Source organism: Desertivirga arenae (genome assembly GCF_017355785.1).
GTDB classification, from domain to species: Bacteria; Bacteroidota; Bacteroidia; order Sphingobacteriales; family Sphingobacteriaceae; genus Desertivirga; species Desertivirga arenae.
This window is the reverse complement of record NZ_JAFEWE010000017.1, coordinates 1-115,343: the sequence shown is the minus strand read 5'-3', so window position 1 is coordinate 115,343 and position 115,343 is coordinate 1. Positions and strand designations below refer to the sequence as shown.

The following is a 115,343-nucleotide window of genomic DNA, read 5'->3' as shown; positions in this document are numbered from 1 at the left end:
TTTCAGTAGATAGAGTAGCCTTGGAAGCAGCTCGTGATGCTAACGACGTTGTTAGTACTCAGGAAATTATTCAAAATGCATTCCGTACCGACGTTCGTGCATTAGTAGCTGAAGCAAGACGTCGTTCTGGTGCTGCTATCGCTCCTGTTCAGTTATTCCGCGATTTGAAAATACGCGAGCAGTTAATTGGAGAAAGAGGTCTTAAAACAGTAGCAACTGGTTTATAACAATTCAAGTTTGAGACCCTAGGGATTACCTAAGGTCTCAAATCTTTTTTATTTATAAAATTACTTGCGGGATGAATTGAGCAGCATGCAAATTCAAATCTCGCATTTCATATCTTAAAATATGGGGAAGATACCTGTAATTGCAGTATTTGATATTGGAAAGACTAATAAAAAGCTTTTCTTCTTCGATGAAACGTACAAGATCGTACTTGAGAGAACAGCCAAGTTCGACGAAACGACAGATGAGGATGGAGATCCCTGTGAGAATCTTGATTTCTTAACGTCATGGGTAAAGGAAGTGCTAGGAGAGGTAATTAAGCTTGAAAAGTTTGATATAAAAGGAATAAATTTTTCGGCATATGGTGCAAGTTTCGTGCATATAGATGATGAAGGGAAACCACTAACTCCTCTTTATAATTATCTCAAGCCTTTTCCAGACAATTTGAAAGAGAATTTCTACAAAGAATATGGGGGCGAGCTTCAGGTATCTACAGAAACAGCATCACCTGTTTTAGGTAATCTAAACTCAGGAATGCAGTTATACAGACTGAAGCATCAAAAACCAGGGCTTTTTTCCAAAATCAAATATTCATTACACCTTCCACAGTATTTAAGTTTCCTGATTACAGGAAAAGCGTATTCTGATATTACAAGTATAGGTTGCCATACTAACTTGTGGAACTTTACAAGTAACAATTATCACGAATGGGTTGAAAAGGAGGAAATAGCCAGCAAATTAGCTCCTCTTTATCCTTCTGATTCTGCTGTAGAAGTTGATGTCGAAAATATTAAACGATTCGTCGGTATTGGTCTACATGATAGTTCTGCAGCTTTAATTCCGTTTTTTACAAGCTTCCAGGAACCGTTCATATTATTGTCTACAGGAACCTGGTGTGTAACTTTAAATCCATTTAATTCTTCTCCTTTAACTCAGGAGGAGTTGAAATCTGATTGTCTTTGCTACATTAGTTACAAAGGTAAGCCGGTAAAAGCTTCCAGAGTTTTTGCAGGAAATGAGCATGAACAGCAGTCAAAGCGAATTGCTGAGTACTTCAATAAGCCAGAAGACTTCTACAAAAAGGTTAAATACAACTCCTCTACAATTACGAAGCTTCAGGAGAAAAATGATTCAGCCAAATTAGTATTAGATTCAGCGGAATTGGCTACCTCGGCCTTTGCTAATCGTGATATGAGCTCTTTTTCAACTATTGAAGAGGCTTACCATCAATTAGTTACTGATCTGGTTGCCCTTCAAACCGAGTCGACTCAAATGGTTTTGAACGATGAGGTAAAACGTATCTTTGTTGATGGAGGATTTAGTAAGAATGAAATTTTTATGCAGTTGTTAGCTGCAGCGTTTCCAGGTAAAGAAGTTTTTGCGGCGTCTGTTGCACAAGCTACCTCTCTTGGTGCAGCCTTGTCAATTCATAAACATTGGAACTCGAGAACACTTCCTTCTAACATTATTGAATTAAAGTTTTTTTCAGCTTCACAGGAGTTAATTTTATGATAGTTGGGTTATTTGTGCCCTGTTATGTTGATCAATTTTATCCAAATGCAGGAATAGCAACATTACAGCTACTTGAGAAATTTGGAGTAAAGGTTGAGTATCCCTCAAAACAAACTTGCTGCGGTCAGCCTATGGCCAACTCGGGGTTTGAGCATCTGACAGGCGAATGTGACGAGCTTTTCACTGAAAGCTTTGCGAAGTACGATTATGTGGTGGCGCCCTCAGGGAGCTGCGTGCTCCATCTGAAAGAGCACCTTCACTCAAAGAAGAATCCGGAAGCTGCAGAAAGGCTTCGTGGGAGAGTGTATGAACTTGTCGAATTTCTTACCGATATTCTTCAGGTTAAAGAACTGAAAGCTAAATTTCCTCATAAAGTTGGCGTTCACCAGAGTTGTCATGGTTTAAGAGGTCTTAAGCTATCACAAATGTCAGAACTGGTAGAACCGGGCTTCTCAAAGCCAGAGTACCTGCTAAATTTTGTTGAAGGATTGGAGCTTATTAATCTTACACGTAAGGATGAATGCTGCGGTTTCGGTGGAACGTTTTGTGTGGCCGAAGAAGCCGTTTCTTCAAAAATGGGTAAGGATAGAGTAGCAGACCATGTACAAAACGGCGCAGAATACATTACAGGCGCAGATCTGTCTTGCCTGATGCACATGGAAGGCATTTTAAGAAGACAAAAAAGCAAGGTGAAAGTGGTTCATATAGCAGAGATATTAAATGCAGAATAGCTTTATTATCTATCTACCTTAAAATCAGTTTAATAAGAGGGTCAGATTTAGGCGCCCAGTAAATGCCCACCCGAGGATATTTAACTTATGAATGTGGAAACCAAAGACCATTCAGGTCTAGCAGATATATTTAATCAGAATGAATCTCGTGTAGATTGGCACGATGAAACACTTTGGTTTATCAGGTCTAAAAGGGACAAAGCGGCCCAGGGACTACCAGAGTGGGAATTATTGCGTGAGACAGCCTCCCAAATAAAGCATAATGTTCTCTCAAATTTGGATGAATACCTGGAACAATTTGAGTCAAATGCGAAAGCAAATGGAATTACAGTACATTGGGCAGCAAATGCAAAAGAACATAATGAAATAGTTCATTCTATCTTAAAGAAGCACAATATTAACAGGATGATGAAAAGTAAATCCATGTTGACTGAAGAGTGCCATTTGAATGACTATCTAAAGAAAAATGGGGTTGAGGTTATTGATACCGACTTGGGGGAACGCATTGTCCAGTTAGCTGATGAACCACCAAGTCATATTGTTCTTCCGTGTATTCATAAGAAAAAGGAGGAAATAGGAGACTTGTTCCATGTTCATTTAGGAACAGCAGCAGGGGAAGCCGATCCTCAGGTATTAACGGAAGCAGCCCGTCAGCATCTAAGGGAAACTTTTGTTACACGCAAACTTTCTTTAACAGGTGTTAATTTCGCTGTTGCGGAAACAGGGGAGTTTGTTGTGTGCACTAATGAGGGTAATGCCGACATGGCATCGCATCTGGCGGATGTACATATAGCTTGCATGGGCATTGAAAAATTAATTCCCCAGCGGAAGCATTTGAGTGTTTTCCTGCGTTTATTAACACGAAGTGCAACAGGTCAACCCATAACAACCTATTCCAGTCATTTTAAAAAGCCCCGCGCTGGTCAGGAGATGCACATTGTTCTTGTAGATAATGGAAGAACTGTACAGTTGGGAAGAGAGGATTTTAGAAACTCTTTAAAATGTATCCGTTGTGGAGCTTGTATGAATACCTGCCCGGTTTACCGAAGAAGTGGTGGCCATAGTTATCACAACGCTATCGCTGGTCCAATTGGTTCTATCCTCGCGCCTAACCTTGATATGAAGGAATACGCAGACCTACCCTTCGCTTCTACTTTATGTGGTTCGTGCTCAAATGTATGCCCTGTGAAAATTGATATTCACGATCAATTATATAAGTGGAGGCAAGTATTGGTTAAAGAGGGGCACGTTAGTCCTGTGAAAGCGATGGGAATGAGGGCAATGGCGCTTACCTTCTCTATGCCAAAATTTTTCTCTTTTGCGGGAAAAGCAGGAAGGACAGTGATGAAGTATTTTCCTTCGGTAGTGAATAACAAACTTAATCCTTGGTACAAGGAGCGTGAAATGCCCGCCCCTCCAAAGCAATCTTTCAGAGAGTGGTACGCCAAGGAAAGAGCAGGGAAGTAGGTTAAATACATTTGTTAGAAATACGAGTTTCAATTGATTTTCCTGATGGTTAATTAAATCACTGTATCATAATAATCAGCGTTAACCAAATTAATCGGTGTAATCATAATTAATCGGTATAATCAAATAATAATGAGCAGTCGCGACAAAATATTAGCAGCAGTAAGATCCAATAAGCCAGGTCAGCGTGACTTACCTGAGATTAATATTCCAGTTTCTTATGAGGGGCTTACAGAGAAATACACCCAGGTAGCTACGGCCATTGGGGCACGGGTTTATTCGGTAGAAAGCATAGCAGAGATCAAATCTAAATTAAATGAGTTTTTCGATCCGGCTAAAAGATGGGTAGCATCGTTAGCTGAATTCAGTGATGTTGCCGAGACCAATCTAGCCAATGTGGACCCTCATTCATTAGAGGATGTTGAACTTTCCATCATAGAAGCGGTTCTAGCAGTAGCCGAAAATGGAGCATCATGGGTTCCCGAACAAAATGTTCCCCAAAGGATAGTTCCGTTTATTTGCCAGCACCTGGTGATAATCGTTCCAGCTAACAAAATAGTCCCTACTCTTCACCAGGCTTATGAAATTACAGCTGGTGCCGAATACGGATATGGAGCGTTTATTGCCGGACCCTCAAAAACAGCAGATATAGAACAGTCTTTAGTCTTAGGTGCCCACGGTCCCCGTAGTTTAACTATTTTTATTCTTTCTTAAGCAATACATGATAGAACGGGTTGCAGAATTGTAACTTTAATATTATGTTTACTTTATAACCAATTTGTTACGCTAACCAACTGGGAAGAGTTCTTTCTAGTCCTATTGTAACCTTAGTATAAAGTGCTGATGACAAAGATTAAGAACTTATCTGACGAGACTCTTATAGGATTGCTTAAAGATGGAGAAGTAGCTGCTTTTGAAGAAATTTATAACCGCTACTGGGAGAAACTTTATAACGCCGCTGCGAAGCGGCTAAGTGCAACAGAGACTGCCGAAGAAATAGTACAAGACTTTTTCACAAGCCTTTGGGTAAATAGGGCTAGGCTCCAGTTACATAGTTCCTTCAATAATTACGCCTTCAGTTCGATCAGGTACCTGGTCTATAATCAATACCAAAAGGAATCTATCAGAAAGGCATACCAGGAAAATAGACAGCAATTACATGTTGTTGAAGACAACTCCACCGAAGAATTACTGGCATTAAAAGAACTAAGTCTTGTAGTGGAGAAGGGGGTTGAGAAATTACCATCTAAATGCAAAACTGTTTACGAGTTAAGTCGTAAAGAATATAAAAATAATAAGGAGATCGCAACCCTGCTTGGTATCTCTGAAAAGACAGTTGAAAACCATCTAACAAAAGCTTTGAGAAATATCAGGTTGAGCTTAAAAGATGCTTTATCTTTAATTGCCTTGATTGTTCAATTCCTGAATCAAAACTAACTTCTTTCCTGATTAAAATAGTAGGCCTCTTTTAGCCTGATAAAGTATCTATAAAAAAATAGAAATTTATTTTAATGCAAGTAGGGGATATAAAATGATTAACCCACTATATAGTAGCTTGCGACACTAAAGTTTTTGAAATGAAGCCGAAAGCACCATCAGAATTAATTAAAAAGTTCCTAAAGGGAGAAGCTAGTCAGGAGGAGGTAGAGAAATTATACCAGTGGTATGATTCTTTCGAACAGCTGGCTGATCCTACTTCGCAGATCTCGGAAAAGGAAAAGGTGCACCTTAAGAAGAGAATGTTCGAAAACATAGTTGAAAAGTCAGAGCTGTTAAGTGAAGACACCTCTGTGAATAAGTCTAAAGTTGTTCCTTTTTATCTCTTACTGGCTAGTGTGGCAGCCATGTTCTTTTTAGCTTGTTCGATCGTTCTTTATTTTCAGAATTCTTCAGCTCCAGGAAATGACACTGTAATTTCTAGTTATATCTCAGTAAAAAATACCTCAAGTAGTCTGACAAAGCATGTCTTTCCTGATGGTACAATCGCATGGATGCGTCCTTCTGCTCATTTAGAATACAGGAAAGATTTTAACAATGGTCCAACGAGAGATGTAACGATGCAAGGCGAGGCATTTTTTGAGGTTACTAAAAATCCTAAAAGGCCTTTTATAATTAAGACAGGGGAAGTATATACTAAAGTATTAGGTACAAGTTTCAATGTAAAGAGTTACCCGGGGATGAAGCAAACAGAGGTTTCGGTAGTTACAGGTAAGGTAATGGTATATACGCTAAGTTCATCCCCTGGGAAAGTGAAACAGGAAGCCTTTCTGTTACCAAAGGAAAAGATTATAGCCTCGGTGGCTGAAGTTAAATTTGAGAAAAGGGCAGAAACAAGCGTATCAATGAATATATGGCAGAAGGAGAGCTTGTCGTTTAATAACACACCGGTAGGGGAGGTTGTTAAAGCTCTTAATAAGAAGTTTGCTTCGAACATTCAGATTAAAGACCCTATTATAAATCAATACCAGCTAAATGCTGATTTTACTAATGTCAATTTACCATCAGTTCTCGAGCTATTGTCTAAATCATTAGGAATTACCTATGAAATCAACGAAAGCGGCATAACGATGTCGAAACCAAATGAAAACTAACCATTTATGTAATCAAAATTCTCAGATATGATATAAACAAAAGCAGAAGATTTCTTTGATAAAAAGTTAAGAAGTGTGGGGGCACTCCTTAACTCAAAACCTTTAGTTAAACCGCGTTAAAAACGTTGGAAAGGTTTGTTATTGTCTCATTCTTTCTAAAAATAAAACAAACTAATGTATGAAATTTTTTTCAGATCTCTCAAGTGACTTGCGTTATATTATGAGAATAACATTAAGCCAGCTGCTCATTGCTATTATATTAACTGGGGTTTCCTATGCAACAGACAGTAGCGCCCAGGGTATACTAGATAATTCAGTTAAGTTAGAAAAGACATCGTCGACGTTGCTTGATGTGCTTAAAACCATCGAGAAAGTAGCGGCGGTCAAGTTCGTGTATAGTAAAAATCTGGTAGATGTTAATCAGGAGGTTTACCTATCAGCAAATAATGAAAAGCTTTCAGATGTCCTTGATCTAATCCTAAAAACGAGGGGAATAAATTATGAAGCCTATGAGAATCAAATTGTACTAAGCAAGCTTAAAACAGAAAATGCAGTAATTAAAAGCGTTGCTGATATTGTGGTTACAGGAACGGTTACTTCAACAAAGGGAGAAACCCTTCCGGGGGTGAGTGTAAAGATAAAGGGAACAGCAACAGGTACATCAACTAATGTTAGTGGTACTTACTCCATTAAAGTTCCAACAACTCAAACAAACGGTACACTAGTATTCACCTTCGTTGGTTTCAGCACACAGGAAGTTCCTATTAACGGCCGCACAGTTATAAACGTGAAGTTGGAAGAGAACGTAAAGTCACTGAACGAGGTGGTGGTTGTTGGTTATGGAACGCAGAGAAGAGGTAATGTGGCTCAGGCAGTTGCTTCTGTGGATATGAATAAAGTGAAAGAGGTACCTGTTACCAACGTTAGCCAGGCACTTCAGGGCCGGGTAGCTGGTGTGGTGTCTGTACCAAGTTCTTTCAGGCCGGGTAGTGGGTCTACTATCAAGCTAAGAGGTAGTCGTTCATTAAGTGCTACCAACGACCCTTTATACGTAGTAGATGGAGTGCCAATTACTTACAGCATTGATGATATAAACCCATTGGATATCGAGTCCATTGATGTATTGAAGGACGCTTCCGCTACTGCTATTTACGGTTCCAGAGGAGCAAACGGCGTTATCCAGATTACTACGAAGAAAGGTAAGTCTGGAAAGGTATCAGTAGAGTATTCGGGAAATACTTCTGCAGAAAGTATTGTTCGGAAACTGGAAGTATATAACGGATCCGAGTTTGCGCAATTTAGAAGAGATGCCTACATCGGTTCTGGGCAATACAATCCGACAGCGAATGCAAATAATCCAAGTAAGAAATATTTCCCCGATCCTGAATCTGACTATACCATTTTTGGCAGTAATGACAATAGGCTATGGAACAATATTAAAAATGCTTACGAGTTTGTAGAACTTGACGTTACCAGTACCGTTAAGAAATTTGTTGCTAAAACGCGTCCTACTACTGCTGAAGAGAAGGCCCTTTTAGCAAGTCTGGGATATCCGGTATTAAATGAAGTAGCCATTTATGATCCTTCAAAGATTACGACGTTCGACTGGGGTAATGAAGCTTTAAGAACAGGAATAACAAATTCCCATAATTTCAGTGTATCTGGAGGTTCTGAAAAACTTCGTAGTTCCCTTAGCGGAGGATACTTCTCCCAAAATGGTATAATTAAAAGTCAGGATTATACCAGGTATACATTATCAAATAATAATACACTTTACGTTACGCCCTCCGTTCAATTTGGAACAAATATCAATTACACAAACTCTGTACAAAATGTAGGAACTGATCTGTATGGCGCAGCTTTAGGGCAATTTCCTTTGGTTGAACCTTATGACGAAAATGGAAATTTCTTATTGAACCCAGGTGCTGATGATCAGGTTTTTAATCCTTTAAATGATGTCAATACAGTCTTAAGCCGGCTTAAAACGAATAGACTGCTTTCAAATGTTTACGGTCAGATTGGCTTTCTAAAAAGTTTTACTCTGAAATCCACTTTAGGGATTGACTTTTCAGGCCAAAGAGATGGACGGTTCAATGGTTCTCGCTCTTCTGTTCAGCGCCTGGCGGATCCAAATGGTTCTGAGATCTTAAATAATAATTTCACATGGACGGTACAGAATCAGTTGAATTTTAACAGAAGCTTTGGTAAGAAACATGAGTTAGGTGTTACGCTTGTAAATGAGTTATTGCGAGAAAATAAAGAGCAAGTTTCGTTGACATCAAATAGCTTAACATACGAAAGCCAGCTATGGTATGCTCTTCAAAACAATGCTACGGGAACAATTATTAGTAATTCTACTACACCCTACTCTCAGCGTAGCCTGTACTCTTATCTTGGAAGAGTAAATTATATTTTCAACAGTAAATATATTTTGACAGCCGCTCTTCGTCACGATGTTTCATCCGTATTAGCTCCTGGAAATAAGGCTGCATCATTCCCGTCGGTTTCAGTTGCGTGGAAGGTAGATCAGGAGAATTTTATGAAATCTCTGAGCTTCGTAGAGCAGCTAAAATTGAGGATTGGGTACGGGGAAGTAGGTAATGCTGGTATTGATCCTTATAAGACTTCTGGACCTTTAGCCGGACCTACCTATTATAACTTTGGAGACGCCATAGCTATCTCTTATTCTCCAAATCTTTTACCATCTCCGAATCTCACCTGGGAAAGGACAAAGACTAAGAACCTTGGTATAGATTATGGATTCTACAAGGGCCGCCTTTCTGGTTCTATAGATCTATATGAGTCAAATACCAATAATATTCAGAATATTCAGGTTCCTGGGGCATTGGGTTATACAGGAGGGGCTTTTGTTAACCTGGGCAACGTAAGGAATAGAGGTGTAGAGGTTGCAGTTTCAGGAGTAATTATAGATAAGTCGAGAAAGAATGATGGTTTCAAGTGGACAGCGGATATATCGTTTGCACGCAATAAAGAAGAAGTAACTTATTTAAATGAAAGAGGTGAAAATGTAATTGCACAACAGTGGTTTTATGGACAACCTGTAAGGACTTATTGGGACTATAAAAATCAGGGGATTTTCCAATATACAGATACTTTGTCTGGGGGAATCTTAAAGGATTACTGGTGGAAGAAGGGAAATAACCGTAACAGTGATTTATTCAAACCTGGAAGGATCAGAGTTGAGGATATGAACGGCGATACAACAATAACGGAAGCTGATAAGATTTTTATCGGTTCACCTAACCCAAAATGGACTGCTGGTATTAATAATGCAGTTTCGTTCAAACGCTTCAGCCTTAGTACATTTGTTTATATCAGTAAAGGTTCTACTGTCAGAGACTTCAGACCTGGACTCGTTGGTCGTTATCCGGGACCTAAAGTTAATTACTGGACTCCAACTAATCCATCAAACGACTATCAGCAGCCAAACAGAACAAGTGATATTCCGTCTTACTGGCAATCACTCAGTTTCAGAGACGGTTCATTTGTGAGAGTTAGAAATATACAACTAGCATATAATGTTCCTGTAGCAACAGTTAAGCGGCTTGGAATTAATAATCTGGCGGTTTCTGTTAGTGCTGTTAATCCTTTTATATTTAGTAAGTTCAAGCGTTACGATCCAGAAACGGTTCCCTATTCATCCACATATCCATCTTCAAGTACGAACAGTCCTTCTCCAACTTCTTATAGTTATAGAAGCTTTGTGCTTGGAGTAAGATGCGGATTATAAGATTTTACGCTAATCCTGGTTTTTTGAAGTGGTGTCAATTTTAATCTAAATATTAATTGAAATGAAAAGATTTTCAAAGTACGCTTTGGTCTTATTACTAATTCTAAGTACCTTCTCTTGTAAGAAATTTGTAGAAGAGGAGCTGGTAAGTAACCTGACCTTTGACTATTATAAAACAGATAAAGGTATCGAAGACGTGGTAGAGTCGGCTTATGAGAGGCTGCGTTGGAAGTTTAATGGAGAACAGGCTTATGCTATGTTTAATTTCGGGGACGATGAATTTATTCTTGGAGACCAGTTCAACTTCTCTTACTACAATACCTATACGGCATCAGGCTTAAATGCCGATGAGCCTTTAGTGAATTCTATGTGGATTGCAATGTATGAAGGAATTAATCGCTGTAATGTTGGCATTGAATTATTAGGTGAGTTTAATGATCCTAATTCAACGGTGCTAGGTACCGAAGCTAAGAAAAGGGTTCGTCTTGGGGAATTACATTTCCTTAGGGCTTATTATTACTTCACTCTTGTCCAACAATTTGGAGGAGTGCCACTAGTACTGCAATCCAGCCGGGAATTGAGGACTGATTTTCCAAGAGCTTCTGTCGCGGATGTATACAAGTCGATAATTGCTGATTTGATTTATGCTAAGGATAATCTACCTCCTGTATCATCAGCCTTAGGGAGGGCATCCGCCGGGACAGCCCGTCATTTTCTGGCAAAGGTATATTTAACCAGAGCAAGTGCAAAGAGCAATGAGGAGAAAGCAAACAGGGGCATGCAGAGCACTGATCTTGATAGTGTGATCTTTCATGCAAATGGCGTTATTACTGGTCCTTATGGATATGCTTTGGAGGCGGACTATATGAACTTATGGAGTGGGGTATATCCGGCAAACTACCCCAATGTTACTACCCCGGCACTTGGTACGCATGGTACTGCGCCTGCTGGTGACTATGGCAAGATAAAGTTAGCCAATCAAAGCAAAGAAGTAATATTAGCAGCGCAGTTTACTACAAACGTAGCTGCAAATACAACAGCTGGAAACAGGGTACACGAGTACTTTATTATGCAATATGATTCTGGAATCCCAGGCTTGGTAAGAGACCAGTTCAATGGACGTCCTTTCAGAAGAATGGGTCCTTCAGACTATGTGATTGATATTTTTGACCGTAAAAATGATTCCAGGTTCTATAAATCATTTAGAACAGCATATTATTCAAATGCTGACGCAAAAGTAAATTTCACAGCATCAGATGCTCCCACTCCGGCCTTAGTTGGAAAGCCGAAATTTGGTGTAGGGGATACTGCGGCATTTTTCATAGTTAATGATCGGGCGAATGCGATCCCAGAAGCAGATTTAGGAAAGTTTAGATATAGAACTTATGCAAGGTGGATCAAAGCTGCTTCGAATGGAGCAACTGTGAAAGGCTTTAGTAATAACAAATACCTGACACTGGTAAAGCATCTTGATCCTGTTCGTGTTAGTACGATCGTTAATGAGGAGTCTGGCGTGAAGAACGGAATCTTAGCCCGTTTAGGTGAAACCTATCTAATACTTGCAGAAGCTCATGGACGAAAAGCAAATTACGCAACCGCTCTGACATATATTAACAAGATAAGAGAGAGAGCAGCTTATAAAGCCGGGGAGTTTAGAAATCCACAGACTTATAAATACGATGGGGCTACAAAAGGCGACGTTAGTAGTACTTACCCAGCCTTAGAGGCAACAATGACCCTCTTTACAACTAATGCTGCAAGTGAGCTGTATCCAACTACTGTATCTAATACAGAGGATAGGTTCATTCACTTTATATTGAACGAAAGGACCAGAGAGTTATGTGGTGAGTTATATCGTTGGGAAGATTTGGTAAGAACGGAGACTTTGTTTCAGCGTGTTAATCAGGGTACCGGTACCTACGTCTTTCAGGGCACTACATACAAATACAATCCTGAGGCAACCAGTATTCAAGAGCATAATAAACTTCGTCCTATTCCAACCCAACAGATCAATTTAACTACCGTTGAGGGGAGGCCGATGGATCCGGATGCCAAGAAAAAGTATCAAAACCCGGGTTATTAGTAATTATAAAGTTAAAAAAAGGGAGAGTTGCGGTTGAGCGCTCTCCTTTTTTTGTTATATGCCAAGGTTGGTCAGAATGCCTTAAAATTCCATATTGATCCCCTTACAAGTAATAAATCAACTTTGCTGCACTTTTGTTATTTTTTCATGAATTTGAACCTTTTGTCAGTTTTTTTTTAACAGAATTAGCAAATAGTATTTCCCATGAAAAAAAAGTTCACTCCTTTTTGCAATCTAGAATTTCCTTGCCTCTCCGATTTCTGCCTTTAAATTGACAAGGCAGGATGCTACAGGTTGCCGGCCTGCTGCAATCCCCATAATTTAGTTGCAACCAATTGATAGTGTGAACGTACTACGGGATAGTAGCCAATTTACCAATTAAGTAACCGAGGAATTCTATGATAAAAGATTTACTTTCTCCATTTCTTCCATCCGATTTCTTAAAAAGATGTCGATTTGACATTTCTAATGATTTAAGATTCAGGTTCTAACAATACAAAAAAAATACATTTTCATTCAATTAATCATATGATGAGATCGATACAAAGGTTATTGTACTTTTTATCAGCTGTTTTCTTATTTACGAGTTGTAATAAAAAGGAGTGGGATGAATACTATGGTAGGCCCGATGACTTAGCACCTCCTATCTATCAGCAATTGCAGGCTATGGGCAAATTCAATACTCTTCTCGCGGTAATTGATAAGTCTGGATATAAGGATATTTTGGGAAGATCTGGTGCATGGACCTTCTTTGCTCCGACCGACGAAGCCTTTCAGAAATATTTTCAGGAAAATAATATTTCGGGAATAGATCAGATTACTCCAGAGATGGCAAGAAAGATTGCAACCTACGGTTTGGTTTACAACCCTTTCCGGAAAGAGGAACTTACAGCTTATCAGACTGCTGTTGGACGAATTGCCAATGGAGCATTCAGAAGGAGAACAGCTTATTATGATTTCGTATATACTGAAAACAATAAGAAGGTAGTTGATAATAGCCGGAATGGTGCAACTGTTATTCCTAACGAAAATAATAATAAATACATCCCCTACTTCATAAGTAGTTATTTTGACTTTAACCAAATAAATCAAAACTCTACCTATACTTCATTTTATCCCGGACAAACTCCTTCAGATTTTGATGTGGCTGGCGCCAAAGTTATCGAAGCAAATGTGCCTGCAGAGAATGGTATCATACATGTAATTGATAAAGTTATTACGCCTTTACCTAATATTGAACAGTATATTGCTTCTAAGCCAGAATACAGCGATTTTAAAAAGCTACTTGATTCGCTTGTTACTTATATTCCGAATGCTGATTTTACCGATCGCTATCGTATTCTAACCGGTTCTTCCGAGCAGGTTTATATTAAGACGTATAACGCAGGTCTTGCCTTTTCACCTAATAACGAGAGCTATTTGGCAGGTTCTACAGATGGTCAGGCGGCAGCTTGGTCTATCGCAGTTCCAACAAATGCTGCCTTAAAGCCTTTAACCGATGTAGTCTTAGAATATTACAAAACCTTTAGTGCAGCCCCTCAATCCCTGTTATTAAACTTAGTTAACTCTCACATGTGGAAGGTAACTGTGTGGCCAGAGAGAGTAAATAGCGAACTCAATGCACAGTCGGAAGTAGCGACCTTCTCTTCCACAAATGTAGTTGAACGAAAGGTGTTAAGTAATGGCTTTTTTTATGGGGTAAATAAGGCTCAGGAAGGTAATGTCTTTCGTACTATTTATGCTGCTGCTTTTTTAAACCCTTCGTATCTAAACATGACAAGGGCTATTGACGGATCTGATCTAAGGTCTATTACTCAAATACCTTCATTGCACCAGACAATGATCCTTATGAACAATAACGACCTACTTGCAGCGGGCTACCGTTTCCGTGAGGATCTAAATCAGTGGGAATATGTTGCCCCCGGTACAAGTCCTGTATATGGTGCAATACCTTTAGCTAGGATAAACCGGATTGTTCAAAGTGCCGTTTTAACTACACCAAGCGGTGAATTTGACAATCTATCCGGAACTGGAATTGCCGAGGGAAATAACGGTGAATACGTGAAGTTTGAAAACAACAGGTTACAGGCCAGCGGAAATGTGGTTGATAATAGCTTTGTCACTGTAACAGGAAGCCGGGATTATGTGAATGGCAAGGTTTACTATGCAAGTGGGGTTCTTAAGTTTGCTGAAGATGGACCTGTGACAGTGGGTTCAACACTGGAGGGGCTTGCTTCGTCCAAGGCTAGTTCTTTTAGTCATTTCTTTAATTACCTTAAAAATTCTTCTTTATGGAATAATTCGACAAAGGAAATAGCGGGTGTTGATAAAGGAGCATTTTCTACACTATTTGTCCCAACCAATGCTGCAATAGAACAAGCAATTAGGGAAGGGCGTCTGCCTGGAACGATCTCAGGTGCAACAGTTACTCCATCCTTCCTTCTTTCCCAGCAGTCAGGTGCCCAAAAGATAGCAGTAGAGGACTTTATTAAATATTCCTTTATAAACAAAGCAACTGTTGCTATTGATGGGAAGAAAGCTGCTGCATATCAAACCCTATTGAAGACAAGTACTGGAGATACAAGGTTGATCAAAGTGGAATATGATGGTTCTAATGCTGTTGCAAATTTCAGGTTAAAAGACGACAGTGCAACCCCTGTTTCAGCCACTGCAAACTTATCGAACAGCAATAATTTGAGCAACAGGGCTCTAATACATTCTATAAATCAAGTACTGAAATTTTAATGAAGATATTCAAAGGTATGAAAAGCCCATTCTACAAAGTATTAAGTTTCTTAATAATACTAGGTCTTTCTTTAAGTGGCTTGGGTCTGAACGCCCAAACTCAACAAAGGATAACCGTAAAGGGAAAGGTTATTGACTCAAAGGATAAGCTGTCAGTTATAGGAGCTTCAGTTGTTGAGCTTGATAAAGACAAACGTATTGTCAGAGGTGCAACTACCGACATAGACGGTAATTATGCATTACAGATCAGTAATCCCGCCAACTCTATTCAGGTGTCTTATCTGGGTTATAAAACTCAGGTTCAGCCCATCAATGGACGTTCAGTGATTAATATTTCGTTGGTCTCTAACACGAGCGAACTTGCCGATGTTGTAATTACTGGCAAGCGTACTGTAAACAACGGGTCTGGTTTAAATATTGATGAAAGAAGTTCCACTTTTGCAACTACTACGGTTAATGCAAAAGATCTTCAGGAACTATCAGCGGCTTCCATTGATCAGGCTTTACAAGGCCGTATGCCAGGCGTTGATATAGGAACTACTTCTGGAGACCCAGGTGCTGGGATGTCTATTCGTATTCGTGGTACAGCTTCCCTGAACGGATCGGCCGAACCCATGATCGTTGTGGATGGTATGCCTTTTGAAACAAATATTCCCAGCGACTTCAATTTTTCTACTGCCGATGAGCAAGGCTATGCACAGCTTTTGAATATTGCCCCTACTGATATTAATACCATTACCATCCTTAAGGATGCCGCTTCGACCGCGATTTGGGGAGCAAGAGCAGCTAACGGAGTATTATTAATTACAACAAAACGCGGGGTTATTGGCAAGCCAAGTATTGGTTACAATTTCAGAGGTACCTATTCTAAACAACCAGAAAATATTCCGCTACTGTCGGGAGACCAATATTCTACAGTGGTATTGGAAGGGGTAAATAACAGAAATGGGCTACCCCTTAATACCACACAGAACACCGAGTTTTTATATGACCCAATGATGCCTTTTCAGTATTACAACTATAGTCAGAATAGTAACTGGATTGATGCAATTACTCAGATCGGCTATTCTCAAGATCATAATGTTACCATGCAGGGCGGGGGAGAAAAGGCTCGTTATTATGCTTCTGCCGGCTATTTAAATCAGACTGGAACAACAAAGGGTACTGACCTTGATCGGATTACAACGACTATCAACTTAGATTATAACGTATCAAATCGTATTCGTTTTCGTTCTGACTTCAAGTATACACACGTTTTAAATACTTTAAACTATTCAGGCTCGGTACGTAATATCGCTTACACTAAAATGCCAAACATGGGTATTTATCGTTATGACGAATTTGGAAATCAAACACCTAATTATTTTTCTCCTGCTTCTAATGTACAGGGCTTTTATTCAGGTTTGAACAATAGAGGTGAGATCCTTGGAACAGTTAATCCGCTCGCAATGGTTGAGCAGTCCTATGCCAGGGTTTACGGTGAGCGTATTACTCCTAAATTCCAATTAACCTATGATATCTTACCAAATAGCCTTTTAGTTTCAACTTTCGATGTTCAGTTTGATATAAATAATCAAAAAACGAAGTCGTTCCTACCTCAATTAGCCACGGGTAGGCCAGTTACAGAAACAACAGTGAACCGTGCTGCTGATAGCGACAAAGATTTCTTTGGAGTTAGTACTAAATTAAATTTAATTTTTACGCCTCGCCTGGGGGAGAATCACTCTCTCCAATCGTTGTTAACGTTTCAAACGGAAGATCAGACTGTTAATGAACAAAATATCGTTACTTCAAATACTGCCTCCTCTTATCTTCAGGACCCCTCGAACCCTGGCAGAACTCAAAACTCTGATCTTGCCCTAAATGGCGGTATTTCAAAGTATCGGACTTTAGGTATTGCAACAACCCAGCAATACAATTACCTAGATAGATATATTATCAATCTAACTGCAAGGCTCGACGGAAATTCTCGTTTTGGATCGAATTATAAATATGGAGTGTTCCCGGCAATTTCAGCTAGGTATCGCCTTTCAGGTGAGCCTTTTATGAAGCAATTTAAGTTTATTGACGACTTTAGTTTCAGAGCCAGTTATGGCGAATCTGGTGGACAACCTGATAAAAATTATCTTTTCTTCAACACTTATGTACCTACATCTTCTGATTATATAGGTATGTCAGGAGTAATTCCTGGTCGGCTGGGGCTTGACAACTTGAAATGGCAAACTAACGTGGGAAGAAATTTCGGACTTACATTCAATGCCTTGAAAAATGCTATAAAACTTGATATTGACGTATATAGTAACAGAACTAAAGACTTGTTATTTGACAGGCTGCAAGTTCCAAACTATACGGGATACACCCAACTAATGGCAAATGTTGGAAGTATGACAAACAAGGGTTTTGAAATAGGAATAAATACGATTCCTTATCGCTCAAAAAAATGGATCGTAAACTTTGGCTTTAATATCGCCCAAAACACAAACGTGATCACACAAATTTCGGAGTATTATCCTCGTGTTAGCGGAACTAGTATTGATAATGGTGTTTATAGATCTTACCTGGTAGAAGGTAATCCTTTCGGTTCTTTTTATGGATTTAAATTCAAAGGTGTTTATACTGATCAGGAGGCCACTATCGCCCGCGATGCCAATGGCAACCAGATTGTCGGTCCAAATAATCAGGTTGTCTTAATGCGTTACAACTATCCTACCAACAATTACATTTTTCAACCCGGGGATGCTATGTATGAGGACGTCAATCATGATGGTAATATTAATCAGGATGATATCGTGTTTCTTGGAAATAGTATACCAAAAATAACGGGGGGATTTGGTCCTTCAATAACATACAAAGGTAACCTTACCTTTAACGCCTTCTTCAGCTATAAGTTAGGGTACAAGATTGTGAACAATACCTTAATGTATACTACAAACATGTTCAACTATAACAATCAAAGCACTATGGTCCTACAGAGGTGGCGTAATCCTGGCGACGTAACAAATGTTCCAAGAGCCTTGTACCAAAATGGTTATAACTGGCTTGGGTCTGACCGTTATGTTTCAGATGCTTCTTTCCTCAGGTTGAAACAGGTGACAGTTAGGTACAATTTGCCGAAGCAGCAGGTTGCAAAGCTAAGAATGAAAAATGCCAGCGTGTATTTGACTGCTGAGAATCTCGCAACTTTTACAAAGTACAAGGGAGTAGATCCTGATGTTTCATCGCGTACAGGTAATGATCCATTTAAGTATAATGAGGACAAAGCACTAACCCCTCCAACAAGAAATATACTAATGGGTGTAACAGTTGGCTTCTAAAAACAGAACTGCAATGAAAAAAAATATAGCTTATAAAATCTTATTGCTGTTAGTACTGCTAACAGGTACTTCCTGTAATAAATGGCTCGACCTCCAACCTCAGGACGGACTAATCAGGGAAAACTTCTGGAAAACTAAAGAACAGTTGAAGTCGGCCGTTATAGGAATCTACGGAGATATGTTAACGAGTGGTTTAGTGGACAATATGTTGCTTTGGGGTGAGTTGCGAGGTGATATGTTAGCGATCGGAAATGTGGCAGATATCGCAGATTACAATATTATGAACGCGGAAATTCAGCCCACAAATAACCGTGCAAATTGGAGCTCTATCTACAGAACAATTAATTACTGTAACACTGTGATTGAGTTTGGTCCCGGTGTTAAAGCGAATGACCCTACCTTAACTGAAGCCCAGTTAAACTCTTATCTGGCAGAAGCCAGGGCGATAAGGGGTTTGATGTATTTCTACTTGTTAAGAATTTGGGGAGAAGTACCTCTTCAACTACGTGCTACCTCAAGCGATGCGACAATTGAGCAGTTGCCGAAAAGTAGCAAAGAGGAAGTATATAACCAGATTATAGCCGACCTTGATTTTGCAGCTATTAACGCTGTGCCGGTTCATGTGTCAGGAGTTCCTTTGGATCCTCAGAATAAAGGACGTATCACTCAATATGCTGTAAACGCTATTCAGGCGGATGTTTATTTATGGAATGAGAAGTACCCTGAAGCTATTGCTGCTTGTAACAAGATAATTGCTTCAAACCGTTTCGGTTTAATTCAGGGTGCGAATAATCAGGCAGGATGGTTTAGTACTACCTTTATAAGAGGAAACTCAAATGAAAGTATATTTGAGTTGCAATTTAGTAGCCAGACTCCGAACAATTGGTACAACATGTTTGCGAATACTTCAACTCGCAGATTTATCGCCTCTCCCAAATTAGCGACCATTTTCTTTCCGGATGATGCTAATCAACCTGATAAAATAGACATCAGAGGAAACGGCGTTTCTTACCGGGGTTCAGATAATGTGATAATGAAGTATGTTGGAACAGACCTTACAAATATAATTACAACCACTGCAGCGTCAGATAGACATTGGTTTTTCTACCGTTTCTCAGATATTCTGTTGATGAAGGCAGAAGCATTAGCATGGACAGGAAAGGGAGAGGAAGCCATTGCCATAGTGAACGACATTAGAACAAGAGCTAACGCTCCTGATTTAACTAAGGAATCTCCTGATGTTACTTCGCCAACAGCAGTATCAGATTATATAATGAATGAACGTGCACGTGAATTTGCTTTCGAAGGAAAAAGATGGTTCGACATTCTGAGGAATTCGAAACGCAATAATTATGCTAACCTCGACTATATGTTAAAAATTGTTGCCGAATCCGCCTTGCCCGACAGGCAACAGTCAATCATTACCAAATATAGAGATACCAGAAGCCATTACCTGCCAATTCATATTTCTGAGCTTCAGGCTGACAAGCAACTGGTTCAAAACCCTTTTTATTCAAACTAAAAAATAGCGATATGAACAGATTTAACGAGTCCACAACATCGATAAAGACAGGATTGCTGTTCTGTCTGGCTCTTTTATGCTTTATTTCGTGCAAAAAGGAGCCAATAGTCACAATCACTAGTGACCAGGTAAACATCACTACGTTCCTTGATAAGAATTCCGATAAATTCTCAGAGTTTCGCAGAATCCTGGACATTACAGGAACTGCCGGGTATCTTCAAGCATATGGCACCTACACTTTATTCCTGCCAACTAACGATGGAGTAAAGAAGTATCTCCAGGAAAACGGGAAAACTTCAATCGAGCAGGTGAATGTAGATTCGCTTAAAGATTTAGTAAGATTTCACCTGATAGAAGATACAATATCCACTGAAAAGTTCGGTGACGGTAAATTAAATTCATTAACAATGTTAGACCAGTATTTAATTACTGGAGCTACCAATGTGGGAGGGATAACTAAAGTAACTGTAAACAGACAGGCAAATTTAGTTCAACCGAATATCAGACTTGGCAATGGTTATGTACATGTTATTGATAATATGTTGAGACCTTCAACAAAAACCCTCGCAAAAGCCATTGAAGCTAATCCTTCTAATTCAATTTTCGTAGAGGCTTTAAAAGTAACCGGACTTTATGACACTCTGAATGTTCTTCCTGAGAATAATAATATTGATCTGCAGAAGAAGTACATGACCGTGTTTGTGGAGTCTAATCAGGTTTTGGCGAATGCTGGTATCCTCAGCTTGAGGAATCTCACTGATAAATATTCTCCTAATTCCACGAGTTACAAGGACTTAAATAACGGCTTGCACATGTGGGCGGCCTATCATATTTTGTTTTATGCGAAATACCTGGCCGATATTGTTTCATCTCAAGGTCACCCTACTTTAGCTCGTCCTGAAATTATTTCTTCTCAACTAAAGAACGAACAAGTACTAATAAACGATATAATGTTTAACGGGACTTACGAGCCCGGATTCCTACTATCGAGAACGACAAGTGATAATTCAGCAATAAACGGAGTATTTCACTATACAGCACCTTACAGTCCTGCTGGTGCTGCGGCAACCACTGGTCATTTTGCGGTTAAGAAGCGGGATCCTTTCCCAGTCTATTGGGACGTAGCTGATTTCCCTGAAGCACGCAAAAATCCAAGTTTCAGAAAATCAGGTGCGGTTGCGATCACTTATGCAAAATCATCTGCGACCGCCGCTAGTCCCATTAAAGGCTGGTGGTGGCCTAAAACAGGCGACGGTGTATATTATAGAAATGCGGCAGCCGGGGAGCCTTGGGTATTTGCAGATTACCTAAACCTGTTTTTAGGAAATGTTGCAGGAAATGCCCGTCAGGAGTTCATCGAGATGAAAAGCCCTCTAATTGTAAGGGGAAAATATGCGGTTTGGGTTTGTTACCGCAGAAGAAACCAGTCAGGAACTTATCCGACTAATATTGCCACTCAAACACGTGTGGTGGTGGATGGAGATCCTCTGCCGATTACCTTCAATTTCGGAGAGCCTGCTCCTTTGGGATCAACCTCAGAACTTGAGGCCTTAGGATGGAAGTATTACACTTCAACGGGGAATCCTGCAAGTCCGTTTCTGAAACAAACTTATAACGCATCTGGGGTTTACAGTAACAATCCCTGGATATCAAAGAGAGTTGGAACTATAGACATAAAAACTACAGATATCCACACAGTAAGGCTTGAGGCCATCCAAGGCAGCCAGAATGCAAACGATTTGGACATGATCCATTTTATTCCGGTTGACTGGAGTTCTCAGATTTTACCTCGTTTCAAAGTTGATGGAACACCAGATTTTGAACCTTACCCTGGAACCCATTAAGATTTAGCGATTCAATATCCCGGTGAGAGCTTTTTCTCTCCGGGAGTAACAAATAATATTTTTCATAATGAATATATCCTTACGTTTTATTCTTCTTTCGGTACTTGGGATAAGCTTATTTTTTTCATCTTGCGAGAAAAAATGGGATAGTCATACCGAATTAGAAAACCCACTTCTTGATGAGTCTTTGCTTGAACAAATCAAGAACGATCCGGAATTGAGTAAATTCACTGATCTTCTTACGATGACGCGGTATGACTCCGTGCTGGCATCTTCGAATACTTTTACAGTATGGGCTCCTACTAATGCTGCAATTGATGCTGTCGATCCTTCTTATTTAGATACCGAGGCTGAACGAATAGCATTTGTTGGCAATCATATTTCCAGGCAATCTTATCTAACAACGGTAGCAGCTACACCTTTCTCTAAAATTAAGGCTACAAATGGAAAGAATATTCTTTTTACTAAAGCCACTGTTGATGGAATTAGCCTCATAACTAAAGATATTTATGTGAGAAACGGAGTTCTTCATACAATTGGCACTGCAATTCTTCCGAAGCCAAGTGCCTGGGAGTACCTATTATCGACAAGCACATTGCAGAAAACTTTGTTGAACTCGTATAATGAGGAGTATCAGGATACATCAAAAGCAGAGCAAATTGGTGTTGATCCTAAAACGGGCATTCCTATTTTAGATCCGACTACCGGAATTGTTAAGAGGAACAGATTTCTAAACCGCTATAATAGTGCTGCGGATATCAGTAATGAAGATTCCTTATTCACCTATATCGTGTTAACCGATCAGGCTTTCAATAACGAGAAAAATAAATTATCCAAATATTTTCAGTTCGGAACAGATCAGACCAGCCTCGACAGCGCAACAAATCTTACAAATTTTAATATCATAAAAGATTTGGCTTTTAAGGGAATACTTGAATCAGACAACTTTCCGGCCGACGCTTATTCCATAGGAGACAGTGTAAGATTTCATCTGAATAAAGCTCATATTGTTGCCACTAAGCGAGTAAGTAATGGAATTGTTTATATGATGAACAACATTAGCTATGATTTAGGGAATGGACCAAATGACTTTTACACTAAAATTAAACCAGTTGTAATTCAAGGGGAAAGAGGGGCTTTCTTCAGTCCTTCTCGTACCTATAACACAGTTACCAAAAGAAATCCTGACGGAAGTACATACCAACAATTATATTTACCCAATCATGGAGTAAATGCATTGGCAGCTCGCTACAGACCTTCTTTTGTAAATTCTGTTAAATATAAGGTATACTGGCGGGTGGTACGTGATTTCAACCTTTCGGTGACCGGAACAGCTACTGATCTTGTACATTTCCCACAGAGATTAGCTTTTAAAACCACGGCAGTCACTTCTGGCTTCAATTATATTGCCGAACCTGGCGTAGTGAGAAGAATTAGTTCAACTGGTCAGCCTGTATTGGATTCAAATGGTAAGCCCACTTTCGACCCCAATTATAGTGAAATATATCTTGGTGAGTATACCGTTGATAAAGTGTATGGTAATAACCTGAAAAACGGAGAAGCAAGCACATTACCAATTTATCTCGTTGGAAACACAACAACTGGCAATGGTACCAATACCCTATTGCTTGATTATATTAAACTAGTACCTGTATTACCATAAGAATTAAGCGTTAAAAATCCGAATTATGCACATATTTATAAAAGCGGCTAAGTTTCTTGTTCTGCCGTGTTTTGTGGTGTTTTCTTCCCAAACTGTACTGGCACAGTGGGATTCTCTTTCTACAGATTCGGCTACTGTTCGAAAGGTTAATGATAACAGAATCAAGGCTAGTGGAGTAATTACTGATGCCTCAACCGGAAAACCGCTTGATGGAATTAGTATCAGTGTTCCAGGGTATTCAGCATCTATCACAAACGAAAAGGGTGAGTTTACAATATCTGTACCTGATTATAATACCCTTTTACTGGTTAATGCTCAAGGTTTTCAAACCAAAGAAGTTGCTTTAAAGGGTAGAAAGTCAGTAAAAGTAAGTTTATATGAAGATAGATTTAATTCTGTTTACGAAGAAGTTAAGTTTCCTCAAGGTCCTAAGTCCTATAGTCAGCTGTCTGGGGCAGTTAGCTCTGTTTCGGTAAAAGATAGCTGGCAACGGAGTTCGACTGAAACACCAGATACCTATTTACAGGGTAGGATTACCGGGCTAAATGCGATCAGACGTTCTGGTACTCAGGGAATTGGCTCCAGCTTGTTTCTTCGTGGTTATAATTCTCTGAATACCACTAATCAACCCTTGATAATTGTAGACGGTATTCTTTACGATAACACCAACTACGGTCTTTCTTTACTGTCCGGGTATACAGATAATCCACTAGCAAACATTGATCTAAAAGATATAGACAATATCACTGTTGTCAAAGACGCAACTGCTTCTGCTTATGGTAGCAAGTCGGCAAATGGCGTATTATATATCACTACCAATCGTGCACGTCAACAAGCTACACAAATAGATTTTGGTGTTTTTAGTGGGTTTAATGTAAGGCCCTCTTTAATTCCGGTACTTAATGCAAACCAATACCGTTCATACCTTTCGGATTTGTTGAAGAGCAGTGGTGCTACCGATGCTCAAATCGCTGCAACTCCATTTATGAATTCAGACCCGAATAGTATAGATTATAAAAGGTATAATTTCAACACAAATTGGCAGGATCAGGTACTTAATAATTCTTTTAACCAGAATTACTATATGAAGGTAACTGGTGGGGATAATATTGCTACTTATGGACTTTCATTAGGTTTCCTTGATAATAAAGGTGTAACGAAAAATACTAGTTTACAGCGTTACCAGGTTCGATTTAATGCAGATCTGAATCTCACAAAAAAATTCAAAGGGGTTGCTAATTTATCTTATGTAAGGAATAATCAAGACTTAAGAGATCAGGGCTTGTCAATAAAGACGAATCCTATCTATCTGGCTCTAACTAAAGCGCCTTTTCTTTCTACAAATGAGGTAGCTGAAAATGGAGTTCTCTCGCCAAATCTTGCCGGCGTGGACTATTTCAACAGAAGTAATCCAAGTGCCGTTATTCAAAAGATGGCCGGCACTAATAATAATTACCGTTTAATAGGTTCCCTCGGCTTCAATTACGCGTTTAGCAAACAGTTGAATTTAAATATCCTTGCAGGGGTAACCTACGGTAATGTACGGGAAACTTATTCCAAGATAAATACCGGGATAGTTCCGGATACACTGTCTCAGGCTGTTGCTTCAAGGTCTTCTGGTAGTAATGTTGAGAGGCTATATTCATTATTTACTGATGCCCGTCTGTCTTTCAATAAAACAATCAATCATGTTCATAATCTAAGTACTAATGTTGGGGTAAGATTCAATGATAACAAAATGGAAACCGATTATGGTTACGGTTATAATGCGGCCACAGACGATTATGTAACGGTAGGACAGGGACAAGCTGCTTTAAGACGGATAAGTGGAGAGAATGGTAGCTGGAGATGGTTAAATATATATGCTAATGCAGACTATGCCTTCAGAAGTAAGTATATCTTTTCAGCAAATATAGGTATCGATGGTTCATCAAGGTTTGGAGCAGAATCGAATGCTCCTATCAAGTTAGGTGGCGTAGCTTATTCAATAACTCCATCCGTAGCGGGTGCGTGGATTGTTTCTTCAGAACCATTCATGGCAAATAATAAGATTGTCGAGTTTTTGAAGTTAAGGACTAGCTTTGGAATGGTGGCAAATGATGATTTAGGAAATTACACTGCACGCCAATACTATTTAAGTCAGAACTTCCTGGGAGCTCAGGGTTTGGTTCGCGGGAACATCGCTAATACCTCCATTAAGTGGGAAGACATTTGGAAGTATAATGGAGGGCTTGACGCTTCCTTTCTTAATGAACGTCTTAAATTCAGCTTCGACTATTTTTATAATCGAACCTACGATATGTTAACTCAGCAAGCTGTACAGACAGTGACTGGATTTGATTACGCCTTTGCTAATAATGGGGGCATGAAAACGCAAGGATTAGAATTGGGTATAAATGGACGTGTTATAAACAAGAGCGTTAAATGGGATTTAGGTGTGAATATTTCCAAGTATGAAAATGAAATAACCAGGATTCCTAATGATCGTTTGATTACCTCTTTTGCAGGTGCTCAGATTTTAACACAAAAAGGAATGGCTGGAAACCTGTTTTATGGCTTTGAAACAAATGGGGTTTACCAATCCAGTGGAGAGATTTCAAGCAAACTAAAGAATAGGAGAAATGATGGTACTATTACTGACTTTGCTCCAGGTGATATTAAGTTTTTGAATACCTATGTAGACGGTGTAATACAGCCCGACGGTACATTTAAGGCAGATGAAGTACAATATATCGATGATAAAGATCGCATTGTTATAGGTAATCCAAATCCTGATTTCTTTGGGATGATTAGTAATACCATTTCCTGGAAAAAATTCACCTTCGACGCATTGTTTTCATTTTCTGTCGGCAATGATATTTATAACTATCAGCGGCGGAATGTTGAAGCTATGAACGGATTTGAAAATCAGACACCGTACGTTCTTAACAGATGGCGGGCAGAAGGTCAGGTCACAGATGTCCCGAGAGCGATAATAGGAGATCCTTCTGGTAACTCCAGATTCTCAAACAGATGGATCGAGGATGGTTCATATTTTAGGCTTAGAACTCTTTCCGTAGGGTATGACCTGCCAATTAATAAGGGGATCAAATATGCAAAGGTTTATTTAACCGGGAACAATCTATTCACTATCAGTAAATATCTTGGATATGATCCTGAATTTAGTTCTACCGGTTCAATTTTTACTCAGGGAGTTGATACTGGTGCAGAACCTCAATTCAGATCGTTTCAGTTAGGAGTTAGAGTAGGATTATAAGGAAGCTTTTTTTGATAAGTATGAAAAGAAATTTAAAGAGCCTGGTTAAAGGGGTACTGTTTGTGTCTCTTACTTTAAGCACGCTTTCATGTAAAAAGATGTTTGACTTGGAGCCTGAGGATGCCTTACCAGCAGAAATGGCCTACCAAAGCGTCTATGATGCCGACGCTGCAATAATGGGTATTTATGGAAAGTTTACCTCGCTTGCTGACAGGTATGTTGTATTAAACGAACTAAGGGGAGATCTTGAAGACATAACCCTAAATGCGGATAAATATCTTCGTGAAATTAATGAGCATAATGTATCGCAGGATAACCCATGGGCAAACCCTAAGCCGTGGTATGAGGTGATCATAAACTGTAATGACGCCATGCGAAATTTCGATGTTATGCTGAATAATAAGCGATTGACACAGGATGAGTACAAAGTTAGGTATTCAGAAGTGGCTGCACTCAGAACATGGATTTATTTACAGTTAGGTATCCAGTATGGAGAAGTTTATTACGTAACGGATCCGCTTGTTAGCATTTCGGATATAAATGACATTAATAAATTTCCGAAACTTAACTTACCTACATTAATCTCGACGCTTACTGATTTTGCAGAGAAATTACCTTCTAAAGACCCTATCCCTAGTGGTAACTCGCTCCGGATTACTCTGGATTCATACAATACCGAAAAGGTATTCATTAACAAGACGATGCTGCTTGGCGATCTTCATTTATGGAATGGAGAATATGCTCTTGCTGCGAAATATTATAAGATCTTAATGGAGTATGGAAGTGTGCTGGATCCTACTGGTCTACAAAGAGAGTACTATGCTTCTTTTAACGTTGGTGGAAACCCCCATGATCTAGGCGGAAATGATTGGTTTAGAATATTTAATCAGGGTTACAGTGAAAGAGCTCAAAATCATGAAAACTTTTGGATGATTCCTTTAGATATCAAATTCAGTCCAGGTAATCCCTTTGTAAATCTTTTCGCTCCTAGTACAGACAAATACAAGATAAAACCTTCTTTATTAGCTGTTAAAAATTGGAATGATCAGTTAAGAAGCAATAGTGATGCTGCTCTTAACGGCCAACCCGGAGATCTTAACAGAGGCGGCCTGGGAAAAAGTTATGACGTGGCCGCTGGCCTTCCCTATGTTAATAAATTGATCCCTGGATTTAACAGTAGTTCACCTTTTACAACTAGTAACGGTAAGTGGATTTTATACCGAACAGCCTTGTTGCATCTACGGATGGCTGAAACTGCTAATAGGGATGGAATTGATAAATTAGCTTATGCTCTGGTTAACCTCGGAATTCGAGAGGCCTATACGCCTAAACTAAGGCCGCTTCCAACAGATGTTACCAATATCATGATAAGTACTGATGCTGCAAATAAAAACCCTGATTATGTCTTCTACGCCCGTCAAGGAGAGATACCGCGTTACCGCGACAAATACTCGTATAATGTGGGGATTAGAGGACGTGTCGGTCTTGTTCCCGTAACCGTTGACTCCTCGGCATTTTTTGATATGTCAAATAAAGGAAGAGAAAACAAACCGCTCCTACCTGGAACAACACGCGCAGGCCTTACCGTTGCCATGGAGAACATAATTATCAATGAAGCTGCATTAGAACTAGCTTTTGAAGGAAATCGTTGGCAAGATTTAGTTCGAATAGCTTTGCGACGTGAAAAAGATCAGCCAGGAAAAGGTAGGGAGTTCTTAAGAAATACTATTGCAAAGAAATTCCAGGAAGCAAATCAACCGGTACCAGCAGGCGTTGAGAAATTAAGTGCAGACGTAAAGAACTGGTTCTTGCCCTTTAAATGGCAATAAGAAATTAGATGATATGCTACAGGGGTTTTCAGAAGAGGTCTCCTGTAGCGTCTTTTCACGAACCTTTGCTTATCACCTCTATAAAACCTCTTTTTTCTTCTTCTTAAGCTTGATGAATATATTGGTACTAACGTGATATTAATAGTTTCTTTTTCCCGGAGTAATTTACAAGGTTATTAAGATATTGTAAAGAAGGTTGTAGTATTAAGTGCTAATACCGCTAGAAACGCGACATTCTTCCAAAAGTAATTATATAACTTTACGGATAAAAGTCTTCAGTGTATTCTCCCATATGGCAATTGGATTTTCAAAGATAGCAGCCACCTATAGGTGTTTTTCTAGTGTTTTTGCTACTTTGGTTTTGCTTTTGTTTTTGGGGTGTCAAAAAAAGGATGTAATTCTTAGTGATGAAGCTTCTTTTAAAACTTTTGTCGTGCCATATTCAACAGGTGTCTCAATTGATCGTGAAAAAAACGAGATAATTATTGAACTTGCCGATTACTTCAATAGAAAGAGATTAACCCCTGTGTTTCAGATATCACAAGGTGCCAGTGTCACCTCCAATGGAATCAAGCAGCAGAGTGGCACAAGTTCAAATGATTTTACTAGGCCTGCTATTTATAAGGTAATTTCAGAAAGCGGAAGAGCGGTAGATTGGATGATAAAAGTTGAATCTAATGACAGTAAAATTGGTTTGCGGGGTACGATGGAGGCTCAAAACCGACTGGAAAGGGATTATGAGTGGTATTACGCGCAAGACTCTTCCGGAGTGCATTCCTCCATAAACGGCGGAGCAGCTGTTGTTGCAATGGCTGCCAGGTGGACCCACAGAACGAACTTTGTTTCTTATGGCGTATTGCAGGCCAGGGAGGAGGCTTCTCCTCAATATCGACTGGATGGAACATTAGATGTCAATCCACAGCCCTTTTCCACTCTTGATGTAACCTCTCTTTTAACGAAAAAGGAGATACCATGGAAAGTAGTGCCCTTGTCTCCTGAGCTCACAGATATCATTAATTGTATCGATAAAGGATACCTGGTGATTCTTGTTATTAACTTTTCGCATATTCAGTTTAATCAATCTTTAAGCGACCATACACATGGTTACTATACTATTCCCACTGCTGTCTACCCTCATTATATTATAGTCAAAGGATATAAGAGAGTATCGGGCTCACTCTTTTTCGAATGCTATGATCCTAAATCCGACGGAAAGAGATATTCGAATAATGGCGAGATTAAAGGCCGCAACCGCTACTATTCAGCCTCAGACCTGTGGGCAGGTGCTGCTGACGAAAGGGGGTGGAGGTATGCCGTTGTTGTAGGATCTATGGGAAACGCGATGCCAGGTTTACTAAATGAAGTTCGTATGTCTCAAATTACTCAGGGTACCGGCTATTAATAGCCCTAATTATTATCATAATGTCAGATTAATAGCCTCTGAGGCAATAACTAATACTGAAACTTCTTTTACCAAAAATAAACCTTACCTTTGCCGCTGCTTCAGCATTAAGGCTGAACACGTAATTTATTATCATGAACCCATTTAGTGAATTGGGAATCCGTCATGATATTGTTAATGCCATCTCTGAATTGGGATTTACTAATCCCACTCCTATACAGGAGCAAGCCATCCCGGTATTACTTTCAGGCAGCAACGATTTTGTCGGATTAGCTCAAACAGGAACAGGAAAAACGGCAGCATTTGGCCTGCCTTTATTGGAATTGTTGGACTTCGAAGCAAATCAGCCACAGGCGCTGGTTTTATGTCCAACTCGTGAATTGTGTCTTCAGATCACCAACGATCTAAAAAACTATTCAAAGAACATTAAAAATGTACATGTAGTTGCCGTTTATGGTGGTGCAAGTATTTCTGATCAGTTACGTCAGATTAAAAGAGGAGTACAGATCGTGGTAGCTACTCCTGGCCGTATGTTAGATATCATCGGTCGTAACGCCATCGACTTCAGTCAGGTAAAATACGTTGTATTAGACGAGGCTGACGAAATGTTGAACATGGGCTTCCAGGAGGATATTGATCAAATCCTTTCAACTACTCCGGAAGTAAAGAAAACCTGGTTGTTTTCTGCGACTATGCCTGCAGAAGTTCGTCGTATCTCTAAAAAGTATATGACAGATCCTCATGAATTAACCATGGGGACGAAAAATACAGGAAATGCAAATATTGAGCACGAGTACTACGTAGTTAAGGCTCGTGATAAATATGCAGCATTCAAACGTATTGTTGACTTTAACCCTGAAATTTTTGGTATTGTATTTTGTCGTACAAAGATTGAAACTCAGGAAATTGCTGAAGCTTTGATCAAAGACGGCTACAATGCGGATGCATTACATGGCGATCTTTCTCAACAGCAACGTGATAAAGTAATGAAACGTTACCGTGAGCGTAGTTTACAACTTCTTATTGCTACTGATGTTGCAGCAAGAGGTATCGACGTAAACAATGTAACTCACGTTATTAACTACTCGCTACCTGATGAGATAGAAAACTATACTCACCGTAGTGGTCGGACTGCGCGTGCAGGTAAAACTGGTGTTTCAATTTCTATCATTCATTCAAAAGAATTAGGAAAGATCCGTCAGATCGAACGTGTAATTGGTAAGCAGTTTATAAAATCTGAAATACCTACAGGCTTTGACGTTTGTGAGAAGCAGTTATTTGCACTTGTACACAAAGTTCATAATGTTGATGTAAACGAAGAGCAGATCGAACAATACATTCCTCGTATTATGGAGGAGTTTAACGACCTTACAAAAGAAGAAGTGATTAAAAGATTTGCTTCTTTAGAGTTTAATCGTTTCCTTGAGTATTATCAAAATGCTCCAGATCTGAATGTTTCAGCTGAGTTTGAAGGACGCGGTGAGCGTAGCGAACGCTTCCCAAGAGGAGGTAGTAGGGGCGATTACACTCGTTTGTTCATTAACTTAGGTTCTGTAGACGAATTTACTCGCGGCGACATGCTTGGGTTTATTTGCAATACAGGTAAGATCAGTGGTAAATCGATTGGGAAAATCGATTTAAAAGGCGTTTATACTTTCTTTGAAGTTGAAAATGCTCATTCTGAAACTGTTATTCAAAACTTTAATGGTGCGCAATTTAATGGAAGAAGCGTTCGCATCGAAGTAGCTGGAGATCGTGATGGTGGAAACCGTGGCGGACGAAGCGGTGGTAGCGGCCGTAGAGATGGTAGCGGAGGTAGAGATCGCAATAGCGGTGGTGGTTTCCGTGATTTCTCTGGAAAACGTAGAGAAGATCGTAGCGGTGGTAGCAGAGAGAGAAGCGGTAGTGGAGAACGTAGAAAGAGATATTAAACACTATAGTTTAAAAAAGGTTCGGCAATTTGCCGAACCTTTTTTTATTTTATATAAACGCGCTTCGCATCTTTATTTACGTAATACTTTCGTTCATATTTGTCAATATAAACGGTCTCTCCGTTGGGTCCTTTCTCTTTTAGAGATTTGTCTTTTACTTTTGCAGCGCTCTTAGCTCCAACTTCTCCAACTTTTTTTCCTGTTTTTTTAACAACTTTTCCGGTTGTTTTTCCTGCTTGCTTAACAGTATGACGAACGCCCGTGCTGTCTTTATTCTCCTGAGCGAAAGAGATAGTAGTTATTGTACTCAAAGAAAAAATCAGGAAGGTTTTTATAATATGTTTCATAGGTGCGTATATTAATGGACATCTAAATAAACCCGTTTGCCTTCAGAATCTTCATAGAACTGTCTATCATACATGTCAAGGTATACCGATTCTCCGTTCGGCCCCTTTACATTATGCTGAAGTCTGTCTTTTATTTTATTGCCAAGTTGCTTTGCAGAACTAATAATTCCGTCAGCAAGTCTGCTTCCATCACTTCTACGATAGGTCATCAATACGGCTGTCGCGGTGGCTGCACCAGCAACAAGACCCCAAATGGTTGTGTTCTTCATCGATTTTCAGTGTTTTACACAGTAACCTAACCATTAGTGTGCCAAATTATAAGGGGTCCTATTAGGAAAGTTTCTCTGAAAGTAGTTTCATTTCAATATGTGGAGAGTGTTTCTCGTAAAGAATGGCGTACACTGCGCGGCAAATAGGCATTGGAACTTTAAAATTCCGGTTTATCTGATGCAGGCTGTGGGCCGCATAATAACCCTCTGCAATCATATTCATTTCTAACTGGGCCGATTTCACAGTATATCCTTTACCTATCATGTTCCCAAACATTCTATTGCGGCTGAATTGCGAATAAGCAGTTACCAGAAGGTCGCCCAGATAGGCCGATTCTTTAATGTCACGGTTAATTGGATGGACAGCATCGACAAAGCGCTTGATTTCACTAATGGCATTTGAGATCAAAACTGCTTGGAAATTGTCGCCATAGCCTAGTCCATGGCAAATTCCGCTTGCAACCGCGTAAATGTTCTTTAACACTGCAGCATATTCAGTCCCATATATATCGTCAGAGACATTCGTTTTGATATAACGGGTATTTAGCAGATTGGCAAAGTCCTGCGCAAGTTGAGTGTTCGCGGAAGATATTGTTAGGTAGGAAAGTTTTTCAAGTGCAACTTCTTCAGCATGACATGGTCCACTGATCACAATAAGGTCATCAAAAGGAATTTTATACTTGCAGTGCATAAATTCTCCGATAATTAGATGTTCATCAGGAACGAAGCCCTTTATTGCGGATATAATTTTTTTCCCCTTAAGGTCATCTGGGTTTATATCGCTTAACGCTTCTTTTAAAAATGCTGCCGGCACATTTAAAAGAACCATGTTTGCTTTTGATAGTATCTCTTTAAGGTCAGTGCTAATGTTTTCGGCGGGGACATTAATTTCAACTGAACTTAAATAGTTAGGGTTATGTCGATAAGTCTTGATGTGTTCTATCGCATCCTGATTACGCATCCACCAGAAAATTTCTTTAATGTTGCGATTGTCAGCCAGCATTTTAATGTTCGCTGTAGCCCAGCTTCCGCCTCCAATAACCGCTATTTTAGCCACTGAATCCATTTAAAAATTCCTGTTTTAAGAGTTGGCAAGTTTACTAATAATTAAGGGTAATGTGGTTCGAAACCTCTTTTAGGAATAATAATTTTGTTCTTTTGTTTCTTTTAAGGGCAATCTACAGTCGGATTTAATTTCATTATGTTCTGTGTTCGTTCTTAAAATATAATTTTAACTTAACATGTATCTCATCAAAACTCCTTTTTGGTTGCGGTGGCTTTATCCTGATTTTATCTGGCGGCAGTCAACAGATCAGGCGAAAGTATACCTTACTTTCGATGATGGACCCATTCCAGAAGTTACGCCTTTTGTTCTGGATACACTAGCTGCTTTTAATGCTAAGGGCACCTTCTTCTGTATTGGAGATAATATTAGGAAACATCCTGAGGTATTTAAAAGAGTGGTAACCGAAGGACATTCTATCGGTAATCATACTTTTAATCATTTAAAGGGATGGACTACGGAGGATAACGTTTATTTGGAAAATTTCCAGCAGTGTCAGCAACTTATTAAGTCAGACTTGTTCAGACCCCCCTACGGTAGAATCAAACGGTCACAGGCAGCAAAATTAAGAGAAGCCTATCCAGATCTCAAGATTATTATGTGGGATGTTTTAAGCGGCGATTTTGATCAGCAACTAAGTCCTGATGCTTGTTTGAAGAATGTATTAAGTACCATATCTCCCGGGTCAATAATTGTATTTCACGATAGCGTAAAGGCCTTTGAAAGGCTTAAACGAGCTTTGCCGGGTACACTTGCGGCTTGTGTTGACCGCGGATATACTTTTGAAGTATTGTAAATAGGTTAACCTTTAAACATTCTTGATCACTGGAAATCTTCTTTTCAATGTAAGTATGCTAAGATGAAATCTTTTAATCGTCGTTTTAATTTCATTTTACTTTATTTGAAGATAAAAAAACCTATGACTTAGATCATATCTGTCAGTCATTTTCTGTAAATTCGCGCAATTTCAGTCTTGTATAACTGATTTTTAATTTTTTAATAGATAAAAATCAATGACTGGCGACATTTGAGATAGAAAAGGTCCGGAAAAGCTGACTAGAGTCTTACTCTTTGTATGATAAGTGGTAAGTAAATCTGTAAGTGCTCATAACTTCAACTGTAGAATTCTTTGTTCTCGCAGGTAGATAGGAATTCTAAATATGCAGGTTCAGATATAATTCTGCTCTCGCTATACCTCATGGAATAGACAGTCAGGCATATGATCTCTGGCAGCTTTTATTAAAGAGGCAAAGAAGTTAGAACCGAATTCTTACTATTATGCAAATCTAGCTCCGCATTGAAAAAAACTTTTGTATGAACACTTATAAGGATTATATCAAGGAGATTGAAGAACGGGAACTCCAGGGGCTGCATCCAAAGCCAATTGACGGTGCTGAATTATTAAGCGAAATCATCGCTCAAATTAAGGATTCAGGAAACCCTTACCGTGAAGATTCTCTTAAGTTTTTTATTTACAATACATTGCCAGGTACTACACCTGCCGCAGGTGTTAAAGCTCAGTTTTTAAAGGAGATTATTCTGGGCGAATCTGCTGTACAGGAAATTCCGGCTACTTTTGCATTCGAACTTTTATCGCATATGAAAGGTGGGCCCTCAATTAAGGTTCTGCTTGATCTTGCTCTGGGTAACGACATATTCATCGCGAAAGAAGCAGCAAACGTATTGAAAACGCAAGTTTTCCTTTACGATGCGGATACAGATCGTTTAAAGGAAGCATTTAAAAGCGGTAGCGTAATAGCGAAGGATATTATTGAAAGCTACGCTCAGGCTGAGTTTTTTACAAAACTACCGGAAGTTCCTGAAGAAATTCAGATTGTTACTTTCATTGCTGGCGAGGGTGATATTTCAACAGACTTACTATCTCCGGGGAATCAGGCTCACTCTCGCTCCGACCGTGAACTTCATGGTAAATGCATGATTTCACCACAAGCACAAGCGGAAATCAAAGCATTGCAAGTGCAGCATCCAGACAAACGTGTGATGTTAATTGCGGAAAAAGGAACCATGGGTGTAGGTTCATCGAGAATGTCGGGTGTAAACAACGTGGCGTTATGGACTGGCAAACAGGCAAGCCCTTACGTTCCTTTTGTAAACATTGCACCCATAGTTGGTGGAACAAACGGGATTTCTCCTATCTTCCTTACAACTGTTGACGTTACTGGTGGTATTGGTATTGACCTGAAAAATTGGGTTAAGAAGCTTGATGCGGATGGCAAGATTGTTCGTGATGAGAATGGCGAACCAGTTCTTGAGCAGGTTTATTCTGTTGCTACAGGTACTGTTCTTACCATTAATACAAAAAAGAAAAAACTTTATAGTGGCGATAAGGAATTAATTGACCTTTCTAAGTCATTCACTCCTCAAAAGATGGAGTTTATAAAGGCTGGTGGTTCTTACGCGGTGGTATTCGGTAAAAAACTTCAAACGTTTGCAGCTAAGTTATTAGAGATCGAAGCTCCGGCTGTCTTTGCTCCGTCAAAGGAAATTTCAAACGAAGGACAAGGTCTTACTGCAGTAGAAAAGATTTTCAACAGAAATGCAGTTGGGACAACTCCTGGTAAAGTACTGCATGCTGGTTCTGATGTTCGCGTTCAGGTGAACATTGTAGGTTCTCAAGACACTACTGGCTTAATGACTGCTCAGGAATTAGAGTCCATGGCCGCTACAACAATCTCTCCGATCGTTGATGGTGCATACCAGTCTGGTTGTCACACGGCATCTGTATGGGATAAAAAGGCTCAGGCAAATATTCCAAAGTTGATGAAGTTTATGAACGAGTTTGGTTTGATTACCGCTCGTGATCCCAAAGGTCTTTATCATTCGATGACCGATGTAATTCACAAAGTTCTTAATGATATTACTATAGACGAGTGGGCTATCATTATCGGTGGCGACTCTCACACCCGGATGTCTAAAGGTGTCGCTTTTGGTGCAGATTCAGGAACGGTTGCTCTTGCTCTTGCTACAGGTGAGGCTTCCATGCCAATTCCAGAGTCGGTGAAAGTAACATTTAAAGGGGAAATGAAGAATTTCATGGATTTCCGTGATGTGGTCCATGCTACTCAGGCCCAGATGCTTCAGAAGTTTGGTGGTGAAAACGTATTCCAGGGAAGGGTTATAGAAGTTCATATTGGTACTCTTACAGCTGATCAGGCATTTACTTTTACTGATTGGACTGCTGAGATGAAAGCGAAGGCTTCCATTTGTATCTCTGAAGACGATACGTTGATCGAGTCTCTCGAGATTGCTAAAGGCCGGATCCAGATCATGATCGATAAAGGCATGGACAACGAGAAGCAAGTGCTTAAAGGATTGATCAATAAGGCTGATAAGAGAATCGCTGAAATCAAATCAGGTGAAAAACCTGCTCTAATTCCTGATGCCAATGCTAAGTATTACGCTGAAGTTGTTGTAGATCTTGATTTAATCGGAGAACCTATGATTGCAGATCCCGATGTAAATAACGCAGATGTTTCGAAACGTTATACGCACGATACGATCAGGCCTTTGTCTTTCTATGGTGGAGATAAAAAAGTAGATCTTGGATTTATAGGCTCTTGTATGGTTCATAAAGGAGATATGAAAATTCTTGCCCAGATGCTTAAGAACATAGAGCAGCAAAATGGCAAGGTTGAGTTTCAGGCTCCTCTTGTTGTTGCGCCACCTACTTATAACATTGTTGATGAGCTTAAGGCGGAAGGAGATTGGGATGTTCTACAGAAATATGCAGGATTTGAGTTCGATGATAATGCTCCTAAGGCTGCCGCCCGTACTGAATACGAGAAAATGTTGTATTTGGAGCGTCCGGGATGTAACCTTTGTATGGGTAACCAGGAGAAAGCGGCTAAGGGAGATACTGTAATGGCAACATCTACCCGTCTTTTCCAGGGAAGGGTTGTAGAGGATGCTGAAGGCAAAAAAGGAGAGTCATTACTATCGTCTACGCCAGTTGTGGTCCTGTCTACAATTCTTGGTAGAACTCCTACAATTGAAGAATATAAAGCAGCAGTGGAAGGAATTAATCTCACGAAGTTTGCTCCTCCTCACAAGTTGTTAATGAATTAATCTTTAAGAGATCTTCTAAAAAAGAACTAACAGATAAATATTACAAATTGAAGAACCATCCTGCGAAACAGGATGGTTTTTTGTTTGTTCATTTCTCAGAATTCGGCGTGGATTATGTCAGTTTATAATCGCCCATTTTCGTGAAGCAACTTTTTTGTGTGCTCAATAGTTAATACTTTTGTTATATATTCAAGTATTTTATGGCTTTTGATTTGGAAATGATTAAAGCTGTTTATTCTCGTTTCGGCGATAGAGTAGAAGCAGCTAAAAAAGCAGTAGGTAAACCACTTACTTTAACTGAAAAAATCCTTTATTCCCATCTGTGGAATGGAAGTGCCACTGAGGCATATCAACGTGGTGCTTCTTATGTTGATTTTGCTCCCGATCGAGTTGCGATGCAGGATGCCACGGCACAGATGGCGCTATTACAGTTTATGCAAGCTGGAAGGCCACAAGTTGCAGTTCCGTCAACGGTTCATTGCGATCACTTGATCCAAGCTAAAATTGGTGCTCATGAAGACCTTGAGATCGCAAATAGTACAAATAAAGAGGTATACGACTTCCTGTCCTCCGTTTCCAATAAGTACGGTATTGGTTTCTGGAAACCAGGAGCTGGTATTATTCACCAGGTAGTTCTTGAAAATTACGCGTTCCCTGGAGGTATGATGATCGGTACCGATTCTCATACTCCGAATGCTGGCGGTTTAGGTATGATCGCTATAGGGGTAGGTGGAGCAGACGCATGCGATGTAATGGCTGGCTTTGCCTGGGAGCTCAAATTCCCTAAACTAATCGGTGTTAAATTAACAGGTAAACTTTCTGGTTGGGCTTCTGCTAAAGACGTTATCTTGAAAGTGGCTGGTATCTTAACGGTGAAAGGTGGTACAGGGGCAATTGTTGAATATTTTGGCGAAGGAGCGCGTTCTCTTTCTGCAACCGGCAAGGCAACTATCTGCAATATGGGGGCAGAGATCGGAGCTACTACTTCAATTTTTGGCTACGATGATAAAGCAGAAAGCTATTTACGCGGAACTAAAAGAGCTGATATAGCCGATTTGGCAAACCAGGTTAAAGATTATTTAACTGGAGACCCTGAGGTTTACGCTGATCCTGAGCAGTACTTTGATCAGGTGATTGAAATTAATCTTTCAGAGTTAGAGCCTCATATCAATGGCCCATTTACACCAGATTTAGCATGGCCTCTTTCTAAGTTTGGTGCAGCTGTTAAAGAACACGGTTGGCCAGCAAAATTGGAAGTTGGGCTAATAGGTTCATGCACAAACTCTTCTTATGAAGATATTACTCGTGCTGCTTCCCTGGCCAAACAGGCTATTGATAAAAATCTTAAAACTAAGTCGGAATATACTGTAACTCCGGGCTCTGAACTTGTACGTTATACTGTAGAACGCGATGGATATTTAAATACATTTGAGCAAATAGGAGGGGTGGTTTTGGCTAATGCTTGTGGCCCTTGTATTGGTCAGTGGGCTCGTCATACAGATGATCCTACCCGTAAAAATTCCATCATTACATCATTCAACAGAAACTTTGCTAAACGTCAGGATGGGAATCCAAATACTCATGCATTCGTAGCTTCTCCCGAAATTGTAACAGCCCTGGCTATTGCTGGCGATTTAACCTTCAATCCGATGACTGATACTTTAACAAACGAAGCCGGAGAACAAGTGAGATTAGATGAGCCACAGGGATTAGAGATGCCTGTTAAAGGTTATGCTGTAGAAGATGCAGGATATCAGGCGCCGGCGGAAGATGGAAGTAAAGTACAAGTACTTGTGGATGAGAAGTCTAGTCGTCTTCAAATTTTAGACGCTTTCCCAGCATGGGAAGGAACAGATTTACACGGTCTTCGTTTGCTAATTAAAGCTAAAGGAAAATGTACTACTGATCATATCTCCATGGCTGGCCCATGGTTAAAGTTCCGTGGCCACCTTGATAATATCTCCAACAATATGCTGATTGGAGCTATTAATTACTTCAATGATACTGCTGATTCTGTCAAGAATCAATTAAGCAGCGAGTACGGGCCGGTTCCAGCTACTCAGCGCGCTTATAAGGCAGCTGGAATTGGAACTGTTGTAGTAGGAGATGAAAATTACGGAGAAGGTTCATCTCGGGAACATGCAGCTATGGAACCACGTCACCTGGGTGTTAGAGCAATACTAGTAAAATCTTTTGCTCGTATACATGAGACTAATCTTAAGAAGCAGGGTATGTTAGCTATCACCTTTGCTGATGTTGCTGATTATAACAAGGTTCAGGAAGATGATACCATTGATATTCTCGGATTAACTGAGTTTGCACCTGGCAAACAGTTAAAAGTCGTTCTTCATCATGCCGATGGAACCCAGGATACCTTTGCTGTTAACCATACTTATAACGAACAGCAGATCGAGTGGTTTAAAGCAGGAGCTGCTTTGAACATAATAAGAGCAAAACAACAAGCATAGTATTGCTTTAAATAATAAGAGCCTTATACTTAATTTAGCCCCGCATCCGCGGGGCTTTTTTAGCTATTATCAAATTATCGTATTACCTTTGTGATCTAGATTAAAATCTAAATTACATAATGACTCCCAACTCTGACAGGTTGAATAAAAGGCTGTTAGGCTTCTTGTTCTTTTTTATCATATCCTTATCATCCGACATAATTGCGGCTGCCACTGCTGAAACGGAACCGGCTTTGCCCGTTCCAAAAGGAATAAAGAATGAACTTTTTTATCTCCAACGCGATCCTAATAAGAACACTGTGATTTATGAGCTAAACCTGAAAAATGGATCCGTTGATCAGGATAAGCCGGTGAATGTATATTGGATTAGATATGAAGAGAAAGGGCAAAAACAAGATCTATCTTCTATGCAACGTCGACTAGGGTATGGTTTAAATAGTAAGTACCTTGGAAAGGATCGGTATGAGTTAAGATTTGTGTCTTACGATAAATTACCTTTGCTCCTAACTAAATCGGAAACTGATAACAAGTACCATATCTATGCTCGCATCAAACAAAAACAGGCAATCTTAAATCGCATCTTTGTTCGGGTTACCTGGGGTACCTTAGGATGGCCAAAGGTGCAGTATGCTGAGTTGATTGGGACAGACCCCTCCTCTGGCGAGGAAATCCGGGACCGCATCTATATAAAGCAATCCTGATTAAGCTCTCCTTTTAATTTAGAATAATCTTTTAATAGCTGCTCAAGTTAGAGTTTAACTTGGCGGCATCTTTGTGATACTTTGACTGCTGCTACCTGATTAAGGTAATTAGCAGTAATTTAGGTCAGAATAGAAGATCTAAGGCATAAAAAATCCCGGCTATTTGGTAACCGGGATCTAATATTATTTTTAGTTTATATATCTAAGCTAAGACTTTGCTAAGTTCTTCTGCCATTGCAGCACCGATTTCAGCTGGTGACTCAACCACACGAATTCCGCATTCTGCCATGATACGCATTTTAGCAGCAGCTGTATCATCTGCACCACCAACAATTGCACCAGCGTGGCCCATACGGCGTCCCGGAGGCGCTGTCTGACCAGCGATAAATCCAACAACTGGCTTTGTTCCATGCTCTTTAATCCAACGTGCAGCTTCTGCTTCCATTCCACCGCCGATCTCACCAATCATGATGATACCTTTAGTTTCCGGATCATTCATTAATAATTTAACAGCTTCAACAGTTGGCGTTCCGATAATTGGGTCTCCACCGATACCAATAGCGGTTGTAATACCTAAACCTGCTTTAACAACCTGGTCAACTGCCTCGTAAGTTAAAGTTCCTGATTTGGATACTACACCAACACTGCCTTTTTTAAAGATGAAGCCTGGCATGATGCCAATTTTTGCTTCGTCTGCAGTGATGATACCTGGACAGTTAGGACCAATAAGGCGGCAATCTTTATCTTTGATATATTCCTTCACCTGAACCATGTCCTTTGTAGGAATACCTTCTGTGATACAAACGATAACTTTAATTCCAGCTTCGGCCGCTTCCATAATTGCGTCAGCAGCAAATGCAGGAGGTACGAATATGATAGATACATCAGCAGCTGTTTTTTCTACAGCGTCTTTTACTGTATTAAATACAGGTCTGTCTAAATGGCTTTGACCTCCTTTTCCTGGAGTTACACCACCAACTACCTGTGTTCCATACTCAATCATTTGCGACGCATGGTAAGTACCTTCAGTGCCGGTGAAACCTTGCACGATTACTTTTGAATCTTTATTTACTAATACACTCATTGATCGGTTTTTAAAGTTTTGCAAACTTAGAGATTTTTTTAACAAATACTTTTCCTCACAAGCTTAAAAAAGTAAAAATATTGATGCTTTGTCTGACTATTTACCTGCAATTGCCCAGTATTTATAAAAACCTGAATATAATGCATGGCATTTAAACAGAGGTGCTCTTCTTTTCTATGCCCGAGGAGTTAAACTGCAGGTCATAGAGCCTTTTGTAATACCCGTTTTGCTTTAAAAGTTCCTGATGCGAGCCTATTTCTTTGATCTCTCCGTGGTCAAGAACAATGATTTTATCTGCGTTCTGGATGGTCGACAAGCGATGGGCGATTACAATAGATGTTCTTCCCTTCATTAATTTCTGAATAGTCTGCTGAATCAGATGCTCTGTCTCTGTATCAACTGAGGAGGTAGCTTCATCAAGGACTAAAATTTTGGGGTTGTAAACCATAGCTCTGATAAAGGAGATCAGCTGGGCCTGGCCTGCTGAAAGAGTAGCCCCCCTTTCCATCACATTATAGTCATAGCCAGCCGGCAGTTGTCTTATAAAGTCGTCAGCCCCGGCTTCTTTAGCCGCATTAATTATTTCGTCAATACTGATCTCCGGATTATTGAGGCTGATGTTATTTTTAATCGTATCGCTAAAAAGAAACACGTCTTGTATAACTGTTCCTATTTGGCTTCTCAGGTGTTGAAGCTCAAATTCCTTTATATCTATTCCGTCTAGTTTAATCTTGCCTTTGTTTATAGAGTAGAAGCGGTTTAGAAGATTTATTATTGATGACTTGCCTGCTCCTGTTGCACCAACCAGAGCAAGAGTTTCACCTGGTTTAACTTCAAAGCTGATCCCCTTCAATACCCATTTATCCTCATTATAAGCAAACCAAACGTCTTCAAATTCTATTTTTCCTTCTACTTTCTGTGGTTTATAACTACCTCTGGTATCTTCCTCCTCATGTGTATCCAATACAGTAAAGATCCTTTCTGCTCCAACCATACCCATTTGCAGTGTATTAAATTTATCTGCAAGTTCTCGTATCGGGCGGAACATCATGTTTATATACATTATAAAAGCCATAACCACACCAGGGGAAATATTATGTTCCAGAATGGACTTGGAGCCAAACCATACCAGTAGTCCTATGCTCATCGCAGAAATGATCTCTACCACGGGATAGAATATCGAGTAATACCAGTTAGAGCGGATATGAGCATCCCGGTGTCTGCCATTAATGCGCTTAAACTTATCCATTTCCTGGTCCTCTCTTGCGAAGTACTGCGTAATATTCATCCCGGTAATGTGCTCTTGCAGAAATGTATTTAGATGAGATACCTGTGCTCGCACTTCCTGGAATGCAGATTTAATAGATTCTTTAAAAATGTATGTGGCAAGAATAAGTAATGGCATGGGGGCCAGTACTATTAAGGTAAGCTTCCAATCGGTCAAGGCCATTACGGCGATAAGGGCAATTAATTGAAGAATATCGCCTATGATCATGATCAAACCTTCAGAAAAAATATCAGCAATCGTTTCAAGGTCAGAAACACTGCGGGTAATTAGTTGTCCTATAGGAGTCTTGTCGAAATAGCTTAAACGCAGCTTTGAAATATGATTGAAGACGTCTATTCTTAATCCTTTGATTGTTGATTGTCCCAGCTTGTTGGTGAGAAAGGTATGGTAGTATTGTACTGCTGTCTGCAGCATTAATAAGCCAAGCATTAGGAATGAAATTTTAACTAATCCTGGTTTGTCTCCCCCTAAGATATAATTATCAACGGTATATTGGATAAGGTATGGTCTTGTAGGAGACAGTGCAGCAAGAACTATGGTAAGGAAAACAGACCACGCGAAGATCCTTCTGTACGGACTAACATATTTAAACACACGTTTAAGTAAATTGATATCATATGCCTTACCGGTAACTTTTGCCATAGCACTGCGAAGTTACGTATATTGAAAAAATGCCAGGCTCTGTTATTTAGAGAAAAAGGAATTTCAAGATATTGTTGCATCAAGATGATCGAAAAAACAAGCAATTGCGGCTTGCGAAGATGCAATTGAAAAATCCCCTTTATGTAAAAAAAGAAATACTTGATTAAACAGGCGGCAATTTAATTACATTTGTATAAGGGCTAACCAGATAAAATGAACAAAACTGTAGCAAAAAAGCTTTCAGGATTTCTTTTTTTAACGATCTTCTTTTGTAAGATAATGATATCTATTGCCCCCGTTGTTGCTGCTCATTTTGATGTTAAATCAGTGAATGCTGCGCTTGCACAACTGGAAATGGATGACGAGCCTAAACCGATAGACGTTAAGGAGATGTCGGTAAAGGAGTACCTCACTGTTTCAGAATATCATTTGTTTCTCGCTGATCCTATATTTCATTTGGATTTAATAACAGGAAATTTTAATCACGCCAAACATGTAACTCCCTTTCACCCTCCAGTACCTACTCCCCCTCCAAACGTATAATTGTTTCTTCATTTTTTCCTTTAATCGCTTTAATTGATGCGCGAATAGTGACGCCTCGATTAGCGGTTTATGTATCTAATTATTGATGATTTAACGTTTTGAAATATGGCGTCTCTGAATGAGCATGCACAGTATAATTCAAAAAGCTCGTTTTCGCTCGCGAATTTAAAAAAGGATTTTCCTTCCAGTATAGTAGTGTTTTTAGTGGCCTTGCCTCTTTGCTTGGGAATAGCTCTTGCATCGGGTGCTCCCTTGTTTGCCGGACTTTTAACTGGTATAATAGGAGGGATCGTAGTAGCGTCCGTGAGCGGCTCCCAGTTAAGTGTTAGTGGTCCGGCTGCCGGTTTAACTGTCATTGTCTTCGGCGCTATTACTAAATTGGGTACATACGAAACCTTTCTTTTAGCTATTCTTCTGGCTGGGGTAATGCAGATTCTTCTTGGTGTTCTTAAAGCGGGTACTATTGCAAGCTATTTCCCTTCCTCAGTGATCGAGGGCATGCTTGCTGCTATAGGCATCATTTTGATCCTAAAGCAAATACCTCACGCGGTAGGTTACGATGCAGATTACGAAGGTGATGAAAGTTTCAGAGGTCCTGATAATAATAATACCTTCTCTGCAATTACCTCTGCACTGGGGAGGATAAGCTATGGCGCTGTAATCATAAGCTTGCTTTCCCTGGCAATTTTAATCTACTGGCCCAAGTTTAAAAAACTTGCTTCAGTACCAGCGCCATTAATAGTGGTAGTGCTGGGGATAATCCTAAGTTATGTGTTTAAAGGGAGCAATTTGGAGATAAAAGCAGAACATTTAGTAAAGATTCCGGTGGTTCAATCCTTCAATGAGTTTACGGGGCTTTTTCGCTCACCGGATTTTAGTAAGATCACTAGTCCTGATGTCTGGACTATTGCCGTTACATTAGCCATTGTAGCTAGTCTCGAAACACTTTTAAGCATTGAAGCCGTTGATAAGATCGATCCATACAAGAGGGTTTCACCTACTAATCGGGAACTGGTAGCCCAGGGAATAGGTAATGTTACTAGCGGACTTCTTGGAGGGCTTCCGATGACTGCCGTCATCGTTCGTTCCTCAGCTAATGTTAATTCGGGCGGAAAAACTAAGATGAGTGCAATTTTGCATGGTGCCTGGCTTCTACTGTCACTACTGCTAATACCCGGTTTACTGAATAGCATCCCTTTATCCTGCCTTGCTGCCATATTGTTGATGACAGGATATAAATTAGCTAAACTTGACCTGTTTAAGAAAATGTGGAAGGAAGGTAAAACGCAGTTTATCCCTTTCGTTGTTACAGTTCTTGCAGTGGTCTTTACTGATTTATTAAAAGGTGTAGCGATCGGTATGCTGATCGGGGTGTTTTATATACTGCGCAATAATCTGCGTAATCCATATTTTTATACTATTACCGAGAATGGCGAGAAGAAGGTAATCCAGATTAAATTGGCAGAGGAGGTTTCTTTTCTTAATAAAGCAGCGATTCAGTATACATTAAATCATCTACCTTCCGGTGCCGACGTTGTCATAGACGGGACCAATTCAAGGTACATAGACTTAGACGTATTAGAGATTATTCATAATTTTAGGCATAATGCCTTCAGTCGTGGTATTATTGTCCAACTTGTCAACATTAAGCACAAATACGATGTGCCTCAGTTGAAAGATTTAATTTTTAAACCAGAAAACGTAAAAGACAATGTCTAACATAGTAGATAAAGAAAGTACAAGCCCATCAGCTATTAATATATCACCAGAACTTGCAGAAGAATTAAAAGAGAAAAGTAAAAGAACCTATCAGCAACTTGTAGCAGGAAACAAGGCTTTTGTTGAGCGTTCCCTTGCCGAAGATCCGGAATACTTTAATAAGCTTGCTGCAGGACAGAGTCCTGAAGTTCTTTGGATTGGATGTGCAGACAGCCGGGTGCCCGCCAATGAGGTGACAGGCACTAAGCCTGGCGAAGTTTTCGTCCACAGAAATATTGCAAATGTGTGCGTACATTCAGACATGAATATGCTAAGCGTACTGGATTATGCAGTAAACGTGTTGAAGGTAAAACATGTTATTGTTGCTGGTCATTACGGTTGCGGAGGAGTTATTGCCGCTATGGGAAACAAGCAGTTTGGTTTGATTGATAACTGGCTCCGTCATATTAAAGATGTTTACAGGTTGCATAGTCATGAGCTTGATCTGATAACTGATGACAAACAACGGGCGAATAGACTGGTCGAATTAAATGTAGTGGAACAAGTATTTAATCTTTGCAAAACAACGATTATTCAGAATGCCTGGAAAGAACGTGTTGACCTGGAGATTCACGGTTGGGTGATAGATATAGGTACAGGATTTATCAAAGACTTGCAGGTATCCTGCAATAGCAGTGTTAACCTTGGGAAGGTTTTTGCTTTATAGAGCTTTTTGAGTATTGTTTAAAGTAGAGGATGTTCCTGATAAGGGAGCATCCTTTTTATTTTCCCGCAACACAAATAACAAATTCCCCTTTCAGCACATTTTCAGTAAAATGTTCCTTTATTTGCGGTAAGGTTCCCCGCACGGTTTCTTCAAACACTTTTGTCAGCTCTCTCGATACAGAAGCTTCCCGTTCCTCTCCAAATACATTTGCAAATTCCTCCAGCGTTTTCAAAAGTCTGTGAGGCGACTCATAAAAGATCATCGTTCGTTCTTCCTCACTTAACTCCTTTAGTCTGGTTTGCCTTCCTTTTTTTACTGGCAAAAAGCCCTCAAAAGTAAACCTGTCCGAAGGAAGTCCCGAGTTTACCAGTGCAGGAACAAAAGCAGTAGCACCGGGAAGGCATTCAATATCCAGCCCGTTCTTCAAAGCCTCCCTGACGAGGAAAAAGCCTGGATCAGAAATAGCAGGAGTACCAGCGTCAGAGATAAGAGCAACTTTCTGACCCTCCTTAAGAAAACGTATAATTTCGGTACTCGCCCTATGCTCATTATGCTGATGATGAGCAAACACACGTTTCTCAATTCCAAAATGCTTCAGCAATGGCGCACTTGTCCTTGTATCTTCTGCCAGAATTAAATCGGCTTCCTTTAAGATCCGTATTGCCCTGAATGTTATATCTTCTAAATTCCCTATCGGTGTGGGAACCAGGTATAGTTTGCCGCTCATTATGTTTCCTTTTCTGTTATTCCTATCGGTGCCCTTTTATTGAAAATACAGGTTGTCCGTGGATCAGACTATCTGTAAACTCGCATTGCAAACCGCAAACAGTTTATATCTTTGTCAAAATTTTAAAAACGATGCTGCAAGTTAGTTATATCAGAGAAAACAAAGAGAAAGTTTTAGAACGATTAGCCGTTAAAAATTTCAAACAGTTAGAATTAGTAGATGAGATAATTTCGCTGGATGAAGAAAGAAGGCAAACTCAATCGCAACTAGACTCAATTTCCGCTGAAGCGAACAGCATTGCGAAACAAATTGGCGAGTTAATGCGTCAGGGGAAGAAGGCTGAGGCTGAAGAGCTGAAAGCAAAGACACCTGTGCTTAAGGAGCAAATTAAAGAGCTGGGTGATAAACTGGCAAAGGCAGAAGAAGACCTTCAAAACAAGATTGTTTTACTTCCTAATCTGCCCCATCACTCAGTACCGGAAGGGTTAACCCCTGAAGAGAATGAAGTTGTTCTGGAAAATGGGCTAAAGCCAGAACTTACTGTAAAACTTCCGCACTGGGAGCTTGCGGCTAAGTATGATATAATAGATTTTGAACTAGGGAATAAAGTAGCAGGAGCAGGTTTTCCTGTTTATAAAGGCAAGGGAGCAAAGCTTCAGCGCGCTTTGATCAATTTTTTCCTGGATAACGCGGAAACCGCAGGGTACCGGGAAATGCAACCTCCAATTGTAGTAAATGAAGCTTCAGGATTTGGTACAGGTCAGCTTCCGGATAAGGAAGGACAAATGTATCATGTCGGTATTGATAACCTTTATCTTATACCTACAGCAGAAGTACCGGTAACTAATCTTTATAGGGATGTTATTTTGAAAGAAGAAGAACTGCCTGTTAAAAATTGTGCTTACACACCTTGTTTTCGTCGCGAGGCTGGTTCCTATGGTGCACACGTTCGGGGCCTCAACCGTCTACATCAGTTTGATAAAGTTGAGATTGTTCAGGTGGCCAATCCCGAGAGATCTTATCAGATATTGGAAGAGATGAGTTTGTACGTACAATCCCTGCTTCAGAAGTTAGAATTGCCATACCGCGTTTTGAGGCTCTGTGGTGGAGACATGGGTTTTGCTTCTGCCCTTACTTATGATATGGAAGTTTGGTGCGCTGCACAGGAACGTTGGTTAGAAGTTTCTTCTGTTTCTAATTTTGAAACATTTCAGAGCAACCGGTTGAAGCTTCGGTATAAGGGTAAAGAGGGGAAAGCGCAACTAGCTCATACTCTCAACGGAAGTGCATTGGCCTTACCAAGAATAGTAGCAACTTTGTTGGAAAATAATCAGACCGAAAGGGGCATCAAAATCCCGGCAGCTTTGATCCCTTATACAAAGTTTGAGTATATTGATTGATACAAAGCTTAGTCTGTAATCTTATCAAAGAGATTTCTTCAGCTACTGAGGAAATCTTTTTTTCTTTTATGCATAATACTATATCTTTACCACGTTAATAGGATAAGTAATGCCAAACTCGGCATACTCGCATCGATTGGAGAATTATTTTACTTATCCGCCTTTCCTGAAACTTTAACGGGGAAATCAGGTTTTGCTAAAGAGCACAAATCTTTGTAATATAGGGTATTCCAAATTAGAAAAGACCCGGGTGCTGAACTTCCGGTCCTAACAAAATTAAAATGATATTCGATTATAATACCACAAGGGATAAGTTAATCCTGGCAGAATACGGCCGAAACGTGCAAAACATGGTTGCGTATATCTGTTCTTTGCCAACAAAAGAAGAACGCAACAGACATGCACAAGTTGTAATTGATTTGATGGGATTCCTTAATCCCCATCTTAGAGATGTAACTGATTTTAAACATAAACTATGGGACCATCTGCACATTATTTCTGATTTCAAGATTGACGTAGATTCTCCATATCCGCAGCCAGCAGAAGAGGCAATGCACAAAAGGCCAGATCCTCTGGGCTACCCACAAAGACCAATAAGATTCAAACATTACGGCAAAACTGTCGAAATGATGATTAAAAGGGCTAAAGCAGTTGATGAACCTCAGAGACGTCAGCTTATGGTTCAGAATATAGCGAGTTTTATGAAGGTGGCGTATGTAACCTGGAATAAGGATACTGTTGCTGATGAAACTATTGTAAATGATTTAAGGGAGCTCTCTAACGGAGAGTTGATCCTCGATGAAAATTATACGCTTGCTAAAGTAGAGGTCCGCACTAATGCACCTGGCGTCAGACAAAAGCCGGGAAGTAGTAATTCAGGTGGATCAAATATGAATAAAGGACGTATGAGCATGAATAAAGGCAATAACGGTCGTCCAAAAAATAACAATAACGGAAAGAGGAAGTAAGCTTCTGTTTCAATCTATTTCTAAAAACAATGAATGCATTTGAAATCCACGGCGGGAAACCGCTGAAAGGAGAGATTATACCTCAGGGGGCAAAGAACGAAGCTCTCCAAGTCATTTCAGCAGTATTACTTACAGAAGAGATGGTTACTATTAGTAATATCCCTGATATCAAGGATGTAAATAAGCTGATTGAATTGCTCGGCGATCTTGGAGTAACAGTTGTGCGTCTTAATAAAGATACTTACTCTTTCGAGGCGAAGAATATTAAACTGGATTTTTTCAAGTCTGAGGAATTCAAATCCAAAGGAGGAAGCCTGCGTGGCTCTATCATGATTGTTGGTCCTTTGCTCGCCCGTTTTGGTAGCGCCGCAATCCCTAAACCAGGGGGGGATAAAATAGGCCGCAGAAGACTTGATACTCATTTTCTTGGCTTTGAGAAGTTGGGAGCTAAATTTAACTACGATTCTGATTCAAGTTTCTTTAATGTCGACGCTACTAATCTTCAGGGTACACACATCCTTTTAGACGAAGCTTCTGTAACAGGAACCGCTAATGTACTGATGGCTGCTGTACTTGCTAAGGGAACAACCACTATATATAATGCTGCCTGCGAGCCCTATCTTCAACAGCTATGTAAGATGTTGAACAGAATGGGTGCTAAGATTTCCGGTATTAGCTCAAACCTTCTTACAATCGAAGGGGTGGAACGATTAGGAGGAACTGAGCACCGCCTGCTACCAGACATGATTGAGATAGGATCCTTTATTGGTCTTGCTGCAATGACTGGTTCCGAAATTACGATTAAAGATGTTCAGTACGACGAGCTCGGCATAATTCCTAATGTATTTCGTCGCCTTGGTATTAACCTGGAGAGGAGAGGAGATGATATTTTTATTCCGGCACAAGAAAGTTATGAGATAGATACTTTTATTGATGGTTCTATATTAACCATAGCTGACGCACCATGGCCTGGATTTACTCCTGATCTTTTAAGCATTGTGCTGGTGGTAGCTACGCAAGCAAAAGGTAATGTGCTCATTCATCAGAAGATGTTTGAAAGCCGCCTGTTCTTTGTAGATAAATTAATTGATATGGGCGCTCAGATTATTCTATGCGATCCTCATCGCGCCACTGTGATGGGTCTTAATCATCAGGTTAAGCTAAGAGGAATAGAAATGACTTCTCCCGACATCAGAGCAGGGGTATCCTTGTTAATTGCAGCTCTCTCTGCAAGCGGACGTTCAATCATTCACAATATAGAGCAGATAGAAAGAGGTTATCAGGATATTGATACTAGATTAAAGGCACTAGGTGCAGACATTAAACGAATAGACGTAATGCCGAAGGGGCATTAGTTAATTCATAGCTTTGTTTAGCCTCGCAGTATGCGGGGCTTTTTTTATGGCCTGCGTTTAATTAAATGTCACTACCAGTGATGTCGGTATAAGACCGTTTTGCATCCGCCTAATCAATCGACGAATCGCTGCTGGCGCAGCCAATCTTCATTATACATTTTCCCCAAGTATCGGCTACCGTGATCATGAAATATAGCCACAACAACATCATTTTCTTTCAGTTCATCTTTTAATTGCAGCAATCCTGCTATCACCGCTCCCGACGAATTTCCTGCAAAGATACCTTCCTTTTGTGCTATTGCCCTTGTCATTAGTGCTGCATCCTTGTCTGTGACTTTCTCAAAATGGTCAATTATTTCAAATTCAACATTTGCAGGTAAAAAGTCTTCTCCAATACCCTCCGTGATATAAGGGTAAATCTCTTTCTTATCGAAAATTCTCGTTTCTTTATATTTTTTGAACACCGACCCGTAGCTATCAATTCCCCATACCTTTATCTGAGGGTTTTGTTCCTTGAGGTACCTCCCTGCACCTGAAAGTGTACCACCTGTTCCTACACCTGCAATTAGGTGGGTAACCTTTCCCTCTGTTTGTTCCCATACTTCAGGTCCGGTTTGTTCGTAGTGCGCCTGCAAGTTCGACAAATTGTTATACTGATCAGCCTTCCATGCATTAGGTATTTCCTGCTCCAGCCGCGATGATACCGAGTAGTAGGAGCGAGGGTCTTCAGGCTGTACATCTGTCGGGCAGACAACTACCTCCGCCCCCATTGCCCGCAGCGCGTCGATTTTTTCCTTCGATTGCTTGTCGGTAGTAGTGAAAATACACCGATATCCTTTTACCACAGCTGCTATTGCCAATCCCATACCTGTATTACCTGAAGTTCCTTCTATTATAGTACCTCCGGGTCTTAGTTTACCATTTTGTTCAGCGTCTTCAATCATCTTTAACGCCATTCGGTCCTTTATTGAATTACCCGGATTAGTACTTTCAATCTTAGCAAGTACCAGGGCCTTAAGCTCCCTGGTCACTGTGTTTAATTTTACCAATGGAGTATTACCAATAGTTTCGAGGATGTTATTGTACCACATAGTAGAAGGATAGGTAGAGATGGAATGGTTATTCAGAAAGCATAAGTAAGTAGCTTGCAGGGGCTACATACATAATGCCAAAGGTCTGCATCATTAGAACTGAAGATGCTTTACTGTAAGCCCGTTATTTATAAGCTGTTTAAGGGAATCAATTCCGATTCGTAGATGTGTTTCTACAAAGTTTTCTGTTACTTTAGAATCGCTTTCGGCTGTTTTTACTCCCTCTGGAATCATGGGCTGGTCTGAAACTAATAAAAGAGCCCCGGTTGGAATTTTATTAGCAAAGCCTGCCGTAAATATCGTTGCTGTTTCCATATCGATCGCCATAGCGCGTAGTTCCTTTAAATATTTTTTAAAGGTCTTATCATGCTCCCATACCCTTCTATTGGTTGTGTAACAAGTGCCTGTCCAATAATCCCTGGAATGGTCACGGATAGTAGTAGATATTGCCTTTTGTAATGCGAATGAGGGAAGCGCCGGAACTTCAGGTGGCAGATAATCATTCGAAGTTCCTTCACCTCTTATTGCTGCAATGGGCAGTATAAGATCACCTATATTGTTCTTTTTCTTCAAGCCGCCGCATTTCCCCAGAAACAAAACAGCTTTTGGTTTAATCGCACTTAAAAGATCCATCATAGTAGCTGCAAGTGGACTTCCCATACCAAAGTTAATGATTGTAATTCCTTCTGCTTTCACACTTTGCATGGGTTTGTCAAGACCCATGATTGGCGCGTTATCATGCCATTCGGAAAAAAGTTGGAGGTACTTGGAAAAATTAGTCAAAAGGATAAAATCGGTAAAATCTTCCAAAGGTCTGCCAGTATAGCGAGGTAGCCAATTGTTGACGATTTGTTCTTTTGTCTTCAGTCCTTTTTTTATGGGGGAGGTAACCTCTTTCACCTTTTCTGCTTTGGCTACAATTTCCGGGTCTTTTTTAACATCTTTTTCTTCATTCATAAATGCACTCCTTTTTTAAACAAAAAACCCCCGCCGGAAGGCGGGGGCTCAATTAAGCAACTTTAAGTTTCTTGAGATCTGACTTGGCAAATTTGTCGAGTGCGTAGTCTAATGTAACATAAAGCTCCTTGCCTTGCTGCTTATCAGTAGGCGCTTCAAACATGGCATCGATCATGATTGCCTCACAGATTGAACGCAATCCCCTCGCTCCTAATTTAAATTCTAAAGCTTTGTCTACAATAAATTCAAGCACCTCCTTATCAAAGTCTAACTTTATTCCTTCGTATTCGAAAAGCTTTTTGTACTGTCTTACTAAAGAGTTTTTAGGCTCTGTAACGATATTCAGTAATGCTTCCCGGTCTAAAGGATTTAAGTGAGTAATAACAGGCAAACGACCAATTAGTTCTGGTATTAAACCGAAAGAACGAAGATCCTGAGGCGTTATATACTTGTAAAGGTTTTTAAGATCAACGCTTAGGTCATCTTTCTTTACCTTATAACCCACAGTCTGAGTTCTTAAACGATTTGCAATTTTCTTTTCAATACCGTCAAATGCACCACCGCAAATAAACAAGATATTGTTGGTGTTAACTGCAATCATTTTCTGATCAGGATGCTTACGGCCACCCTGAGGAGGAACGTTAACAATTGTTCCTTCCAGGATTTTTAACAATGCCTGTTGAACACCCTCTCCAGATACATCACGGGTGATAGACGGATTGTCGCTTTTGCGGGCAATCTTATCCACTTCGTCAATATAAACAATACCCCGTTCTGCAGCAGTGACATCATAATCTGCTGCCTGTAAAAGTCGTGTTAATATACTTTCCACGTCTTCCCCAACGTATCCTGCCTCTGTTAATACCGTAGCATCACAGATACAAAAAGGAACGTGAAGAATTTTAGCGACTGTTTTTGCCAGTAAGGTTTTTCCTGTACCAGTCTCTCCAACCATAATGATGTTTGATTTCTCAATCTCAACTTCATCTTTCTCAACTTTTTGGTTGAGACGTTTGTAGTGGTTGTAAACTGCAACAGATAACACCTTTTTAGCTTCATCCTGACCAATTACATATTGGTCAAGATGTGATTTGATCTCAGTGGGCTTCATCAAAGTTAAAGCCGATTGAGAAGCTTTGTTTTTCCGGGTCGACAACTCTTCTGACAAAATCTGATTTGCCTGAGCTACACACTTATCACAAATGTGAGCATCCAAACCAGCGATCAGCATAAGCGTATCCTGCTTACCGGAACCGCAAAAAGAACATTTTATGTCTTTTGAACTTTTACTCATTACTCATTTCCCTTGTTTACGCCAAGAACTTCGTCGATCATTCCGAATTCTTTGGCTTCACTTGCAATCATCCAATAATCTCTGTCTGAAGCATCGTGAACTTTTTGATATTCAGCACCTGAATGGTGTGCAATGATATCGTATAATTCACGTTTTAGCTTCAATATTTCCCTCGCTGTGATCTCAATATCCGAAGCCTGGCCTTGAACTCCCCCAAGTGGCTGATGAATCATTACCCTTGAGTGTGACAAAGCTGCTCTTTTGCCCGCCGCACCTGCACATAGTAAAACTGCACCCATCGAAGCTGCCATTCCAGTACAGATTGTTGCTACGTCAGGACTTATATATTGCATTGTGTCGTATATTCCCAAACCGGCGTAAACAGAACCTCCAGGAGAGTTTATATAGATCTGGATATCGCGTTTTGCGTCGGTAGATTGTAGGAACAACAACTGAGCCTGAATGATGTTCGCAATATTATCATAAATCGCATCTCCTAAAAAGATAATACGATCCATCATCAAACGTGAGAAAACATCCATCTGAGCAACGTTCAATTGACGCTCTTCAATAATATAGGGAGTCATTGACATCGGAATAGCATTTTCTTCTACTCTTGCTATAAAGCTGTCAACATGTTGGCTTCCTATACGATGATGTTTTACTGCGTATTTGCGAAATTCGTTTTTGTCAATTCCCATGAGTGTCTAAAAGTTATGGTTACTAAATTAATTTATTTAAGTGTGCGATGAATCAATTAATTGTAAAAGAAATTGGCTCAGGCACACTAATAACCAATATCTTCTAATTCAGTTCCAGAAATTTATTATATTCTATTTCCTGCTCGTCTAATGTAATAACTGTTTTCAGGTATTCAAATACTTTCTGAGCTTTTACTTCTTCAAAAATTCTGTTAGCATTCTCTTTATTCTGTAGGAATTGAACTGCATACTGGTTCAGTTGATCCTCAGGGATAGGAGTCGGGCTATACATTCTAAACTGCGCATCAAGGCGAGCCTTAGCTGCGTCAAGGATGTCCTCGTACTTGATCTCTATGTTGTTTTCCTTGATGATTTTATTCTCAACTAAGGTCCATTTAAGGTTCTTAGCGAAATCATCATATCCCTGCTCTAATTCTTCCTCAGTTAATTTCTCATTAGTCGCCTTTAACCAACGTTTAAGGAACTCATCCGGGAGTTGAAGCTCAAATTTACCCAAACCATACTCCACTAGTTCCGACTGCAATTTTTGATCAGAATTCTGAACCATCATTGATTCCAACTCTTCAGTGATTTTTCCTCTGAATTGCTCTTCCGTAGTTACATCTCCTGCAGGAAATATTTTATCAAAGAACTCCTGATTCAAATCAGACTCTTCCAGTCTATTCACGTTTTTAACAGTTAAACGGAAGTTAGACTGAAGCTCTTTAGCATCATCTTCAGAAATGTTCAATAATCTAGCAACTTGTGATGCATCATTATCAAACGCTTTTTGAATGTCGAATTCAATTACATCATCTTTCTTAAGACCAACTAAAGACTTTTTAATTTCTTCATTTTTTACCAGGTCTAAACGGATAGAAGCCGTATTTGATATACCACCTTCAAAAACGGAACCATCTGTAGAAAGTTGAGCCAATTCAGCATATAATACGTCATCTTCTGCCGAAACTTCAGGATTTGTCATTTTGCCATAGCTCTTACGAAGATTTTTAATACGAGACTCTAAAGTTTCTGCATCTACTTTAATCTTGTAAGCAGGCAGTTTGTCTGCTGAAGAGAAGTTTAATTCAAACTCAGGTGCTAAACCTAACTCGTAATTGAATTCAAACTCTTCGTTGAAGTCCCAGTTAAATTCTTTGGAGTCATCTGCCTTCGGAAGTGGCTGCCCTAATACTTCAATTTTGTTTTCAGTGATATAATTGTTCAGAGAATCACTTAGCAAATTATTGATCTCATCTACCAAAATGCTTTTTCCATACATCCTTTTAATGTGAGATGCCGGAACCATTCCTTTACGGAAGCCTGGAAGCTGAGCCTTCTTTGCATGATCTTTAATAGCTTTTTCAACACGTGCCTGGTAATCCTCTGGTTTGATGTTTACTTTAACTACAGCATTTAAGCTATCGATCTTCTCTTGAATAATATTCATGTTATGATAATTAATACTTTACTATTTAAATTTATACTGGTGACCATCAAGTCATAACGACTATAATATCACTAAATTATGGGGCGCAAAAATACAATTTTATAATGATTTTTATCGTATAAATCTGTGATTTCTATAAGCTTTGAGGGATTGAACTAGAGTGGGGTTGTGGGTAAATAAAAAAAGCAGACTTTTCAGTCTGCTTTAGTCAAGTGCGGAAGAAGGGACTCGAACCCCCACGCCTCGCGGCGCCAGATCCTAAGTCTGGTGCGGCTACCAATTACGCCACTTCCGCATTAGGTGTTTCCCGTTGTTTGGGACTGCAAAAGTAGTGTTTAGTTTTGAAAGTCCAAATTTTGAAGGAACTTTTTTTTATTTTTTTTTATTTAGGATCCTACCTTATTGTATCCTGAATCAAGATCCGGGTCTTAAAATACTGATAATCAGATTTCAGATGCCTTTGCAACTTTATGTTTGTTAACTAATGCTTCTATCGTTTGATGGAGTACTGTTAGATCAAATGGTTTGGTTACGATCGCATTCACTCCCGAGTCGTATGCCAGCTGTTTCTCTTCCTCTAAAACTGCTGCAGAAAGAGATATGATCGGTATGGTGCTTATTTCTTCCGGTAATTCTGTCCTTATCCTCCTTGTAGCTTCAAATCCACCTAAAACAGGCATATGCGTATCCATAAGGATAATATCAAAATGATTGTTCTTAACTGCTTCTATGGCTAATTCTCCGTTTTCTACGATCTCTACCTGCAGACCCCAATTATTAAGGACCTTTCTTATCATGAATTGATTTATGGTATTGTCCTCAGCAACAAGGACAGATACATTCTCAAATTTCGTCAGCTCATTTACACCTAGTTTTGGAGTCGCTTCGTTCGCCTGGGCATCAACAATTTCATACCAATTTGTGAAAGCGAAAGTACTTCCCACGCCCTCTGTGCTGGTAACATTAAGAGTTCCTCCCATTAAGTATACCAGTTGCTTAACAATGGATAAGCCTAATCCTGTTCCACCATACTTGTGCGACGTGTCATCAGAAGCTTGTTCAAATGATTCAAAGATCTTATCAATTCGCTCTTGTGAGATTCCTATTCCTGAATCCGTTACTGCAAATTCAACCTGGATCCGTTTTTCTTCTTTTGAATGAACTTTTAAAGTTAGATCAACTGCACCTTTGTCTGTGAATTTGATACCATTACTTAAGAGGTTCATCAGGATTTGATTAATTCGTAAGCCGTCTGCCATCACAAGCTTAGGAAGAGCACCAACAAAGTTTACATTTAGTTTAATGCCTTTTTCGTCCGACCTGAATTTCATTAGGTCTCCAACTGATTTAGCCAGATTGGTTAGATTGATCTCAGTTTCTACTATCTTCAGTTTTCCTGCCTCAATTTTGGATATATCGAGAACGTCATTAATTACACCTAACAGGGCTTCTGACGAAACTTTAAGAAGGTCTACGCACTTTCTTTGTTCGTCGTCAAGATTCGTGTTCTGAAGCAGGTGAGATATTCCAAGGATTCCGTTAATAGGTGTTCTTAGTTCATGGCTCATATTCGCTAGAAACCGTTCTTTAACTTGCTTTGCCTGTTCTGCCGCTTCTTTAGCTTTTATAAGCTCTGTTTGATAACTTTCGAGCTCCGCATTCTTCCGTTTTATCTCCCTTTGGGTTCTGACGATCTGAATAAAGGAATCAACCTTGGCTGTAGTAATAGTAGGCTCTAGTGGCTTATACAAGTAGTCTACTGCACCAGCTGCCAGGCCTCTCACTGCATATTTCGATTCTGTAGAGATAGCCGTTACAAATATGACTAGTATTTCGCGTGTCCTCGGATTGCTTTTTAGTATTTCAACTAGTTCAAATCCGTCCATCTCCGGCATTTGAACATCAACTAAGGCAATAGGAATATCTTGTTCCCAGCAGATTTTGAGAGCTTCGTTTGGAGAAGTTGTAGTAACAAGATTAATATCGCTTCGCTGTAATAAAGCCTCTAAAGCCACAATGTTCTCAGGCTTATCATCAACAATCAGCAAATTAACTTTATCCATTTGTTCTATTACTTTCTATTGGTGGCTATGCTTTTTAAAAAGGTGAAAATGTCAGGGTTATTCAAAACCAAACCTCCTTTACATCGCGTTAATGCGGCCTCTGGCATTCTCCTAACTTCTGCACTGTCGGGATCTTGAACTATCACTAATCCCCCCTTATCATGAATGTAGCAAAGACCATCAGCTCCATCTTCGTTTGCTCCCGAAAGCAGCATGGCAATTACTTTATCGTTGTATACATCTGCCACACTTTTAAATGTTACGTCTATTGACGGCCGGGAAAATAAAACGGGTTCAGAGCTGTCTAATGAAAAACATCCTTCTGGTTCTAAAAGTAAATGGTAATCAGGAGGAGCAAAATACACACATCCTTTTTTAACATTTTCTTTATCTTCTGACAATTTTACCTGTATGCGTGATTTACTATCAAGCAAATCTTCCATTGAAGATTTGTACTTCCTGCTGCGATGAATAATTACGATAACTGGTAATGGAAACTTTGCCGGAAGGCTTGCAACCAACTCATATACTAAATTAAATCCACCTGCTGAACATCCTATGAGGAGGATTTCTGCATTTTGGATCTTGCTAATTATATTTGAAGTAAGATTAAGCAATTTTTTGGTAAATATTTTCAGTTTTATCCACTATTTTAAATTTTTTCAACAGGTCCAAATCTCTCATAGATTCTTTTGCTCCAAGGCATAGGAAGCCGAAAGGACATAAACTTTCATAAAATAGGTTTAAAACTTGTTTTTGTAATTCTACATTGAAGTAGATCAAAACATTTCTGCAGGATATCAACTGAAACTCATTAAATACACCGTCAGAAACAAGATTATGTACCGAAAAAAGCGTGTTCTTCTTTAGGCTATGGTTAATACTGGCAGCATCATACTCTGCAGTATAAAAATCCGCTAGCGTTCCGGTTGCTCCTGTGGCCATGTAGTTCTCAGAATATACCTTCATCTGCTTAAGATCGTAAATCCCTTTCTTCGCAATATCTAATACATAAGTATTGATATCTGTGCCATAAAGGAAAGCTCTGTTGTACAATTTCTCGAGAGACAAAAGAATGGCAAAGGAGTATAATTCTTCCCCTGTTGAACATCCTGCATTCCATACTTTAATTCTCTGAAAAGAGGCCAGGTAGGGTAATACCTTTTCCCTCAGAGCCCTGTAGAACGTAGGGTCACGGAACATTTCTGTAACATTAACTGTGATCTCTATGATAAACTCTTCTAGAAAGTTAAAATCATTTACCAGCAAAGATTTCAGGTCAAACAGCGAAAGACCTCTCAGTTCCATTATTCGAGTTACTCTTCGTTTCAAAGAAGCCCGCGAGTATCCCGTAAAATTAAAGCCGTGGATCTTATTGATCCACAGCACTAATTCATCTAGTTGTTCAAATGATATTGTTTCCGTATTGGTAAATTCCTGCATCTTACGCTTTTCCTTAGCTTAACCAAACTCTCATCATGGAGATTAATTTGTCAATATCTACCGGCTTTGAAATATAATCGTTTGCACCCGCCTCAATACATTTCTCACGGTCGTTCTTCATTGCTTTTGCAGTAAGGGCGATAATTGGTAACTTATTGAAGCGGTTTTGTTTTCTAATATGTGACATTGCTTCATATCCATCCATTTCTGGCATCATGATGTCCATAAGTACAATATCCGTGCTAGGTTTTTCATCTAACTTCTTAAGTGCTTCATGTCCATTGTTCGCAATCTCTATTTCGAAGTCGTATTCTTGCAAAGCGCTTGTCAACGCGAAGATATTTCTCATATCGTCGTCTACAATCAGCACAGATTTATTTTTCAGTGCACCTTCAATAGTTACAGTGTTTGTAAGTTTCGGTGCTGGTGCCTGTGTATTATTTTCCTGATTATTACTCTGAGGGGTTGTTCTGATCTTGTTCATGAAAAGATTAACCTCATCTAATAAACGGTCGTTAGACTTATTGCTTTTCAAGACCATGGCATGAGTGTATTTCATTACTCGCGACATGCTCTCCTGATCTAATTCCATAGCTGTATTTATCACTACAGGGATTTTTACCAGGGTATCAAAGCTTTTGATTTTCTCTAGCAAGTCCAGGCCTGAAATATCTGGAAGTTTAAGGTCAAGAATGATGCAGTCGAAGTTCTGATCCTCATGCAGAATGCGCATCGTCTCCTCCCCGTCAAAGGCTTGCTTTACGTCAACCTGTTTAGATAGGAGCTGATTGGTAAGCGCATCACTTTGAATTCTCTGATCTTCCACAAGAAGTACTCTGTTGATCTTAACCTTTCCACTATCCTCAATAAGAATATCGAACGCATGATCCAACTGGTCTTTATCAACAGGCTTTTTAAGGAAACCAATAGCTCCCTCCATTCTCGCTTTAGAGCTTGTTTCGTCTTTAGCAGACATTAAATGTACTGGGATCTTATACGTCTCGGCATCTTCCTTTAACTTTTTCAATACACTCCAGCCATCCATTACAGGAAGCATAATGTCAAGGACAATCGCATCCGGCTTTTGCGTACGAGCCATTTCCAGACCCGTGTCGCCCTGATTTGCTACAATAGGTTTAAAGCCTCTTTCTGTTGCGTAATCCTTAAGGATTTCAGCGAAGTTTGGATCGTCTTCAATGATAAGAAGGGTATACTCTTTTTCTGTTTCAGGAAGTTTGGCTTTTCCTGCAGTGCTTTTTTCAATCACTGGTACAGGTTTCGCGGGCTGGGCAACTGCCGGTACTGGTGCCGGAGCTGTTACTGCCGGGGCTGCCTGTGGACTGTCTGCCTTCGCAGTTTCCGCCAAGGTTGCTGGAAGATATAAGGTGAAGGTACTTCCTACTCCAGGTTCACTCACTAATTTAATCTCTCCCTTAAGTAAGTTAGCAAGTTCCCTGCTGATCGAAAGGCCTAGACCTGTACCTCCGTACTTCCTGCTGGTTGAACCATCCGCTTGCTGGAACGCTTCAAATATCGCTCTTTGTTTGTCCACTGGAATTCCAATACCAGTGTCCTTAACATTAAATGCGATAACTGCTTCAGCTTGCTTTAAGGCTTCATTCTGGAATTCTACTCCTTGTGCCAGTTCAACATCTACCGTAACATTCCCACTTTCCGGAGTGAACTTGAATGCGTTGGATAATAAGTTCTTAACGATCTGTTCAATCCTTTGACGGTCAGAAACAATCTGAAGAGGTGCTCCTTCCCGTATGTTGTAAGCAAAGTTTACTTTCTTCGTTTTCGCAACTTCATTAAATAGTAGCTCAGCATCCACTTTCATCTCCCGGATGCTTACTTCTTCTAGCGTTAGGTCTACTTTTCCGGATTCTATCTTAGACAGATCCAGGATATCGTTTATGAGGTTAAGAAGATCACTTCCTGCAGTATGAATAACTCCTGCATACTTTATTTGCTCCTCTGTAAGTGTTTTCTGCTTGTTTTCTCTGAGGATTTTTGCAAGGATAAGGATACTGTTAAGTGGCGTTCTTAATTCGTGACTCATATTGGCCAGGAACTCAGATTTGTACTTACTAGTTTGCTCCACTTCCTCTGCTTTAACCTGTATTGCCCTGTTCGCTTCCTCAATAGCCTTATTCCGTTCTTCAAGAAGCTCTGCTTTTTCCTCAAGTTCAGAGTTAGCTTGTCTTAACTCTTCTTGCTGAACCATCAATTCTTCTTCAGAAGCCTGAAGTTGCTGGGTTTTGCGGGTTAATTCTTCATTCGTAGTACGTAACTCTTCATGCTGGCTTTCAAGCTCTTCAGCCTGTTGTTGGGTCTGTTCGAAAAGCTTCATCATCTCTACTCTTGCTTCTGCTGCAGACAACGCCACACCAATACTATGAACAACATTCCCAAGAAACTCAGCAGTATCCGGATTCGCTTCATTGATGAAAGCGACCTCAATGATCCCTTTCAACTTATCATTATTATAGACAGGTTGAACAAATATTGATTTAGCAGTAGAGTTCCCTAGGCCAGAAGCAACCTTAATATAGTCGTGAGGAATATTGGTAAATAACATTCCTTCCCTTTGTGTAAGAGTTTGTCCGATCAGGCCTTCCTCTGGCTTTAATATTTTTTTAGCGGCTTCCATTGGAAAGCCATATGCTCCTTTGAGGCTTAGTTGTTTTTCAGATGCATCAGCAGTATATAGAACACCTAGATCAGCCTTTAATATTTTGGATAAGGCAACGATAAGGGTTTGGCATCTTTCCTCTGTAGTTTGTGCACCACGCATAGCAGCATCAACATGGACAGCACCTTCCAGAAGCCAATTCTGCCTTTCACTTTTTCTGGTGATCTCGGCCAAACGGTTGTGATTCTCTAATGCGTCTACCGCTGCGGCTTTTTGTAGTTGGAAAGAGTTTCTTATATAGTTAAATAATACTAAGACAAGGCAAAGGATTATGAAACACCCGGCTGAAATAATCACCATCATGTTGTGAACATGCCCGTCAATTTCCATATTCCCCTCTTTTTTCTGGCGTTCTTCACGATCATCAATCTTATTAAGGTAAGAGTAAACCTTATCTTTATAAAGTTTCCCTTTAGGATCGCTTATATCTTCTTTTGCTGCTGCTAAACCATTTTCCTGAAAGGCGGTTAGAACTTTTTGCATATGATTCACCTTAAGAATCACATACTTTGCGAGCGAGTCGGCGTCCGAAAGGTGAGACAGGTCTTTTTCGTCAGATTCTTCTAATATGCCCTTTACTTTCTGTAAAGTAGGCTCCACTTCGTGAAGGGAATAATTGAAGCGTTCAACAAAACGAGGTAAATTGGATATCACATAGCCTCTTTGGCTAGTTTCTGCCTCAGTTAGCTGAGATCTTAGTAAACCTGTATGATACAGTACTTGCTCACTTTGGTCCACTCCAACGGCCACTGATTCAATAGTGTTAATCTTGTAATATATCAGAAATACAAGAGTGAAAATTGCAGATAAGGTAATAACGAAGCCCGTAAGGACTTGCTGCTGAAAGGAAAATTTGCGCATTTAATAAAGGCTTTTACGTTTCAATAATAATGTTTTTTTACAATAAAGTTGAAACCCTTTTACGCTTTATTTGTTATAGGGTTCCCTTTTTCCTTAGGTTTTATTAAAAAAAGTTTTCAAGCAAATTTTTTCCATTCAGACGAAAGCATCCAGGGACTAGTACTACATCAAGGGGCGGGCAGTGTACCAAGATCTCCCCAAGAAAATGAACACGCTCTCAATATTTCCTGTCTTCCAGTCGTCACCATTCAATTGCAAGAAAGTTTCCGATTAAAAAGGTTTTCGAGTCAAATTTAAAAGCATGCGAGAAAAGTACTGTGGAGATTTTGTAGCTGAGAGGAGATTTAACTTTCGGGAAGAATTCTTTAACTAATTAAGTTTAAGTGATTTTATAAAAACTCTTTATTCTTCATCGTGTTAGAATCTCTGCAATCAGGTTTAAAACCTATTAAAAACTTACTACTATGAAAAATCAAGAATCAAAAAACAACACACCAAGTACTGAAGAAACAGGATTAAAAAACCTTTTTAAGGACGAGTTAAAAGATATTTATTGGGCAGAGAAGCATCTGGCCAAGTCGATGCCGAAATTGGCAAAGAGTGCTACTTCTGAAGAATTACGTGCTGCATTTGAGCAACATCTTACTGAAACAGAGAATCAAATCTCCCGTCTTGAGCAGGTTTTCGAAATTCTTGGAGTTAAAGCTGCAGGTAAAAAATGCGAAGCTATGGAAGGCCTTGTAGAAGAAGCTAAGGGCATGCTTGAAGATACAGAAGATGGTACAATGACACGTGATGCTGCTCTGATTTCTTGTGCTCAGAAAATCGAGCATTATGAAATCGCTTCTTACGGAACACTTAGGACCTTAGCTAATACTATTGGCCTTGCTGAAGCTGCGGATTTATTAGCTCAAACTTTAGAGGAAGAAAAAAGTACAGACGTTAAATTAACACAGATTGCCGAAAGCTTTGTTAATCAAGCAGCCAGTTCTGAACAGGAATAACAAGGAGGCACTATGGAAAGTAATAAAAAGATAGTTGAAAATCTAACGCATCTCCTGTCTATTATTAATGATGGTAAAGAGGGGTATAAGAACGCAGCTGAAAATGCTGATTCCCCCGAATTAAGGGCGCTGTTTACAACGTACTCAATTCAAAGAGCTGAATTTGAAATGGAGATGAAAAGCTTCATTCGTCAGTTCGGTGGAGATGCAGATAATCAACACGGCGGACCTCTGGGTGTTTTGCACAGAACCTGGATTGATATTAAAACTGCTTTAACTCCTAATGATAATTCAGCAGTTTTAGGAGCAGCAATTACAGGTGAAACGTCTGCTATGAAAGCTTATGATGAAGTTCTCACTGATGGAAACCTGACTTATGAATTACGTCAGGAGCTTGTTTCTCAGCGGGAAGCCATTCATGAATGTTTGAGGAATATTCAAAACCTTGAAAAGCAATATGCACACAGCTAGTTGCAGAATAAGCTTAAAAACGTATAAAAATAAAAAAAGGCAACTGAAAAGCTGCCTTTTTTTATTTTATCTTGTCTTTTTAACTTACTCTTCCATGTGAAGCCACGCTTTCTTAGCAAGTAGTTCTTCTTCTGTTTCACGAACATCTTCATCATCTACACAACAGTCTACAGGGCATACAGCAGCACACTGAGGTTCATCGTGAAATCCTTTACACTCTGTACACTTGTCTGAAACTATATAGTAAAACTCGTCCGAGATAGCTGCCTGTGCCTCTTCTGCATTAAGAGTCGTTCCATCACCAAAATCAATAACGCCTTTTAAAGCTGTACCGTCAGAAAAACGCCATGCAACACCTGCATCATAAATTGCATTATTAGGGCATTCCGGCTCACAAGCTCCGCAGTTTATGCATTCGTCTGTTATTTTAATCGCCATGTTCTAAAAGTCTTTTCCTTAACTTAATTTTGTATCTTATTAAGCCGATACAAAAACAATGCAAATATAGCAATATCGGCCAACATTATTTTAACGAGTTTCATTTTGACACTACAGCAACGAAAAAAAGCCTTCAGCAGTCTGGGAGAGTATCTTTTAGCGCCCGACGAGAAGTTAGATCGCATCATATATTCTGCTCAGTTTTCCAATGGTTGGTTTACCCCCGAAGAAACAGTGAAAGCTGTTCGGGCCTGGGGACATGCACTCAATGAAAAAGACCTTCAAATATGGCTGGGAGATAAGGATCCTGCCGTATTTGAAAAAAAGAAGGTAGGCTTAGTTTTAGCAGGGAACATTCCAATGGTGGGATTCCATGATATTGTTACTGTTCTGGCTGCAGGCCATACGGCTATGATTAAACTGTCTTCACAGGATAAAATCCTTATTCCTCATATTCTGCAAAAATTAGCTGAGTTAGATCCTGATTTTCAGGAGCAAATAGTGTTGGTTGATCGCCTGGAGGGTTTTGATGCTGTTATTGCAACAGGCAGTAATAATACTTCCAGATATTTCGATTATTATTTTGGAAAAGTACCTAACATTATCAGAAAGAACAGGAACAGTGTGGCAATTCTTGACGGGTTAGAGTCAAAAGAAGATTTGGGTAGGTTAGGGGAAGATATATTCCGTTATTTTGGTTTGGGATGCAGGAATGTATCAAAGCTGTTTGTTCCTGAATCTTATAATTTCGATCTGTTCTTTGAGGCTATTCAGTCTTTCAAGTCGGTAGGAGATAATCATAAGTATAATAACAACTACGATTATAATAAATCAATTTACCTTGTGAACAGGAATGACCATCTGGATAACGGATTTTTATTATTAAAAGAAGACGCCTCAATGACCTCACCTCTGGCCGTTTTATTTTACCAACGGTACAAGAACCTGGATGAGGTGACAAAGCATATTAATTCTGTAGCTGATGAAATTCAAGTTGTAGTGTCTCAAAAGCAATTGAATCTTGCAGTTCCTTCCGTAGGATTCGGTAAAAGCCAGGCTCCGGATTTATGGGATTACGCAGACGGGGTTAATACGCTCGACTTTTTAAGGAAATTATAAATCGATCAGTCGGTGGAAAATCCTAACTTTGGCTCCATGTATATCATCAAAGTGAAAGGCGTTGCCAAAATTCCTGACTACGTTCAGTTACGCGACGAGAAGTTTACTTTGCTGGCATATTTTAGAGTTGATAGACCGGATAAATCTCTGGATAAAATTGGCTTAGGTGACAAGTCCGAGTATATCATGGATTTAATTAAAGATCTGCCCTTCGGCAAAATTCTAAAATTGGAACTTTAAAATGATTGGAAATACAGTAATACAGCTACAGAGCGTAGACATATATCAGCAAACCCATTTAGTACTTTCTAATGTAAATCTTCGCATCGACAAGGGAGAGTTTGTATTTCTGATCGGGCAAACTGGTTCGGGTAAAAGCAGCTTGTTAAAGGTCATCTATGGTGATCTTCATATTGCTTCAGGAGAAGGACACGCAGGAGGTTATGACCTGAAGAAACTTTCAGACAAAGAAGTTCCTTATCTGAGAAGAAAACTTGGAATTGTATTCCAGGATTTTCAACTTCTTACCGACCGTACAATTGAAGATAATATGAAGTTTGTCCTTAATGCAACAGGCTGGAAGGATAAAACTAAAATTGCTGAACGTACCCGCGATGTATTAGAGAAGGTCGGACTACGCTCTAAGCTAAAAAAGATGCCTCACGAACTGTCAGGCGGAGAGCAGCAACGTGTCGTAATTGCACGCGCATTACTCAATGATCCCGAGATGATCCTGGCAGATGAACCTACTGGAAACCTTGATCCGGAGACTTCGGAAGAGATTATGCTGTTACTAAAGGAAATCAGTCGCTCTGGAACCGCGGTGATCATGGCCACCCATGATTATCATATCATACGCACATTTCCCTCAAGGATTATTAAGTGCGAAAATGGCAAAGTAATTGAAGACGCTACGATTGGCTAGCTAACTGACAAATAGAGAATTACGATCAACTGACAGTATGACTGTTTATAATGAACTGGCAAATTATTTGCCGGTAAGGGCTTTGTAACATCTTTAGACATGTTCGGAAACAAGAAGAAAAAACAGCAAGAATCACAGGAAAATCTTGAAAATCAGAATAATAAAGAGATGAATCAGGAACAAGAGGAAATAAAAGAAACGATAACAGATAGTAACGAGGCTGAAACTGCAGAAAATAAAGGTGCTGAGGAAGTTTCAGGAGAAGAAAAATTACGTGCTGAATTGGCAGAAGCAAACGATAAATATCTTCGTTTATATGCCGAGTTTGACAACTATAAAAGGCGTACTTCAAAAGAACGTGTGGAACTACTTCAGACTGCTGGTAAAGATGTAATTGTTGATATGTTATCCATCCTCGATGATTTTGAAAGAGCTTCAAAGTCAATGGAATCAGCAACTGACGTATCTGCGGTAAAAGAGGGTATTAGTTTAGTTCATAATAAACTGAAAAATACCTTAGCAAATAAAGGCCTTAAAGAGATGGAATCTAAAGGAAATCCTTTCGATGCCGATATTCACGAGGCAATAACTAATATTCCCGCTCCGTCAGATGATTTGAAGGGAAAAGTAGTGGATGAAGTTGAAAAAGGGTATTACCTTAACGATAAAGTTATCCGTTTCGCTAAAGTAATTGTAGGTGCGTAGGATCAGTCATTCCATCCTTCACTCATTCACTCAGTATAAAAAACATGGCTAAAAGAGATTATTACGATATTTTAGGTGTAAGCCGAAGCGCGAGTGCCGATGAGATTAAAAAAGCTTATCGGAAGCTTGCTATTAAATATCACCCGGACAAGAATCCTGGAGACAAAGAAGCGGAGGAAATGTTCAAAGAGGCAGCCGAAGCTTATGAAGTTTTGAGTAATCCGGAAAAGAAGCAGCGATATGATCAGTTTGGTCATGCAGGTGCTGGTGGTGGCTATGGTGGCGGCCATATGAACATGGATGATATCTTTAGTCAGTTCGGGGATATCTTCGGAGGTGGAAGTCCTTTTGAAAGCTTCTTTGGTGGAGGTGGCGGCCAGTCTCGTGGCGGACGCCGGGTTGCACGTGGCACGAACCTCAGGATCAAGGTTAAGCTTACTCTTGATGAGATTGCAAAGGGTGTAGAAAAGAAGATAAAGGTTACTAAACAGGTAGTTTGCGGAACATGCGATGGTACCGGCGCTAAAGACAAATCTTCTTTCCATACTTGTAATACCTGTGGTGGTTCTGGAAGTGTTCGTAGGGTAACTAATACCATTCTCGGACAAATGCAGACTACCAGTACCTGTCCTACCTGTAACGGCGAAGGTACTCAGGTTACTAATAAGTGTAATGTTTGCCATGGCGATGGTGTGGTTAGGGGAGAGGAAACCATTTCTATCAATATCCCTGCTGGTGTGAGCGAGGGAATGCAGCTTTCGATGAGCGGAAAAGGAAATGCTGCCCCCAGAGGAGGTGTTCCCGGAGATCTAATCATTCTTATAGAAGAGATCCAGCATGAGACTTTGCAGAGAGAAGGTAATAACGTAGTATACGATCTTCATATCAGCTTTGTTGATGCTGCTCTTGGCGCAAGTGTTGAAGTCCCAACCATAGATGGAAAGGCCAAGATCAAGATCGAACCAGGAACACAGGGAGGAAAGATCCTGCGTTTAAAAGGAAAAGGTTTACCAGAGGTTAATTCTTATCACCGGGGCGACCAGCTTATTTATGTTAATATTTGGACTCCTAAAGCTCTCTCTAGAGACGAGCGTGTGCTGTTAGAAAAACTGCAAAGTTCTCCTAACTTCAGGCCTCAGCCAGGAAAGAACGAGAAGAGTTTCTTTGAGAGAATGAAAGAGTATTTCGAATAGAATATAAAAAATACAATAAAGCTGCCCGAGGGCGGCTTTTTTTGGCGTTTTCTTTCAGATATAATTTTGTTGTACTCCAAACAACTCCGGCTCCTGTATGTTATACACTTACATCTGCAATATCTTCTTTGGGAGGCTGGTTTGGTATAATACATCAGGATTTATATTATTTTTTAAGATCAAAGGTTTTTGAACATGTCTAAACGAGTACTGATTTTCGATGATGATGTTGATATTTTATCGATTTGTACCTATATCCTGGAGGAGCAAGGTTGGGAGGTGCAAACTTCTTCGCACTGTAATAATATAGTAGAAACAGTGCGCGGTTTTATGCCACAAGTTATCCTTATGGATAATTGGATTCCAGACACAGGCGGTGTTGTAGCTACCCAGACACTTAAGAAAGAGGCAGATCTCAAGACGATCCCTGTTATTTATTTTTCAGCAAATAACGATATCCAGTCACTTGCCAGACAAGCTGGTGCTGATACCTATCTCGAGAAACCATTTGATCTTAATGAACTTGAAGCCGTTATAGACAAAGTGGCTAATGACCGGGAGAAAATAGCATCCTAAAACTAATTCAGGACTTCTTCCAATACGACATGAGATTGAATATGGGAGAAGTTCTCTACATGTAGCTCAAAGTATTTCAAAATATTCCTTAATAAGTTTTTGCGGTCTTCACCTGATATCTTCAATTCGTGAAGGTCGCTGTATCTATATTGCAATAGCTGGCTAAACACAGCAAGTTGCTGATCGTGAAGGATAAGTGCATGTTCGGGAAGCGTATCAGTGAAATGGCCATTTATAAGATCAAAATACCCCGCAGTATTCTTGCCTTTCTTATCAGGATAAAATCCAAGATACCTGGTCAAATTCATCAGGAATAGTAAATGAAAGTTTGCTAGACCTTCTTCTGTCCGATCCAATAATTCTATTGAGTTAAATAAAAATTCGAATAATGCCTCATCATCAAAATGTACTTTAATACTTTTATATAAGACTTCATTAAGGAATATAGTAAGCGAGCTTTTAATTACATCGTATGGAATGGTTTGAAAAATAGGAGCATTTCTTAACTCAGAGATACGTTGTATATTTCCATTTGGCTTATGGTAAACAACAAGGTCGAGCAGATGAAGTGGTTGGATCATATTCAATCTGATCTTTGCTCTTGGTTTTTTGGCTCCATTAATTAAGTACGACTGAAGTCCAAACTTTTCAGTAAAAATTTGCACAACAACACTGCTTTCAGAGTAGTCAGTTACCTTAAAAACAATTCCCCGGGTTTTATGAAGCATAATTCTTACGGACTTAAATTTACGCCAAGTTTTGGTAGAAATATAATTACTCCCACTGCCAGGGCAAATACAGCGGTAACTAATACAGCTCCACTTGCAAGATCTTTAACTGCCCCTGCTTTTTTATTATATCCAGGCGATACCAGGTCAACCAGTAACTCTAGGGCAGTATTAAATAGCTCGGATATCAGAACTAACGAAACCGCCGCCATTATCCAAAGCCATTCTGCTGTATTTAGATTAAAATAATAGCCAGCCAAAATGGTGAACACTCCGGCTGTCGTATGAAACTTGAAATTGATCTGAGTTTTAAAGGCATATTGAATTCCCTTAAAGGCATAAGTGAAGCCTTTAAGGAATTTCTTCAATGAATGTTGCCCTTGCGGTGAGACGAATTTTTGATCTTCCAATCTAGTATTTATACATTAGTTCATAATACTCTTTAACCATCCTACCCGACTCGAAGTCTGGAACTACTTGATGTGCCCCATTCTTTAAGATCTGTAACCATTCTTTCTGGTTGTTATAATACATCGGCACCGCCACTTTTTCAACAGTGTCGATTAATCGTACTGCCTCCACTTTATCACGCTCTTCCAGGCTAAGCTCTTCCTCTGCTGGCTCTACTACAAAAGAGTTTTCCTTATCCCTGGCAAACTCCGGGATCCACCCATCCGGGATCGAACAATTGATGCTACCATTCATAGCAGCCGACATGCCACTTGTCCCGGAAGCTTCACGATAAAGTCGGGGATTATTAAGCCAGATGTCAGAGCCTTTCTTTAACATCCCGGACAGACCCAGCTCATATCCAGTTAGCACGGCGGCGTTCTTGATGGGTTTTATACGGTTTATTATATGGTTAAAAAGACCTATAGCATTATAATCTTCAGGATAAGGCTTTCCCGCCCAGATTACTTGTACCGGCTGCTCTTTGTTGTTGATCAGTTGGATAAAGCGCTCCCAATTATACATTAGCAAATCTGCCCTCTTATAAGCTGCAAACCTCCTGGCCCATACAATAGTTAGGATGTCGTCCCTGAATAGTTTCCCGGTTTGATTGGCTACTTCCTTAAATAGCTCTTTTTTAAGCTCTCTTTTTCGCGATATTATTGCCTCGTCATTGTCCTCTTTAATCGCTTTGTCTAAGATCGGATCAGCCCAATAGTTTTTATTTTGAGCGTTGGTAATGGAGTTGATCGAGCATATTCCAGAATAACCTTTCCACATGTCTCTTGAAACGGTCTCATGCATTTTAGAAACAGCGTTAGCCCTTCTCGCAAATTTTAAAGCTGCCAGGGTGTAATTGAAGTTATCACCATGCATCCCCAGCAAATGTTTCACCTCATGATCCTGCATGTGGTAAAAAAAGCTCATCTGTTTAAGCTTTTCAAAACGATGTTCTTCGTTTCCCGCTGCTTCCGGGGTATGGGTTGTAAAGACAACACGCTTATTAACTTCAGGTAAGCTTTTAAACTTAGAGTAGAGATAAAAATTTAAAGAAACAGAGTGGCCTTCATTCATATGGTAAACATCAGGTGTCAACCCCAGAATGTCCAGAAGCCTGGCTCCACCTGTCCCTAGAAGAATAGATTGGGCAATGCGGGTATTTTCATTAGAATCGTATAAGCGGCGGGTAATGGTTTGAGATAAGTAATCATTTTCAGGAACATCAGTGCTTAATAAAAATAAGGGAGCCGATCCAAATACCTGAGGGCGTAAGAGCCAGGCTTTCACTTTAACTGGCGAGCCGTGTACCTCTATATCGAAGAGAATGCCAGTGTCTTCAAGAAAAGAGTAATTTTTTTCAATATAGGAGGCCTTCATATGTGCATTCTCATCCCATTCCTGATTGTAATAGCCGTACTTCCATAGAATTCCTATTCCTATTAAATTTTGTCTTTCTTCATAAGCACTCCTTAGGTGCGAGCCTGCTAAGAATCCAAGTCCTCCAGAATAAATCTTTAAAGCCTGGTCAATAGCAAATTCCATAGAAAAATAGGCGACAGAAGTGGAATACTGTGGATCTATTTCGTATCCAAAAATTTCTTCTCTTGTTAACATGTAAGAATATGATTGTTAAACATTTAAATGTAGATAAAAAAACTCGCGAGCAGAAGCTCTCAATTCCTCATAAGACTCCTCATTGCTATTAAAAAAAGGAGCCATTCATCTTGCTAAAATGGCTCCTTTTATCAATTGAAAGATATTGGAATCCTTATTTCTTTAAACCGATTTCTCTTAAACGTTCGTCAAGATATTCTCCGGCAGTAGTATCAGGATAGGCTTTCGGATGTTGCTCATCGATACAATTCTCCAGACAGGTCAGGTCCATCTCGCTTTTGGGGTGAAGAAAGAAAGGAACGGAATAGCGCGACGTTTTCATTAATTCACGAGGGGGATTCACTACCCGGTGCGTGGTAGATTTCAACTTGTTATTTGTTAATCGCTGCAGCATATCTCCAACGTTTACTACAATATCTTCTACATTGGCTTTAACAGGATACCACTCTCCATTTCGTGTTAAAACCTCCAGGCCATCTGCACTCGCTCCAATTAGTAAGGTAATAAGATTGATGTCTTCATGCGCTCCCGCCCTAACAGCATCCGCAGGGATGGAATCTGGATTTTCGATTGGAAAGTAATGAATTGCTCGAAGGATTGAGTTCCCATTGTGTACTTTGCCATCAAAGTAGTTCTCGTCCAATCCAAGATAAACAGAAATTGCGCGTAGCAAATGTTTCCCAGCGGTTTCTAAACGTTCGTAAACCTCTTTAGTTACTTCGTTAAATCCAGGCACTTCATCAACAATTATATTATCAGGGTAAATGTCTTTGATTACATCCTCATCTGTAACGGTTTGCCCCCTTTGCCAAAATTCTTTGAGATCCGGGGTCTTCGAATCTTTCGCTTTTTCTTTACCCTTACTGGTATAGCCTCTTTGTCCTGCCAGCTCTGCTTTTTCATATTTAAGCTTTATTTCTTCAGGCAGGCTGAAAAAATTCTTAACCTCGCTATAGAGTCTATCCATTAGCTCTTTAGTCATGCCATGATTAGCAATAGTAACAAAGCCGGTCTCCGTAAATGCTTTACCTATATCCTCAGAAAATTGCTTTTTCTGCTCCGCGCTGCCCTGTAAATAATCATTAAGATCAAGGCGTGGAATGTTAACTTCTGTCATTTTTAATGTGTTTGAATCTAAAGTAAATCTATTTGTGGAAAATGTTCAAACCGTTTTGGTTTTAATAGAGGCAAACGGCAGAATTCCAGTTCGTTATTTTCTAACACTTTCCATTAGTACCATGTTTTTACAGAAAATACCACCTTGGTATCAAGAATGTCATAATTAACTGTCTGTGCTTCTGTCTTTAAACTTAAATTTCAGCAAAGGGTTTATAATTCGTAGTTTTGAAGTTCCAAATATTAATTCTATAGGTAATGCAAAGTTTTAGATCTGAACTGGAAAACCCCATTGTACAGAAAGACATCATTGAGCTTGAGAAAAAGATCAGGATGTTCAGAGAGGGAAAGATACACGAAGAGAAGTTCAGAAGCTTACGATTAGCTCGTGGTGTTTATGGGCAGCGTCAACAGGGAGTTCAGATGGTACGTATCAAATTACCATACGGAAAGGTTTCTACTGCACAATTGTTACGCATTTCTGATGTTTCTGATGAATTTGCTACAGGAAATCTTCACATTACAACTCGTCAGGATATTCAGATACATTTTGTTAGTCTGGAACGTACTCCAGAGCTATGGGCTGAACTCGAGAAAGATTCCATCACACTTCGTGAAGCTTGCGGAAATACAGTAAGAAATGTAACAGGTTCTGCAATGGCCGGAGTTGACCCGGAAGAACCCTTTGATATAACACCTTATGCTCAAGCTTTCTTTGAGTATCTTCTGAGAAATCCTATTTGTCAGGATATGGGACGTAAATTTAAAATTGCGTTTTCGTCTTCTGATAGAGATACTGGTTTTGCCTTTATGCACGATTTGGGATTCATTCCTAAGTTGAAAATAGAGAATGGTCAGGAAGTCCGCGGATTCAAAGTGGTAATGGCAGGAGGTTTAGGATCTCAGCCTCATATTGCAGAAGAGGTAGCTGAATTCATACACGAAGATCAAATCATCCCCTTTGCAGAATCAATTATCAGGATCTTTGACCGCTATGGCGAGCGTGCTAAACGTAATAAAGCCAGGTTTAAATATCTAATTCAGGATTTTGGAAAAGACAAGATCCTTGAACTTGCAGAGCAGGAGCGCAAGGCACTGAAAGTTAAGGAATATAAGATTAACAGGGATGTCCCTCAGCCTGTACTTCCTGCTAACCAGGTTCCTGTTCTTGAGATAACCGACTCTGTTAAATACCAGCAGTGGCTGAAATCAAATATCTATCCTCAGAAGCAGGAAGGTTTTGTGTCTGTAGGGGTGAGAGTGCAAAATGGAGATATTAAAACTCCGATAGCCCGTAAACTGGTTGATATTGTTCGTACTACAGCAGCAGATGATATTCGCCTTACCAATACCCAAGGTTTAATGTTGCGCTTTGTACGCGAGGAGAGTCTGCCTTATTTGTTCGAGAAATTGAACGAATTGGGGCTTGCACAGCCTGGATTTGAGAGCGTTATTGATATCACTTCCTGCCCGGGAACTGATACATGTAATCTTGGTATTTCAAATAGCACCGGTATCACCCGTGAATTAGAACGGGTCCTTTTAGAGGAATACCCTGAATTGATCTATAATAAAGACATCCTGATTAAAATTAGTGGATGTATAAACTCCTGCGGTCAGCATGCCATGGCAGCTATCGGTTTTCATGGTTCAAGTATGAAAGTTGGAAAGATGGTTGCTCCGGCACTTCAGGTATTATTAGGCGGGGGACCTACAGGAAATGGAACAGGGGTTGCTTCAGAGAAAGTGATCAAAGTTCCCAGCAAACGTGGACCTCAGGTTCTTCGTACGTTATTAGATGATTACTTTGCTAATGCTCAGGAAGGTGAATTATACAACCAGTACTATAACAGACAAGGTAAGATTTACTTCTACGAACTGCTGAACCCCATTGCAAGCCAGGAGAATATCACTCCGGATGATTTTATCGATTGGGAACAAACTGAACCTTACAAGCCTGAAATTGGGGTAGGTGAGTGTGCTAGTGTACTTATTGACCTTGTAGCCACGCTGTTATTCGAAGCGGAAGAAAGAATTCAATGGAGCGAAGAAGCCTTTGCAAAGTCTGATTACTCAGATGCAATTTACCATGCATATACTGGTTTTATTAATTCAGCTAAAGCATTGTTAGTTTCAGAAGGAGTTAAAACAAATACACAGGCAGGTATTGTCAAAGATTTCGACGAGAAATTAGTTGCTACTGGAAAAGTTGCCCTTCCCTCTTCTTTTGACGAGTTGGTTTACCAACTAAACCAGAATGAACCAACTAAAGAGTTTGCTCAATATTACCTGGAGCAATCTAAGTTGTTCAATCAGCAGCTTAAAGAGTTCCGCGAGGCACAACTAGTTAATACTGAAATTTAAATCGATTAAATGTCTGTAATAACAGAAAGTAATCAAAATACTAATACAAACGGGAAAGAGCAGAATACGCTCTTTCCCGTTTTTTTAAAGCTTGAAAAATTAAACCTACTGATCGTTGGTGGCGGAAATGTGGGAGAGGAGAAACTTTCGGCAGTTTTAAATAATAGCCCGGAAGCAAAAGTAAAGCTCGTTGCTTCTGAGATCTTTCCTCCTGTACGAGACCTTCTTCAGAAACACAGTATCCCCTATCTTGAAAAACCTTTTACCCCCGGCGACTTGGATGGAATAGATCTCGCTATTGTTGCTATCAATGATAAAGAGATCAGTGCAGAGATTCATGCCTTATGTAAAGAAAGAGGAGTCTTAACAAATGTAGCTGATAAGCCGGCACTATGCGATTTCTACCTCGGCTCTATTGTGCAAAAGGGGAATTTGAAGATAGCTATATCTACAAATGGTAAATCTCCAACCATCTCCAAACGTGTTAAAGAAGTTCTAAACGAAACCTTCCCTGCAGAAATTGATGATCTTCTGGATAACATGGAGAAGATCCGGAATAGCCTTAAAGGAGATTTTTCTGAAAAGATCCGGCAGTTGAATAGTATTACCAGTGGTCTTTCAGTATCTTCACCAAAACCTGCCAGGAAATACAAGCCTTTATATTTTCTTTTTTATCTGATCCTTGCTGTAGCCTTAATGTGGATCGGTCATATAGTATTTCCTTATTTACTTGGATAAGATTCTGACAGGCTTGCATTTCGGATAGAAATGAAATATTTGTTGTAAGTTTGCTGAAATTCTTTTCAAATATTTAAGCAGTGTTAACTAAAAAGACTAAATACGCAGTTAAGGCATTAATGGCTCTTGCCAGAAATAAGGACAATAAGCCAATGCTGATCGCTCAAATTGCAGAAAAAGAACAACTCCCCAAGAAGTTCCTTGAAGCAATACTGCTCGAACTAAAGCGCAGTGGTTTCCTTGGTAGTAAAAAAGGAGCAGGTGGTGGATATTATCTTATGAAGAAGGCTGATGAAATTAAATTAGCTGGAATTATAAGGGTAATAGATGGTCCTATTGCTTTACTGCCTTGTGTTAGCTTGAATTTCTACGAAAAGTGTGAAGAGTGCACAAGTGAGTTGTATTGTGGTATCAGGGATGTGATGAAGGATGTGCGCGATGCCACATTAAATGTCCTTACACAAACAAGTCTTGCAGACATGATCGAACGGGAAGATTCTTTACAAGAGAAGATGCTTTCTGAAAAGGCGGAAGATGTCTCTGAAGAGAACTTTAAAGGCGATTTCAGCGGTTCAGCCCAGTAGTTTTTGTAGAATTTCAGAACAACTAATTAAACAGAGTGTTATTTATTTACCCTGATTTTTTGACCAAGGTATTTTCTTAAGAAAAACAAAGGTTGGGTGATTAAGGGTTAAGCAAGCGGCCAGGTTTCCTTTGTTACCTGGCCGTTTTTTATTCATTAATATTTCTTATTCGGTGACTAATCCTGCAAAAGGATAGTTCAAAGATCTCATTTCCTTACTTTGCCGCTCAGCTTTCTAAAAGCTAAAAGAATGATTAAAGCAATACCTGCTATTATGGCTAAATAGGCGACATAATCTCCGTACTTCACATAAAATGTTAGTTCTTCGTTGAGATTAATATCAGCTTTCAAAGCAGTAGGCATCCACCATTTGCTTTGTTTTACAACATCTCCCCGTTGATTGATGAATCCGGAAATACCCGTGTTCGCTGAACGGGCCACCCATCTTCGGCTTTCAATAGCCCGAAGCTTTGCATAAGCAAAATGTTGGTCCTTGCCCGAAGTATTACCCCACCAGCCATCGTTAGTTACTATTGCAATAAACTGAGCACCTTTCTTCACGCTTTCTGCCACATATTCACCCCAAATAGACTCGTAGCAGATCACTGGCGAAACTCCCATACCGCTTTGTGCATAAAAAACCGAAGGCTCGTCCTGATGTCCGTAGTCACCAGTCGCCCCCCCAAAGGCTTTAAAAAGGGGCTTTAAAAATGCAAGAGAATGAGCAAAAGGAGTTTGTTCCACACCGGGAACCAATTTCGATTTATGGTAGAGTTGCACCCGCGAGGAATTTTCTATCTGGATAGCAGCATTAAATACATCGATATATCTCCTGTTTTCCTCGATCAGCCTGGCAGTTTCGGTCTTTTCAGTATCATACCACGCAAAGCTCTCTATGCCTGATAAAACATTTCCATTTTTATATTTGCCAAGAAAGGACTGTATCCTTAAGAAGTCTGGATTGGTCTGAAGTTTATCTTCATCAGCATTGTCCGTTATAGCTGTTTCCGGCCATATAAAATATTCAGTATTAGGTTGTCCTAAAGAGTCTGACAGTTTTATTAGATTTTGTATTTGAAGAGATCCCGGGAGAGACCCGAACTTCTCATAGGGATCAACATTTGGTTGAACTACAACTACATTAGCAGGATTTTCGTGTTCCTGATACTTGTTGTACATCGTAAGCGAAACCATAATAGGAACAAGTACCCAGGCAGATAATCCCGGCAGCAGCTTTTTCTGCCTGGCCACAGCCTTGTCATCCGAAACGCTTCTTGCAAGCGTTAGTTCGAAGGTCAGAATATTGGCCACCAGAATCCAGATCGTGCCTCCATACACTCCAGTATATTCATACCATTGCACCAGTTGGTGAGAAGATGCGAAACCGTTTCCAAGGGTCATCCATGGGAAGGATAGATCCCATGTTTGGTGAAGATATTCGTAGCCCACCCAGAAGCAAACCAATCCAACATACCCGGTAAATCTGTTGCTAACCTTTCTCAACTGATAGTACAACCACCAGGCTATAGTCATTAGTACAGCGGCAAGACCAAAAGGGATTAGAGATATCAGTATCGCTACCCATGCTGGCATTACAGAGTTGAGTGAGTTAAACACCCAGTAGATACAGGAAGTGTTCCAGATGAAGAAGGTAAGGAAAGCAAGACCAAATATCTTTTGTCCTTTCTTAGCAACTTGCCCATCAATTATAGCCTCAGTACTAAGTAATAAAGGAACAAAAGCTACCAACAGGAGTGGAGCTGTAAAGGACATAGGAGGCCAGGCCAGCCATAATAGAAGGGCGGTGGTTAAGGCCTTTAAATATAGTTTCTGCACGTTTTGGTAATAAATTCAGTGTATGCTGCCTTATTTTGCCTTACCGTAGCTATAGAATTACTTGTTTTTTTCCAACAATTCCTCAACCCTGTTACGCTCAGTCTGTAGCTCCCGGGCTAGTTTTTTCTCTTTGTCGTTAGCCTTTATTTTGTAAGCCTGGTATTCAGCCGACATTTCATCAAATAGCTGTCTCCGATATTTTGCTTCCCTGATGCTTCGGCCAGCGGTAAATAACACAATTAATAAAGCGGCAGCTAAGGTAATAACGATGCCCCACATAATCGTATTATATGTCGATTTATCTACTTTCATACCTAAAAGACTCACCTGATCGATGCTTGATTTCGACTCTTCCAGATTCTGTTCACCTTCTGATACCTGGGCCTTTAAATTTTGAATAGACTTTTCCTGTTCCGAAATTTTAGCTTTAAGTGGAGCCGCTTGCGTCCTATATACTCTTAAGCTATCCTGAACACTTTTCCAAAGGTTCCTTAACCTATTGGGATTAACTACCTGATAGCCTTGCTGCATCCAGGATCGTTTAACTAGTTCATCGTACTGCCCCGCCAATGTGTTGTTAGTGGGGCCTGGTTGATATGCAGCCGGTGCTTGCCGGCCAGGTATCGCTTTTGTCGTTGTTGACTGAATTGTTCCTGATGTAGTTACAGGCGCACTGCTGCGGGTTCTTTGTAAAGGTTTTGATGGACTTACAGATGTTTTCTTAACCGGAGCTGTAGTTGTAGCAGCTCTTTTTTTTACGCTTGCTGTATCCTGCCCCTGAATCGTCGAGGAGATGATCAGCAGAAGAGCTATTGAAAGAGTTTTAAATAGTCCTTTTTTCATAGTGTTAATGTAAGGTTAATAGCCAGGGGTGAAAATATAAATTTATAATAACAACAAAAAGCCAACTTGTCTTTTGTATTCCTTGTTATAGCTTAAAACAAGATACTATGAGAGTTGGATTTTTAACGACAATCACTCTGCTTTTTCTTTTGCCAGCTATTTCAGTTGTAGGACAATCAAGGACCGAAAATGTTGTTCTTATTACACTGGATGGTATGCGTTGGCAGGAAATTTTTCAGGGAGCAGATAAAGATATACTGCATGATAAAAGATTTGTAGAAGATGCTGCAGATGCCGACAGTCAATATTGGGACAACGATCCTATAAAAAGAAGAGAAAAGCTTTTACCCTTTATATGGGGTACAATTGCGAAAGAGGGCCAAATCTACGGTAATCGTAGTCTTGGTAATAAAGTTAATGTCAGGAACAAGTTTAGATTCTCCTACCCTGGCTATAACGAACTTCTTACAGGTTTCCCTGATAAACGTATAAAGAGCAATGCTAAGCGGAATAACCCTAACCAAACAGTTTTGGAGTTCCTGAACAAGAAAATGGAATATAAGGATAAGGTAGCAGCATTTGCCTCCTGGGATGTTTTTCATTATATATTGAATCAACAGCGATCAGGAGTTCATGTAAATGCCGGGAATGACACGTTAGGGGCTCAAAAACTAAGCGCACGGGAGAGATTTTTAAATCAATTGCATAAAACATCTCCAAGTCCGTGGTCTAGTACCCGTTATGATAAAATTACTCATCAATACGCGAGTGAGTACTTTGCTAATAGTAAACCTAAGTTCTTGTTAATTGCTTATGGAGAAACAGATGAATATGCACATGGAGGGCATTACTTATCTTATCTGAAGTCGGCGAATAAAACCGATGCTTATATACAGGAAGTATGGAATTGGATACAGTCTGATGAACAGTATCGCGATAAAACCACCTTGGTGATCACCACGGACCACGGAAGAGGTAACGGAAGAAAATCCTGGAGAAGTCATGGGGTCTTGCAAAAGGGTTCAAATCATACCTGGTTCATGATTATGGGTCCTGATACCCAAGCACTGGGAGAAATGAAAGAGAAACAACACTATTATAATAACCAGTTAGCAAAAACTATTGTAGGTTTTTTAAATCTGGAATATCCGGTTCATGGATCTTATGGAGGGGTAATAGCAACAGCGATGGAGCATTGAAATAGACCTTTTTCATTTACTATGGTGTTTTGCGCTTCCTGAACTTCCAAAATTTTTTCTCTAAGTTTACCGTGATGAATATTGGAATAATAGGACTTGGAGACATGGGCTCAATTTATGCCCGGAAGTGGTCGGAGAAAGGCTATTCCGTTTATGGCTGTGACTTGCCCGAGCGTTATGAGTTGCTGAGAAACGCCTTCCAGGGAACATCTGTTACTGTGCTTGAATCTGCAAAAGCTGTTGCTCGAAAATCCGACTTCCTGATGTATGCTGTCGAAGCAGCAAAAATAGGTCAGGTGGTAGCAGCTACTGCCGATTCTGTAAAATACGGAGCGGTTATCGCGGGGCAAACTTCTGTGAAGGATCCGGAGATTGAGGCTTTCGAGAAATATCTTCCTTCTGATGTTCATATTTTTACATGTCATTCTCTTCATGGTCCTGCATTTTCAACAGAAGGTCAAAAGCTAGTCATTGTACCCCACCGTATAAATAAAGAGAATTATTTACGGGTCCTGCCAATCTTTGAGGCTCTGGAGTCCGAAATTATAGAGGTTGAAAACTATCACATGCATGACCAGATCATGGCCGATACTCAGGCTGTTACCCATATGGGTTTCGAAAGCATGGGAACGGCCTGGAAAAACTCTGGTTTTTATCCCTGGGATCATGGAGCTTATTCAACCGGAATCGATAACGTTAAGATATTAACTACCCTGAGAATATTTAGCTACAAGGCGCACGTTTACGCTGGCCTTGCCATACTTAATCCTTTTGCCAGGAAACAAGTGAGGCAATATGCCAAATCCGAATCTGAACTATTTAAGATGATGATCTGTGAAGATGAGGGAGCCTTTAGAAAACGTCTTCAGGAAGCGAAAGAGTTTGTGTTCCACGGGGAAAGGGACTTTATTACTCTTGACCAGGAAGTAATGGGCGATTTTAAAATGAGTACTGATCCTAAGCACCATCATCCTAACTCGCATTTAAGTTTGCTTGCAATGGTAGATGCATGGCATAAGCTCAACATTAATCCTTACGAAAACTTGATCTGCCAAACACCTCCGTTTCGTTTGCGACTCGGCATTGCGGAGTATTTATTTAAAAATGATGACTTGTTGGAAGAAACCATTCAAACGGCTTTGTACGACAAACATATCAGGGCAGACGATCTCGAGTTCCATTCCGCAGTTCGCGAATGGGCTTCTATTATTGAGTATGGAGATATGGAGGGATATCTTTCTCACTTTAACCAGGTGAAAGATTTCTTTGCCGATAGACTTCAGGAAGGAGCAAGGCAAAGCGCCCGGCTCATACAAAAACTAACATCATAAGTCCAGGTGACAATAAAAGCTTCTCGTTCACAGAGAAGCTTTTGTTGTATAACCACACGGCGGTTTTACCCTCCCACTCTGTGATAACTTTCCGAAACAATGATCGACTTAACCTTATCCTTGTCTTTCTGGAAGTCAAATGCATCAAACAATAGGAATGCATTTTCAGGGTCAGCCACAGAAGGAAACATTTTCCGCACTGCAGAAATTTTACCATCTGAAAAATCCATAAGCTTAACAACATCCAGAACCTGATCTACAGTGAAACCTGCATAAGGGGTTGTTAAGTCTATAACGGATAATTTATTCTTGTCGAAACTTGCTTGTTTCAGAGATTTTGAAAACCGTTCAAAAGCAGCAGGCGTCATTAAAGGAGGACAATTGTTAACATAAGGCCTGCCAGGTCGATTGTTATAACCTTCACTCAAAGGTTTATCCCAGTTGTCATAGCTGCACCTTCCCAGGTCAAGGTCCTTTACCAGCTTAAGTACATTCTGATTTAAAACGGTAATTGTTCTCATACCTGGCTTAACAATTACTTCTGCCCGGTATACAAGCCTATCGTTGTGCTCAATAACAATTGGATGAAGCCCTTCTCTTAGATCAAAAAACCTAAACCTTCCATTTATACTACTAATAGACTCTTCCCCTAATGAAACAGTAAAACGGCCCCTCACAGGAACCTCAACAAAATATTCAGAATAAGACGCCCTGAAAGAAGGTTGCCCATCAACAAAAGAATAGAGAAAAACAAGAGCGGTGATTGTAATAAGTTTAATTGTGTTCATAATTAAAATCTAAGTGTGTGATATTTCTATGACATTATGAGAGTGCCGAGGTTTAATGCTTAAATAAACTTTTATAAAACATATCGTGTTACAATCCCAAAACAGGAGAGCTGATTTCCACTTTCCACTGGATTTCCCTATATTGAGAGGAGAAATCCGTCTATGATTTTAAATTCTACCACTTCACTGAAAAAAGCGTTAAAACCTCTGCATGTTTGGGCTATTGCTGTCGGTTTAGTTATCTCAGGGGAATATTTTGGATGGAATTACGGCTGGGGAGTAGCCGGGACTGTAGGTTTTTTGATCTCGACACTTCTGGTAACAGTAATGTATGTAACTTTTATCTTTAGTTTCACAGAATTAACTACGTCCATTCCTAATGCAGGCGGTCCTTTTGAATATGCTTTTAGAGCATTTGGAAAATGGGGTGGATTTGTTTCAGGATACGCTACCCTGATCGAATTTGTTCTTGCACCTCCGGCAATTGCTTTTGCATTAGGTGCGTATGTTAATTTTCTTTATCCCGCTCTTCCTGTTGTCTGGGTAGCTATAGGATCTTATGTAATATTCACTGGAATTAACCTGCTTGGAATCAAGGAATCAGCAACTTTTTCGCTTATTGTTACTCTGCTTGCTGTTGCAGAATTACTCCTTTTTATAGGAATTGTAGCGCCTTCTTATCAAACTGAAAACTTCATGCGGGATTCAATGCCTTATGGATGGCAGGGAGTATTTGCTGCTTTGCCTTTTGCCATATGGTTCTATCTTGCGATTGAAGGGGTTGCGCTGGTAGCTGAGGAAGTTGAAGATCCTCATCGAAACATCCCGAAAGGGTATATTTCTGGGATATTAACCCTGGTTGCGCTGGCCTTGGGAGTAATGATCTTTACTGGAGGAATTGGCGATTGGAAAAAGCTAAGTAATATAGATTATCCTTTACCAGAATCTATAGGAATGGTGCTGGGGAAGTCCAATAGTCTTACAAAGCTTTTCGCTGGTATCGGACTTTTCGGATTGATAGCTTCATTTCATAGTATTATTATTGGTTATTCCAGGGAAATATTTGCACTCGCGCGAAGTGGCTTTTTGCCTGCTGTATTATCGCAGGTCCATTCCCGAACGCAAGTTCCGCATTGGGCTTTGCTGGCTGGAGCATTTGTTGGAATTGTTTCCATTCTGAGCGGCACAACCAACCAGGTAATAGTGCTGTCCGTATTAGGCGCTGTAGTAATGTACATTATGAGTATGTTCAGTCTTTTTCGTCTAAGAAAAAAGGAACCTGACATGGAAAGGCCCTACAAAGCTCCCTTCTATCCTCTTTTTCCCTTGCTGGCGCTCCTGCTTTCCCTTGTATCGCTAACGGCGATCGTCTATTATAATTTGTTGTTGAGTCTGCTGTTTCTTAGCGGAATGTTAATCATGGCAGCACTTTTTTATCTTACAGACCGGGGTAAAAAGAATAATGATCAATACCATAAATTACATCAGGAAGAGTTGGAACATGGCATATAAAACAAGCATAAGAAATATCGCTTACAGTTTTACAGATCTGAAGGATTTGATGGCCAAAGCCTCACCTTTTCGCTCTGGAGATGCTCTTGCTGGCCTGGCTGCAGAAACGTATCATGAAAGGGTTGCAGCTCAGTTTGTATTGGCCGATCTTCCATTGAAAGTTTTCCTCAGTGAATTTGTGATTCCCTGCGAGGAGGATGAGATTACACGTCTGATTATAGACACTCATAACAAAGCAGCCTTTGGTCCGATAGATTATTTTACAGTGGGAGAGTTCCGCGATTGGCTGCTGAGTGATGAAGCGGACGCTTATTCATTGGCAGCTTTGGCCTCCGGTCTTACCCCTGAAATGGTAGCAGCGGTTTCCAAAGTAATGCGGAACCAGGACTTAATTGCAGTTGCCAATAAATGTGAGGTGATCACTGCTTTTCGAAACACAATAGGCCTCAAAGGCCGCTTCTCTACCCGCTTACAACCAAATCATCCTACTGATGATCCTCGTGGTATAGCTGCCAGCATCATCGACGGGCTCTTATATGGTAGTGGTGATGCCGTGATTGGGATAAACCCAGCTACCGACAATCCGGAAACAGTATTAAAGCTCCTGCAGTTGATAGACAGGCTCAGGCAACATTATGATATTCCTACTCAATCTTGTGTATTAACACATTTAACTACTACGCTCGAACTGATACGCCAGGATGCCCCCGTTGATCTGGCTTTTCAATCTATTGCCGGAACAGAAAAAGCTAATTCAAGTTTCGGGGTTAATATTTCTTTGATAGAAGAAGCGTATCAGGCTACTCTGGAGTTGAACCGCGGAACGGAGGGGAATAATGTGATGTATTTCGAAACGGGGCAGGGTAGCTGTCTTTCTGCCAATGCCCACCACGGGGTAGACCAGCAAACCTGTGAGGCAAGGGCATACGCTTTAGCTCGTAAGTTTAAGCCTCTTCTGGTTAATTCTGTAGTTGGCTTTATCGGCCCTGAATACTTATACGATGGAAAACAGATCATTCGTGCTGCTTTGGAAGACCACTTTTGCGGTAAACTTTTAGGACTTCCCATGGGTGTGGATATATGTTATACAAATCATGCAGAAGCCGATCAGGATGATATGGACAACTTACTTACTCTTCTGGCTGTAGCAGGTTGTACCTTTATTATGGGTGTACCTGGTGCTGATGATATCATGCTTAACTATCAATCTACATCATTCCACGATGCGCTCTATATTCGAAAATTACTTGGTCTAAGGCCTGCTCCTGAGTTTGAGGACTGGCTGGTAAAGAGGGGGATTTTCGATAGGGAAACGGGGGTACTACAGGATAAAAGAAAAGGGCTTTTAAACGTGATGAATTTTTAAGGATTTAATATGGGAGCGCTAAAAAATCGATTTGTAAAAAATGATTTGTACAGTGACTTAAAGCAGTTCACCCAGGCACGGATAGCAGTAGGAAGGGCGGGCTGTAGTATGCCGTTGAACGAATTGCTCGAGTTCAAGATGTCACACGCCCATGCCCGCGACGCAGTGTATTCTGAGCTGGACCTGCAGCTAATAAGTAATGAGCTGAAGGTGATAGATATGGAACATTACATCCTTAAAAGTAAGGCGATTAACAGAAGCTCCTACCTTTCACGGCCAGATTGGGGAAGAAACTTAAGTGATGAATCATTTCAAAGTTTGAAAATTTACCCCAGAAAAGGTTACGATGTTTCCCTGGTACTTGCCGATGGTCTTTCTGCTTCTGCAATTAACCAGCATGCCTTACCATTGCTCCATGAACTGGTTCCTCAGCTGGGTGAAATGGGTTATACCTTAGCTCCTCTTATTTTGGTTCAAAACGGCAGGGTGGCTATCGCTGATCAAATCGCCTCATTATTGCAGGCTTCTTTATCGATAATTTTTATTGGTGAACGCCCTGGCCTGACTTGTCCCGATAGCATGGGAGCCTATCTTACTTATGATCCTAAGCCCGGTTTAACCGATGAAAGCCGTAACTGCATCTCAAACATTAGCGTGCAGGGACTGGATTATATCACAGCTGCCGAAAGGATTTTATACCTGGTAAATGAGAGTATGAGCAGGAAGCTCAGCGGAGTTTTACTGAAAGAAATTAGCGGAGGGCAGGAAAAGGAAGAGGATAAAAGGCTAACCTGATCCTCCTCCAAAAATAATCTTATTTCGGCTTCACGGTTGTTTCCCCATCTTCTTCAACTTTTGTCTTCGAATCAGGAGTCTTAAGCTTTGCATCGTCTCCGGTTTCAACCTTCATTTTCGAATCTCCACTCTTCACCTTCATCTCATCGTTGTCCATCTTCAACTTGTCGTCTCCTGATTTGATTTTTATACTATTGCCGTCTCTCTTGATCTTAGTTTCATCAAGCTTCCATACACCGTCTTGTTGAATTAAGGCATTGTTAACGATATTGCCTGTAGGTCCGTATAGCGTATCTCCTGTACTGACATTGACAAACAACATATCATCACTAATAGGTTTGCGAGTATCTGCATAGATATAGCCACCACCGGACTCTGTATCCTGAATAATAGAGCCCGAACCGGTGCCTGCACCTGTGCTTGAGCTGGTGTTCAAAGTCACGAATGAGGCTGTTGAGCTATTATCTGTAGCTGTGCCGTCTGCTGAAGTCTCAGAGGCAGTAGCAGTTGAATCAGATTCAGATGTGCTGCCCGTTTTATTGGAACAGGCAATAGCTAAAGGCAGTGCAGCTATTGCAATTGTTTTTAAATACTTGATTTTCATTTCCTTTTAGTTTAATAAATCATTAACACTATATTTAAAGGAAAGTTTACCCTGGGCTTATCGACTATATTTCCAGTTACGTGATTTGCCTTCGCTAACCCATTCTATCATAGTATCTAAACGTTTGTTTCTTGTTGTTTCTGTTTTAGCCTCTGTGATCCATTCAACATATTCCTTTCGATGCGAATAACTAAATTTTTCAAAATTTTCTTTTGCAAGCGGGTTTTTATTCAAAGCCTCTGTCAAGAATTCAGGAACAATTATATCAGTCCTCTCCAAAACCTTTTTAGATACTTTCTTATCCAATTCGTTCAGATGCGCTGCCTTTCTAACATAATCCATAATGATATCGTCTTCGGGAAGATTCTCGATTGATGCTATCCGGCCAAACTGTCCCATCGCCTGATCTGCATTTACCTTAAGCAAATCCTGAGGATCATCCAGCAAAGCTCCCTTCCAGAAGCCGAATGCACAGTGCTGTTTAAATGCTGCTATATTACAAACAGGGCCTTTATAGTCGAAAAAAGGCATTCCCCATTTCATGGTTTCTTTAATCTCCGGACACGCCTTGTGGATTAAACCTCTTATATGTTTGAGGATCGGTTGGGCAAAACCAGCTGCATTTTCGATGTATGCGTCTATTTTTGGATCAGTTGGATGCGGCATAATGATATCTTTATTTCAAATATAGCTGAAATAGGATTTGAAAATTGTGCCTGCAATAACGTTGCTATAACTAGGTACAACTGGCAGGAAAACAATATTTCTTCAATCATTAAAAATGAAAAAGGCAGCTCAATATCCTTAAGCTACCTTTTCATTAAATTCTATTTATTTTCTAGTTGTTATACCCGAAGTTCTGTTGGAAATCCTTGGTAACGTCAATGGTTGATTGAGGAATTGGAAATACTCTTCTAAAAGGTTGGGTTGCAGGTTTCGCGGTGTAAGCCAGATCAAACTTTCCGAAACGGATCATTTGAGGTCTGCGATACATTTCCCAGTACATCTCGAACCCAAGTTCCCGGTAAAGAGTAGCTTCGTCAATGGTTAAAAGTTCTTTCCCTGGCGCATTACCATATAGTTCTTCCCTTGTCCTGGAAGTTCTTAACTTATTAATGTCCGCCAAGGCTTCTGCGTTCATCCCTTTCCTGAAATAAGCTTCAGCGCGCATCGTATAAATTCCGCCTAAACGGAATAATGGAATATCAACGTTGCTGCTTCCATTGTCCTCTTCAGGGTCATATTCAAATTTAAAGATCCGCGCTCCGCGATTGATCTGATTTTGCTGTAGGATAGCCTGCGAAGGATTATCAAAATTCAACTCTGGTGTAAAGTCCATTTTGGTGGTAGCGCTTTTTTCCATCACCAACTCAGATACTTTAATACGTCCATCAGCTGTCATCTCAAATCCTCCTGCAGGAGTTAATTTGGGGCCGTATTGCTGGCCGGCAGAAATGCCCCAGTTAAAATGGAACCAGGGTAGATTGTTGCTCTTTGGAACAATACTTATCGCGGGGACGCTTCCAGGGCCATCATTCATAAACCAGGTGCCGTCAGCATACCGGTATTTTCTTGAAAACCGGGGATCATCATGGTGTCCATCCCAGCTGTGGTAAAATTCGGGCGTTGTGCACGACCCATTCGTGCCGCGGTTAGCTGGGGAAGGCCTTTGATTTCGTTCAACGCACATATAGCCGAAGTCATTATCACCATTACGAATATTATCTATCTTTTGTACAACCACAAAGATCAACTCCGACCCGTTTTCATTTTTAATGGCGAAATTATCAAAGTAATTACTGGCTAAACGGAACTTTGAAGAGTTAATAAGGAGTGAGGTGTAGTAGATCACCCGGTCCATATCTGTATCATTCCCACTCACCGCTTTTTCGTTGAAGTTGAACGTGGAAGCATAACGGTCTTTGTATACCGCACGGTTAAGATACATGTTGGCCAAAAGCGCATATGCTGCTTCTTTAGTGAAGCGACCATTATGTGTTGAACTTTCTCCAAGGCTCGCAAGGTCAGGTATCAACGCTTCCACTTGTAAGATCAGCTCATCTATTCCTGTTGCTGCTTTTTTAATTTCCAGCGGTGCATTTTTAAGCATTGGATCGCGATATGGAGCCTGGTCATAAAGGTCCAGTGTAGTGTAAGTATAGTAGGCTAAAAGACCTTTTGCTTCAGCAAGTAGCATTGGTTTTTGCTCTACATTGCTATTACTGATCTCATTAATTGCCGTAAGCGACCGTGTAATTCCGTTTGTCAGTAAATCCCAGTTATCGGTCACAATTGGATTATCCGATTTCCAGGTAAATTCATGCATCGATCGCCATTTTCCGCCGTCTCCCCAATCACTACCTCTGGTAGGCAGCATTGCAATATCAGTAGTGTATTCCTGCAAAGAGAAAATGCCTCCGTTATCAACAAAGGTACGATCACCCAAGCGGTCATAGGCGGCGGCTAAGGCTCCTGTAGGGCTAGAGGCATTATCGCCCAGCACCTCATCCAGGACCACTTCATCCAGGTCGGTACAACTGGTCGCCAACCCAAACGACAGTATTAGAAGGGCGTGTTTTAGCTTATATAGTGTTCTCATGATTGTATTATAATTTTAAAGTTGCTCCGAAAATGAATGTTTTTGCAGTAGGGTAGCTGGCATAGTCAATCCCTAGCGACTGATTTCCGCCACTTGATTTTGGACTGTTGATCAATGGATCATAACCACTATAATTAGTGATGGTAAACAAGTTCTGACCAGTGACATACAGGCCAAGGCCCTGAAGCCATTTTAAGTTCTTTAACTTAAGATTGTATCCTAACCGAGCCGAGTTTAATCTTAAGAAATCTGATTTTTCCAGGAATAGTGTAGAAAGCTGAGGAGCGTTAGATGAATTAGCTCCAGATTCCAAATAACCGGTGGTAACGTTTCTGTCAGAGGCAAGGTTGTTGATATTTAAAGCGTTTAAACCGGTATTATTAACCAGATAGCCTCCGGTTTGGCCGATAAAAGCAAGAGAAAGGTCGAACCTCTTATAACTCATCTGACTGTTGAAACCAAAAGTGAATTTTGGAATTGCACCCTCGATGATTACCCGGTCGTCACTGCTAATCGTATTGTCACCGTTTCTGTCTCTGAAGATATTGGCACCCTTTTCATCAAACCCAATATGTTCTAGTAAGTAGAAAGAGCCGGCCGCATATCCACTTTTATAGATATTAGCTACCACACCTGACTGGCCTGGACCAGATATAGTACCTGAATATATTTCAGAAACAGGGAGGTTTTTGATCGTATTGTCAAGCGTAGCACCATTAACATCAGCAGACCAATTGAAATTCTTGGTTCTAAGGATCCTGGAACCTACCATAAATTCAAATCCTTTGTTTACGATCTCTCCGTCAATATTAACCCAAACAGTGGTGGTAGGACTAAGTACCTGCGCAGGAATATTTAGGATGGCATTTGTAGTTGTTTTATTAAAGTAATCCAGACTTCCATAAAACTTTCCTCTGAAAAGCTCGAAATCTAAACCAAGATTTGACTGAGTTACAACCTCCCATTGAAGGTCAGGGTTAGGTGTACGGGTTACTGATATTCCGTTTACAAGTGTAAGGTCTTTATTCAGATAGTATCCATCCGCACCCGAAAGAGCATAACTTGCTTTCGTTATCTTATTCTGTACTTCCTGGTTTCCTGTTTGGCCCCAGCTGGCACGAACTTTCACATTATCCATCCAGTTCAGGTTCTTCAGGAAATTTTCCTGAGAAATATTCCAGCCAAGAGCAAATGAAGGGAAGTACCCGTACTTATTATTGTCCCCGAAACGGGTTGAACCGTCAGCACGCAATGATGCTGTCAAAAGATATTTATCATTTAAGGTATAGTTAGCTCTGGTAAAGAATGACTGCAACTCATTTTCCTGTGCATATCCAGATACGCCACTTTGCGTTCCCGAAAATGCAGGATTGTTTTCTGGTGTAACACCCCCTTCGGCCTTTGCAATAGCGGTAAGAGCGAAGCTGTTTCCTGATCTTTCAAATTTTTGATAAGAGAAACCACCCAATACTTCCAATCTGTGTTTCCTTGAAAACATATTGTAGGTGAGGTAGTGTTCAAGGAGCGTACTCTGCGATTCCATGTTAAACTGTACATACCTTCCAGTAGGATTGATATCGGTAAGATTGGGGAATACAGTAGTATTTCTTTCGGATGTTGAACGATCAATACCCACGTTAAGCTTATACTCAAAACCTTTGAGGATTCTGAAAGACAGGTCCGTATTACCAAGAACTCTTAGCGTATTTGTTTTATCATTATACACACTTAACAAGTAAGCGGGGTTGTAGTGCGCATTCATATTGAAGTTGGTGTACTCACCCTTCTCATCAAAAACGGGCCTGGTTGGATTGGCCATTAAAGTATGAACAATTAGCTGCCCATTGGAACCTCCGTCATCACTGGTGGGTACACCGAAATCACGGGTCTGACTGGCGGTAAGATTAACTCCAATCTTCAATCGCTGATTATCAAAGAAGGATTCTGATGCATTTATCCTGGCCGAACTGCGTTTAAAGGCACTGTTTGTGACGATACCCTGCTGATCCATATGCGCTAATGAAACATAATAGTTCCCTGTATTAGACTGTTTCGAGAAAGCCAGGGAGTTATTTGTTGTATTAGCTTGTCTGTAGATAACATCCTGCCAATCGGTATTTCCACCATGATCGAATGCCGGTTGAGTAAGGGCGCTGCGGTACTGCTCGGCTGAAAGAACATCCAACTTATGAGCAACATTAGAGATCCCGGTATAACTTTCGAAACTAAGGTTTCCGTCTCCTTTTTTGCCTTTTTTAGTAGTGATGATCACTACTCCATTAGAGCCTCTCGCTCCATATATGGCAGCAGCAGAAGCATCCTTCAGTACCGACATCGACTCTATGTCGCTCGTATTAAGAAAGTTTAAAGGGTTTTTAGCCCTGGAGCTACCAAAGCCTACATTTTGTCCGGCAGGACTTGCTTCGTCATTAGTAAGTGGTACTCCATCTACCACAAAAAGGGGAGTACTGCCACTTCGGATAGAACCAACTCCGCGGATGGAAACATCTACACCTCCTCCAGGCTCACCGCTGTTTCCTACTACTCTAACCCCTGCAACTTTTCCCTGAAGAAGATTATCTGCAGATACAATTACTCCCTGGCGAAAGCTTTTCTCATCTATCTGAGCAACGGCACCTGTAACGTCTTTCTTCGTCTGGCGACCATAGCCTACTACCACAACTTCATTCAACTTGGCTGCATCTGGCTCTAAACGTATTTCCAATGTAACAGTAGTAGCTGAAATCGTTTTTACCTGATATCCGATAAAGCTTACCTGTAAAGATTTTCCCAGGGCAACTTTAATGCTGAAGCGGCCCGCTGCATCAGTAACAACTGCGTTTTTAGTTCCTTCCTCCCTTACGGTTGCTCCGGGTAGGGGAGCCCCAGTTTCATCAAGTACCCTGCCTTTTATTGTTTCAATAGCTGCTTTGGTACCTGTGATCTCCTTATTGTCTGCCTTCTTGCGAATCAGTACAGTGTTATTACTAATGTTGAAGCTCAGGTGTGCCTTCGCAGCAAGGTCTCTAAGCACTGTCTCTATTGGCTCATTAATGGATACGGTGTATTGATTTTTATCCGAAATAACAGCCTCTCCGTAACTGAACTTTAAATTGCTTTGTCTGCTCAGGATATGGAATAGGTTTACAAGAGTATTACTTGCTGTCTTACGGTCCACTTTTCCCTTTACTAATTCAACTGAAAAGGATGGTTGCGCTATTAGGACGAATACAGCTAAAAAACAAAAGACTTTGAAGATTTCTATAGTATATTTACGGTACATATTAATTGACAATGGATTTAATTGATGTTGTTGAATAAGCCGCTTTGTTCCAGCAAAGCGGTTTTTTAATGACTTACTTTGACTATCTTATCATAGGCTCTAAATTTTAGGGAAGTGATATAATTTATCTGGTTAAGAATCTCATTAAGCGGTTGTCCAGCTTCAATATTGAGGGATACCTTTGTTTTAAGTAGCTGAACATTCTCCGTTTCAAAGCTTATACCGTACCTAAGCCTTAGTACCCTTAGTACCTCCGCTAAGCTCACTTGATTCATATAAAGCTCCTGCTTGAACCAGTTGGTTAGCAGTTCTTTCTCTGCTAGTTGTTTGCTCAGCTTATTGTTTTTAAAACAGGCTTCCTCATTTGGAAGCAGATCGACGCTGTTTTTGGCCGAAGTAACGTTTACCTTGCCGGTGGCTACTGTCACAGTACAAGAGTTTTGATGGAGGGCGATATGAAAAGAGGTGCCCAGTACTTTGGTTCTAATGCCTCCGGATTGGATAAGGAATGGACATGCAGGGTTTCTGGCAACCTTAAAGAAAGCATCTCCTTTTAATAGTCTTACTTCCCTGGTTTGGCCGGCAAATTCTTTAGGGTACTCAAACTCTGAGTAAGCAGCAAGAAAAATGATTGAACCGTCTTGCAATACAACCGAATCTGTGAGAGAGCTGGTAGCTCTCCTTAGCATAACAGGGCTTGACGGTACTCTTAAGAGCAAGACCGACAGGCAAATTAGTAAAGCAACACTCGCGGCAACAGCATAGGGGTAAAGATTGCTTACTGCTCTCTTTTTTCTTATTTTAAATAGAATCGAGGATTTGACAGCCTCTTTATTGCCCATTTCATTTTCATTCCAGACTGCCTCTGCATACTTTTTTTCAAAAAAAGCATCTAACAGGTTTTTCTCATCCTCCGACAGATCTTCTCTGTCAAGCTTGTCTGAGATGTTTCTTAAGTAGTTCGCCTTGTTTTCTGACATCTGTCCTTATAAATTCATCTATAAGTACCAGAAGCAGCCAGATCGTACTACCGAAAAATATTAATGATTCGTTAAGAAATTATAAAATGAAGCAGGGCTACCAGAAGCGGTATCAAACAAACCGAAAGCTTCCCCGCTTTAAGTTTCAGCTGCTGAACAGCAGAGCTTAATTGGTTCTTTACAGTCTGCTTGGAAAGGTTCAAACGCTCCGCTATTTGTTCTAGGTCCATGTCCTCCAGCTTGTTCATCATTAGGATCGCTTTTCGTTTCGGGGGTAACTCTTCAAGTAGCAGATAAAGTTGGTCCATCAATTCAGTTTCCAGGGCGCATGAGCTTTCTTGAACGTAATCCTCAAATTGTTCTTCAATCAATGCTACCTCAAAAGTATTGTTACGGTACTCTTTAAAGATTTGGTTTTTTACGGCGCGGAATAAAAAGCTTTCAATAGAGGAAATTTGCAGCTTATGGCGCCTTTCCCATAGATCGGTAAATACCTCCTGTACAATGTTCTCTGAAAGGTGTTCGTCCCGGGTAAGCTTAAAACAGAAGGCGTATAGCTTTTCCCAATGCTGTGAGTAAATTTCTTCAAACTTAGCAAGGTTGCCCATAAAGTTCTGTAAGTAGAGGCGAAGAAACGCTATTAAGATAGCCTGAACTTTATTTTCAAATTATCTTTTAGTTAAGTCTCCTTTGCAAAGAGGGCGCTGTTTCCATTTTTACCCATTTTAGCTTCTTTAACCTTAGCTTAATATTTTTTGCGAACTTTTGCGAGATGAATAAATGGCTTTTATTTCTTTTAGTATTCCAAACCGGATTTACCGGACATGTATACAGCCAAACTAAAGGCACAGGAACAGAGGTTGCCTTTATTTCAGATGTACATTTTGCAGATCTCTACGGTAAACTTTCTGGTACAACTTTTAAAGGGCCGAAAAATCCCAAAGATGGGCGGAACACACTCCTGCGTACAATGCAGTCGCAACTAGGGTCTACCCGTATTTTTAATGAGAATTATTTTGCATTTATCGCTGCCCTTGACGACGTTGCTAAAAGGGGAGTGCGTTTAGTGGCTTTTCCGGGCGACTATTCCGACGATGGTCAGGCAGTTCATCTAAGAGGATTGCAGCGGATCTTGCAGGAGTACAGACAGAAGTACGGAATGCAGTTCTTCATCACTACTGGCAATCACGATCCTGTTGGTCCCTTCCTTAAAGAAGCCGGAAAAAAAGATTTCCTGGGTGCTAAAGGTATGTCTCAACCTGTTTTTAGTAAGCCGGGCCTTTATAGCCCTACAACTCCACATGAACATCCAACAGCCATTTCTGCGGATATTGCTGAGTTGGGTTACGAGGGCATCATGGATCATCTTTCTGAATTTGGTTTTTTTGCACAGCCTCAGTACAAGTACTGGACAACTCCCTTCAGCTCTTTTTCGCCAGACAACTATAATTATCAAAAAGCAAGAGAGGCCTCGCTGTTGAGTAACCGCATGTATGAAGTTGCTCCAGGTGATACCATACCAGATGCTACCTATCTTGTTGAACCAGTAGAAGGCTTATGGTTACTTGCAATTGACGGCAATGTTTATCTGCCTCGTCATGATGGCAAGACTAAAGCTTTTTCAAATGCAGAAGCTGGATATAATAACGTTATCACACATAAACGGCATCTTCTTACATGGGTTAAAAGGATATCAGAAATGGCCAGGCAAAGAGGTAAAACACTTATTGCTTTTAGTCACTACCCCATGGTTGATTATAACGACAACGCTTCCCCTGAAATTGCTAAACTGATGGGGCCAGACAAATGGCAGTTAAAAAGGATGCCCCTGCCGGATGTTGCTCGCGAATTTATTAATGCAGGCATAAATATTCACTTCGGCGGCCACATGCATATTAATGATACAGGTGTTTTCTCCGATGATAAAGGAAATACTCTGGTAAATATTCAGACACCCTCACTCGCAGCCTATATCCCAGCGTATAAATTACTTAAGCTAAAAGGAGAGGGTAAAGCCGAAATAGAAACAATCACGATAGATAAGGTAAAAAGTTTCGACAAACTTTTTGCACTGTACCATATGGAATATGAATTCTTGTCCGGGAAGTCAGATGCTGCAATTTGGGATAAAAAGATATTGAAGAGTAAAACTTATAAGGAGTTTACAAGATATCATCTCGAAGAGCTGGTTCGCCTGCGTTTCCTGCCTCAGGACTGGCCCGAATATCTGAGGGAGTTTTTGTCAAAAAGCTCAGGCCAGGATTTGCTACTATTATTAAGCGAGTCCTCAGATTCTTCAAAAGTAAACCAGGTTAGGTACAAGCAGGATCTGATGAACAGGCTTGAAGCAAGCAAGCTTAAATTCGCTGAATTTTCCAAGTGGAATGGTATGGACTTGATAAATGACTTTTACCGGTTAAGAAGCGCCGACCAACTGGCGCTTAAAGACATTAATCCACATCGGCTACAGCAGTATCAATTCCTTGCGAACCTCTGTTTAGATCTAAACGAAAGGAAGTCTATCACTGACCAAAAGGAAAAGGGCCTCATCTTGTTCTTCAGTATATTTAATAAGTTCCTGAAAGATTCGCCGGCAAATCATTTTACGGTTGATCTGATTACCGGCGATATAAGAGAACTACCGTCAAAATAGTCTATTCCTATTATGGAGAGCAGTACTATTTCAGGGAAGAGTTTACAGGGTTGGGACGAACATAGGTCCCATCCTCAAATTTAACCTGATAGGTAGATGGAAAAAAAGTACTGGGCTTATAGTAATCCGTCGTAATGATTTGAGCACCGGAATTTTCGGCCATATGAAAATGAGTATAATCGTTTTTTCTAGCCTCACGGGTATCTGCGTCAGCCCTCGTCCGAACAATATACCCCTTCTTAACCAGTTCAGGTATACTTGTATCCTCAGGGTTGTTTCTTAAAAGTGCTGCAGCTTCAGGTGTACCTGGTTCTGCATTTACAAATAGTACCCTGCCTTTTAAAGATGGATGTCCTTTAATATACATCTCCCTGTTTTTCCCGGTATTATCCAAAATGAACATAAATTTTCCTCTGGCCTGCTTCATCTCCGGCCAGTTTCCTGCAAGAACAGCAGCCTCAAGGGTCTTGTAATCGCCGCGCACCATGTCAGGGGTGATTAGATGATCTGCTCCAAGATGTTTTCTAATTGTTGCGTCCAGATCGTCGAACAATTTTTCTGTGAAGGGTTCGGGACTCGTTCCTAAGTGGTTCTTTTCGCCGTCTTTGGGCTCTAGCGTAATAAATACCGGTACATGACCCGGATTAGCTAGCGACCAGTCGTGCAACTGCTTAAGACAAATTTCGAAAGTTGGAGCAGAACTTCGAAAATCTATATCCGGAATATGAAGCACTTTAAATCCTGGTTTCTTCATCAGTCCTTCCGGGTCAAAGGCTTGTTCAGGCGCCACCATTTCAAGTCCCTTTGGTTTAGCATACTTTCCTCCTTTGGGGTCAGGGTAAACATCAATCTCCAGATTTCTTAAACCCATCGTAAGCTGTTCCGGAATCCCAATGTGTTCATACTGCAGCCCATTCAGTCTCTTCGTACTGTCGCGCTCCATAAGATAGTTCAAAAGTGCAGGTTCGATTGCCTTTTTATAACTGTTATGAGAACCAATAATCTGCACCTGATTCAATTTTTCCTGCGCAATTGAATCAGAAAGCGAGGTAAAAGAACTCAGGATTAATAACGCGCCGTATACCTTATTCATTGATCTTAATTTCTGTATTTAATTTTCGCTCAAAGGTATTTTGACAATGTTAAGCAGAAGTTATATCTGAAATAACAAGTTCTTCCATCGCCACTTTACTTTGATCTTTAAGGCTGCTTGCCCAAATGCATTTGAAGCCAGACGACGCGGCACCTGTATAAACTTTGTTTTTTTCAGTAGGATGCAGGATCAGAAACACTAATGCATATTGGTAATCAGTGGGCAAATCAAAATCCAGTGAACATGAACCCTTATTAACCTGGAGACTATAGACCTCGGAATACTTTACACTACTTGCAGACCGTATGTTTGTCCTATCTATAAAGATGCATAGCACACCGTATAAATAACCATCCGGAAACTTCCTGTTGAAATTAGGTGATTGGCTCCATTCCAGTTTAACTGTTAAGACATCGCCGCTGGAATTAATGTTAAATAATGGAGAGGCCAGACGGTTTAATTTGTATTCTTCGTACACATCGATGTTTATAAATATGGAAGGGTCCAGACAGGAACCTCCTTTATATCCTGCTCGCGTAAGGGATAAGAGTCTGGGCCAGTAATTACGAGGTTTGGTATTGTAGAAATAAGGCAGAAGCTCCTTTCTTATCAGGGAAGCATCAATATTAGATAAACCCTGTTCCTCACTGCTCTTTTTCATTTTATCATTCAGGCTCACCTCGGTATAGGTACCTCTTTTGGCGCGCTGGTGTTCTCCATAAGTGTTACTTTTAACAGTGGTAAGTTCTTCTTTTTTCTTTTTAAGTTTTCTGTTTTTTTTCATGACAAGAAAAGGTTTAATAGTATCTTTATAAGGTTATCATCTAAGGTAATTCTTCCTCCAGTTAATTCCAATTAAATTTCAGCGACCTTATAGCGACCTTTTAGCGATGTTATAGCGACCTTATAGCGATATTTCTTCTGGGATCATTGGTATATGCTTCGTACCTGATTCGTAACTGAGGGCAGACAGATTCGGGGCAGAGGGCCGAAGGGAAGCCTGGACCTTGCCGGGCCTCCGAATACTTTCCAAACAAATCCCGAACTTGTTCCTGCCCTTTTCCAACCCAGTCTCCTTTTCTTTCCCTATTTGGTAATAATCCTTTCAGGAGAATGGCATTTTGTACCCAGTTCCGCCTTTATATTGACTTCTTTTACCTCTCCCTATCCTGTGCCAATTGTTGGATAAAGTTTACCTGAGCCTCCAACCTGCTAATACCGAACAACTAAACTTATTCTTTAAAAAATAAAAAAATAACTCCCTCACTATTTGATAATTAAAGTTTTGTCTCTATCTTTGCCGACCCATTTAGGGGGTACTATGCCTTGAGCGAAGCCCTACTGCTTCGATGGGCGAAAAAAGAAACAAAAGAAAATGTCAGGAATTATTGGTAAAAAAGTAGGAATGACCAGCATTTTCGACGCCGAAGGAAAAAACATTCCTTGTACGGTGATCGAGGCTGGCCCTTGCGTTGTAACGCAGATTCGTACCGCCGAGAAGGACGGGTACGAAGCGGTTCAGTTGGCTTTCGATGAGAAGAAAGAAAAAAACACGACTCAACCATTAAAAGGCCATTTCGCTAAAGCAGGAACAACTCCTAAGCGCAAGCTTGTTGAGTTTAAGACCTTCGAAGACGAAAAGACTTTAGGTGACACTGTTACCGTTGAAATTTTTGCTGAAGGCGACTTCGTTGATGTAGTTGGTACTTCAAAAGGTAAAGGTTTCCAGGGTGTTGTTAAGCGTCACGGTTTTGGTGGTGTGGGTGGTCAAACTCACGGTCAGCACAACAGAATGCGTGCTCCAGGTTCATTAGGAGCTTCTTCATGGCCTTCACGTGTATTCAAAGGAATGCGCATGGCGGGTCGTACAGGTGGTGCTCGTGTTAAAGTTCAGAATCTTCAGATCCTGAAAGTTTACGCTGAGCAGAATTTATTAGTTGTTAGCGGTTCCATTCCGGGAGCAAAAGGTTCTTACGTAATCGTTGATAAATAAGATGGAAGTTAATGTAGTAAACATTTCAGGTAAAGAAACAGGTGCCAAGGTGCAACTTCCTGAAGCGATTTTCGGTGTAGAGCCAAACGATCACGCAATCTACTTAGATGTTAAGCAATACCTTGCGAATCAACGTCAGGGTACACACAAAGCTAAGCAGCGTAACGAAATTGCAGGATCAACCCGCAAACTATACAAACAAAAAGGTACTGGTGGTGCCCGTGCTGGTAACATTAAATCACCTTTATTCAATGGTGGTGGTCGTGTTTTCGGTCCTCAGCCACGTGACTATAGCTTTAAACTGAACAAAAAGTTAAAGCAATTAGCTCGTAAATCAGCCCTTTCTTACAAAGCACAAGATAACAACATTGTAGTTTTAGAAGATTTCTCTTTCGATGCGATCAAAACTAAAAGCTACGCTAAGTTAATTGCTGACTTAAATGTTGCTGGCGAAAAGACTTTGTTAGTATTACCGGCTGCTAATAACAATGTGTACTTATCAAGCAGAAACATCAAAAAAGCAAAAGTTATCACTGCTGACCAATTAAACACTTACGATGTGTTGAACGCTGGCAAACTTTTGTTAACTACTGATTCTGTTAAAAAATTAGAGGAGGCACTGGCCAAGTAATATGGAAATTTTAAAGAAACCTATTTTAACAGAAAAAGCATCGATTCTAACTGAGAAGCTGAATCGTTATGCATTTAAAGTAGATCACAGAGCCAACAAATTGCAAATTAAAACAGCAATTGAACAAATGTATGGTGTTAACATCGCAGCTGTAAACACTATCGTGGTATCTGGAAAGACAAAAAGCCGTTACACAAAAGCAGGAAACGTATCTGGTAAAACAGCCAAATACAAAAAAGCGATCGTAACGCTTAAAGATGGTGAAACTATAGACTTTTACGGCACTATATAATTAGACATGGCAGTTAGAAGATTTAAACCAGTTACCCCTGGAACTCGTTTCCGCGTTGGAGGCGATTACTCAGATGTTACTACAAACGTTCCTGAAAAATCGTTAGTAGTTGCTATTAAGAAGTCAGGTGGTAGAAATAACACTGGTAAAATGACTATGCGTTATCTCGGTGGGGGACATAAAAAGTCATACCGATTGATTGATTTTAAACGCGATAAACACAATATCCCCGCAACAGTTGCCACAATTGAGTACGATCCTAACCGTACAGCCCGTATAGCATTGCTACATTACGCTGATGGTGAGAAGCGTTACATTATTGCTCCTGAAGGACTAACAGTTGGACAAACTGTAGTTTCTGGTGAAGCATCAGCTCCTGAAGTTGGAAATGCACTTCCGTTAAAGAATATCCCTTTGGGTTCAATCATTCACAACATTGAATTGAATCCTGGTCAAGGTGCTTCAATTGCACGTAGTGCTGGTACTTATGCACAGCTTTCTGCTCGTGACGGTAAGTACGCTATTATTAAATTGCCTTCTGGCGAAACCCGCATGATCCTTGCAACTTGTCTTGCAACTATCGGATCAGTATCTAATGCTGAAAAAGCAAATGAAGTATTAGGTAAAGCTGGACGTAAACGTTGGTTAGGTTATCGCCCTCGCGTTCGTGGTGTTGCCATGAACCCGGTAGATCACCCAATGGGTGGTGGTGAAGGAAGAGCTTCCGGAGGTCACCCACGTTCAAGAAAAGGTTTATTGTCTAAAGGTTACAAAACCCGTAACAAGAAGAAAGCTTCTAGTCGTTACATTATCGAAGGGAGGAAAAAATAATGGCACGTTCAATTAAAAAAGGCCCTTATATCGACCACAACTTGTTGAAAAAAGTTGATGTTCTTAACGAAAGCAGTAAAAAGACTGTGATCAAAACTTGGTCTCGTCGTTCTATGATCTCTCCGGATTTCGTAGGTCACACATTTGCTGTTCATAACGGAAATAAATTTATTCCAGTTTATGTAACTGAGAATATGGTTGGTCACAAGCTGGGAGAGTTTGCTCCAACGAGAACTTTTAGAGGTCACGCTGAAAAGAAAAAATAAGCCATGGAAGCAGTAGCAAAATTAAATAATTGCCCTACCTCACCTCGTAAAATGAGACTGGTTGTTGACCTGATCCGTGGCGAGCGTGTAGAAAAGGCACTTTATATCTTAAAGTATACAAATAAAGAAGCTGCACAAAGAGTTGAGAAACTTCTTTTGTCAGCAATAAAAAACTGGGAAGCGAAAAACGAAGGTCAACGTCCTGAAGAAAGCGAACTGTTTGTGAAAACAGTTATGGTTGATGGAGGTCGTCAGTTAAAAAGACTTAGACCAGCTCCTCAGGGTCGTGGATACAGAATTCGTAAACGTTCTAACCACGTAACATTGGTAGTTGACAGTAAAATCGCACAAAACTAATTTATAGGAAATGGGACAAAAAGCACATCCAATAGGTAACCGTTTAGGAATCATCAGAGGTTGGGATTCTAACTGGTTCGGTGGCAACAACTACTCCGATAAATTAGTTGAAGACGAAAAAATTCGTAAATACTTATCAGTACGTATCTCTAAAGGCGGTATCGCTAAATTAGTTATCGAGCGTACTCTTAAGCGTATTACTGTAACTATTCACACTGCACGTCCAGGTATCGTTATCGGTAAAGGCGGCCAGGAAGTTGATAAGATCAAAGAAGAGTTAAAGAAGCTTACTAAAAAGGATGTTCAAATTAACATCTTCGAGATCAAACGTCCTGAGCTTGATGCTCAATTAGTAGGAGAAAGCGTTGCAAAACAGTTAGAAGCTAGAATTTCTTTCCGTCGTGCAATGAAAACTGCTATCGCATCAACCATGCGTATGGGTGCAGAAGGTATCAAAGTAATGTGTTCTGGTCGTTTAGGTGGTGCCGAGATGGCGCGTACTGAACAGTACAAAGAAGGCAGAATTCCTCTTCACACTTTCCGTGCAGATATTGATTATGCTTTAGCTGAAGCATTAACTACTTACGGTAAGATCGGTATCAAGGTATGGATCTGTAAAGGTGAAGTATACGGTAAACGTGATCTTTCTCCAAACATCGGTCAAACTTCTAACACTCGCGGAAGAAACGAAGGTGCTTCAAACTTCGGCGGAAATGAAAGAGGTGGAAATGACAGACGCGGTGGAGACAGAAGAGGTGGAAACGATCGTGGAGGAAACCGTGGTGGAAATAACCGTGGTGGACAAGGTGGTCAAAACCGTGGAGGAGGCCAAAACCGTGGTGGAAACCAGGGTGGTGGTTTCAGAGGAAAGAAATAATTGAATTTTTAAAATCGTTTGACGATATAAAAAGATACTAAAATGTTACAGCCAAAAAGAACGAAGTTCAGAAAAATGCAGAAAGGCAGAATGAAGGGTCTTGCAACTCGTGGTGCAGAACTTTCTTTCGGATCTTTCGGTATTAAATCTCTTGAACCAGCCTGGATTACTAGTCGCCAGATCGAAGCTGCACGTATCGCTGTTACACGTTATATGAAACGTGAAGGACAAGTGTGGATTCGTATTTTCCCTGACAAACCCGTTACTAAGAAACCTGCTGAGGTACGTATGGGTAAAGGTAAGGGAGCTCCTGAATATTGGGTAGCTGTTGTACGCCCAGGTAGAATGATTTTTGAAGCTGAAGGTGTGCCTTTAGAGATTGCTAAAGAGGCATTACGTTTAGCCGCTCAGAAATTGCCGGTTCAAACAAAATTTGTAGTACGTAGAGATTACGTAGAAGCATAAAAAGGTTTTGAGTTGTGAGTTGTAAGTTTAAGTAATCACTTACTTACAACATACAACCTGCAACATAGAACAAGAAATTAAAATGAAACAGTCAGAAATTTTAGAGCTATCAACAGAAGAGATCGTTGCAAGGATTAACGAGGAAAAAGCAAGTTTAACTAAGTTAAAATTTGCTCATGCAGTTTCTGCAATCGAAAACCCTTCTCGCATCGCGAACATCAGAAAAGATATTGCTCGTTTAAACACAGAATTGACTAAGCGCAAAGCGGCTTCTGCTGCCGAGTTACAGTCCGCTTCTGAAACTGAATAATAGTAAAAGTCGACATGGAAAGACGATTAAGAAAAACCCGTATCGGGTTGGTAGTAAGCAACAAGATGGATAAGTCTATCGTTGTTTCTGTAGAAAGGAAAGTAAAGCACCCTATCTACGGTAAATTCGTAAAGAAAACTACTAAATTTATGGCTCATGACGAGGCTAACACTTGCGGTATTGGCGACACAGTGTTAATTATGGAGACTCGTCCGCTGAGTAAAACTAAGAACTGGAGATTAGTTGAAATTTTAGAGAGGGCTAAGTAACATGGTACAACAGGAATCAAGACTGAATGTTGCTGACAACAGCGGAGCTAAAGAAGTTTTAGTGATCCGTGTCCTAGGCGGTACTGCAAAAAGATATGCTTCTTTAGGTGACAAGATCGTTGTTACTGTAAAAAGTGCTATCCCTTCTGGTAACGTTAAAAAAGGTACTGTTTCTAAAGCAGTAGTTGTTAGAACTAAGAAAGAAGTAAGACGTAAAGACGGATCTTACATCCGCTTCGACGACAACGCAGCCGTATTGTTAAACAACCAGGACGAACCACGTGGTACACGTATCTTTGGCCCGGTAGCTCGTGAGTTGCGTGAAAAACAATTCATGAAAATTGTATCATTAGCACCGGAGGTATTGTAAAATGGGAAATATCAAAAATACACAAGCCAAGCTTAAAATCCGTAAGGGTGACTTAGTGCAAATCATTGCTGGTGACTCTAAAGGAAAACAAGGTAAGGTTATTGAAGTACTTGTTAAAGCTAACAGAGTAGTTGTAGAAGGTGCAAATCTTGTATCTCGTCATACTAAGCCTAACGCTGCTAACCCTAACGGTGGTATCGTTAAGAAAGAGGCGCCTATCCATATTTCTAATTTAGCAGTTGTAGACCCTACATCAGGAAAACCTACACGCGTTGGCAGAAAATTAAACAGCGAAGGTAAATTAGTTCGCGTAGCAAAAAAATCTGGGGAGGAAATTAAGTAATGGCTTACGTACCAAGATTAAAATCGAAATATAAAGAGGAAATTCGCACAGCGCTTAAGGATAAATTCCAGTATAAAAGCGTAATGCAGGTTCCTAAATTAGAGAAGATTGCTATCAACCAGGGTGTTGGTTCTGCAACTTCCGATAAAAAACAAATTGAGAATGCTTTGAACGAGTTGACTACAATTACTGGTCAGCAAGCTGTTCCTGCAAAATCAAAAAAGGATATCTCTAACTTCAAATTACGTAAAGGAATGCCGATCGGTGTTCGTGTAACTTTACGTGATAACAAAATGTATGAGTTCCTTGATCGTTTGATCGCAGTAGCTTTACCTCGTATCCGTGATTTCAAAGGTATCAACGATAAAGGTTTCGATGGAAATGGAAACTATACACTAGGTATCTCTGAGCAAATCATCTTCCCTGAGATCAATATCGACAAGATCAATAAGATCCAGGGTATGGATATCACCTTTGTAACTTCTGCAAAGAATGATGTTGAAGCGCTTGAGTTATTAAAGCAATTCGGATTACCATTTAAAAATCAAACAGTAAATAATGGCTAAAGAAGGTGTAAAAGCACGTGAGCTTAAACGTGCGAAATTAGTTGCCAAATATGCTGATAAAAGAGCTGCTCTTAAAGAAGCTGGTGACTTTGAAGCTTTAGATAAATTACCTAAAAATGCTTCTCCGGTACGTTTGCATAATCGTTGCAAGCTAACTGGTCGTCCTCGTGGATATATGCGTCAGTTTGGTATTTCACGTGTTACTTTCCGTGAAATGGCTCTTGCTGGTAAGATCCCGGGAGTAAAGAAAGCGAGCTGGTAATAACATACTAAGTCAAAAGTTAGAATAATAGCAAAAGACCTGTTCGGCAGGTGTTTTTGAATTTGAGTTTTAACTTTTGAATTTTTAGGAAAAAGGTTAATTAAAATTCAAAAATTATCAATTTGATAGTTTTTGAATTTTTTTTGTACCTTTGCGTTCCAATTTTAAATTTTAACCGATGGAAGGTCGTCCCTGTGACAGGGAAGGAAACCACCATCAAAAACAAGTATAATGAATACAGATCCAATAGCAGATTATCTTACAAGAGTAAGGAATGCCATCAAGGCCAACCATAGGGTTGTCGAAATTCCTGCATCAAACCTCAAAAAAGAAATCACAAAAGTTCTTTTTGACAAAGGTTACATCGCGAACTACAAGTTTGAAGATTCTAACATTCAAGGCACTATCAAGATCGCTTTGAAGTACCATCCGATCACTAAAGTTCCTGCTATTCGCACCATTACACGTGTGAGTAAGCCTGGTTTGAGAAAGTATGCAGGTGTTGAAAAAATGCCACGTGTTTTAAATGGTTTAGGTATCGCTATCCTATCTACTTCTAAAGGTGTTATGACTGACAAAGAAGCTAGAAACTTGAACATCGGTGGCGAAGTTTTATGTTACGTTTATTAATCAGGAGGATTAAAGATGTCAAGAATAGGAAAAGCGCCAATCGCAATCCCAGCTGGAGTTACAGTTACAGTTTCTGAACAGAACCTGGTTACTGTAAAAGGCCCAAAAGGAGAATTAACTCAGTTAGTTGATTCAGATATTACAATCGCTCAGGAAGAAGGAACAGTTGTAGTACAACGTCCGTCTGAACAAAAGCGACATAAAGCATTACATGGTTTGTACCGTGCTTTAATCTTTAACATGGTTAAAGGTGTAACAGAAGGTTACAAAGTAGAGCAGGAGTTAGTGGGTGTGGGTTACCGTGCCACAAATACTGGTAATACATTAGACCTTGTATTAGGTTATTCTCACCATTACGTATTTGAGTTACCAAAAGAAATTAAAGTAGCTACAACTGCAGAAAAAGGTAAGAACCCAACAATTATTTTAGAAAGTATCGACAAACAATTATTAGGACAGGTTGCTGCAAAGATCCGTTCTTTACGTGCGCCAGAGCCATATAAAGGTAAAGGTATCAAGTTTGTTGGTGAAGTGTTAAGAAGAAAAGCTGGTAAATCGGCATCTAAAAAGTAATCATCATGGCAGGAGTAAAATTATCTCGCAGAGAGCGAATTAAAAAAGGAATCAGAAAAAGATTAACCGGTTCTGCAGAGCGTCCACGTTTATCTGTTTATAGAAGTAACAAAGGAATTTACGCTCAGATTATTGATGATACAACCGGTAAAACTATCGTTTCATCTTCATCTTTATCAAAAGACTTTAGTGCAACTGGTAACAAATCAGAGCAATCTAAAGCTGTAGGTAAAGCAGTAGCTGAGAAAGCTGTTGCGGCTGGTATCAGTCAGGTAGTATTTGACAGAAATGGTTATTTATACCATGGACGTGTTAAATCATTGGCTGAAGGAGCTCGCGAAGGCGGTTTATTATTCTAAATACACCGATGACACCGATTATTAATGATTCCACCGAGTTATCTGTGTAATCCTCTTAAATCTGTGTAATCCCAACAAAAAAAAAAGATGTCAACAATAAATATTAAAAGAGTTAAATCAAGCGAGATTGAATTAAAAGATCGCTTAGTTAGCATCCAGCGTGTAGCGAAAGTTACCAAAGGAGGTCGTACTTTCTCTTTCTCAGCTATCGTAGTGGTGGGTGATGAGAACGGAGTAGTAGGTTACGGTCTTGGTAAAGCAAAAGAGGTAACCGAGGCAATTGCTAAAGGTATCGACGATGCTAAAAAGAATCTTGTGAAAGTTCCTGTAATAAACGGTACTGTTCCTCACGAGCAATATGGTAAGTTTTCAGGAGGTTTTGTTTTCATTAAACCTGCTGCAAACGGTACTGGAGTTATCGCCGGTGGTGCGATGCGTGCAGTATTGGAAAGTGCTGGTATCCACAACGTATTGGCAAAATCAAAAGGTTCATCTAACCCACACAACGTGGTTAAAGCAACAGTTTCTGCGCTTTCACAAATGCGTGATGCTTTCACTGTAGCTCAGCACCGCGGTGTTGATCTTAATAAAGTTTTTAACGGATAATACCATGGCGAAGATCAAAGTAACTCAAATTAAAAGCGTTATCGACAGAAGCGAGCGCCAAAAGAGAACTATGCAGGCTTTAGGTTTAGGTAAAATCAACAGGTCTGTTGAAGTTGAAGCTACCCCGGCTATTATCGGGATGGTAAGAGCAGTTAATCATTTAGTAGCAGTAGAAAGTATTTAATCATGAACTTAAGTAATTTAAAACCTGCAGAAGGTTCAACCAAAAATAAAAAGCGCATTGGTCGCGGTACTGGTTCTGGCCGTGGTGGTACTTCAACACGTGGTCATAAAGGAGCTGGTTCTCGTTCAGGAACTTCAACTAAAGTTGGTTTCGAAGGAGGTCAAATGCCTTTGCAACGTCGCTTACCTAAAGTTGGATTCAAGAATATCAACCGCGTTGAATACGTAGGTATTAATCTTGACGTACTACAAGGTTTAGCTGAAAAATTCAATTTATCTGCAATTAACTTCGATACTTTAAAAGAACACGGACTAATTTCTAAAAACGATTTAGTTAAAATTCTTGGAAGAGGCGAATTAAAAGCTAAATTAGATGTTACCGCCCATGCTTTTACAGCAACTGCTCAAAAAGCAATTGAATCAGCTGGTGGTGCAATCGTTAAATTGTAATTAATTAATGAAGAAGCTTTTCACTACTCTTTCAAATATCTGGAAGATAGAGGATTTAAGAGTGCGTATTTTAAACACACTCTTATTTCTTTTAATTTATCGTATAGGATCATTTATTACGTTGCCAGGTGTTAACCCTTTGGCGCTGGAAAGCCAGCAAAAAGCTGGTATACTTGGTCTGTTAAACATGTTTGCAGGTGGATCATTTTCACGTGCTTCTATTTTTGCGTTAGGGGTAATGCCATATATTTCTGCATCTATTGTTGTGCAGTTATTAGGTATTGCTATTCCGTATTTCCAGAAGATGCAGAAAGAAGGTGAGAGCGGTAGGAAAAAATTAAACCAGATCACTCGTTACCTTACTGTTGTGATCACGTTTGTTCAAGGTGCAGCTTATGCACGTACGCAGATTCCTGCTGAGGCGAAAGTATTAGGCGAGCCTTGGTTTACTGTTGCTACAATGGTTATTCTTACTGCAGGTACATTATTCGTGATGTGGTTGGGTGAGAAGATCACTGACAAGGGTATTGGAAATGGTGTTTCACTGGTAATCATGGTTGGTATTATTGCTCAGTTGCCTGCGGGACTTATTTCCGAATTCCAGTCAAGATTGGGTAACGGAGGAATTATCGCTTTCATCGTAGAGTTGATCGCTTTGTTCTTCATTGTAGTTTTTACAATCCTTATTGTACAAGGGGTACGAAAGATCCCTGTTCAGTACGCTAAAAAGATTGTAGGTAATAAACAATATGGAGGAGTACGTCAATATATTCCTTTAAAGGTCAATGCTGCGGGTGTTATGCCGATCATTTTTGCCCAAGCAATCATGTTTATCCCAGCTACAATAGGTCAGTTTTTTCCTAGTGCTCAAGGCTCATTTCTTACTTCTTTAAGCAATTATACTTCAGTAGCATATAATGTTACTTTCGCAATTCTGATCATTGCATTCACTTTCTTTTATACAGCCATTACCGTTAACCCGGTTCAGATGTCTGACGATATGAAGAAAAATGGTGGCTTTATTCCAGGTGTTAAACCAGGAGCTACTACTGGTGAATATATTGATGCTGTAATTTCGAAAATTACATTACCAGGAGCAGTGTTCCTAGCGATCATAGCCATTTTGCCTTCTATTGCTAACGTACTTGGTATCAACAGCCAGTTTGCTCACTTTTACGGTGGTACTTCTTTGCTGATCCTTGTAGGTGTAGTTTTAGATACACTGCAACAAGTGGAAAGTCATTTATTGATGCGCCACTACGATGGTTTAATGAAAACTGGAAGACTTAGAGGACGTACTCCAATCGCCTCTGGTACTGGCGCTGCCGGGTCTACCATCTAATTATGCCAAAAGTTTTATATAAGACTTCAGAAGAAATAGAACTAATAAGGAAGAGCTCCTTATTAGTTTCTAAAACTTTAGCTGAAGTAGCGAAGCTTATTAAGCCAGGAGTTAAAACTATTGAACTTAACAAGTTAGCTGAAACTTATATACGTGATAACGGGGGAGTTCCTGCTTTCCTTAACTACAACGGATTTCCTTATTCTCTTTGTATTTCTCCAAATGATCAGGTCGTTCATGGTTTTCCTGGCGAGTTTGAACTAAAGGAAGGAGATATCATCTCAGTAGATTGCGGTGTAATTCTTAATAAGTTCTTTGGTGATTCTGCTTATACATTCGCTGTAGGCGAAATTGGGGAGGAAACAAGGAAACTTCTAAACATTACTAAGGAATGTTTGGCTAAAGGCATCGAAAAAGCTGTGGTTGGCTTAAGAGTAGGGGATATCAGTTATGCTGTTCAGGAACATGCCGAAAAGCACGGTTACGGAGTGGTTAAAGAACTAGTTGGTCATGGAGTTGGATTTAAACTGCATGAGAAACCAGAAGTTCCAAATTATGGTAAACGTGGTTCGGGAATGAAACTGGAAGAAGGCATGGTGCTGGCAATAGAACCAATGATCAACGCGGGCAAAGCTGCGATTAAATTTTGGAAGGATGGCTGGACTGTTAGTACTAAGGATAATAAGCCTTCAGCTCACTTCGAGCATACGGTAGCAGTAAGGAAAGGCAGTGCGGATGTGCTATCAACCTTTGAGTATATAGAAGAAGTTTTAAGATAAAAAAAATTATTATTTAAATTTTTTTGTTTAATTTTGCGCTCCCGAATTAGCGGGCCTAATTAAATAGAAATCAATAAAATATGGCTAAACAAGCCTCTATTGAGCAAGACGGAATCATTAAGGAAGCATTATCTAATGCGATGTTTCGTGTAGAGTTGGAAAACGGTCACGAGATTATTGCACATATTTCAGGTAAGATGCGTATGCACTATATCAAAATTTTGCCTGGGGATAAAGTTAAACTGGAAATGTCTCCTTATGATTTAACAAAAGGCAGAATAACTTATAGATATAAATAAGATGAAGGTTAGAGCATCAATTAAAAAGCGTAGTGCGGATTGCAAAATTATCCGTCGTAAGGGTAAGCTTTATGTTATCAACAAAAAGAACCCTAAGTACAAACAACGCCAGGGATAAAATTAATTGAAGGAGTGTATGGAAAGATTTCACCAGATCGGAACATTCATGAATTCAGTCATTCAATCATTTAAATAAAATATGGCTAGGATAGCAGGTATTGATTTACCAAGAAACAAAAGAGGAGAGATCGGACTTACTTACATTTTCGGTATCGGCAGAGCTACGGCTCAAAGGATCTTAGATCAGGCTGGTATTGACCGTAATGTGAAAGTACAAGAGTGGACCGATGATCAGTTAGCAGCAATCCGTACAATCATTAATGACGAAATTAAGGTTGAGGGTGCTTTACGTTCTGAAGTTCAATTAAACATTAAGCGTTTAATGGATATCGGATGTTACCGTGGATTACGTCACCGTAAAGGTTTACCAGTTCGTGGTCAGAGAACCAAGAACAATTCACGTACACGTAAAGGAAAACGTAAAACAGTTGCTAACAAGAAAAAGGCTACTAAATAATACCAGATAAGTAATGGCTAAGACTAAAAAAGTAACCAAAAAGCGTATTGTAGTTGTTGAACCAGTTGGTCAGGCACACATTAACGCTACTTTCAATAATATCATTGTTACTCTTACCAACAGTCAGGGACAGGCTATTTCATGGTCTTCTGCAGGTAAAATGGGTTTCAAAGGATCTAAGAAGAACACTCCTTATGCAGCATCTCAAGCCGCTTCAGACTGCGGTAAAGTTGCTTACGATCTAGGTTTGCGTAAGGTTGAGGTGTTTGTAAAAGGTCCAGGTTCCGGACGTGAGTCTGCAATCCGTACACTTCAAACTGCAGGTATTGAAGTAACAACGATCAAAGATATTACTCCGCTTCCTCACAACGGATGTCGTCCTCCAAAAAGGAGAAGAGTATAATTGTTATTAGCGTTGCTAATAGCATCAGGCTTAAAGCTTAAGCTTACAGTCGAAAAAGAAATTAATTGTTAAAGCTAAGATTCGGTAGCTATAGGCTATCAGATACTTTAAAGAAAATACAATGGCAAGATATACTGGCCCAAAAAGCAAAATCGCCCGTAAATTCAGAGAACCGATCTTTGGTCCTGATAAAGCATTAGAAAGAAAGAACTATCCTCCGGGCATGCACGGTGCTTCAAAGCGTCGTGGTAAACAATCTGAATACGCTATCCAGCTTCAGGAAAAACAAAAAGTTAAATATACTTATGGAGTTTTAGAGCGTCAGTTCGAAAACTTATTCCATACTGCTTCTTCTAAAGAAGGTATTACTGGTGAAAACCTTTTAAAATTATTAGAAGCTCGTTTAGATAATACAGTTTATCGTTTAGGAATTGCTCCTACTCGTTCAGCTGCTCGCCAATTAGTAGGTCACAAGCACATTACTGTAAATGGCGAAGTTGTAAATATTCCTTCTTACTCTCTACGTGCAGGTGATGTAGTAGCTGTTAGAGAGCGTTCTCAATCTCTTGAGACGATTTCTAATTCTGTTGCCGGAAGAAGAATCAATAAACATACTTGGTTAGAGTGGGATGCAAACAGTTTAACTGGTAAATTCTTAAGCTATCCTAACCGCGATGAGATTCCTGAAAATATCAAGGAAAACCTTATCGTTGAGTTATACTCTAAATAACATATTTAAGCTGCCCCTTCCGGGGCGGCTATTACAGTTTAAAAACATTAACTGAATATAAATGGCAATATTAGCATTCCAAAAGCCTGATAAAGTTATCATGCAGAAATCTACGGATTTCGACGGTACATTTGAGTTTCGTCCGTTGGAACCAGGTTTCGGTGTTACCATCGGTAATGCTTTACGTCGTATTTTATTGTCTTCACTTGAGGGCTTTGCAATCACTTCGGTTCGTATTTCAGGTGTTTCTCACGAATTTTCTACTATCAAAGGTGTTGTAGAAGACGTTACTGAGATCATTTTGAGTTTGAAGCAGGTTCGTTTTCAAAAGACTGGCGAGTCAGGCGATTCTGAAAAAATATTCGTAATCATTAACGGTCAGGAGCAGTTTAAGGCTGGAGATATCACAAAATTCTCTAATAATTTTACTGTATTAAACCCTGATCTTGTGCTTTGTAACATGGAGCCTTCTGTAACTTTAGAAGTAGAGTTAACAGTGAACAAGGGTCGTGGTTACATTGCCGCTGAAGAAAATAAAAATGCTGACGCTCCTGTAGGTGTAATTGCTATTGATTCAATTTACACACCTATAAAGAATGTTAAGTACACTATTGAAAACTATCGTGTAGAACAAAAAACTGACTATGAAAAGTTAGTTCTTGACATTTCTACTGACGGTTCTATTCATCCTGAGGATGCTTTGAAAGAAGCTGCTAAGATCCTTATTCACCACTTCTTGTTATTCTCTGACGAGAATATCATGTTAGAGGCTCAGGCTAAGGAAGAAACTAAGGAGGTTGATGAGGAGATCTTGCATATGCGTAAGATCCTTAAGACTGAACTAGTTGATCTTGATCTTTCTGTTCGTGCATTAAATTGCTTGAAAGCAGCAGATATTCGCACTTTAGCTGATCTTGTTTCTTATGACGTTGCTGATATGTTGAAATTCAGAAACTTCGGTAAGAAATCATTGACAGAGATTCAGGATTTGGTTAAATCAAAAGGTCTTTCTTTTGGTATGAACCTTTCTAAATACAAACTTGACGAAGAATAAACTATTCTTCGTTAGGATTACAGTAAATAAATACTCTCTGAGAAGAGATATACTTATAAGCGACATGTTTGTAATTCCCTCATATGAGACGGTATAGGCATGTAAAACGAAAACAAAAATGAGACACGGAAAGAAAGTTAATCACTTAGGTCGGACCGACAGCCATAGAAAGGCAATGTTGGCTAACATGGCCTCTTCGCTTATTGAACACAAGCGTATTACTACAACATTAGCTAAAGCAAGAGCTTTACGTACTTATGTTGAGCCTTTAATCACCAAAGCAAAAAACGATACTACTCACTCTCGTCGTACAGTGTTTAGCTACCTTCAGAATAAAGAAGTTGTTGCTGAATTGTTCCGCGAAATTGCAGAGAAAGTAGCAAATCGTCCGGGTGGTTATACTCGTATCATCAAGTTACCTAATCGTCCTGGTGATAATGCAGAGATGGCTTTAATTGAGCTTGTGGATTATAATACTGTTTATACTAAAGAAGCTCCTGCTGCTACTGAGAAGAAAGCTACTCGTCGTCGTGGTGGTTCAGGTAAAGCTAAAGCTGCTGCACCTGCTGCAGAAAGCGCTGCTACTGAAGCTCCGGCTACAGAAGCACCAGCTGCTGACGCTTCTTCAACGGAAGAAACAGCATAGTCTCTTTAAGACAAGTAATTTCAAAGCCCTGTGAGTTATCACAGGGCTTTTTTGTTTTTATGTCTCGTCCTGAAAAAAGTTGACTAATACAAAGTCAACATATGAGTTATCAGGTAATTAAACAAAAAAGAGAAAGCTCGTCGAAAAAGTACAGCGAAGTATTTAAGCGGATGGTTGTTGAGGAATT

Annotated in this window: 104 protein-coding genes, 1 tRNA gene and 1 pseudogene (1 of these 106 running past the window's edge); 74 read left to right on the top strand and 32 right to left on the bottom strand. The window is 40.1% G+C overall.

Going from position 1 to position 115,343, the window contains the following annotated elements; all coding sequences use genetic code 11:
• The 18 genes from J4N24_RS22980 to J4N24_RS22895 all read left to right on the top strand — a co-directional run.
• Nucleotides 1-227: the end of a sugar isomerase gene (locus J4N24_RS22980; protein ID WP_207536090.1), read on the top strand. 1,048 nt of this gene lie to the left of the window's left edge; only the last 227 of its 1,275 coding nucleotides appear in the window; its start codon lies beyond the left edge, outside the window; the stop codon is at nt 225-227.
• A 121-nt stretch (nt 228-348) separates the two neighbouring features.
• Nucleotides 349-1,737 (top strand): FGGY-family carbohydrate kinase, encoded by a 1,389-nt coding sequence (locus tag J4N24_RS22975; RefSeq protein WP_207536089.1) that lies wholly within the window; start codon nt 349-351, stop codon nt 1,735-1,737.
• On the top strand, nt 1,734-2,468 hold the full coding sequence (locus J4N24_RS22970; protein WP_207536088.1) for a (Fe-S)-binding protein: 735 nt from the start codon (nt 1,734-1,736) through the stop codon (nt 2,466-2,468). Before J4N24_RS22975 ends, J4N24_RS22970 begins: the two co-directional genes overlap by 4 nt.
• Nucleotides 2,469-2,555: 87 nt before the next feature.
• Nucleotides 2,556-3,935, top strand: coding sequence for a lactate utilization protein B (locus tag J4N24_RS22965; protein WP_207536087.1), 1,380 nt, complete (start codon nt 2,556-2,558; stop codon nt 3,933-3,935).
• Between the two features lie 132 nt (nt 3,936-4,067).
• A complete protein-coding gene (locus J4N24_RS22960; protein WP_207536086.1) occupies nt 4,068-4,649 on the top strand; it encodes a LutC/YkgG family protein in 582 nt (193 codons plus the stop codon).
• A gap of 129 nt (nt 4,650-4,778) precedes the next feature.
• Entirely contained in the window at nt 4,779-5,372 is a 594-nt protein-coding gene (locus J4N24_RS22955) for an RNA polymerase sigma-70 factor (RefSeq protein WP_207536085.1), read from the top strand.
• 140 nt (nt 5,373-5,512) lie between these two features.
• Entirely contained in the window at nt 5,513-6,526 is a 1,014-nt protein-coding gene (locus J4N24_RS22950) for a FecR family protein (RefSeq protein WP_207536084.1), read from the top strand.
• A gap of 220 nt (nt 6,527-6,746) precedes the next feature.
• Nucleotides 6,747-10,277 (top strand): TonB-dependent receptor, encoded by a 3,531-nt coding sequence (locus tag J4N24_RS22945; protein WP_207536083.1) that lies wholly within the window; start codon nt 6,747-6,749, stop codon nt 10,275-10,277.
• Between the two features lie 61 nt (nt 10,278-10,338).
• Nucleotides 10,339-12,360, top strand: coding sequence for a RagB/SusD family nutrient uptake outer membrane protein (locus J4N24_RS22940; RefSeq protein WP_207536082.1), 2,022 nt, complete (start codon nt 10,339-10,341; stop codon nt 12,358-12,360).
• A gap of 528 nt (nt 12,361-12,888) precedes the next feature.
• Nucleotides 12,889-15,105, top strand: a complete 2,217-nt coding sequence (locus tag J4N24_RS22935) for a fasciclin domain-containing protein (protein ID WP_207536081.1) — start codon at nt 12,889-12,891, stop codon at nt 15,103-15,105.
• A complete protein-coding gene (locus tag J4N24_RS22930) occupies nt 15,105-18,419 on the top strand; it encodes a SusC/RagA family TonB-linked outer membrane protein (protein ID WP_242691777.1) in 3,315 nt (1,104 codons plus the stop codon). The genes J4N24_RS22935 and J4N24_RS22930 overlap by 1 nt, the downstream gene beginning before the upstream one ends.
• A 13-nt stretch (nt 18,420-18,432) precedes the next feature.
• The gene (locus tag J4N24_RS22925; RefSeq protein WP_207536080.1) at nt 18,433-19,941 is read left to right on the top strand and encodes a RagB/SusD family nutrient uptake outer membrane protein; all 1,509 of its coding nucleotides are present in this window, start codon (nt 18,433-18,435) and stop codon (nt 19,939-19,941) included.
• A gap of 11 nt (nt 19,942-19,952) precedes the next feature.
• Nucleotides 19,953-21,785, top strand: coding sequence for a fasciclin domain-containing protein (locus J4N24_RS22920; protein ID WP_207536079.1), 1,833 nt, complete (start codon nt 19,953-19,955; stop codon nt 21,783-21,785).
• A gap of 67 nt (nt 21,786-21,852) precedes the next feature.
• On the top strand, nt 21,853-23,448 hold the full coding sequence (locus tag J4N24_RS22915) for a fasciclin domain-containing protein (RefSeq protein ID WP_207536078.1): 1,596 nt from the start codon (nt 21,853-21,855) through the stop codon (nt 23,446-23,448).
• Between the two features lie 25 nt (nt 23,449-23,473).
• Entirely contained in the window at nt 23,474-26,704 is a 3,231-nt protein-coding gene (locus J4N24_RS22910) for a SusC/RagA family TonB-linked outer membrane protein (protein ID WP_207536077.1), read from the top strand.
• A 20-nt stretch (nt 26,705-26,724) separates the two neighbouring features.
• Entirely contained in the window at nt 26,725-28,533 is a 1,809-nt protein-coding gene (locus J4N24_RS22905; RefSeq protein WP_207536076.1) for a RagB/SusD family nutrient uptake outer membrane protein, read from the top strand.
• Between the two features lie 433 nt (nt 28,534-28,966).
• Nucleotides 28,967-29,935, top strand: coding sequence for an SGBP N-terminal domain-containing protein (locus J4N24_RS22900; protein ID WP_207536075.1), 969 nt, complete (start codon nt 28,967-28,969; stop codon nt 29,933-29,935).
• A 134-nt stretch (nt 29,936-30,069) separates the two neighbouring features.
• Nucleotides 30,070-31,866 (top strand): DEAD/DEAH box helicase, encoded by a 1,797-nt coding sequence (locus J4N24_RS22895; RefSeq protein ID WP_207536074.1) that lies wholly within the window; start codon nt 30,070-30,072, stop codon nt 31,864-31,866.
• 44 nt (nt 31,867-31,910) lie between these two features.
• On the opposite strand, the gene J4N24_RS22890 is transcribed toward J4N24_RS22895, so the two are convergent.
• The 3 genes from J4N24_RS22890 to J4N24_RS22880 form a co-directional block, all read right to left on the bottom strand.
• Nucleotides 31,911-32,213, bottom strand: a complete 303-nt coding sequence (locus J4N24_RS22890; protein ID WP_207536073.1) for a hypothetical protein — start codon at nt 32,211-32,213, stop codon at nt 31,911-31,913.
• Nucleotides 32,214-32,224: 11 nt separating this feature from the next.
• Nucleotides 32,225-32,482, bottom strand: coding sequence for a hypothetical protein (locus J4N24_RS22885; protein WP_207536072.1), 258 nt, complete (start codon nt 32,480-32,482; stop codon nt 32,225-32,227).
• A gap of 61 nt (nt 32,483-32,543) precedes the next feature.
• Nucleotides 32,544-33,548 carry an NAD(P)H-dependent glycerol-3-phosphate dehydrogenase gene (locus J4N24_RS22880; protein WP_207536071.1) on the bottom strand — a complete coding sequence of 335 codons (1,005 nt, stop codon included), beginning with the start codon at nt 33,546-33,548 and terminating at the stop codon, nt 32,544-32,546.
• A gap of 175 nt (nt 33,549-33,723) precedes the next feature.
• Here J4N24_RS22880 and J4N24_RS22875 point away from each other — a divergent pair, with 175 nt between their 5' ends.
• From J4N24_RS22875 to J4N24_RS22860, 4 genes are all read left to right on the top strand, one after another.
• Nucleotides 33,724-34,341 carry a polysaccharide deacetylase family protein gene (locus J4N24_RS22875; protein ID WP_207536070.1) on the top strand — a complete coding sequence of 206 codons (618 nt, stop codon included), beginning with the start codon at nt 33,724-33,726 and terminating at the stop codon, nt 34,339-34,341.
• Between the two features lie 518 nt (nt 34,342-34,859).
• A complete protein-coding gene (locus J4N24_RS22870) occupies nt 34,860-37,631 on the top strand; it encodes a bifunctional aconitate hydratase 2/2-methylisocitrate dehydratase (RefSeq protein WP_207536069.1) in 2,772 nt (923 codons plus the stop codon).
• Nucleotides 37,632-37,831: 200 nt separating this feature from the next.
• Nucleotides 37,832-40,099 (top strand): aconitate hydratase, encoded by a 2,268-nt coding sequence (locus J4N24_RS22865; protein ID WP_207536068.1) that lies wholly within the window; start codon nt 37,832-37,834, stop codon nt 40,097-40,099.
• Nucleotides 40,100-40,218: 119 nt separating this feature from the next.
• Nucleotides 40,219-40,800, top strand: coding sequence for a DUF4833 domain-containing protein (locus J4N24_RS22860; RefSeq protein ID WP_207536067.1), 582 nt, complete (start codon nt 40,219-40,221; stop codon nt 40,798-40,800).
• Nucleotides 40,801-41,002: 202 nt separating this feature from the next.
• Here J4N24_RS22860 and sucD read toward each other — a convergent pair whose 3' ends face one another.
• Together sucD and J4N24_RS22850 are read right to left on the bottom strand one after the other, a co-directional pair.
• Entirely contained in the window at nt 41,003-41,884 is an 882-nt protein-coding gene (gene sucD / locus J4N24_RS22855) for a succinate--CoA ligase subunit alpha (RefSeq protein ID WP_207536066.1), read from the bottom strand.
• A gap of 151 nt (nt 41,885-42,035) precedes the next feature.
• On the bottom strand, nt 42,036-43,814 hold the full coding sequence (locus J4N24_RS22850) for an ABC transporter ATP-binding protein (RefSeq protein WP_207536065.1): 1,779 nt from the start codon (nt 43,812-43,814) through the stop codon (nt 42,036-42,038).
• 213 nt (nt 43,815-44,027) lie between these two features.
• Here J4N24_RS22850 and J4N24_RS22845 point away from each other — a divergent pair, with 213 nt between their 5' ends.
• From J4N24_RS22845 to J4N24_RS22835, 3 genes are all read left to right on the top strand, one after another.
• Complete coding sequence (locus J4N24_RS22845; RefSeq protein ID WP_207536064.1) at nt 44,028-44,357, top strand: hypothetical protein; 330 nt, start codon at nt 44,028-44,030, stop codon at nt 44,355-44,357.
• Nucleotides 44,358-44,462: 105 nt separating this feature from the next.
• Complete coding sequence (locus J4N24_RS22840; protein WP_207536063.1) at nt 44,463-46,076, top strand: SulP family inorganic anion transporter; 1,614 nt, start codon at nt 44,463-44,465, stop codon at nt 46,074-46,076.
• Nucleotides 46,069-46,782 carry a carbonic anhydrase gene (locus J4N24_RS22835; RefSeq protein ID WP_207536062.1) on the top strand — a complete coding sequence of 238 codons (714 nt, stop codon included), beginning with the start codon at nt 46,069-46,071 and terminating at the stop codon, nt 46,780-46,782. The genes J4N24_RS22840 and J4N24_RS22835 overlap by 8 nt, the downstream gene beginning before the upstream one ends.
• A 55-nt stretch (nt 46,783-46,837) precedes the next feature.
• Here J4N24_RS22835 and rsmI read toward each other — a convergent pair whose 3' ends face one another.
• Complete coding sequence (gene rsmI / locus J4N24_RS22830) at nt 46,838-47,509, bottom strand: 16S rRNA (cytidine(1402)-2'-O)-methyltransferase (protein WP_207536061.1); 672 nt, start codon at nt 47,507-47,509, stop codon at nt 46,838-46,840.
• 131 nt (nt 47,510-47,640) lie between these two features.
• Between rsmI and serS the strand changes: the two genes are divergently transcribed.
• The 3 genes from serS (at nt 47,641) to murA (ending at nt 51,232) form a co-directional block, all read left to right on the top strand.
• Nucleotides 47,641-48,909, top strand: coding sequence for a serine--tRNA ligase (serS, locus tag J4N24_RS22825; RefSeq protein WP_207536060.1), 1,269 nt, complete (start codon nt 47,641-47,643; stop codon nt 48,907-48,909).
• Nucleotides 48,910-49,190: 281 nt separating this feature from the next.
• Nucleotides 49,191-49,877, top strand: a complete 687-nt coding sequence (locus J4N24_RS22820; RefSeq protein ID WP_207536059.1) for a DUF4290 domain-containing protein — start codon at nt 49,191-49,193, stop codon at nt 49,875-49,877.
• A gap of 29 nt (nt 49,878-49,906) precedes the next feature.
• Entirely contained in the window at nt 49,907-51,232 is a 1,326-nt protein-coding gene (gene murA, locus J4N24_RS22815; protein WP_207536058.1) for a UDP-N-acetylglucosamine 1-carboxyvinyltransferase, read from the top strand.
• Nucleotides 51,233-51,351: 119 nt separating this feature from the next.
• On the opposite strand, the pseudogene J4N24_RS22810 reads toward murA, so the two are convergent.
• From J4N24_RS22810 to J4N24_RS22765, 10 genes and pseudogenes are all read right to left on the bottom strand, one after another.
• A pseudogene (locus J4N24_RS22810) lies at nt 51,352-52,323 on the bottom strand (PLP-dependent cysteine synthase family protein); the annotation flags it as partial.
• 93 nt (nt 52,324-52,416) lie between these two features.
• Complete coding sequence (locus J4N24_RS22805) at nt 52,417-53,280, bottom strand: AMP nucleosidase (RefSeq protein WP_207536057.1); 864 nt, start codon at nt 53,278-53,280, stop codon at nt 52,417-52,419.
• A gap of 52 nt (nt 53,281-53,332) precedes the next feature.
• On the bottom strand, nt 53,333-54,574 hold the full coding sequence (gene clpX / locus J4N24_RS22800; protein ID WP_207536056.1) for an ATP-dependent Clp protease ATP-binding subunit ClpX: 1,242 nt from the start codon (nt 54,572-54,574) through the stop codon (nt 53,333-53,335).
• Nucleotides 54,574-55,275 carry an ATP-dependent Clp endopeptidase proteolytic subunit ClpP gene (gene clpP, locus J4N24_RS22795; protein WP_207536055.1) on the bottom strand — a complete coding sequence of 234 codons (702 nt, stop codon included), beginning with the start codon at nt 55,273-55,275 and terminating at the stop codon, nt 54,574-54,576. The genes clpX and clpP overlap by 1 nt, the downstream gene beginning before the upstream one ends.
• A gap of 103 nt (nt 55,276-55,378) precedes the next feature.
• Nucleotides 55,379-56,725, bottom strand: coding sequence for a trigger factor (gene tig / locus J4N24_RS22790; RefSeq protein ID WP_207536054.1), 1,347 nt, complete (start codon nt 56,723-56,725; stop codon nt 55,379-55,381).
• Between the two features lie 213 nt (nt 56,726-56,938).
• A tRNA-Leu gene (locus J4N24_RS22785) sits at nt 56,939-57,020 on the bottom strand.
• A gap of 148 nt (nt 57,021-57,168) precedes the next feature.
• On the bottom strand, nt 57,169-58,788 hold the full coding sequence (locus tag J4N24_RS22780) for a hybrid sensor histidine kinase/response regulator (RefSeq protein ID WP_207536053.1): 1,620 nt from the start codon (nt 58,786-58,788) through the stop codon (nt 57,169-57,171).
• An 8-nt stretch (nt 58,789-58,796) separates the two neighbouring features.
• Nucleotides 58,797-59,405 carry a chemotaxis protein CheB gene (locus tag J4N24_RS22775; protein ID WP_207536052.1) on the bottom strand — a complete coding sequence of 203 codons (609 nt, stop codon included), beginning with the start codon at nt 59,403-59,405 and terminating at the stop codon, nt 58,797-58,799.
• Entirely contained in the window at nt 59,398-60,231 is an 834-nt protein-coding gene (locus tag J4N24_RS22770) for a CheR family methyltransferase (protein ID WP_207536051.1), read from the bottom strand. Before J4N24_RS22770 ends, J4N24_RS22775 begins: the two co-directional genes overlap by 8 nt.
• Before the next feature lie 13 nt (nt 60,232-60,244).
• On the bottom strand, nt 60,245-63,787 hold the full coding sequence (locus J4N24_RS22765) for a response regulator (protein WP_207536050.1): 3,543 nt from the start codon (nt 63,785-63,787) through the stop codon (nt 60,245-60,247).
• 464 nt (nt 63,788-64,251) lie between these two features.
• Here J4N24_RS22765 and J4N24_RS22760 point away from each other — a divergent pair, with 464 nt between their 5' ends.
• Both J4N24_RS22760 and J4N24_RS22755 read left to right on the top strand, forming a co-directional pair.
• Nucleotides 64,252-64,791: a YciE/YciF ferroxidase family protein gene (locus tag J4N24_RS22760; protein WP_207536049.1), complete on the top strand. Its 540-nt coding sequence runs from the start codon at nt 64,252-64,254 to the stop codon at nt 64,789-64,791.
• A gap of 12 nt (nt 64,792-64,803) precedes the next feature.
• The gene (locus tag J4N24_RS22755; RefSeq protein WP_207536048.1) at nt 64,804-65,262 is read left to right on the top strand and encodes a ferritin-like domain-containing protein; all 459 of its coding nucleotides are present in this window, start codon (nt 64,804-64,806) and stop codon (nt 65,260-65,262) included.
• A gap of 84 nt (nt 65,263-65,346) precedes the next feature.
• On the opposite strand, the gene J4N24_RS22750 is transcribed toward J4N24_RS22755, so the two are convergent.
• A complete protein-coding gene (locus tag J4N24_RS22750) occupies nt 65,347-65,700 on the bottom strand; it encodes a 4Fe-4S binding protein (RefSeq protein WP_207536047.1) in 354 nt (117 codons plus the stop codon).
• 105 nt (nt 65,701-65,805) lie between these two features.
• On the opposite strand from J4N24_RS22750, the gene J4N24_RS22745 reads away from it, so the two are divergent.
• The 6 genes from J4N24_RS22745 to J4N24_RS22720 all read left to right on the top strand — a co-directional run bounded on the left by J4N24_RS22745 (nt 65,806) and on the right by J4N24_RS22720 (nt 70,218).
• Nucleotides 65,806-66,819 (top strand): acyl-CoA reductase, encoded by a 1,014-nt coding sequence (locus J4N24_RS22745; protein WP_207536046.1) that lies wholly within the window; start codon nt 65,806-65,808, stop codon nt 66,817-66,819.
• A 36-nt stretch (nt 66,820-66,855) separates the two neighbouring features.
• Nucleotides 66,856-67,059 (top strand): fructose-6-phosphate aldolase, encoded by a 204-nt coding sequence (locus J4N24_RS22740; RefSeq protein WP_207536118.1) that lies wholly within the window; start codon nt 66,856-66,858, stop codon nt 67,057-67,059.
• A 1-nt stretch (nt 67,060) separates the two neighbouring features.
• Complete coding sequence (locus J4N24_RS22735) at nt 67,061-67,744, top strand: cell division ATP-binding protein FtsE (protein ID WP_207536045.1); 684 nt, start codon at nt 67,061-67,063, stop codon at nt 67,742-67,744.
• A 99-nt stretch (nt 67,745-67,843) separates the two neighbouring features.
• Nucleotides 67,844-68,449 (top strand): nucleotide exchange factor GrpE, encoded by a 606-nt coding sequence (locus J4N24_RS22730; protein ID WP_207536044.1) that lies wholly within the window; start codon nt 67,844-67,846, stop codon nt 68,447-68,449.
• Between the two features lie 44 nt (nt 68,450-68,493).
• Nucleotides 68,494-69,642, top strand: coding sequence for a molecular chaperone DnaJ (gene dnaJ / locus J4N24_RS22725; protein WP_207536043.1), 1,149 nt, complete (start codon nt 68,494-68,496; stop codon nt 69,640-69,642).
• 195 nt (nt 69,643-69,837) lie between these two features.
• The gene (locus J4N24_RS22720; RefSeq protein ID WP_207536042.1) at nt 69,838-70,218 is read left to right on the top strand and encodes a response regulator; all 381 of its coding nucleotides are present in this window, start codon (nt 69,838-69,840) and stop codon (nt 70,216-70,218) included.
• A 2-nt stretch (nt 70,219-70,220) separates the two neighbouring features.
• Here J4N24_RS22720 and recO read toward each other — a convergent pair whose 3' ends face one another.
• The 4 genes from recO to J4N24_RS22700 all read right to left on the bottom strand — a co-directional run bounded on the left by recO (nt 70,221) and on the right by J4N24_RS22700 (nt 74,127).
• Nucleotides 70,221-70,946: a DNA repair protein RecO gene (recO, locus tag J4N24_RS22715; RefSeq protein ID WP_207536041.1), complete on the bottom strand. Its 726-nt coding sequence runs from the start codon at nt 70,944-70,946 to the stop codon at nt 70,221-70,223.
• 5 nt (nt 70,947-70,951) lie between these two features.
• Nucleotides 70,952-71,356, bottom strand: coding sequence for a diacylglycerol kinase family protein (locus tag J4N24_RS22710; protein WP_242691776.1), 405 nt, complete (start codon nt 71,354-71,356; stop codon nt 70,952-70,954).
• 1 nt (nt 71,357) lies between these two features.
• Entirely contained in the window at nt 71,358-73,010 is a 1,653-nt protein-coding gene (glgP, locus tag J4N24_RS22705; protein WP_207536040.1) for an alpha-glucan family phosphorylase, read from the bottom strand.
• 154 nt (nt 73,011-73,164) lie between these two features.
• On the bottom strand, nt 73,165-74,127 hold the full coding sequence (locus J4N24_RS22700) for an isopenicillin N synthase family dioxygenase (protein WP_207536039.1): 963 nt from the start codon (nt 74,125-74,127) through the stop codon (nt 73,165-73,167).
• 257 nt (nt 74,128-74,384) lie between these two features.
• On the opposite strand from J4N24_RS22700, the gene J4N24_RS22695 reads away from it, so the two are divergent.
• The 3 genes from J4N24_RS22695 to J4N24_RS22685 all read left to right on the top strand — a co-directional run bounded on the left by J4N24_RS22695 (nt 74,385) and on the right by J4N24_RS22685 (nt 77,812).
• Nucleotides 74,385-76,490: a ferredoxin-like domain-containing protein gene (locus J4N24_RS22695; RefSeq protein ID WP_207536038.1), complete on the top strand. Its 2,106-nt coding sequence runs from the start codon at nt 74,385-74,387 to the stop codon at nt 76,488-76,490.
• A gap of 9 nt (nt 76,491-76,499) precedes the next feature.
• Complete coding sequence (locus J4N24_RS22690; RefSeq protein ID WP_207536037.1) at nt 76,500-77,228, top strand: precorrin-2 dehydrogenase/sirohydrochlorin ferrochelatase family protein; 729 nt, start codon at nt 76,500-76,502, stop codon at nt 77,226-77,228.
• A gap of 80 nt (nt 77,229-77,308) precedes the next feature.
• Nucleotides 77,309-77,812, top strand: a complete 504-nt coding sequence (locus tag J4N24_RS22685; RefSeq protein ID WP_207536036.1) for an RrF2 family transcriptional regulator — start codon at nt 77,309-77,311, stop codon at nt 77,810-77,812.
• 206 nt (nt 77,813-78,018) lie between these two features.
• Here J4N24_RS22685 and lnt read toward each other — a convergent pair whose 3' ends face one another.
• Nucleotides 78,019-79,647, bottom strand: coding sequence for an apolipoprotein N-acyltransferase (lnt, locus tag J4N24_RS22680; RefSeq protein ID WP_207536035.1), 1,629 nt, complete (start codon nt 79,645-79,647; stop codon nt 78,019-78,021).
• Nucleotides 79,648-79,704: 57 nt separating this feature from the next.
• Nucleotides 79,705-80,490: a hypothetical protein gene (locus J4N24_RS22675; protein WP_207536034.1), complete on the bottom strand. Its 786-nt coding sequence runs from the start codon at nt 80,488-80,490 to the stop codon at nt 79,705-79,707.
• A gap of 107 nt (nt 80,491-80,597) precedes the next feature.
• On the opposite strand from J4N24_RS22675, the gene J4N24_RS22670 reads away from it, so the two are divergent.
• Both J4N24_RS22670 and J4N24_RS22665 read left to right on the top strand, forming a co-directional pair.
• The gene (locus J4N24_RS22670) at nt 80,598-81,689 is read left to right on the top strand and encodes a sulfatase-like hydrolase/transferase (RefSeq protein ID WP_207536033.1); all 1,092 of its coding nucleotides are present in this window, start codon (nt 80,598-80,600) and stop codon (nt 81,687-81,689) included.
• A 74-nt stretch (nt 81,690-81,763) separates the two neighbouring features.
• The gene (locus tag J4N24_RS22665) at nt 81,764-83,020 is read left to right on the top strand and encodes a prephenate dehydrogenase (protein ID WP_207536032.1); all 1,257 of its coding nucleotides are present in this window, start codon (nt 81,764-81,766) and stop codon (nt 83,018-83,020) included.
• A gap of 65 nt (nt 83,021-83,085) precedes the next feature.
• Here the strand turns inward: J4N24_RS22665 and J4N24_RS22660 are convergent, their stop codons facing one another.
• Nucleotides 83,086-83,808 (bottom strand): proline and serine-rich protein 1 family protein, encoded by a 723-nt coding sequence (locus J4N24_RS22660; protein ID WP_207536031.1) that lies wholly within the window; start codon nt 83,806-83,808, stop codon nt 83,086-83,088.
• Nucleotides 83,809-83,970: 162 nt separating this feature from the next.
• On the opposite strand from J4N24_RS22660, the gene eat reads away from it, so the two are divergent.
• The 3 genes from eat to eutC are packed head-to-tail and all read left to right on the top strand — an operon-like array spanning nt 83,971 to nt 87,481.
• Entirely contained in the window at nt 83,971-85,320 is a 1,350-nt protein-coding gene (gene eat / locus J4N24_RS22655) for an ethanolamine permease (protein ID WP_207536030.1), read from the top strand.
• Complete coding sequence (locus J4N24_RS22650; protein WP_207536029.1) at nt 85,310-86,686, top strand: ethanolamine ammonia-lyase subunit EutB; 1,377 nt, start codon at nt 85,310-85,312, stop codon at nt 86,684-86,686. Before eat ends, J4N24_RS22650 begins: the two co-directional genes overlap by 11 nt.
• 9 nt (nt 86,687-86,695) lie before the next feature.
• Nucleotides 86,696-87,481 carry an ethanolamine ammonia-lyase subunit EutC gene (eutC, locus tag J4N24_RS22645; RefSeq protein WP_207536028.1) on the top strand — a complete coding sequence of 262 codons (786 nt, stop codon included), beginning with the start codon at nt 86,696-86,698 and terminating at the stop codon, nt 87,479-87,481.
• Nucleotides 87,482-87,500: 19 nt separating this feature from the next.
• On the opposite strand, the gene J4N24_RS22640 is transcribed toward eutC, so the two are convergent.
• The 6 genes from J4N24_RS22640 to J4N24_RS22615 form a co-directional block, all read right to left on the bottom strand.
• The gene (locus J4N24_RS22640; protein ID WP_207536027.1) at nt 87,501-88,085 is read right to left on the bottom strand and encodes a hypothetical protein; all 585 of its coding nucleotides are present in this window, start codon (nt 88,083-88,085) and stop codon (nt 87,501-87,503) included.
• Between the two features lie 57 nt (nt 88,086-88,142).
• Nucleotides 88,143-88,751, bottom strand: a complete 609-nt coding sequence (locus J4N24_RS22635; RefSeq protein ID WP_207536026.1) for a YdeI/OmpD-associated family protein — start codon at nt 88,749-88,751, stop codon at nt 88,143-88,145.
• Between the two features lie 172 nt (nt 88,752-88,923).
• The gene (locus J4N24_RS22630) at nt 88,924-90,684 is read right to left on the bottom strand and encodes a RagB/SusD family nutrient uptake outer membrane protein (RefSeq protein WP_207536025.1); all 1,761 of its coding nucleotides are present in this window, start codon (nt 90,682-90,684) and stop codon (nt 88,924-88,926) included.
• A gap of 7 nt (nt 90,685-90,691) precedes the next feature.
• Nucleotides 90,692-93,967: a SusC/RagA family TonB-linked outer membrane protein gene (locus tag J4N24_RS22625; protein WP_207536024.1), complete on the bottom strand. Its 3,276-nt coding sequence runs from the start codon at nt 93,965-93,967 to the stop codon at nt 90,692-90,694.
• Between the two features lie 65 nt (nt 93,968-94,032).
• Nucleotides 94,033-94,947 carry a FecR family protein gene (locus J4N24_RS22620; RefSeq protein ID WP_207536023.1) on the bottom strand — a complete coding sequence of 305 codons (915 nt, stop codon included), beginning with the start codon at nt 94,945-94,947 and terminating at the stop codon, nt 94,033-94,035.
• Between the two features lie 71 nt (nt 94,948-95,018).
• Entirely contained in the window at nt 95,019-95,555 is a 537-nt protein-coding gene (locus tag J4N24_RS22615) for an RNA polymerase sigma-70 factor (RefSeq protein WP_207536022.1), read from the bottom strand.
• A gap of 164 nt (nt 95,556-95,719) precedes the next feature.
• On the opposite strand from J4N24_RS22615, the gene J4N24_RS22610 reads away from it, so the two are divergent.
• Nucleotides 95,720-97,600: a metallophosphoesterase family protein gene (locus J4N24_RS22610; protein ID WP_207536021.1), complete on the top strand. Its 1,881-nt coding sequence runs from the start codon at nt 95,720-95,722 to the stop codon at nt 97,598-97,600.
• A gap of 25 nt (nt 97,601-97,625) precedes the next feature.
• Here J4N24_RS22610 and J4N24_RS22605 read toward each other — a convergent pair whose 3' ends face one another.
• Nucleotides 97,626-98,693, bottom strand: coding sequence for a phosphatidylinositol-specific phospholipase C1-like protein (locus J4N24_RS22605; protein WP_207536020.1), 1,068 nt, complete (start codon nt 98,691-98,693; stop codon nt 97,626-97,628).
• A 49-nt stretch (nt 98,694-98,742) separates the two neighbouring features.
• Nucleotides 98,743-99,477: a hypothetical protein gene (locus J4N24_RS22600; protein ID WP_207536019.1), complete on the bottom strand. Its 735-nt coding sequence runs from the start codon at nt 99,475-99,477 to the stop codon at nt 98,743-98,745.
• Between the two features lie 591 nt (nt 99,478-100,068).
• Between J4N24_RS22600 and rplC the strand changes: the two genes are divergently transcribed.
• The 29 genes from rplC (at nt 100,069) to rplQ (ending at nt 115,156) form a co-directional block, all read left to right on the top strand.
• The gene (rplC, locus tag J4N24_RS22595) at nt 100,069-100,686 is read left to right on the top strand and encodes a 50S ribosomal protein L3 (protein WP_207422251.1); all 618 of its coding nucleotides are present in this window, start codon (nt 100,069-100,071) and stop codon (nt 100,684-100,686) included.
• Nucleotide 100,687: 1 nt separating this feature from the next.
• Nucleotides 100,688-101,317, top strand: coding sequence for a 50S ribosomal protein L4 (gene rplD / locus J4N24_RS22590; RefSeq protein ID WP_207536018.1), 630 nt, complete (start codon nt 100,688-100,690; stop codon nt 101,315-101,317).
• 1 nt (nt 101,318) lies between these two features.
• Nucleotides 101,319-101,609: a 50S ribosomal protein L23 gene (gene rplW, locus J4N24_RS22585; RefSeq protein WP_207422253.1), complete on the top strand. Its 291-nt coding sequence runs from the start codon at nt 101,319-101,321 to the stop codon at nt 101,607-101,609.
• 6 nt (nt 101,610-101,615) lie between these two features.
• Nucleotides 101,616-102,440 (top strand): 50S ribosomal protein L2, encoded by an 825-nt coding sequence (gene rplB, locus J4N24_RS22580; protein WP_207536017.1) that lies wholly within the window; start codon nt 101,616-101,618, stop codon nt 102,438-102,440.
• Nucleotides 102,440-102,706 (top strand): 30S ribosomal protein S19, encoded by a 267-nt coding sequence (rpsS, locus tag J4N24_RS22575; protein ID WP_207422255.1) that lies wholly within the window; start codon nt 102,440-102,442, stop codon nt 102,704-102,706. The genes rplB and rpsS overlap by 1 nt, the downstream gene beginning before the upstream one ends.
• A gap of 3 nt (nt 102,707-102,709) precedes the next feature.
• Complete coding sequence (gene rplV, locus J4N24_RS22570) at nt 102,710-103,063, top strand: 50S ribosomal protein L22 (RefSeq protein ID WP_207422256.1); 354 nt, start codon at nt 102,710-102,712, stop codon at nt 103,061-103,063.
• Nucleotides 103,064-103,073: 10 nt separating this feature from the next.
• Nucleotides 103,074-103,940, top strand: a complete 867-nt coding sequence (gene rpsC, locus J4N24_RS22565) for a 30S ribosomal protein S3 (protein ID WP_207422257.1) — start codon at nt 103,074-103,076, stop codon at nt 103,938-103,940.
• Between the two features lie 42 nt (nt 103,941-103,982).
• A complete protein-coding gene (gene rplP / locus J4N24_RS22560) occupies nt 103,983-104,405 on the top strand; it encodes a 50S ribosomal protein L16 (protein ID WP_207422258.1) in 423 nt (140 codons plus the stop codon).
• A gap of 82 nt (nt 104,406-104,487) precedes the next feature.
• Nucleotides 104,488-104,715: a 50S ribosomal protein L29 gene (rpmC, locus tag J4N24_RS22555; protein ID WP_207422259.1), complete on the top strand. Its 228-nt coding sequence runs from the start codon at nt 104,488-104,490 to the stop codon at nt 104,713-104,715.
• Nucleotides 104,716-104,729: 14 nt separating this feature from the next.
• Nucleotides 104,730-104,984, top strand: coding sequence for a 30S ribosomal protein S17 (gene rpsQ / locus J4N24_RS22550; protein ID WP_207422260.1), 255 nt, complete (start codon nt 104,730-104,732; stop codon nt 104,982-104,984).
• 1 nt (nt 104,985) lies between these two features.
• On the top strand, nt 104,986-105,354 hold the full coding sequence (gene rplN, locus J4N24_RS22545) for a 50S ribosomal protein L14 (RefSeq protein ID WP_207422261.1): 369 nt from the start codon (nt 104,986-104,988) through the stop codon (nt 105,352-105,354).
• A gap of 1 nt (nt 105,355) precedes the next feature.
• The gene (gene rplX, locus J4N24_RS22540) at nt 105,356-105,697 is read left to right on the top strand and encodes a 50S ribosomal protein L24 (protein WP_207536016.1); all 342 of its coding nucleotides are present in this window, start codon (nt 105,356-105,358) and stop codon (nt 105,695-105,697) included.
• Nucleotides 105,697-106,263, top strand: coding sequence for a 50S ribosomal protein L5 (gene rplE / locus J4N24_RS22535; RefSeq protein ID WP_207536015.1), 567 nt, complete (start codon nt 105,697-105,699; stop codon nt 106,261-106,263). Before rplX ends, rplE begins: the two co-directional genes overlap by 1 nt.
• A complete protein-coding gene (rpsN, locus tag J4N24_RS22530) occupies nt 106,256-106,525 on the top strand; it encodes a 30S ribosomal protein S14 (RefSeq protein ID WP_207536014.1) in 270 nt (89 codons plus the stop codon). The genes rplE and rpsN overlap by 8 nt, the downstream gene beginning before the upstream one ends.
• A gap of 231 nt (nt 106,526-106,756) precedes the next feature.
• The gene (gene rpsH, locus J4N24_RS22525) at nt 106,757-107,155 is read left to right on the top strand and encodes a 30S ribosomal protein S8 (RefSeq protein WP_207536013.1); all 399 of its coding nucleotides are present in this window, start codon (nt 106,757-106,759) and stop codon (nt 107,153-107,155) included.
• Nucleotides 107,156-107,170: 15 nt separating this feature from the next.
• Nucleotides 107,171-107,728 (top strand): 50S ribosomal protein L6, encoded by a 558-nt coding sequence (rplF, locus tag J4N24_RS22520; RefSeq protein WP_207536012.1) that lies wholly within the window; start codon nt 107,171-107,173, stop codon nt 107,726-107,728.
• 5 nt (nt 107,729-107,733) lie between these two features.
• Complete coding sequence (gene rplR, locus J4N24_RS22515; RefSeq protein ID WP_207536011.1) at nt 107,734-108,087, top strand: 50S ribosomal protein L18; 354 nt, start codon at nt 107,734-107,736, stop codon at nt 108,085-108,087.
• 87 nt (nt 108,088-108,174) lie between these two features.
• The gene (rpsE, locus tag J4N24_RS22510) at nt 108,175-108,693 is read left to right on the top strand and encodes a 30S ribosomal protein S5 (RefSeq protein WP_207422268.1); all 519 of its coding nucleotides are present in this window, start codon (nt 108,175-108,177) and stop codon (nt 108,691-108,693) included.
• Between the two features lie 4 nt (nt 108,694-108,697).
• Complete coding sequence (rpmD, locus tag J4N24_RS22505) at nt 108,698-108,877, top strand: 50S ribosomal protein L30 (protein WP_207536010.1); 180 nt, start codon at nt 108,698-108,700, stop codon at nt 108,875-108,877.
• Between the two features lie 2 nt (nt 108,878-108,879).
• Nucleotides 108,880-109,326 (top strand): 50S ribosomal protein L15, encoded by a 447-nt coding sequence (gene rplO, locus J4N24_RS22500; protein WP_207536009.1) that lies wholly within the window; start codon nt 108,880-108,882, stop codon nt 109,324-109,326.
• Nucleotides 109,327-109,333: 7 nt separating this feature from the next.
• The gene (gene secY / locus J4N24_RS22495; RefSeq protein WP_207536008.1) at nt 109,334-110,668 is read left to right on the top strand and encodes a preprotein translocase subunit SecY; all 1,335 of its coding nucleotides are present in this window, start codon (nt 109,334-109,336) and stop codon (nt 110,666-110,668) included.
• Nucleotides 110,669-110,670: 2 nt separating this feature from the next.
• Nucleotides 110,671-111,447, top strand: coding sequence for a type I methionyl aminopeptidase (map, locus tag J4N24_RS22490; RefSeq protein WP_207536007.1), 777 nt, complete (start codon nt 110,671-110,673; stop codon nt 111,445-111,447).
• Between the two features lie 80 nt (nt 111,448-111,527).
• Entirely contained in the window at nt 111,528-111,746 is a 219-nt protein-coding gene (gene infA, locus J4N24_RS22485) for a translation initiation factor IF-1 (protein ID WP_021071231.1), read from the top strand.
• A gap of 1 nt (nt 111,747) precedes the next feature.
• Nucleotides 111,748-111,864 carry a 50S ribosomal protein L36 gene (gene rpmJ, locus J4N24_RS22480; RefSeq protein ID WP_008506259.1) on the top strand — a complete coding sequence of 39 codons (117 nt, stop codon included), beginning with the start codon at nt 111,748-111,750 and terminating at the stop codon, nt 111,862-111,864.
• A gap of 81 nt (nt 111,865-111,945) precedes the next feature.
• Nucleotides 111,946-112,323 carry a 30S ribosomal protein S13 gene (gene rpsM / locus J4N24_RS22475; protein WP_207422273.1) on the top strand — a complete coding sequence of 126 codons (378 nt, stop codon included), beginning with the start codon at nt 111,946-111,948 and terminating at the stop codon, nt 112,321-112,323.
• 13 nt (nt 112,324-112,336) lie between these two features.
• Nucleotides 112,337-112,726, top strand: coding sequence for a 30S ribosomal protein S11 (rpsK, locus tag J4N24_RS22470; RefSeq protein ID WP_207536006.1), 390 nt, complete (start codon nt 112,337-112,339; stop codon nt 112,724-112,726).
• 121 nt (nt 112,727-112,847) lie between these two features.
• Nucleotides 112,848-113,456, top strand: a complete 609-nt coding sequence (rpsD, locus tag J4N24_RS22465) for a 30S ribosomal protein S4 (RefSeq protein ID WP_207536005.1) — start codon at nt 112,848-112,850, stop codon at nt 113,454-113,456.
• A gap of 61 nt (nt 113,457-113,517) precedes the next feature.
• Nucleotides 113,518-114,510 carry a DNA-directed RNA polymerase subunit alpha gene (locus J4N24_RS22460; RefSeq protein ID WP_207422276.1) on the top strand — a complete coding sequence of 331 codons (993 nt, stop codon included), beginning with the start codon at nt 113,518-113,520 and terminating at the stop codon, nt 114,508-114,510.
• A gap of 118 nt (nt 114,511-114,628) precedes the next feature.
• Nucleotides 114,629-115,156: a 50S ribosomal protein L17 gene (gene rplQ, locus J4N24_RS22455; RefSeq protein ID WP_207536004.1), complete on the top strand. Its 528-nt coding sequence runs from the start codon at nt 114,629-114,631 to the stop codon at nt 115,154-115,156.
• The last annotated feature ends 187 nt before the right edge of the window (nt 115,157-115,343 follow it).

Bases quoted from the DNA above. Each gene is read 5' to 3' on its own strand.
- J4N24_RS22840 (WP_207536063.1), top strand. From the start codon at position 44,463: ATGGCGTCTCTGAATGAGCATGCACAGTATAATTCAAAAAGCTCGTTT.
- rplO (WP_207536009.1), top strand. From the start codon at position 108,880: ATGAACTTAAGTAATTTAAAACCTGCAGAAGGTTCAACCAAAAATAAA.
- J4N24_RS22880 (WP_207536071.1), bottom strand. From the start codon at position 33,548: ATGGATTCAGTGGCTAAAATAGCGGTTATTGGAGGCGGAAGCTGGGCT.
- J4N24_RS22835 (WP_207536062.1), top strand. From the start codon at position 46,069: ATGTCTAACATAGTAGATAAAGAAAGTACAAGCCCATCAGCTATTAAT.
- J4N24_RS22805 (WP_207536057.1), bottom strand. From the start codon at position 53,280: ATGAATGAAGAAAAAGATGTTAAAAAAGACCCGGAAATTGTAGCCAAA.
- J4N24_RS22925 (WP_207536080.1), top strand. From the start codon at position 18,433: ATGAAAAAAAATATAGCTTATAAAATCTTATTGCTGTTAGTACTGCTA.
- rpmC (WP_207422259.1), top strand. From the start codon at position 104,488: ATGAAACAGTCAGAAATTTTAGAGCTATCAACAGAAGAGATCGTTGCA.
- serS (WP_207536060.1), top strand. From the start codon at position 47,641: ATGCTGCAAGTTAGTTATATCAGAGAAAACAAAGAGAAAGTTTTAGAA.
- J4N24_RS22950 (WP_207536084.1), top strand. From the start codon at position 5,513: ATGAAGCCGAAAGCACCATCAGAATTAATTAAAAAGTTCCTAAAGGGA.
- J4N24_RS22600 (WP_207536019.1), bottom strand. From the start codon at position 99,477: ATGAAAAAAAACAGAAAACTTAAAAAGAAAAAAGAAGAACTTACCACT.
- infA (WP_021071231.1), top strand. From the start codon at position 111,528: ATGGCTAAACAAGCCTCTATTGAGCAAGACGGAATCATTAAGGAAGCA.
- J4N24_RS22605 (WP_207536020.1), bottom strand. From the start codon at position 98,693: ATGAATAAGGTATACGGCGCGTTATTAATCCTGAGTTCTTTTACCTCG.
- rplQ (WP_207536004.1), top strand. From the start codon at position 114,629: ATGAGACACGGAAAGAAAGTTAATCACTTAGGTCGGACCGACAGCCAT.
- J4N24_RS22905 (WP_207536076.1), top strand. From the start codon at position 26,725: ATGAAAAGAAATTTAAAGAGCCTGGTTAAAGGGGTACTGTTTGTGTCT.
- rpsN (WP_207536014.1), top strand. From the start codon at position 106,256: ATGGCTAAAGAAGGTGTAAAAGCACGTGAGCTTAAACGTGCGAAATTA.
- map (WP_207536007.1), top strand. From the start codon at position 110,671: ATGCCAAAAGTTTTATATAAGACTTCAGAAGAAATAGAACTAATAAGG.
- clpP (WP_207536055.1), bottom strand. From the start codon at position 55,275: ATGGGAATTGACAAAAACGAATTTCGCAAATACGCAGTAAAACATCAT.
- J4N24_RS22735 (WP_207536045.1), top strand. From the start codon at position 67,061: ATGATTGGAAATACAGTAATACAGCTACAGAGCGTAGACATATATCAG.
- J4N24_RS22750 (WP_207536047.1), bottom strand. From the start codon at position 65,700: ATGGCGATTAAAATAACAGACGAATGCATAAACTGCGGAGCTTGTGAG.
- clpX (WP_207536056.1), bottom strand. From the start codon at position 54,574: ATGAGTAAAAGTTCAAAAGACATAAAATGTTCTTTTTGCGGTTCCGGT.
- rplR (WP_207536011.1), top strand. From the start codon at position 107,734: ATGGCAGGAGTAAAATTATCTCGCAGAGAGCGAATTAAAAAAGGAATC.
- J4N24_RS22870 (WP_207536069.1), top strand. From the start codon at position 34,860: ATGAACACTTATAAGGATTATATCAAGGAGATTGAAGAACGGGAACTC.
- J4N24_RS22690 (WP_207536037.1), top strand. From the start codon at position 76,500: ATGTCTGTAATAACAGAAAGTAATCAAAATACTAATACAAACGGGAAA.
- rpsC (WP_207422257.1), top strand. From the start codon at position 103,074: ATGGGACAAAAAGCACATCCAATAGGTAACCGTTTAGGAATCATCAGA.
- J4N24_RS22850 (WP_207536065.1), bottom strand. From the start codon at position 43,814: ATGGCAAAAGTTACCGGTAAGGCATATGATATCAATTTACTTAAACGT.
- murA (WP_207536058.1), top strand. From the start codon at position 49,907: ATGAATGCATTTGAAATCCACGGCGGGAAACCGCTGAAAGGAGAGATT.
- glgP (WP_207536040.1), bottom strand. From the start codon at position 73,010: ATGTTAACAAGAGAAGAAATTTTTGGATACGAAATAGATCCACAGTAT.
- J4N24_RS22630 (WP_207536025.1), bottom strand. From the start codon at position 90,684: ATGAGAACACTATATAAGCTAAAACACGCCCTTCTAATACTGTCGTTT.
- J4N24_RS22845 (WP_207536064.1), top strand. From the start codon at position 44,028: ATGAACAAAACTGTAGCAAAAAAGCTTTCAGGATTTCTTTTTTTAACG.
- J4N24_RS22665 (WP_207536032.1), top strand. From the start codon at position 81,764: ATGAATATTGGAATAATAGGACTTGGAGACATGGGCTCAATTTATGCC.
- J4N24_RS22970 (WP_207536088.1), top strand. From the start codon at position 1,734: ATGATAGTTGGGTTATTTGTGCCCTGTTATGTTGATCAATTTTATCCA.
- J4N24_RS22895 (WP_207536074.1), top strand. From the start codon at position 30,070: ATGAACCCATTTAGTGAATTGGGAATCCGTCATGATATTGTTAATGCC.
- J4N24_RS22935 (WP_207536081.1), top strand. From the start codon at position 12,889: ATGATGAGATCGATACAAAGGTTATTGTACTTTTTATCAGCTGTTTTC.
- rpsM (WP_207422273.1), top strand. From the start codon at position 111,946: ATGGCTAGGATAGCAGGTATTGATTTACCAAGAAACAAAAGAGGAGAG.
- rplV (WP_207422256.1), top strand. From the start codon at position 102,710: ATGGAAGCAGTAGCAAAATTAAATAATTGCCCTACCTCACCTCGTAAA.
- rpsD (WP_207536005.1), top strand. From the start codon at position 112,848: ATGGCAAGATATACTGGCCCAAAAAGCAAAATCGCCCGTAAATTCAGA.
- tig (WP_207536054.1), bottom strand. From the start codon at position 56,725: ATGAATATTATTCAAGAGAAGATCGATAGCTTAAATGCTGTAGTTAAA.
- J4N24_RS22945 (WP_207536083.1), top strand. From the start codon at position 6,747: ATGAGAATAACATTAAGCCAGCTGCTCATTGCTATTATATTAACTGGG.
- J4N24_RS22620 (WP_207536023.1), bottom strand. From the start codon at position 94,947: ATGTCAGAAAACAAGGCGAACTACTTAAGAAACATCTCAGACAAGCTT.
- rplE (WP_207536015.1), top strand. From the start codon at position 105,697: ATGGCTTACGTACCAAGATTAAAATCGAAATATAAAGAGGAAATTCGC.
- J4N24_RS22760 (WP_207536049.1), top strand. From the start codon at position 64,252: ATGAAAAATCAAGAATCAAAAAACAACACACCAAGTACTGAAGAAACA.
- rpmJ (WP_008506259.1), top strand. From the start codon at position 111,748: ATGAAGGTTAGAGCATCAATTAAAAAGCGTAGTGCGGATTGCAAAATT.
- dnaJ (WP_207536043.1), top strand. From the start codon at position 68,494: ATGGCTAAAAGAGATTATTACGATATTTTAGGTGTAAGCCGAAGCGCG.
- J4N24_RS22640 (WP_207536027.1), bottom strand. From the start codon at position 88,085: ATGAAAATCAAGTATTTAAAAACAATTGCAATAGCTGCACTGCCTTTA.
- J4N24_RS22765 (WP_207536050.1), bottom strand. From the start codon at position 63,787: ATGCGCAAATTTTCCTTTCAGCAGCAAGTCCTTACGGGCTTCGTTATT.
- rplX (WP_207536016.1), top strand. From the start codon at position 105,356: ATGGGAAATATCAAAAATACACAAGCCAAGCTTAAAATCCGTAAGGGT.
- rpsQ (WP_207422260.1), top strand. From the start codon at position 104,730: ATGGAAAGACGATTAAGAAAAACCCGTATCGGGTTGGTAGTAAGCAAC.
- rplD (WP_207536018.1), top strand. From the start codon at position 100,688: ATGGAAGTTAATGTAGTAAACATTTCAGGTAAAGAAACAGGTGCCAAG.
- rplN (WP_207422261.1), top strand. From the start codon at position 104,986: ATGGTACAACAGGAATCAAGACTGAATGTTGCTGACAACAGCGGAGCT.
- rplP (WP_207422258.1), top strand. From the start codon at position 103,983: ATGTTACAGCCAAAAAGAACGAAGTTCAGAAAAATGCAGAAAGGCAGA.
- rpsK (WP_207536006.1), top strand. From the start codon at position 112,337: ATGGCTAAGACTAAAAAAGTAACCAAAAAGCGTATTGTAGTTGTTGAA.
- rplB (WP_207536017.1), top strand. From the start codon at position 101,616: ATGGCAGTTAGAAGATTTAAACCAGTTACCCCTGGAACTCGTTTCCGC.
- rplC (WP_207422251.1), top strand. From the start codon at position 100,069: ATGTCAGGAATTATTGGTAAAAAAGTAGGAATGACCAGCATTTTCGAC.
- J4N24_RS22910 (WP_207536077.1), top strand. From the start codon at position 23,474: ATGCACATATTTATAAAAGCGGCTAAGTTTCTTGTTCTGCCGTGTTTT.
- eat (WP_207536030.1), top strand. From the start codon at position 83,971: ATGATTTTAAATTCTACCACTTCACTGAAAAAAGCGTTAAAACCTCTG.
- rsmI (WP_207536061.1), bottom strand. From the start codon at position 47,509: ATGAGCGGCAAACTATACCTGGTTCCCACACCGATAGGGAATTTAGAA.
- J4N24_RS22930 (WP_242691777.1), top strand. From the start codon at position 15,105: ATGAAGATATTCAAAGGTATGAAAAGCCCATTCTACAAAGTATTAAGT.
- J4N24_RS22860 (WP_207536067.1), top strand. From the start codon at position 40,219: ATGACTCCCAACTCTGACAGGTTGAATAAAAGGCTGTTAGGCTTCTTG.
- J4N24_RS22780 (WP_207536053.1), bottom strand. From the start codon at position 58,788: ATGGATAAAGTTAATTTGCTGATTGTTGATGATAAGCCTGAGAACATT.
- J4N24_RS22660 (WP_207536031.1), bottom strand. From the start codon at position 83,808: ATGAACACAATTAAACTTATTACAATCACCGCTCTTGTTTTTCTCTAT.
- J4N24_RS22720 (WP_207536042.1), top strand. From the start codon at position 69,838: ATGTCTAAACGAGTACTGATTTTCGATGATGATGTTGATATTTTATCG.
- J4N24_RS22920 (WP_207536079.1), top strand. From the start codon at position 19,953: ATGAACAGATTTAACGAGTCCACAACATCGATAAAGACAGGATTGCTG.
- J4N24_RS22940 (WP_207536082.1), top strand. From the start codon at position 10,339: ATGAAAAGATTTTCAAAGTACGCTTTGGTCTTATTACTAATTCTAAGT.
- J4N24_RS22615 (WP_207536022.1), bottom strand. From the start codon at position 95,555: ATGGGCAACCTTGCTAAGTTTGAAGAAATTTACTCACAGCATTGGGAA.
- J4N24_RS22885 (WP_207536072.1), bottom strand. From the start codon at position 32,482: ATGAAGAACACAACCATTTGGGGTCTTGTTGCTGGTGCAGCCACCGCG.
- J4N24_RS22965 (WP_207536087.1), top strand. From the start codon at position 2,556: ATGAATGTGGAAACCAAAGACCATTCAGGTCTAGCAGATATATTTAAT.
- J4N24_RS22670 (WP_207536033.1), top strand. From the start codon at position 80,598: ATGAGAGTTGGATTTTTAACGACAATCACTCTGCTTTTTCTTTTGCCA.
- rplF (WP_207536012.1), top strand. From the start codon at position 107,171: ATGTCAAGAATAGGAAAAGCGCCAATCGCAATCCCAGCTGGAGTTACA.
- J4N24_RS22865 (WP_207536068.1), top strand. From the start codon at position 37,832: ATGGCTTTTGATTTGGAAATGATTAAAGCTGTTTATTCTCGTTTCGGC.
- J4N24_RS22650 (WP_207536029.1), top strand. From the start codon at position 85,310: ATGGCATATAAAACAAGCATAAGAAATATCGCTTACAGTTTTACAGAT.
- J4N24_RS22730 (WP_207536044.1), top strand. From the start codon at position 67,844: ATGTTCGGAAACAAGAAGAAAAAACAGCAAGAATCACAGGAAAATCTT.
- J4N24_RS22695 (WP_207536038.1), top strand. From the start codon at position 74,385: ATGCAAAGTTTTAGATCTGAACTGGAAAACCCCATTGTACAGAAAGAC.
- rpsE (WP_207422268.1), top strand. From the start codon at position 108,175: ATGTCAACAATAAATATTAAAAGAGTTAAATCAAGCGAGATTGAATTA.
- J4N24_RS22700 (WP_207536039.1), bottom strand. From the start codon at position 74,127: ATGACAGAAGTTAACATTCCACGCCTTGATCTTAATGATTATTTACAG.
- J4N24_RS22460 (WP_207422276.1), top strand. From the start codon at position 113,518: ATGGCAATATTAGCATTCCAAAAGCCTGATAAAGTTATCATGCAGAAA.
- J4N24_RS22675 (WP_207536034.1), bottom strand. From the start codon at position 80,490: ATGAAAAAAGGACTATTTAAAACTCTTTCAATAGCTCTTCTGCTGATC.
- sucD (WP_207536066.1), bottom strand. From the start codon at position 41,884: ATGAGTGTATTAGTAAATAAAGATTCAAAAGTAATCGTGCAAGGTTTC.
- J4N24_RS22875 (WP_207536070.1), top strand. From the start codon at position 33,724: ATGTATCTCATCAAAACTCCTTTTTGGTTGCGGTGGCTTTATCCTGAT.
- J4N24_RS22755 (WP_207536048.1), top strand. From the start codon at position 64,804: ATGGAAAGTAATAAAAAGATAGTTGAAAATCTAACGCATCTCCTGTCT.
- secY (WP_207536008.1), top strand. From the start codon at position 109,334: ATGAAGAAGCTTTTCACTACTCTTTCAAATATCTGGAAGATAGAGGAT.
- J4N24_RS22740 (WP_207536118.1), top strand. From the start codon at position 66,856: ATGTATATCATCAAAGTGAAAGGCGTTGCCAAAATTCCTGACTACGTT.
- J4N24_RS22975 (WP_207536089.1), top strand. From the start codon at position 349: ATGGGGAAGATACCTGTAATTGCAGTATTTGATATTGGAAAGACTAAT.
- J4N24_RS22890 (WP_207536073.1), bottom strand. From the start codon at position 32,213: ATGAAACATATTATAAAAACCTTCCTGATTTTTTCTTTGAGTACAATA.
- J4N24_RS22915 (WP_207536078.1), top strand. From the start codon at position 21,853: ATGAATATATCCTTACGTTTTATTCTTCTTTCGGTACTTGGGATAAGC.
- J4N24_RS22635 (WP_207536026.1), bottom strand. From the start codon at position 88,751: ATGCCGCATCCAACTGATCCAAAAATAGACGCATACATCGAAAATGCA.
- J4N24_RS22960 (WP_207536086.1), top strand. From the start codon at position 4,068: ATGAGCAGTCGCGACAAAATATTAGCAGCAGTAAGATCCAATAAGCCA.
- J4N24_RS22770 (WP_207536051.1), bottom strand. From the start codon at position 60,231: ATGCAGGAATTTACCAATACGGAAACAATATCATTTGAACAACTAGAT.
- recO (WP_207536041.1), bottom strand. From the start codon at position 70,946: ATGCTTCATAAAACCCGGGGAATTGTTTTTAAGGTAACTGACTACTCT.
- rpmD (WP_207536010.1), top strand. From the start codon at position 108,698: ATGGCGAAGATCAAAGTAACTCAAATTAAAAGCGTTATCGACAGAAGC.
- rpsS (WP_207422255.1), top strand. From the start codon at position 102,440: ATGGCACGTTCAATTAAAAAAGGCCCTTATATCGACCACAACTTGTTG.
- J4N24_RS22625 (WP_207536024.1), bottom strand. From the start codon at position 93,967: ATGTACCGTAAATATACTATAGAAATCTTCAAAGTCTTTTGTTTTTTA.
- rpsH (WP_207536013.1), top strand. From the start codon at position 106,757: ATGAATACAGATCCAATAGCAGATTATCTTACAAGAGTAAGGAATGCC.
- eutC (WP_207536028.1), top strand. From the start codon at position 86,696: ATGGGAGCGCTAAAAAATCGATTTGTAAAAAATGATTTGTACAGTGAC.
- J4N24_RS22820 (WP_207536059.1), top strand. From the start codon at position 49,191: ATGATATTCGATTATAATACCACAAGGGATAAGTTAATCCTGGCAGAA.
- J4N24_RS22610 (WP_207536021.1), top strand. From the start codon at position 95,720: ATGAATAAATGGCTTTTATTTCTTTTAGTATTCCAAACCGGATTTACC.
- rplW (WP_207422253.1), top strand. From the start codon at position 101,319: ATGGAAATTTTAAAGAAACCTATTTTAACAGAAAAAGCATCGATTCTA.
- J4N24_RS22955 (WP_207536085.1), top strand. From the start codon at position 4,779: ATGACAAAGATTAAGAACTTATCTGACGAGACTCTTATAGGATTGCTT.